The sequence below is a fragment of the Burkholderia puraquae genome, assembly GCF_002099195.1.
Classification (GTDB): domain Bacteria; phylum Pseudomonadota; class Gammaproteobacteria; order Burkholderiales; family Burkholderiaceae; genus Burkholderia; species Burkholderia puraquae.
In genome coordinates, this window is record NZ_NBYX01000010.1 from 171,984 (window position 1) to 263,829 (window position 91,846).

General features: G+C 66.9%; 84 protein-coding genes, 1 tRNA gene and 3 pseudogenes (1 of these 88 running past the window's edge). 40 read left to right on the top strand and 48 right to left on the bottom strand.

Annotated elements, in window-relative coordinates; all coding sequences use genetic code 11:
- The 4 genes from B7G54_RS20415 to B7G54_RS20430 all read left to right on the top strand — a co-directional run.
- Positions 1-148, top strand: partial view of a MarR family winged helix-turn-helix transcriptional regulator gene (locus B7G54_RS20415; RefSeq protein ID WP_085040721.1) — the final stretch only. Its footprint begins 284 nt before the window's first position; the window shows 148 of its 432 coding nt (coding positions 285-432); its start codon lies beyond the left edge, outside the window; it ends in the stop codon at positions 146-148.
- A 64-nt stretch (positions 149-212) separates the two neighbouring features.
- Positions 213-1,307, top strand: a complete 1,095-nt coding sequence (locus B7G54_RS20420) for an HlyD family secretion protein (RefSeq protein WP_085040722.1) — start codon at positions 213-215, stop codon at positions 1,305-1,307.
- A gap of 13 nt (positions 1,308-1,320) precedes the next feature.
- Positions 1,321-2,895: a DHA2 family efflux MFS transporter permease subunit gene (locus B7G54_RS20425; RefSeq protein WP_085040723.1), complete on the top strand. Its 1,575-nt coding sequence runs from the start codon at positions 1,321-1,323 to the stop codon at positions 2,893-2,895.
- A 19-nt stretch (positions 2,896-2,914) separates the two neighbouring features.
- Positions 2,915-4,351 (top strand): efflux transporter outer membrane subunit, encoded by a 1,437-nt coding sequence (locus B7G54_RS20430; protein WP_085040724.1) that lies wholly within the window; start codon positions 2,915-2,917, stop codon positions 4,349-4,351.
- A gap of 93 nt (positions 4,352-4,444) precedes the next feature.
- On the opposite strand, the gene yfcF is transcribed toward B7G54_RS20430, so the two are convergent.
- Positions 4,445-5,077, bottom strand: a complete 633-nt coding sequence (yfcF, locus tag B7G54_RS20435; protein ID WP_085040725.1) for a glutathione transferase — start codon at positions 5,075-5,077, stop codon at positions 4,445-4,447.
- A 143-nt stretch (positions 5,078-5,220) separates the two neighbouring features.
- Positions 5,221-5,631, bottom strand: coding sequence for a TIGR02594 family protein (locus B7G54_RS20440; protein WP_085040726.1), 411 nt, complete (start codon positions 5,629-5,631; stop codon positions 5,221-5,223).
- A 270-nt stretch (positions 5,632-5,901) separates the two neighbouring features.
- On the opposite strand from B7G54_RS20440, the gene B7G54_RS20445 reads away from it, so the two are divergent.
- On the top strand, positions 5,902-6,357 hold the full coding sequence (locus tag B7G54_RS20445; RefSeq protein WP_085040727.1) for a carboxymuconolactone decarboxylase family protein: 456 nt from the start codon (positions 5,902-5,904) through the stop codon (positions 6,355-6,357).
- Here B7G54_RS20445 and B7G54_RS20450 read toward each other — a convergent pair.
- The 6 genes from B7G54_RS20450 to B7G54_RS20475 form a co-directional block, all read right to left on the bottom strand.
- Positions 6,308-7,210, bottom strand: coding sequence for a LysR family transcriptional regulator (locus tag B7G54_RS20450; protein ID WP_208864968.1), 903 nt, complete (start codon positions 7,208-7,210; stop codon positions 6,308-6,310). The genes B7G54_RS20445 and B7G54_RS20450 overlap by 50 nt on opposite strands.
- Before the next feature lie 266 nt (positions 7,211-7,476).
- Complete coding sequence (locus B7G54_RS20455; protein WP_085040728.1) at positions 7,477-9,339, bottom strand: methyl-accepting chemotaxis protein; 1,863 nt, start codon at positions 9,337-9,339, stop codon at positions 7,477-7,479.
- A gap of 169 nt (positions 9,340-9,508) precedes the next feature.
- On the bottom strand, positions 9,509-10,189 hold the full coding sequence (locus B7G54_RS20460) for an OmpA/MotB family protein (protein ID WP_085040729.1): 681 nt from the start codon (positions 10,187-10,189) through the stop codon (positions 9,509-9,511).
- A gap of 39 nt (positions 10,190-10,228) precedes the next feature.
- Positions 10,229-10,993: a flagellar motor protein gene (locus B7G54_RS20465; protein ID WP_085040730.1), complete on the bottom strand. Its 765-nt coding sequence runs from the start codon at positions 10,991-10,993 to the stop codon at positions 10,229-10,231.
- A 13-nt stretch (positions 10,994-11,006) separates the two neighbouring features.
- Positions 11,007-12,251: a Crp/Fnr family transcriptional regulator gene (locus tag B7G54_RS20470; RefSeq protein WP_085040731.1), complete on the bottom strand. Its 1,245-nt coding sequence runs from the start codon at positions 12,249-12,251 to the stop codon at positions 11,007-11,009.
- Between the two features lie 237 nt (positions 12,252-12,488).
- Positions 12,489-13,151: a glutathione S-transferase family protein gene (locus B7G54_RS20475; protein WP_085040732.1), complete on the bottom strand. Its 663-nt coding sequence runs from the start codon at positions 13,149-13,151 to the stop codon at positions 12,489-12,491.
- A gap of 288 nt (positions 13,152-13,439) precedes the next feature.
- On the opposite strand from B7G54_RS20475, the gene B7G54_RS20480 reads away from it, so the two are divergent.
- Positions 13,440-14,795: a polyhydroxyalkanoate depolymerase gene (locus B7G54_RS20480; protein ID WP_085040733.1), complete on the top strand. Its 1,356-nt coding sequence runs from the start codon at positions 13,440-13,442 to the stop codon at positions 14,793-14,795.
- 112 nt (positions 14,796-14,907) lie between these two features.
- Here B7G54_RS20480 and B7G54_RS20485 read toward each other — a convergent pair whose 3' ends face one another.
- Together B7G54_RS20485 and B7G54_RS39770 are read right to left on the bottom strand one after the other, a co-directional pair.
- The gene (locus B7G54_RS20485; RefSeq protein WP_085040734.1) at positions 14,908-15,384 is read right to left on the bottom strand and encodes a DUF3761 domain-containing protein; all 477 of its coding nucleotides are present in this window, start codon (positions 15,382-15,384) and stop codon (positions 14,908-14,910) included.
- A gap of 61 nt (positions 15,385-15,445) precedes the next feature.
- On the bottom strand, positions 15,446-15,583 hold the full coding sequence (locus B7G54_RS39770) for an HHHH-motif protein (protein ID WP_244289390.1): 138 nt from the start codon (positions 15,581-15,583) through the stop codon (positions 15,446-15,448).
- A gap of 137 nt (positions 15,584-15,720) precedes the next feature.
- On the opposite strand from B7G54_RS39770, the gene B7G54_RS39090 reads away from it, so the two are divergent.
- A complete protein-coding gene (locus B7G54_RS39090; protein ID WP_165765593.1) occupies positions 15,721-15,891 on the top strand; it encodes a hypothetical protein in 171 nt (56 codons plus the stop codon).
- Between the two features lie 22 nt (positions 15,892-15,913).
- Here the strand turns inward: B7G54_RS39090 and B7G54_RS20490 are convergent, their stop codons facing one another.
- From B7G54_RS20490 to kdpA, 10 genes are all read right to left on the bottom strand, one after another.
- Positions 15,914-16,348 (bottom strand): cupin domain-containing protein, encoded by a 435-nt coding sequence (locus B7G54_RS20490; RefSeq protein WP_085040735.1) that lies wholly within the window; start codon positions 16,346-16,348, stop codon positions 15,914-15,916.
- A gap of 239 nt (positions 16,349-16,587) precedes the next feature.
- Positions 16,588-17,355: an ABC transporter ATP-binding protein gene (locus B7G54_RS20495; RefSeq protein ID WP_085040736.1), complete on the bottom strand. Its 768-nt coding sequence runs from the start codon at positions 17,353-17,355 to the stop codon at positions 16,588-16,590.
- Between the two features lie 33 nt (positions 17,356-17,388).
- Positions 17,389-18,102, bottom strand: a complete 714-nt coding sequence (locus B7G54_RS20500) for an ABC transporter permease (RefSeq protein WP_085040737.1) — start codon at positions 18,100-18,102, stop codon at positions 17,389-17,391.
- Positions 18,099-18,788, bottom strand: a complete 690-nt coding sequence (locus B7G54_RS20505; protein ID WP_059237438.1) for an ABC transporter permease — start codon at positions 18,786-18,788, stop codon at positions 18,099-18,101. The genes B7G54_RS20500 and B7G54_RS20505 overlap by 4 nt, the downstream gene beginning before the upstream one ends.
- A 174-nt stretch (positions 18,789-18,962) precedes the next feature.
- Entirely contained in the window at positions 18,963-19,736 is a 774-nt protein-coding gene (locus B7G54_RS20510) for an ABC transporter substrate-binding protein (protein WP_085040738.1), read from the bottom strand.
- A 300-nt stretch (positions 19,737-20,036) separates the two neighbouring features.
- The gene (locus B7G54_RS20515; RefSeq protein ID WP_085040739.1) at positions 20,037-20,789 is read right to left on the bottom strand and encodes a response regulator; all 753 of its coding nucleotides are present in this window, start codon (positions 20,787-20,789) and stop codon (positions 20,037-20,039) included.
- Entirely contained in the window at positions 20,786-22,486 is a 1,701-nt protein-coding gene (locus B7G54_RS20520; protein ID WP_085040740.1) for a DUF4118 domain-containing protein, read from the bottom strand. Before B7G54_RS20520 ends, B7G54_RS20515 begins: the two co-directional genes overlap by 4 nt.
- An 80-nt stretch (positions 22,487-22,566) precedes the next feature.
- Positions 22,567-24,615 carry a potassium-transporting ATPase subunit KdpB gene (gene kdpB, locus B7G54_RS20525; RefSeq protein WP_085040741.1) on the bottom strand — a complete coding sequence of 683 codons (2,049 nt, stop codon included), beginning with the start codon at positions 24,613-24,615 and terminating at the stop codon, positions 22,567-22,569.
- Positions 24,616-24,671: 56 nt separating this feature from the next.
- The gene (kdpC, locus tag B7G54_RS20530; protein ID WP_175130452.1) at positions 24,672-25,373 is read right to left on the bottom strand and encodes a potassium-transporting ATPase subunit KdpC; all 702 of its coding nucleotides are present in this window, start codon (positions 25,371-25,373) and stop codon (positions 24,672-24,674) included.
- 10 nt (positions 25,374-25,383) lie between these two features.
- Positions 25,384-27,087, bottom strand: coding sequence for a potassium-transporting ATPase subunit KdpA (kdpA, locus tag B7G54_RS20535; protein WP_085040742.1), 1,704 nt, complete (start codon positions 27,085-27,087; stop codon positions 25,384-25,386).
- Between kdpA and B7G54_RS39775 the strand changes: the two genes are divergently transcribed.
- The 4 genes from B7G54_RS39775 (at position 27,067) to hutC (ending at position 30,142) form a co-directional block, all read left to right on the top strand.
- Positions 27,067-27,489: a hypothetical protein gene (locus B7G54_RS39775; protein ID WP_244289391.1), complete on the top strand. Its 423-nt coding sequence runs from the start codon at positions 27,067-27,069 to the stop codon at positions 27,487-27,489. The genes kdpA and B7G54_RS39775 overlap by 21 nt on opposite strands.
- A gap of 153 nt (positions 27,490-27,642) precedes the next feature.
- A complete protein-coding gene (locus tag B7G54_RS20550) occupies positions 27,643-27,957 on the top strand; it encodes a hypothetical protein (protein WP_085040743.1) in 315 nt (104 codons plus the stop codon).
- 179 nt (positions 27,958-28,136) lie between these two features.
- Entirely contained in the window at positions 28,137-29,264 is a 1,128-nt protein-coding gene (locus B7G54_RS20555; protein WP_085040744.1) for a porin, read from the top strand.
- A gap of 182 nt (positions 29,265-29,446) precedes the next feature.
- On the top strand, positions 29,447-30,142 hold the full coding sequence (hutC, locus tag B7G54_RS20560; protein ID WP_085040745.1) for a histidine utilization repressor: 696 nt from the start codon (positions 29,447-29,449) through the stop codon (positions 30,140-30,142).
- A gap of 15 nt (positions 30,143-30,157) precedes the next feature.
- On the opposite strand, the gene B7G54_RS20565 is transcribed toward hutC, so the two are convergent.
- On the bottom strand, positions 30,158-31,399 hold the full coding sequence (locus tag B7G54_RS20565) for a glycosyltransferase (protein WP_085040746.1): 1,242 nt from the start codon (positions 31,397-31,399) through the stop codon (positions 30,158-30,160).
- Between the two features lie 94 nt (positions 31,400-31,493).
- Between B7G54_RS20565 and B7G54_RS20570 the strand changes: the two genes are divergently transcribed.
- Together B7G54_RS20570 and B7G54_RS20580 are read left to right on the top strand one after the other, a co-directional pair.
- A complete protein-coding gene (locus B7G54_RS20570; RefSeq protein WP_085040747.1) occupies positions 31,494-32,114 on the top strand; it encodes a TetR/AcrR family transcriptional regulator in 621 nt (206 codons plus the stop codon).
- 207 nt (positions 32,115-32,321) lie between these two features.
- Complete coding sequence (locus tag B7G54_RS20580) at positions 32,322-32,675, top strand: hypothetical protein (protein WP_059521580.1); 354 nt, start codon at positions 32,322-32,324, stop codon at positions 32,673-32,675.
- Between the two features lie 37 nt (positions 32,676-32,712).
- Here B7G54_RS20580 and B7G54_RS20585 read toward each other — a convergent pair whose 3' ends face one another.
- The 4 genes from B7G54_RS20585 to B7G54_RS20600 all read right to left on the bottom strand — a co-directional run bounded on the left by B7G54_RS20585 (position 32,713) and on the right by B7G54_RS20600 (position 36,797).
- The gene (locus tag B7G54_RS20585; RefSeq protein WP_085040748.1) at positions 32,713-33,543 is read right to left on the bottom strand and encodes an alpha/beta fold hydrolase; all 831 of its coding nucleotides are present in this window, start codon (positions 33,541-33,543) and stop codon (positions 32,713-32,715) included.
- 109 nt (positions 33,544-33,652) lie between these two features.
- A complete protein-coding gene (locus B7G54_RS20590) occupies positions 33,653-34,570 on the bottom strand; it encodes a LysR family transcriptional regulator (RefSeq protein WP_021157347.1) in 918 nt (305 codons plus the stop codon).
- A gap of 181 nt (positions 34,571-34,751) precedes the next feature.
- Positions 34,752-34,997 (bottom strand): DUF3717 domain-containing protein, encoded by a 246-nt coding sequence (locus tag B7G54_RS20595; protein WP_085040749.1) that lies wholly within the window; start codon positions 34,995-34,997, stop codon positions 34,752-34,754.
- Between the two features lie 264 nt (positions 34,998-35,261).
- Positions 35,262-36,797, bottom strand: a complete 1,536-nt coding sequence (locus tag B7G54_RS20600; RefSeq protein WP_085040750.1) for an amino acid permease — start codon at positions 36,795-36,797, stop codon at positions 35,262-35,264.
- 588 nt (positions 36,798-37,385) lie between these two features.
- Here B7G54_RS20600 and B7G54_RS20605 point away from each other — a divergent pair.
- The 5 genes from B7G54_RS20605 (at position 37,386) to B7G54_RS20625 (ending at position 43,676) form a co-directional block, all read left to right on the top strand.
- Positions 37,386-38,918 carry a GGDEF domain-containing protein gene (locus tag B7G54_RS20605; protein WP_085040751.1) on the top strand — a complete coding sequence of 511 codons (1,533 nt, stop codon included), beginning with the start codon at positions 37,386-37,388 and terminating at the stop codon, positions 38,916-38,918.
- Between the two features lie 163 nt (positions 38,919-39,081).
- On the top strand, positions 39,082-40,152 hold the full coding sequence (locus B7G54_RS20610) for an FUSC family protein (protein ID WP_085040752.1): 1,071 nt from the start codon (positions 39,082-39,084) through the stop codon (positions 40,150-40,152).
- A gap of 329 nt (positions 40,153-40,481) precedes the next feature.
- The gene (gene argG, locus B7G54_RS20615) at positions 40,482-41,816 is read left to right on the top strand and encodes an argininosuccinate synthase (RefSeq protein ID WP_085040753.1); all 1,335 of its coding nucleotides are present in this window, start codon (positions 40,482-40,484) and stop codon (positions 41,814-41,816) included.
- A 223-nt stretch (positions 41,817-42,039) separates the two neighbouring features.
- Positions 42,040-42,537: a shikimate kinase gene (locus B7G54_RS20620; protein WP_085040754.1), complete on the top strand. Its 498-nt coding sequence runs from the start codon at positions 42,040-42,042 to the stop codon at positions 42,535-42,537.
- Between the two features lie 344 nt (positions 42,538-42,881).
- Positions 42,882-43,676, top strand: a complete 795-nt coding sequence (locus tag B7G54_RS20625) for a polysaccharide lyase family 7 protein (protein ID WP_085040755.1) — start codon at positions 42,882-42,884, stop codon at positions 43,674-43,676.
- Between the two features lie 75 nt (positions 43,677-43,751).
- Here B7G54_RS20625 and B7G54_RS20630 read toward each other — a convergent pair whose 3' ends face one another.
- Complete coding sequence (locus B7G54_RS20630; protein ID WP_085040756.1) at positions 43,752-45,062, bottom strand: MFS transporter; 1,311 nt, start codon at positions 45,060-45,062, stop codon at positions 43,752-43,754.
- A 212-nt stretch (positions 45,063-45,274) separates the two neighbouring features.
- On the bottom strand, positions 45,275-46,357 hold the full coding sequence (locus B7G54_RS20635) for a tartrate dehydrogenase (RefSeq protein WP_085040757.1): 1,083 nt from the start codon (positions 46,355-46,357) through the stop codon (positions 45,275-45,277).
- A gap of 108 nt (positions 46,358-46,465) precedes the next feature.
- Here B7G54_RS20635 and B7G54_RS20640 point away from each other — a divergent pair, with 108 nt between their 5' ends.
- Positions 46,466-47,374: a LysR substrate-binding domain-containing protein gene (locus tag B7G54_RS20640; RefSeq protein ID WP_085040758.1), complete on the top strand. Its 909-nt coding sequence runs from the start codon at positions 46,466-46,468 to the stop codon at positions 47,372-47,374.
- Positions 47,375-47,631: 257 nt separating this feature from the next.
- Here the strand turns inward: B7G54_RS20640 and B7G54_RS20645 are convergent, their stop codons facing one another.
- The 3 genes from B7G54_RS20645 to B7G54_RS20655 all read right to left on the bottom strand — a co-directional run bounded on the left by B7G54_RS20645 (position 47,632) and on the right by B7G54_RS20655 (position 50,068).
- Positions 47,632-48,627 (bottom strand): LysR family transcriptional regulator, encoded by a 996-nt coding sequence (locus B7G54_RS20645; RefSeq protein WP_085040800.1) that lies wholly within the window; start codon positions 48,625-48,627, stop codon positions 47,632-47,634.
- A gap of 95 nt (positions 48,628-48,722) precedes the next feature.
- Complete coding sequence (locus B7G54_RS20650) at positions 48,723-49,142, bottom strand: ATP--cob(I)alamin adenosyltransferase (RefSeq protein ID WP_085040759.1); 420 nt, start codon at positions 49,140-49,142, stop codon at positions 48,723-48,725.
- A 125-nt stretch (positions 49,143-49,267) separates the two neighbouring features.
- Positions 49,268-50,068 carry an AraC family transcriptional regulator gene (locus tag B7G54_RS20655; RefSeq protein WP_085040760.1) on the bottom strand — a complete coding sequence of 267 codons (801 nt, stop codon included), beginning with the start codon at positions 50,066-50,068 and terminating at the stop codon, positions 49,268-49,270.
- Positions 50,069-50,248: 180 nt separating this feature from the next.
- Here B7G54_RS20655 and B7G54_RS20660 point away from each other — a divergent pair, with 180 nt between their 5' ends.
- The 3 genes and pseudogenes from B7G54_RS20660 to B7G54_RS20670 form a co-directional block, all read left to right on the top strand.
- Positions 50,249-50,875 carry a LysE family translocator gene (locus B7G54_RS20660; protein ID WP_085040761.1) on the top strand — a complete coding sequence of 209 codons (627 nt, stop codon included), beginning with the start codon at positions 50,249-50,251 and terminating at the stop codon, positions 50,873-50,875.
- A 13-nt stretch (positions 50,876-50,888) separates the two neighbouring features.
- On the top strand, positions 50,889-51,650 hold the full coding sequence (locus B7G54_RS20665) for a class I SAM-dependent methyltransferase (protein WP_085040762.1): 762 nt from the start codon (positions 50,889-50,891) through the stop codon (positions 51,648-51,650).
- A 35-nt stretch (positions 51,651-51,685) separates the two neighbouring features.
- Positions 51,686-52,252: pseudogene (locus tag B7G54_RS20670) on the top strand (aminotransferase class V-fold PLP-dependent enzyme); the annotation flags it as partial.
- A gap of 65 nt (positions 52,253-52,317) precedes the next feature.
- On the opposite strand, the gene B7G54_RS20675 reads toward B7G54_RS20670, so the two are convergent.
- Complete coding sequence (locus B7G54_RS20675) at positions 52,318-52,860, bottom strand: MarR family winged helix-turn-helix transcriptional regulator (protein WP_085040801.1); 543 nt, start codon at positions 52,858-52,860, stop codon at positions 52,318-52,320.
- A 128-nt stretch (positions 52,861-52,988) separates the two neighbouring features.
- Between B7G54_RS20675 and B7G54_RS20680 the strand changes: the two genes are divergently transcribed.
- Positions 52,989-53,573, top strand: a complete 585-nt coding sequence (locus tag B7G54_RS20680; protein WP_085040763.1) for a nuclear transport factor 2 family protein — start codon at positions 52,989-52,991, stop codon at positions 53,571-53,573.
- A 63-nt stretch (positions 53,574-53,636) separates the two neighbouring features.
- Here the strand turns inward: B7G54_RS20680 and rtcR are convergent, their stop codons facing one another.
- A complete protein-coding gene (rtcR, locus tag B7G54_RS20685) occupies positions 53,637-55,253 on the bottom strand; it encodes an RNA repair transcriptional activator RtcR (RefSeq protein WP_085040764.1) in 1,617 nt (538 codons plus the stop codon).
- Between the two features lie 335 nt (positions 55,254-55,588).
- Here rtcR and B7G54_RS20690 point away from each other — a divergent pair.
- From B7G54_RS20690 to B7G54_RS20710, 5 genes are all read left to right on the top strand, one after another.
- A tRNA-Phe gene (locus tag B7G54_RS20690) sits at positions 55,589-55,659 on the top strand.
- Between the two features lie 258 nt (positions 55,660-55,917).
- Positions 55,918-57,060 carry a slipin family protein gene (locus tag B7G54_RS20695; RefSeq protein ID WP_085040802.1) on the top strand — a complete coding sequence of 381 codons (1,143 nt, stop codon included), beginning with the start codon at positions 55,918-55,920 and terminating at the stop codon, positions 57,058-57,060.
- A 59-nt stretch (positions 57,061-57,119) separates the two neighbouring features.
- The gene (locus B7G54_RS20700) at positions 57,120-58,343 is read left to right on the top strand and encodes an RtcB family protein (protein ID WP_085040803.1); all 1,224 of its coding nucleotides are present in this window, start codon (positions 57,120-57,122) and stop codon (positions 58,341-58,343) included.
- Between the two features lie 55 nt (positions 58,344-58,398).
- Positions 58,399-59,211: a nucleotidyltransferase domain-containing protein gene (locus B7G54_RS20705; protein ID WP_085040765.1), complete on the top strand. Its 813-nt coding sequence runs from the start codon at positions 58,399-58,401 to the stop codon at positions 59,209-59,211.
- 268 nt (positions 59,212-59,479) lie between these two features.
- Positions 59,480-60,640, top strand: coding sequence for a DUF1176 domain-containing protein (locus B7G54_RS20710; protein WP_085040766.1), 1,161 nt, complete (start codon positions 59,480-59,482; stop codon positions 60,638-60,640).
- Between the two features lie 9 nt (positions 60,641-60,649).
- Here B7G54_RS20710 and B7G54_RS20715 read toward each other — a convergent pair whose 3' ends face one another.
- Positions 60,650-61,318, bottom strand: coding sequence for an O-methyltransferase (locus B7G54_RS20715; protein WP_085040767.1), 669 nt, complete (start codon positions 61,316-61,318; stop codon positions 60,650-60,652).
- Positions 61,319-61,450: 132 nt separating this feature from the next.
- Here B7G54_RS20715 and B7G54_RS20720 point away from each other — a divergent pair, with 132 nt between their 5' ends.
- Both B7G54_RS20720 and B7G54_RS20725 read left to right on the top strand, forming a co-directional pair.
- Positions 61,451-62,746, top strand: a complete 1,296-nt coding sequence (locus B7G54_RS20720; RefSeq protein WP_085040768.1) for an O-acetylhomoserine aminocarboxypropyltransferase/cysteine synthase family protein — start codon at positions 61,451-61,453, stop codon at positions 62,744-62,746.
- Between the two features lie 181 nt (positions 62,747-62,927).
- The gene (locus B7G54_RS20725; protein ID WP_085040769.1) at positions 62,928-63,653 is read left to right on the top strand and encodes a ZIP family metal transporter; all 726 of its coding nucleotides are present in this window, start codon (positions 62,928-62,930) and stop codon (positions 63,651-63,653) included.
- Positions 63,654-63,669: 16 nt separating this feature from the next.
- Here B7G54_RS20725 and B7G54_RS20730 read toward each other — a convergent pair whose 3' ends face one another.
- Together B7G54_RS20730 and B7G54_RS20735 are read right to left on the bottom strand one after the other, a co-directional pair.
- On the bottom strand, positions 63,670-64,173 hold the full coding sequence (locus B7G54_RS20730) for a hypothetical protein (RefSeq protein WP_085040770.1): 504 nt from the start codon (positions 64,171-64,173) through the stop codon (positions 63,670-63,672).
- 66 nt (positions 64,174-64,239) lie between these two features.
- A complete protein-coding gene (locus B7G54_RS20735) occupies positions 64,240-64,515 on the bottom strand; it encodes a DUF4148 domain-containing protein (RefSeq protein WP_085040804.1) in 276 nt (91 codons plus the stop codon).
- A gap of 316 nt (positions 64,516-64,831) precedes the next feature.
- Here B7G54_RS20735 and B7G54_RS39780 point away from each other — a divergent pair, with 316 nt between their 5' ends.
- The gene (locus B7G54_RS39780) at positions 64,832-65,380 is read left to right on the top strand and encodes a hypothetical protein (protein ID WP_244289392.1); all 549 of its coding nucleotides are present in this window, start codon (positions 64,832-64,834) and stop codon (positions 65,378-65,380) included.
- Positions 65,381-65,810: 430 nt separating this feature from the next.
- Positions 65,811-66,095 carry a DUF4148 domain-containing protein gene (locus B7G54_RS20750; protein ID WP_085040772.1) on the top strand — a complete coding sequence of 95 codons (285 nt, stop codon included), beginning with the start codon at positions 65,811-65,813 and terminating at the stop codon, positions 66,093-66,095.
- Between the two features lie 82 nt (positions 66,096-66,177).
- On the opposite strand, the gene B7G54_RS20755 is transcribed toward B7G54_RS20750, so the two are convergent.
- The 5 genes from B7G54_RS20755 to B7G54_RS20775 all read right to left on the bottom strand — a co-directional run bounded on the left by B7G54_RS20755 (position 66,178) and on the right by B7G54_RS20775 (position 74,494).
- On the bottom strand, positions 66,178-67,608 hold the full coding sequence (locus B7G54_RS20755; protein ID WP_085040773.1) for a heavy metal sensor histidine kinase: 1,431 nt from the start codon (positions 67,606-67,608) through the stop codon (positions 66,178-66,180).
- Positions 67,605-68,288 (bottom strand): heavy metal response regulator transcription factor IrlR, encoded by a 684-nt coding sequence (irlR, locus tag B7G54_RS20760; protein WP_021157388.1) that lies wholly within the window; start codon positions 68,286-68,288, stop codon positions 67,605-67,607. The genes B7G54_RS20755 and irlR overlap by 4 nt, the downstream gene beginning before the upstream one ends.
- On the bottom strand, positions 68,288-71,500 hold the full coding sequence (locus tag B7G54_RS20765) for an efflux RND transporter permease subunit (RefSeq protein ID WP_085040774.1): 3,213 nt from the start codon (positions 71,498-71,500) through the stop codon (positions 68,288-68,290). The genes irlR and B7G54_RS20765 overlap by 1 nt, the downstream gene beginning before the upstream one ends.
- A gap of 161 nt (positions 71,501-71,661) precedes the next feature.
- Positions 71,662-73,137, bottom strand: a complete 1,476-nt coding sequence (locus B7G54_RS20770) for an efflux RND transporter periplasmic adaptor subunit (protein ID WP_085040775.1) — start codon at positions 73,135-73,137, stop codon at positions 71,662-71,664.
- 34 nt (positions 73,138-73,171) lie between these two features.
- Positions 73,172-74,494 (bottom strand): TolC family protein, encoded by a 1,323-nt coding sequence (locus tag B7G54_RS20775; RefSeq protein ID WP_085040776.1) that lies wholly within the window; start codon positions 74,492-74,494, stop codon positions 73,172-73,174.
- Between the two features lie 658 nt (positions 74,495-75,152).
- Between B7G54_RS20775 and B7G54_RS39785 the strand changes: the two are divergent.
- Positions 75,153-75,614, top strand: a pseudogene (locus B7G54_RS39785) (M35 family metallo-endopeptidase); the annotation flags it as partial.
- A 15-nt stretch (positions 75,615-75,629) separates the two neighbouring features.
- The gene (locus tag B7G54_RS20785; protein WP_085040777.1) at positions 75,630-76,079 is read left to right on the top strand and encodes an OmpA family protein; all 450 of its coding nucleotides are present in this window, start codon (positions 75,630-75,632) and stop codon (positions 76,077-76,079) included.
- Between the two features lie 163 nt (positions 76,080-76,242).
- Here B7G54_RS20785 and B7G54_RS20790 read toward each other — a convergent pair whose 3' ends face one another.
- The 6 genes from B7G54_RS20790 to B7G54_RS20815 all read right to left on the bottom strand — a co-directional run bounded on the left by B7G54_RS20790 (position 76,243) and on the right by B7G54_RS20815 (position 84,270).
- Positions 76,243-77,433 (bottom strand): phosphotransferase enzyme family protein, encoded by a 1,191-nt coding sequence (locus tag B7G54_RS20790; RefSeq protein WP_085040778.1) that lies wholly within the window; start codon positions 77,431-77,433, stop codon positions 76,243-76,245.
- A 41-nt stretch (positions 77,434-77,474) separates the two neighbouring features.
- Complete coding sequence (gene pnuC, locus B7G54_RS20795) at positions 77,475-78,107, bottom strand: nicotinamide riboside transporter PnuC (RefSeq protein WP_085040779.1); 633 nt, start codon at positions 78,105-78,107, stop codon at positions 77,475-77,477.
- 59 nt (positions 78,108-78,166) lie between these two features.
- Positions 78,167-80,410 (bottom strand): TonB-dependent siderophore receptor, encoded by a 2,244-nt coding sequence (locus B7G54_RS20800; protein WP_085040780.1) that lies wholly within the window; start codon positions 80,408-80,410, stop codon positions 78,167-78,169.
- Between the two features lie 618 nt (positions 80,411-81,028).
- A complete protein-coding gene (locus B7G54_RS20805) occupies positions 81,029-81,232 on the bottom strand; it encodes a DUF2970 domain-containing protein (RefSeq protein ID WP_085040781.1) in 204 nt (67 codons plus the stop codon).
- Positions 81,233-81,354: 122 nt separating this feature from the next.
- The gene (locus B7G54_RS20810; RefSeq protein ID WP_085040782.1) at positions 81,355-83,589 is read right to left on the bottom strand and encodes a pyridoxamine 5'-phosphate oxidase family protein; all 2,235 of its coding nucleotides are present in this window, start codon (positions 83,587-83,589) and stop codon (positions 81,355-81,357) included.
- A 36-nt stretch (positions 83,590-83,625) separates the two neighbouring features.
- Positions 83,626-84,270, bottom strand: coding sequence for a glutathione S-transferase family protein (locus B7G54_RS20815; protein WP_085040783.1), 645 nt, complete (start codon positions 84,268-84,270; stop codon positions 83,626-83,628).
- A 127-nt stretch (positions 84,271-84,397) separates the two neighbouring features.
- Here B7G54_RS20815 and B7G54_RS20820 point away from each other — a divergent pair, with 127 nt between their 5' ends.
- Positions 84,398-85,339 (top strand): LysR family transcriptional regulator, encoded by a 942-nt coding sequence (locus B7G54_RS20820; protein WP_085040784.1) that lies wholly within the window; start codon positions 84,398-84,400, stop codon positions 85,337-85,339.
- Between the two features lie 232 nt (positions 85,340-85,571).
- Positions 85,572-85,835 (top strand): fucose-binding lectin, encoded by a 264-nt coding sequence (locus B7G54_RS20825; protein WP_085040785.1) that lies wholly within the window; start codon positions 85,572-85,574, stop codon positions 85,833-85,835.
- A gap of 316 nt (positions 85,836-86,151) precedes the next feature.
- On the opposite strand, the gene B7G54_RS20830 is transcribed toward B7G54_RS20825, so the two are convergent.
- Positions 86,152-86,793 (bottom strand): TetR/AcrR family transcriptional regulator, encoded by a 642-nt coding sequence (locus B7G54_RS20830; RefSeq protein ID WP_244289394.1) that lies wholly within the window; start codon positions 86,791-86,793, stop codon positions 86,152-86,154.
- A gap of 103 nt (positions 86,794-86,896) precedes the next feature.
- Here B7G54_RS20830 and B7G54_RS20835 point away from each other — a divergent pair, with 103 nt between their 5' ends.
- From B7G54_RS20835 to B7G54_RS20845, 3 genes are read left to right on the top strand one after another with little or no spacing between them, the layout of a single operon-like run.
- A complete protein-coding gene (locus tag B7G54_RS20835) occupies positions 86,897-87,799 on the top strand; it encodes an SDR family NAD(P)-dependent oxidoreductase (protein ID WP_085040787.1) in 903 nt (300 codons plus the stop codon).
- Complete coding sequence (locus tag B7G54_RS20840; RefSeq protein ID WP_085040788.1) at positions 87,796-89,370, top strand: flavin-containing monooxygenase; 1,575 nt, start codon at positions 87,796-87,798, stop codon at positions 89,368-89,370. The genes B7G54_RS20835 and B7G54_RS20840 overlap by 4 nt, the downstream gene beginning before the upstream one ends.
- A 7-nt stretch (positions 89,371-89,377) precedes the next feature.
- On the top strand, positions 89,378-90,364 hold the full coding sequence (locus B7G54_RS20845; RefSeq protein ID WP_085040789.1) for an alpha/beta fold hydrolase: 987 nt from the start codon (positions 89,378-89,380) through the stop codon (positions 90,362-90,364).
- A 59-nt stretch (positions 90,365-90,423) separates the two neighbouring features.
- Here the strand turns inward: B7G54_RS20845 and B7G54_RS20850 are convergent, their stop codons facing one another.
- Positions 90,424-90,822, bottom strand: coding sequence for a carboxymuconolactone decarboxylase family protein (locus B7G54_RS20850; protein WP_085040790.1), 399 nt, complete (start codon positions 90,820-90,822; stop codon positions 90,424-90,426).
- Positions 90,823-91,214: 392 nt separating this feature from the next.
- Between B7G54_RS20850 and B7G54_RS20855 the strand changes: the two are divergent.
- Positions 91,215-91,846 (top strand): annotated as a pseudogene (locus B7G54_RS20855) (collagen-like triple helix repeat-containing protein); the annotation flags it as partial.

Sequence of the window (91,846 nt, forward strand, 5' to 3'; positions counted from 1 at the left end):
GACCGCACACGGCGAAACGAAGGTCGCCGACGCGCACGTGCACTGGCTCGCCGCGCAGGAAGCGTTCGAGCGGCGCTTCGGGCCGACGCAGGCGGCCCGCCTGAGAGACGAATTGTTCCGGATCACGCATAACCTGCCGGAACGCTAGCCCCTTCCCCGATCGACACGATGTCGTCGATCGTTTTGATAAGTGCATATACATAGGTGAAACGATGGAAACGACCCAAGCCGCTGCCGCGTCACGCGAGGCAGCCACAACCGAGCGGCCCGCGAAGCAGCAGCGCCGTGTGCCGTGGATGCGCATCGCGGTAGGCGTCGCCGTCGTCGTCGTGGCCGCGGCGGTGCTCGACTGGCTGTTCGTGCTGCGCTTCCAGGAGAGCACGGACGATGCGTATGTCGGCGGCGACGTGACCGTGCTCGCGCCGAAGGTCAACGGCTTCGTCGACAAGATCCTCGTGACCGACAACCAGCGCGTGAAGGCCGGCGACGTGCTCGTGCAGCTCGATGCGCGCGACTACGACGCGAAGCTCGCACAGGCCAGCGCCGAAGTCGACAGCGCACGCTCCGCCGTGACCGAACTCGAAGCGAAGCAGCAACTGCAATTCGCGGTGATCGGCCAGCACGCGGCCGACAAGAACGCGTCGTCGGCCGAGCTGACGCGCGCCGCATCGGATCGGGTGCGCTACCGCGAACTGGTGAAATCCGACGCCGTGTCGAACCAGATCGTCGAACGCGCGGACGCCGATTACTCGAAGGCCGGTGCGGCCGTCGAACGCAGCGACGCGGCACTGCTCGCATCGAAACGGCAGCTCGACGTGCTCGGCGCGCAGCTCGCCGATGCACAGGCCCGCGTGAACACCGCGCTCGCCGCGCAGCGCGTCGCGGCACTCAACGTCGAATACACGACGATCCGCTCGCCGGTCGACGGTTACGTCGGCAATCGCACCGGCCGCGTCGGGATGCTCGCGAACGTCGGTGTGCCGCTGCTGACGGTCGTGCCCGCGTCCGGACTGTGGATCGACGCGAACTTCAAGGAAGACCAGCTTCGCAAGATGCACGCGGGCGATCGCGTCGACGTGTCGCTCGATGCGTCGAGCACGCGCCTGCACGGCCGCGTCGACAGCCTCGCGCCCGCGACCGGCGCGACCTTCAGCGTGCTGCCGCCCGAGAACGCGACCGGCAACTTCACGAAGATCGTCCAGCGCGTACCCGTGCGCGTGCATCTCGATCCGCAGCCGGGCCTCGACCACGTGCTGCGCCCCGGCCTGTCCGCGGTCGTGACCGTGCATACCGGCCGCGCGAGCTGAACGGGAGACGACGATGACCACCGCGTTTTCCGGCGACCCGGCGTCGCAACCGACCAAGCAGCGCGTGTTCGCGTTCGCGCTGATGTGCGTCGGCTTCTTCATGGCGACGCTCGACATCCAGATCGTCGCGTCGTCGCTGCGCGACATCGGCGGCGGCTTGTCCGCCAGCCAGGACGAACTGTCGTGGGTGCAGACGGCCTACCTGATCGCCGAGATCATCGTGATCCCGATGTCGGGCTGGCTGTCGAAAGTGATGTCGACGCGCTGGCTGTTCGCCGCATCGGCGGTCGGCTTCACGATCACCAGCATGCTGTGCGGCGTCGCGTGGGACATCAACTCGATGATCCTGTTTCGCGGGCTGCAGGGCGCGCTCGGCGCCGCGATGATCCCGACCGTGTTCACCACTGCGTTCGTGCTGTTCCCCGGCAAGCAGCGGCTGATCGCATCGACGACCATCGGCGCGCTCGCGTCGCTTGCGCCGGCGATCGGCCCCGTGATCGGCGGCTGGATCACCGACCAATGGTCGTGGCACTGGCTGTTCTACCTGAACCTCGTACCGGGCATTGCAGTGGCCGCACTCGTGCCGCGCTACGTGCATATCGACGAACCCGATCTCAGCCTCATCAAGCGCGGCGACTATCTCGGCATCGTGCTGATGTCGGGTTTTCTCGGCTGCCTCGAATACGTGCTGGAGGAAGGCCCGCGCAAGAACTGGTTCGGCGACGACGCGATCGTGATCTGCGCCTGGATCTCCGGTATCTGCGGCTTCCTGTTCATCGTGCATGCACTGACCGCGAAGGATCCGATCGTCGACCTGCGCGCGCTCGTCGTGCGCAACTTCGGGATCGGCAGCCTGCTGTCGTTCGTGACCGGCATCGGGATCTTCGTGACCGTGTTCCTGACGCCGCTGTTTCTTGCGCAAGTGCGCGCGTTCAGCTCGCTGCAGATCGGCATCGCGCTGCTGTCGGTCGGCGCGTTCCAGCTGATCGCGCTCTGTGCGTATGCGTTTGCCGCGCGCTTCTTCAGCCTGCGCTCGCTGCTCGTGTTCGGGCTGATCTGCTTCGGGCTCGGCTGCTACCTGTATACGCCGATCACGCACGACTGGGGCTGGCGCGAACTGCTGCTGCCGCAGGCGCTGCGCGGCATCGGCCAGCAATTCAGCGTGCCGCCGATCGTGACGATGGCGCTCGGTTCGCTGCCGCAGTCACGCCTGAAATCGGCAAGCGGCCTGTTCAACCTGATGCGCAACCTCGGCGGCGCGATCGGCATCGCGGTGAGTGCGACGATGCTCAACGACCGGCTGAACTTTCACTACCTGCGCCTGAACGAGCACGTGAGCGCCGGCCAGCCGCAGGTCGCCTCGCTGCTCGATCGCCAGGCCGCGTACTGGGCGTCCGTGGCCGGCAACACGCTGGATGCCGCGCAAGCCGGGCTCGCGAACCTGCACCACCTGATCTATCGCGAAGCGCTGACGCTCACGTATGCGGATGCGTACTACGCGCTGTCGCTGTGCTTCGTCGTCGCGCTGATCGCAGTCGCCTTCTCCAAACCCATTTCCCTGAACGCGCCGCCGCCGGATGCGCACTGAGGTTGAGGTCATCTCCATCATGAAAAAACTTCTCGTCGCCCTCGCCGTCAGCGCATTCGCCGCAGGATGTGCGGTGCAGCCTGCGCAGCATCCGGCGCTTCAGGATTCGGTTCGAACGCTCGCGCCGGACGGCTGGGATACCGGCGTGCCGCGTGCGGACATCGACGCCGCCGCGTGGTGGGCGCAATTCCACGATCCCGTCCTCGACAAGTTGATCGCCACGGTGCTCGACGGCAACCTCGATCTGCAGGCTGCCGCCGAACGCGTGAAGCAGGCGCAGGCGCTGACCGTGCAGAAGCGCGCAGTGCTGCTGCCCGAACTCGACGCGACCGCACATGCGGCCGACGCACGCCAGAACACGCCGCCGCCGCTCGGCTACGTGCGGCAGGCCGGTGCGGGGCTCGCGCTGAGCTGGTCGCCCGACGTGTTCGGCGGCGAACGGCTCGACCTGCTCGCCGCGCAGGCCGAGCTCGTCGGACAGAAGCATGCGGAAGATGCGATGCGGCTCGCGCTCGCGGCCGATGCGGCTTCCGCGTATGTCGATCTGCGCTGGGCGCAGCAGGAATTGAAGATCCTGCAGGACAACGCGAAGATCCGGCAGCACGCGCTTGAACTCACGCGCAAGCGGCAGGCGTTCGGGCTGTCGACTGAGCTCGACGTTACCCGCGCGCAGAACCAGCTCGACGCGCTCGAAGCGCGAATTCCGCCAACGCAGGCGCAGATTGCGCATCAGCTCAACCTGATTGCCGTGTATTCGGGGCGCACGCCGGAATCGGTCGATCGGCTCGTGCTCGCGCAGGCGGGGGAGATTCCCGCGCCGCCGGTTGGCGCGCCGGGGACGTTGCCTTCGCAGGCGTTGCTGCGGCGGCCGGATGTGCTGACTGCGTATGCGCAGGTCGAGCGGCGCGCGGCGCAAGTCGGTGTGGCAAAGGCCGAGCGGTATCCGAAGTTTTCGTTGAACCTGACGGACGGGATTCTGGCCGCTTCGTATCTCGGGTTGCCGACGTTGACCGACAACCTGTTCAGCGCGGCGTTGAGTGCGACGAGCCCGATCTTCAATGCCGGGCGCATTACCGCCGATATCTCGCAGAGCGAAAGCCGGATGCGCGAGTCGGAACTCGGGTTGCGGCAGACGATGCTGCAGGCGTTGCGGGAAGTCGAGGATGCGCGCGCGAATCTCGTCAGCTCCGATGAGGCGTCGCGGCGGCTCGATAGCGCGCTCGCTGCTTCGGACAAGGCGCTCGGGTTGGCGAATCAGCTCTATAAGGGCGGTGCGACGGATTTTCTGGATGTGCTGTCCGCACAGGAGGTGTATCTGCGGGATTCGGATTCGCTCAATCAGGTCAAGCGCGAGCATGCGCTGGCGGCAGTGGCGCTTTATCGGTCGCTTGGGGGTGGGTGGAGCAGGAATGATGCGGCGGGTGGGCCCGAGGTGGAGGCTGTGGCGAAAAACTGAAGCCGGTACCTGACGTGAATACAGGCCGCGTGAACGGCCTGCATCTCTACTCAAACATGGCTGATCGGCTCAACCGATCGCAGCCTGTTCAGGTCACAGCGGCGGGCGCTTCAGCTTCAACCAGCGCTGAACCGACGGCCGTTCCCACTGCGCACGCGCGTAGTCGGCAAGGCGCTGCGGCACCGGATCGTCATTCAGCACCAGACGGTTCAGCATCACCGCCAGGTCGACATCGGCAATGCTCCACTCGCCGAACAGGTTCGCCGCGCCCGGCGCGAGCAACTTGTCGGCGGCTGCGAACAGCTTCTGCGCGGCGGCCTGCGCCAGGCTCGACAGCGGCTCGCTCGACGGGCCGTAGAACAGCACTTCGGTCGACCGCTCCGTGCGAACCGGCATCAGGTCGCTGCGCAGCCACGCCTGTACCTGCCGTGCGCGTGCACGCTGACGCGGCTCGACCGGGTAGAGCCGCGTGCCCGGGAAAATCTCGTCGAGATACTCGGTAATCGCCGACGATTCCGACAATGCGAAATCGTCGTGCACGAGTGTCGGCACGCGTTGCGTCAGCGATGTCGCCGCATAGTCCGGCGCGAAATGCGCGCGGTTGCCGAGATCGACGGTCACCAGTTCGTACGGCAGCGATTTTTCCTCGAGCGCAACGAAGACCGACATCGCGTATGGGCTCGTGTATTGCGTATCCGCGTAGAGACGGAGAGTACCGGTTTGCACTGCTGGCTCCTTGTGGGTGCGGATGCTCGCGGCGGCTGGTTGATGCGCCGACGGGTTCCGGGTGGGTCGATGCGGTTGTGTGACAGGTTAGCAGCGGCTGGTTTCGAGATGTTCGTGGTTGTGCGTGTGCTGCAGCGGTGTGGTCATGCGGCGTCGGGCCAGCGGTAGCCGATCACTTCGTTCAACGGGTAGGCGAGTTCACGCACTTCTTCCAGCTGGTTGCCGCCGAACAGATGCACGTGCTCGTCATCGTGACGCAGGTAGAAACCGACGTGCCCTTTCCAGCTCGCGGGATCGTCGCGCGTCAGGATCGCGATGCAGCCGTAGACAGGGCGTTCCAGCGGCCTCCCCCAATCGAGCCATGAACGCGCGAGGGCGGAGCCCGTGCCGCGAATGCCGGCGTGCGTCATGCACCAGTTGACGAACGACGAGCACCAGGAAATCTTGTCGTCGTAGCCGACCAGGTTCGTCTGGTTGTTGTATTCGACGATGCGCGGGTTGATGCTGCCCGGCGGGTGACGGCGGATGCCGAGTTCGGCCATCGCGACAGGCATCCACGGCGGATGGGCGGCGTCCGGTTTGCTCTCAGGGTTGAGTTGGGTCACGTCGTTCTCGGGCGAGTGTGATGTGCGGTCAATCTTCGCATGAATGATGCGCGGCGACGAGGGTCACCGGAATCGCGACGCGGTATGAATGACCGCCCCTGATGCATTGCCCACTCCCGGTGGGAAATGATCCAAACGAACAGGTGTTTTTCAACGCTCCCCATCGCCCCACACTGCGTTGGTCCGCCGGCATTTCGGCGCTTCCCGACGAGGTTAACGATGACGCAGCCCCTACTTCCCCGCGACGACACCTATGCACGTGGTCTCGCGTTGTTCGAGCGCCTGCACGGCGCGCACAGCGGCAAGGATCTGGCGCAGTCGCGCGAAACGCTCTGCCCCGACTTCCTGACGATGACGATGCAATGGGCGTTCGCCGGCGTGCTGGACCGGCCCGGGCTCGACCTGGCGACGCGCGAGCTGGTCGTGATCGCCAGCTGCGTGACGCTCGGATACGCGTTGCCGCAGTTGCGCGCGCACGTCGAAGCCGCGCTGGTCGCGGGTGCAACGCGCGAGCAGATCATCGAAGCGATCCTGCAGACGATGTTTTATGCCGGCGGTGCGGCCGTGAACAACGCGCTGGGCGTCGCGGCGGAAGTCTTCGCTGCCCTGCCCGATGCCGACGGGCTCACTCCGTCGAGTCCGCAGCCGCAAAACGATCCAGCGCAAACGCGATGAACGCGCGGAGTTTGGCCGGCGCGCCGGCATCGCGCGCGTAGAGCAGGTATAAATCGCGGCCGCGTGATTCATACGCGGTCAGCAGACGACGCAGGCGGCCGGCTTCGAGGTCGGCCTTGACCAGACCGAACGGCTGCAGGATCACGCCGCCGCCGGCCAGCGCGGCCTCGCGCAGCGCGGGGCCGCTGTCGACGCGCAATCGATACGCGACCGGCACTTCGATTGCGCCGTCCGGCCCGTCGAATCGCCACCGGTAACGCGGCCCCCACCGCGTATGGCCCAGGCAATCGTGATTCAGCAGATCCTGCGGCGTGGCCGGAGTGCCGTGGTGGGCCAGATAATCCGGTGACGCACATACGACCATCCGGTAGTACGACGGCAACGGCCGTGCGACGAGTGTCGAATCAGCCAACGGCCCGACGCGAAACGCGAGGTCGACACCGTCGCCGACCGGATCAACCGCGGCATCGGTCAGCACGAGTTCGATATCGACGCGTGGGTATTGCGCGAGAAAAGCGGCGACGGCCGGCGCGAGCTGCGTGACGCCGAATGAAATTGGCGCGGCGATGCGGAGGTGACCGGACGGATCGCTACCGAGTGTCGATGCGGCATCGTCGGCGGTCTCGACCCGGTCGAGGATGTCACGACAACGCTCCAGGTATAGCGCGCCGGCCTCGGTCAGATGATGGCGCCGCGTCGTGCGGTGAAGCAGCTTCACGCCCAGGCGTGCTTCGAGCGCGTTCAGGTGCTTGCCGACCATGCTCGGCGACAGGCCGAGCCGCTCGGCCGCGGTGGTCAGGCTACCGGTGCTGACGATCTCGACGAACACCGACATGCTTTCGAAGCGGTCCATGGGGGAATGAAATGGGGGTAAACAACCAGTGCGGCGTAATCGTGCATGCGTTGCGCTCAATCTTCGCATGAATGCCGCGGCTCGCCGCATCCTCCTTCCTTGTAACTGCCTTTTGAATTGCTCGTCTCAGGTCAGATCTTCCAGCTGGAAAGGCGTTTCATTTTTATAACCGCCACCGAATCCCGCGTCGACATGCAAAAACGGCTGCCGTGAATCCACGGCAGCCGCCCCTCAGAAACGCCTTATTCTAAATCGCGAATCAGACTTTACTCATCCACCTTGAAAGCCGACACGAGCCGGGTCAATTCCGCCGCCTGCTGCTTCAAGCTCGCCGCCGCCGCCGCGCTTTCTTCCACCAGCGCCGCATTCTGCTGCGTCATCTGATCGAGCGACTGCACCGCGTCGCCAATCTGGTCAATACCGGCACTCTGCTCCAGGCTCGCCTCGGCGATCTCGCTCATCATCGCGCTCACGCCCTGCACCTGCGACACGACATCGCGCATCACCTTCCCGGCCTCACTCACCAGCCGCGACCCGGCATTCACCGTCCCCGCGCTATGCTCGATCAGCACCTTGATCTCCTTCGCCGCCTGCGCGCTGCGCTGCGCCAGATTCCGCACTTCCGAAGCCACCACCGCAAACCCGCGCCCCTGCTCGCCTGCCCGCGCCGCTTCCACAGCCGCATTCAGCGCCAGAATATTCGTCTGGAAAGAAATGCTGTCGATCATCACGATGATCTCGGAGATCCGCTGCGATGCGTCGCTGATCTCCTGCATCGTGGTCACGACTTCGCCTACCACCTGCCCGCCGCGCGCGGCCGCATCGGAAGCGCCGTTGATCATCTTCGCGGCCGTCGTTGCCGTTTCGGTGTTGTTCCGCACCACGGCCGTGATCTCTTCCATCGACGAAGCCGTGCGCTCCAGGTTGCTCGACTGCCCTTCGGTGCGTTCGCTGAGGTCCGCATTCCCCGATGCAATCTGCGCCGACCCGGTCGCAATCGACGCGGAAGCCGTGCGAATGCTATGCACCAGCGTCGACAGCGACGACACGAACCGGTTGAACGCATCCGACAACTGCCCGATCTCGTCCTGGCTCTCGACCGTCATCCGGCGCGTCAGGTCGCCCTGGCCGCTGGCGATCTCCGACAGCAGCGTCGCCGCGCGGCGAATCGGAGCGGCAATCGCGCGGCCCACCAGCCAGATCACAAGCAACGCGACCCCGAGGCCCACCACCGCCGCAACCAGCGCCGCGCTGCGAATTGCACGCGTCACCGGCCCGAGCAGTTCCGCCTGCGGCACCTCGACGACGACATACGCGTTCAACTCCGGAATGAACGACGTCGCGATGAAGCGCGCACCGCCATCGCCGTTGTAGCTCAGGTACGCATACGGCTGGCCGGCCAGCAGCGTCGCCGACGCATCGCCCGGCAGCCCCTGTTGATCCTTCATGAAATGCTTGCCGTCGATCAGCGACGAATCGCGATGCATCATGATCGCGCCGTCGGGACGCACGAGATACGCGAATCCGGTCTCGCCGATCCGGTAAGCGGCGATGCCCTTCGCGAGCGCATCGACGGACAGGCTCATGCAGGCCGCGCCGATCGGCACGCCGTCGAGTTCGACGCGGCTGTTGATGAACATCATGTAGCCGCCGACCGTCACCTCGCGGTCCATGTTCACGTCGAACGCCTTGCCGGACGACAGGAACCCGGTCAGCCACTGATCCTTGTCGGTCACCTTCCGCTGCAGGCCGGATTCGTTGTAGTAGTTGCCGCTTTTCACGGACACCCATTGCACCGACGCGGCCTTCTGCTCGTCCTTCACGTTCTTCGCGAGCTGGATCCAGTTGCGCGTGCCGGCATCGGGTTCGCCGTCGGCTTCCCATTGCAGCAGGAACGCGTCGCGCGCGAGAATCCGCGACGCGGCGATCGGGCCGGCCATCTGCCGCTGCACGTCGGCGCGGATGCCGTTCACGGCCGTCGGCAGCTCTTCGCGCACGACGCGATCGCGCACCGCGTTGCCGATCAGACGGATGCTGAGTCCGCTCGAGATCGCGACGAACACGAGCAGGCAACTCGTCATGCTGAGAATCAGCTTGTTCTGAATGGAAAGCTTGCGCCAGAAATGCATGGGGAACCCTCGATAACCGCTCGGTCTGAGCCAGTTTGGGTTATCGGCATGCACGCGCAGAACCGCATCGCTGATTTCAGATGTTCATCATGCGAGATTCGTTATGTTGTTGTCAGGCGGGCATATGCGGCCGCCTATAGACACACGATCGACGAAAATTCAGCGTCAATCAATACGCAACGAAGATCGTCACCCGCCGGTTGCGCGCCCGCGCGGCCGCATCGTCACCCGCCACGAGCGGCTGCGTATCGGCCCGCCCGATCGCTGCGAGCCGATGCGGTGCAACACCACGCTCGGTCAGGTAGCGCACGACGCTCCCCGCGCGCGCCGACGACAGCTCCCAGTTCGATTCGTATTTCGCGTTCGCGATCGGCACGCTGTCGGTGTGGCCTTCGACGAGTATGTCGCCGGTCGCGTGATCGCTCAGTGCCTGCGCGATCTGGTTCAGCACCGGCGACGAATCGGGCAGCAAGCGCGCATCGCCAACATTGAACAGGACCTTCGCGTCGATGCCGATCTCGACGCCATGCGGCGCTTTCACGAGCGAGATCCGGCCGTTCGACTTCAACGAATCGAGCAAGGCGAGCCACGGCGGGGCGTGTTCAGCCGTCACGGCAGCGGCAGCCGATGCCGATGCCCCCGCCACGCTTTCGGCATGCCGCGCGAGCGTCTGGTACCGCGCGTCGAGCGCGTTGTATTTCGCGAGCTGGAGCACGTACAACGCGAGAAACAGCACCATCAGCGTCGTGATGAGATCCGCGTACGAAATCAGCCAGCGGCCGGATTGCGCGCCTTCGAGTTCGTCGTCGTCGCGATCGGCAGCGGATGCACCGTCAGTTCGAGCAGTCATGCGGTTGGAAACCCGGGTTCGTCGTACGACACACGCTCATCACGCGAGCGATTCGGCCGCGCGCCCGCGCACGTCGCCGGTCAGGCGCGTCTCGATCGTATGCGGCGATTCCTTGCGTGAAATGGCCAGCAAGCCGTCGAGATACAGCTTGCGAAACCGCAGCTCGCTATCGATCTGCGCACGCAGCTTGCCGTAAAGCGGCAGGAACACGAGGTTCGCCAGCGCCAGCCCGTACAGCGTCGCGATGAACGCAACCGCGATGCCCGGCCCGAGCTGTGCCGGTTCGAGAATATGGCTCGTCACCTGCACGAGCCCGAGCACCGAGCCGAGAATGCCGAACGTCGGCGCATATCCGCCGGCCTGCTGCCACACACGCGCGGCGGCAAGGCGGCTGCGTTCGTAGGCATGGAGTTCGCGCTGCAAGGCGTCCTCGAGCACGGCGGTCGACACGCCGTTCGCCAGCAGTTCGAGCCCGCGGCGCGCAAACGGATGGATGCCGCTCACGTCCATCGATTCGAACGCGAGCAGCCCGTCGAGCTTCGCGCGGTCGCCCCATTCGAGCAGGTCGGACAGGTTCTTGCGATCGACTTCGCGCGCACGGACGAACGCGAGCCGCAGCTGCTTCACCGCGTCGAAGAAACGCGCCCAGGTGTTCTGGATCATCACCGCGCCGAGCGTGCCGCCGAGCACGATCACGAGCGCCTCGAACTGGAACAGCATCGAGAAATGCCCGCCTTCCAGCGCGAAGCCGAACACGATCGCCACGCCGCCGAGCACCACACCGGCCAGGGTCAACAGGTCCATGCGTGCCCCCTTGTCATGCATCCGATGCCGATGCGACGGGCGCAGTGCCCGCCGCCGACGCCTTCGCCGCGCGAACGGCTTCCAGCACGCGTTGCTCGATATCCTCGATCTCGACCGGATCGAGCTTGAGTTCGCGGCGCATCACCCACGACACCTCGTTGCGCCGCGCCTCGGTCATCACGGAGAACAGCTTGTCGGCCACCGCGCGATCGTCGAGATTCGCGATCAGCTTCGCGAGATCGTAGGTATCGAATGCGGCGATGACGTCGAACAGCGTGCGCGGGTCGATCCACACGAGATCCGCCAGCGCGCGCACGTCGCCGCCGCGGCGCGCATTGCGCCGCGAGAAGTACGCGACACCCTTCTGCTCGACGTAGCTGAGCACCTTCGATTTGCGGAACGCGAATACTTCTTCGGCAATCTCGCCGTTCGACAGCTTGTTGAGCAGCATCGTCTTCTCGACGCCGATCAGCGATTCGAGATCGGCGAGCTCGATGAGCTCGAGTTCGCTGTTGATCGACAGGTCGAGATCGTGATCGGCAACCTGTTGCGCGCGATCGATCACGCGCGCGGCGTCGAACGTGACGACCTGGCGCGCATCCGACGACGCCGCATAGTCGGTTGCGCCGCCGGCGTGGTCCGCCTGCGCCGCTTCGATCGTGACGAGATTGAGCTTCTCCATGCGTCGCAGCATCGCGAGTACGTGCGGTCGCGAATGGCCGGCAATCGCGCGGCATTTGCGGATCACTTCGGCGAGCGGCACCGAGGTTTCCGCCGCATGGGCCTGCATCGGCCGGCGCGTCCACGCGTCGCCGGCGTCGCGCGCATCGCTACCCGCCATCAGCGCCAGCACATGCGCATACGACAGCACGCCCGGCATGAAGTCGGCATGCGTATAGGTCGCGAGCTGGTCGTCCTTGCGCTTCACGCGGCGGATCATCGTCCGCACGATATGACGCAGCAGCGCCGACACACGCTCGATTTCTTCGTCGAGCGTGCCGGCCGGCACGACCGTCAGCTGACAGAACGAAAGCGCCTTCGCGGTATGGGCACGCGGCTCGGCGGCGAGCAGGGCCGATTCACCGAAGAACTCGCCGCGACCGAGCGTCGCGACGACGACGCGCTTGTCGTCGCATCGCGTGGACAGCTCGACCTTGCCGTCGGTGATCAGAAAGATGACGGGCTCGCCCGCAAAACCCTCGGAGTAAATGATTTCCCCGGGCGCCGCCGTGCGCGTCCACGATTGCTGACGATTCAAGTCGATTCCCCTGCTGCGCTGATTATTGCGGACTGCGCGTCGCACGTCGGAAGCATGCGATCGCGAGTCATCCCCGTGACTCGTTTACGTCATCGCGCGCAACATCCTTTAGGGAATTCGTCCTCGCTTTGAACCGAAATCAAGGTAAAACGTTTGCGGGACAACCCGCCACACCGTGAGGTTCATTTCGATGCTTGCACGTGTAGTGCAAATGAAAGCGCCGGGCGCCCCCGCGTGTCAGAACTCCATGTCGAGTTCGTCGATGTCTTCGTGCTCCGCCTTCGCCGCATCGATCCACTCCGCGACGAACGGATGGGCGAGCACCTGCATGCAGTACTCGGCCACATCGGGCTCCAGTTTCACGTCGTAGGTCAGGAAGCGTGTGACGACCGGCGCATACATCGCGTCGGCAATGCCGATCTCCGCGCCGAACAGCCAGGGGCCGCCGTACGCGGCCAGGCACTCGCGCCAGATCGTCACGATCCGCTGGATGTCGTGCTGCGCGCGCGACCAGATCCGGAAGCCGGGGAAATGCGCGCGCAGGTTCATCGGCAACGCGGATCGCAACGCGCTGAAGCCGGAATGCATCTCGCCGCAGATCGACCGGCAATGCGCGCGCGCCTTCCGGTCTTCAGGCAGCAGCCGCGCCTGCGGCCGGATTTCGTTCAGGTATTCGGCAATCGCGAGCGTGTCCCACACCGTGTTGCCGTCGTGCGTCAGGCACGGCACGAGAATCGACGGCGACAGCAGCAGCAACTCCGCGCGCGACGCGGCATCGATCGGCACGCTGACCGTTTCGAACGTGAGACCGCTCAGCTTCGCGAGCAGCCAGCCGCGCATCGACCACGACGAGTAATTGCGGCTGCTGATGGTCAGCGTCGTCTGTCCGATGACTTCCATGTCGTCCCCTGTCCAAAGCCGTTCGTGCCCCTGCACCGAAAACGGACGCCGCGCGGCGTTATCCGCACCATGCCTGTGCGACGCATTCGCCGAACTGGCGCAGCGCCGCACGCTGTCGCAGCACGTGCCGCATGCCAGATCGGCGCGGCAACGCATCGCGTGCCGTTACCGGTTGTCGCATGCGGCCTGCGTCGCCGCGTTCCCGAACCACGTGCAACGCGCGTGCCAGCAGCGGGCTGGCACATGGCTTGCCTCGTTCAAAGCAACGCGGCACAACGAGCGACGCTCATGAATCTGCTTGCCTATCCGTTCTATCAATGGTCTGCCGAATGCACGCGCCCTGCGCGCGCATGGGCCGCCGCCGCCCGCGCGACGATGTCGCTGTGGCCGCCCGCCACATCGACGCCGACCGGCCGCATGCTCGACGCGCTGTGCGAACTGCTCGAATGCTGCGCGTTCTCGCATCGGCGTCCGCCGTTCGGCATCGCGTCGACCGTCGTCGACGGCGAGACGGTGCCGATCGTCGAGGAAGCCGCCGCGGCCACACCGTTCGGCACGCTGCTGCATTTCCGCAAGGCGCTGCCGGTTGCGCGCCAGCCGCGCGTGCTGATCGTCGCGCCGATGTCCGGGCATTTCGCGACGCTGTTGCGCGGCACCGTGCATACGATGCTGGCCGACCACGACGTGTACATCACCGACTGGCACAACCCGCGCGACATCCCGCTGTCGGCCGGACGGTTCGGCTTCGACGAATACGTCGCGCACGTGATCGACTTCATCCACCAGATCGGCCCGGACGCGCACGTGCTCGCGATCTGCCAGCCGACCGTCGCCACGCTCGCGGCGGTCGCGCTGATGGCCGCCGGCGGCGATCCGGCGCAGCCCGCGAGCCTGACGCTGATGGCGGGCCCGATCGACTGCCGCGTGAATCCGACGAAGGTCAACGCGCTCGCGACGAGCCAGCCGATCGAATGGTTCGCGCGGAACCTGATCAGCGTCGTGCCGGCGGGCTTCGCCGGTGCGCAGCGGTGCGTGTATCCGGGCTTCGTGCAGGTCGGCGCGTTCATGTCGATGAATCCCGATCGCCACGCGGCGTCGTTTGCCGACCTGTATTACGAGCGCGCGAAAGGCGACCCGGCAAAAGCCGACACGCTGCGGCACTTCTACGACGAATACTTCGCGACGGCCGATCTCACCGCGGAGTTCTATCTGGAAACGGTCGAGAAGGTGTTCCAGCAATATGCGCTCGCGCGCGGCGAGCTGACGGTCGGCGGCCGGCTCGTCGAACCGGCGGCGATTCATCGCACCGCGCTGTTGACGATCGAAGGCGAGAAGGACGATATCTGCGCCGTGGGCCAGACGGTGGCCGCGCAGGAGCTGTGTTCGGGGTTGCCGCCGTATCTGAAGACGCACCACGTGCAGACGGGAGCAGGCCACTATGGCGTGTTCAACGGCAGCCGCTGGGAAACGCAGATCTATCCGATCGTGCGCGCGACGATCCACGACAACGAGCCGTACGATCGCACCGCGGGAGCGGACGGCACCGCGGACGGCACGCACTACGTGACGCTGCGCGCGCTGCTCGATGCCCGCGCAGCGGCGCACGATGCGGCGGCCGACACGCAATCGCATCACGCCCACTGAAGCCGTACGGAGCTGAAGCTGAAAATGAATCGCCCCGCCGGGGGTGGCGGGGCGTAAGTGGCTGCAACGTACGGACGACGCGCGAGGAGGCGGCCTCGCGTGTCAGCCGGTGTTACGAACAGGCCTTGCCGTGCGACGCGTGGTAGCCCTTCGCCTTCGCGTCCGCTTCCGACATGTAGCTGCCGTGCTTCGTCTTGCCGTAGTACTTGTCGGTCGAGCAGTGATAGACCTTCGTGCTGTCGTTGGCCCATACTTTGCCCGCGCCGCCGCCCGGCGCTGCCGCCGCGGTCGTTGCGGTCGTTGCAGCCGCGCTCTTGGCCGGCGCGGTGCCGGACGCAGGCGCAGCGGAGGCTGCCGTTGCCGGCGCTGCGGCCGGTGCGCTCGCGGCTGCCGCCGACGCTGCGCCGTACCAGGTCTTCACACCCTTGTGGCCCGCGCACGCGCCCTTCTTCGACGCGCCCGAGTAGAACGAGCCGTCCTTGCACAGCCCGGTCGTGCCGGCCGGCGCGCTGGCCGGAACCTGCGCGAACGCACCGATCGACATACCCATGCCGGCGACCAGCGCGGCGATCAACATCGTCTTTTTCATAGTCCTCTCCTGATTTGCCTGAATAAAGCCTGTGTTCCGGGTATTCCCGGGTAAATCGCGATTACCGCACCCAGCGACACGCACGATGGTGGTGATGATCGACGTGGCACACACGGTGCGAATGCGCTTCGGCGAGCGCCGGAGCAAGGACGGCACATGCTACTGCGGCGGCCGTCAGGATCTTCGCGATGCGCTTCATGAAACTCTCCCGGGTAGGTCAACCGGTGATCCGGCTGGTACCTCCTTAACGCCGGTCGTCGACAGGCCGTGCACCGCGTCCACCTGCAATTGACGATCTTTGACATCGCAGCGCCGCCAACGCACCGAAGCTGACGAATGTCTTTCTTTTCTTTCCGGATCTTCAGCTTCTCGACCATTCGGAATTCGAAGGAATGTGACGAAGGGGAAAGCGGTTCGCGGGTGCGAGCGGAGCAGATGGAAGCGCGCGTGGAATGCGCAACAAAAAACCGCCCGAATGAAGGCGGTTTATTGCTGGCGGACGGATGATGGCGCCCGGGGAAGCGGCGGGCTATGCCCCCGACTCCCCCCAAGGCGTCGGCGGCGGCACGGCGCACGGCCCTTCGACGTCGATCGACTTGAAATCGGCGGGCCCGACGATTTCCAGATACTCCATGTCCGGCGAGTAGTCGAACAGGTAGTGGACGATCCCCGGTGCCTGATGCACGCAGTCGCCGGCGCTCACCAGCGTCTCCCGTTCGCCGTACATGAAGCGCGCCCAGCCCTTCAGCATGATCACGATATGGAACTCGGCCTCGTGCCGGTGCCAGCCGGTGCCCGCCTCCGGTGCATGATTCGCCCTGACGAGTTGCGCGACGACCTTGCCGTTCGTCGCGGCCGCGATACCGAGATCGCGATACAGGAAGAAGTCGCGCAGGCCTTCGCCGCGATACGCGGTGTCGTGCGGCTTCACATGGGAAAAAGCAGTGGTGGTTGGTGTGCTCATCGCAGCGCTCCTTCTTCGAAAGAATCACGCGTGACAAGCATTTAGCGTTCCAGTATGCAGCGGCGCGAAGCCGGGCCTGTTACCGCCTGCGCCACTTTCCGGTCGGCGGCGGCTGCATGGCCGCCGCGAGCGGCAGGCATGTACCGCCCATGCACCGCCCGCGCAGCAGCGAGCGCTGCCATACCCGCACCGCTTGCGACGCCGTTGCGACGTCACATGCGGTGCATCACGCTGCCTGCTTACTTCAACCGCCCCGACAGGAACTGCCCGAGCCGCTCGCTCTTCGGATTCACGAGAATCTCCTGCGGATTCCCTTCCTCCTCGATCTTCCCCTGATGCAGGAAGATCACGTGATTCGACACGTTGCGCGCGAAGCCCATCTCGTGCGTGACGACGACCATCGTGCGGCCCTCCTCCGCGAGCTTCTGCATCACCTTCAGCACTTCGCCGACGAGCTCCGGATCGAGTGCCGACGTCGGCTCGTCGAACAGCATCACTTCCGGCTCCATCGCGAGCGCGCGTGCAATGGCCACCCGCTGCTGCTGGCCGCCCGACAGGTGCGACGGATACATGCCCTCGACGCGCGGCGCGAGGCCGACCTTCTCCAGGTACTTGCGCGCCCGTGCAATCGCTTCGTCCTTGCTGACCCCGAGCACGGCCATCGGCGCTTCGATCACGTTCTCGAGCACCGTCATGTGTGCCCACAGGTTGAAGTGCTGAAACACCATCGAGAGCTTGGTGCGCATCCGCTGCAGCTGCTTCTGGTCGGCCACGCGCAGCGAACCGTTGCGGTCGCGCGTGGTCTGGATCGGCTCGCTGCCGATCGTGATCTGCCCCGAGCACGGCTGCTCGAGGAAGTTGATGCAGCGCAGGAACGTGCTCTTGCCGGAGCCGCTCGAGCCGATGATGCTGATCACGTCGCCGGCCTTCGCCTTCATCGACACGCCCTTCAACACCTCGTTGTCGCCGAATTTCTTGTGCAGGTTGTCAACGGTGAGCTTGTACATGCTTGGTCCTTCCTTGCGAATCTTGCGAATGCGTTAATGGCCGCGCGGCGAGAGGTACGCGAGCCAGCGCGTCTCGAGCTTGCGGAACGCCCAGATGAGCGTGAACACGACGACGGCGTACAGCACGGCCGCGATGCCGTAGGCCTGGAACGACATGTACGTCGCCGAATTGACGTCGCGCGTGACCTTCAGGATGTCGGGCACGGTCGCGGTGAACGCGAGCGTCGTCGCATGCAGCATCAGGATCACTTCGTTGCTGTAGCTCGGCAGCGAGCGGCGCAGCGCGGAGGGCAGGATGATTCGCGTATAGAGCTTGAAGCGCGACATCCCGTAGGCCATGCCGGCCTCGATCTCCCCGGCCGACGTCGCCTTGATCGCGCCCGCGAAGATCTCCGTCGCATATGCGCATTCGTTCAGCACGAACGCGAGCAGCGTGCAGTTCATCGCATTGCGGAAGAACGTGTCGAGCAGCACGTGGTTGTGCACGACCTGCAGGCTGTAGATGCCCGTGTAGCACATCAGCAGCTGCACGTAGAGCGGCGTGCCGCGGAACACGTACGTATAGAACCACACCGGGCCCGAGATCCAGCGGTTCGACGATGCGCGCGCGATCGCGAGCGGCACGGCGAGCGCGAAGCCCAGCGCGATCGACACGACCAGCAGCCACAGCGTGATCGCGAGGCCGCTGAAGCGGTAGCCGTCGGTGTAGAGATAGCTTTGCCAGTACTGGCTGACGAGTTCGATCACAGTGCGAGCCTCCGGACGCCGACGGAATAACGCTTCTCGAGGTGATGCAGCACGACGTTGGAGACCGTCGTGATCGCGAGGTAGATCGCGCCTGCAGCCAGCGTGAAGAAGAAGAAATCGAGCGTGCTCTTGCCCGCGTCCTGCGATGCTTTCACCACATCGGCGAGGCCGATGATCGACACGAGCGCGGTGGCCTTCACGAGCACCTGCCAGTTGTTGCCGATGCCGGGCAGCGCGAAGCGCATCATCTGCGGGAACAGGATGCGGCGGAACACGCGCCAGCCGCTCATCCCGTACGCGAAGCCCGCTTCGAGCTGGCCGCGCGGCACCGCGAGGAACGCGCCGCGGAACGTCTCGGTGAAGTACGCGCCGTAGATGAAGCCGAGCGTGATGACGCCGGCCACGAACGGGTCGATGTCGATCTGGTCCCAGCCGAGCATGTCGGTGAAGTTGTTCAGCAGGATCTGGATCCCGTAGAACAGCAGCAGCATCAGCACGAGGTCCGGCACCGCGCGGATCAGCGTCGTGTAGAAGGTGCCGATCGACTTGAGCATGCGGTTCGTCGACAGTTTCGCGCTCGCGCCGATAAGGCCCAGCACGAGCGACGCGGCGAGCGACAGCACCGCGAGCTTCACGGTCTCGACCGTGCCGGCCCACAGCAGCGGGCCAAATCCTTGGAAAATCATATGAGGGATCCAGAACGTTTGGCTGGATTGTCAATAGCCATTAACCGCGCATCAAACGATATCTGCGCACTACCTGATGCACCCTGCTCATCAAGCCAGGTGCATCGAGCGAAGCGAGTGGCATCCAGCAACAGACCCGGCGCGCACCGCAGCCGATGCGCACCGCATGGACGGTCAGCCGCCGTAGACGTCGAACGCGAAGTACTTCTTCTCGATCTTCTTGTACGTGCCGTCCTTGATGATGTCGGCGATCGCGTGGTCGATCTTCGCCTTCAGGTCGGCGTCGTCCTTGCGCAGGCCGATGCCGGCGCCGTTGCCGAGCGTCTTCGGATCGTCGATGTCCTTGCCGGCGAATTCGAAGTTCGCGCCGCGCGGCGTCTTCAGGAAGCCGATGTCGGCCTGCACCGCGTCCTGCAGCGCCGCGTCGAGGCGGCCGGACATCAGGTCCTGGTACACGCCGTCCTGGTTCTGGTAAGGCACGACCTGCACGCCCTTCGGCGCCCAGTACGCCTTCGCATAGGTTTCCTGGATGGTGCCCTGCTCGACGCCGACCGACTTGCCCTTCAGCGATTCGGCCGTCGGCATCAGGCCCGTGCCCTTCTTCGCGACGAGGCGCGTCGGCGTGTTGAACAGCTTGTCGGAGAACGCGATCTGCTCGGCACGCGCCGGCGTCATCGACATCGACGACAGCACGCCGTCGAACTTCTTCGCCTTCAGCGCGGGAATCATCCCGTCGAAGTCGTTCTCGATCCACACGCATTTCGCCTTCAGGCGGGCGCAGATCTCGTTGCCGAGATCGACGTCGAAGCCGACGACCTTGCCGCTTGCGTCCTTCGATTCGAACGGCGGATAGCTGGCGTCGACGCCGAACCGGATCGTCGACCAATCCTTGGCGTGGGCACCGACCGCGATGCAGGCAAGGGCAATACTGAGCGCGAGTTTCTTCATGGCGTTCCTGTCAGAGGCGAACTGGGCAGGGGTCCCGTCGGGCGGCCCGCACCGGCGTGGCCGGCACGGCAACCCCGCCGTGAACCCTTCCAACCCGGAGATCGCCCCTTCCGGCGACAGCCTAAGTTGTACATACAACTTTGCCTTTTGCGCGGGTTCGCCAGCAATCCGTGTTTATCTCTAGTTGTCGGCGGATTGTTTCAAATATGGAATTTTCCCTTTGATTTCAATCGATTAATAATTACGAAAAGCTAAACATCAGCTTTCTCCATACGTACGCACGCCGCCGGGAACGGGCTTTCACTTGTCTAGACCTGGCAACGCCGCGCCGCGTGGCCCGTCCGCGATGCCGACCGTTTCCAGACCGACCAGCCGGTAGCCGAACTGCAGCTCCGTCAGCAGGTGCCGCGGGCGCGCCGGCACCGGTTCGAGCTTCTGCCGCAGGTTCGTCATGTACACGCGCACGTAGTGCGCGCGGTCCGCGTCGTGGATGCCCCAGACCTCCGCCAGCAATTGCCGCGCGGCGATTACGCCGCCGCGCGCGCGAATCAGCGCGGCAAGCAGCCGGAATTCGAGGCGCGTCAGATGGACCGGCTCGCCGCCGCGAACGACTTCGTGCTTGCCGAGATCGACGGTCACGTCGCCGAACCGCACGATCGACGACGATTGCCCGTCGGCCGACACGAACGCCGCGCGCCGCAACTGCGCACGCGCCCGCGCGAGCAGTTCGGGCACGCCGAACGGCTTCGGCAGGTAGTCGTCCGCGCCCGCATCGAGCGCCGCGACCTTCTCCACTTCCTGTTGCCGCGCCGACAGCACGATCACCGGCACCGTCGACCACTCGCGCAGTTCGCGGATGAAAGTCTTGCCGTCGTCGTCCGGCAGCCCGAGATCGACGATCACGAGATCGGGCTTGCTGCTCGACGCATACATCCGTGCCTCGCGGGCCGTCGACGCCTCGCAGGTGTCGAGCCCTTCCTGTTCCAGCGCCATCCGCACGAAGCGGCGGATGTCCGATTCGTCTTCGACGATAAGTACGCGCGATCTGATCATGTCCGGCTCTCGTGTTCGATGTCGGGCGGCGCACCCAGTGGCAGGCGAATCTCGAACCGCGCGCCGTGCGGATCGAGCGGCACCGCGCGGATCGAGCCGCCGTGCGCGTTGACGATGCTGCGGCACAGCGCGAGCCCGAGCCCCACGCCGCTGATCGACGATGCCTTGCGTTCGCGCTCGAACGGCTCGAACAGCGGCTCGGTGTTGCGCGCGACGAAGCCGGGCCCGTCGTCTTCGACGAACACGTACAGCGTTGTGCCGAACACGCGTGCACGCACCGCCACGGCCGCGTCGGCGCCCGCGTACTTCGCCGCGTTGTCGAGCAGGTTCATCAGCACGCGCTCGATCAGCAGCGCGTCGACGTCGATCAGCGGCAGATCGGCCGGCAGGTCGGCGCTCACGTCGCGGCCGGCCAGCACGCCGGCCGAATGCGCGAGCGCGCTGCCGACGATCTCGTCGAGCATGTGCCACTCGCGATTCAGCCGCACGCCCTCGCTCTGCATGCGCGCGAGATCGAGCAGGTTCACGACGAGCCCGTGCAGCGCCTCGGCCTGGTTGCGGATGCCGCGCGCGAGCGCGGCCGGTTGCCCGTCGGCCAGCCGCTCGGGCCGCTCAAGCGTCTCGGCGAGGCCGCGGATCGCGGTCAGCGGCGTCTTCAGGTCGTGCGACACCGCGGCAAGCAGCGCATTGCGCAGCCGCTCGCCTTCGATGCGGACGAGCGTGTGCTGCGCGACGCCCACGTAGTGCACGCGTTCGAGCGCCATCGCGATCGACGAGCACAGCGCATCGATCAGGCGGCGATCGTCGGGATCCGTGGGTACCGGCTGCGCGTCGCCGAACAGCACGAGCACGCCGCGCACGCGCATCGGCGCCTTCAGCGGCAGGTACTGCGCGGCCGCACGCTCGAACGGCGGCAGCCCGCACCCGGCAGCGCGTGCATTCTCGTAGACCCAGTGAGCAATCGGTGTTTCGACGAACCGTGCGCGCTGCGCGGGCGCCAGATGATCGTCCGCATCGGGCAGCACGAGCGCAACGCGCACGCCGAGCAGCGGCGCGATCGTGCCGGTGCAGATCGACGCGATCTGCTCGGTCTCGATCGCCGCCGACAGGTCGTGCGCGACGCGCGCAAGCGCCGCCGAGCGCTTCTCGTTCGCGCGCGCGGCCCGCGCTTCCGCGCGCAGGCGCGCCGCGAGCTGGCCGATCGCGAGCGCGACGGCGAGCATCAGCGCGAACGTGAACACGTACTGCGTATCGGACACCGCAAACGACAGCCTGGGCTCGACGAAGAAGAAGTCGAAGCAGCCGACGCACACGAACGCGGCCCACGCGCCGGCCAGCCGGCCGAGCCGCAGCGCGATCAGCACGACGGTCATCAGGAACAGCATCACGACGTTCGACAGGTCGAACACGCGCAGCAGCGCGCTCGCCGCCAGTGTCGCCAGCGCGCAGACGAGCGTGGCGAGCAGCAGCGGCACCGCGTACTGCGCCACCCATACGTGCGTGCGCAGTCGCGCCTCGCGCACGGCCAGCGTCGGCCGCTTATCGGGCCCTGCGCCCGCGATGCGGTCGGCCAGCGCCGCGCACGCGCGCAGCACGCCGCGCCAGCGGTCGCGGCGCACGCCGGCCTCGCCGCGGCCGGCGGCGGTGTCCCGCCGCCCCGTTGCCCGTCGATTCGCTTCGTTCACGTTCACATCCATGATCGCTTCCGGCAATTGAAACGCCGAACGGCCCCGCGCACGCCGCAAAGGCATGAGCGGGGCCGCGACGGCGCATTCGGTCAGATAAACGGCGTCAGCAGCATGTCGATCAGCTTGATGCCGATGAACGGCACGATGATCCCGCCCACGCCGTAGATCAGCAGGTTGCGCCCCAGCAGCGTCCCGGCCGGCTCCGCGCGATACTTCACGCCCTTCAGCGCGAGCGGGATCAGCGCGACGATGATCAGCGCATTGAAGATCACCGCCGACAGGATCGCCGACGTCGGGCTGTGCAGCCCCATCACGTTCAGCGCGCCGAGCGCCGGATAGGTCGCGACGAACGCAGCCGGGATGATCGCGAAATACTTCGCGAGATCGTTGGCGACGCTGAACGTGGTCAGCGCGCCGCGCGTCATGATCATCTGCTTGCCGACCTCGACCACCTGCATCAGCTTCGTCGGGTTGCTGTCGAGGTCGACCATGTTGGCCGCTTCCTTCGCCGCCTGCGTGCCGCTGTGCATCGCGACGGCCACGTCGGCCTGTGCGAGCGCGGGCGCGTCGTTGGTGCCGTCGCCCGTCATCGCGACGAGATGGCCCTTCGCCTGGTGCTCGCGGATCAGCCGCAGCTTGTCTTCGGGCGTCGCTTCCGCGAGGTAATCGTCGACGCCGGCTTCCGCCGCGATCGCGGCCGCAGTGAGCCGGTTGTCGCCGGTGATCATCACGGTCTTCACGCCGACCTTGCGCAGCTCGGCAAAGCGCGCGGCGATCCCGTGCTTGACGATGTCCTTCAGCTCGATCGCGCCGAGCACGCGGGCGCCGTCGGCAACGACCAGCGGCGTGCCGCCGCGCCGCGCGATATCGCTGACGGCCGTCTCGACCGCGTGCGGAAACGCACCCCCGAGCACATCGACGTGCGCGCGGATCGCGGACGCCGCGCCCTTGCGCACCTGACGCTCGCCGATATCGAGGCCGCTCATCCGCGTGCGCGCGCTGAACGGCACGGTGATGCTGCCGGCAGTCGCAGCCACGTTCAGCGAAAAGCGCTGCTTCGCGAGCGCGACGATCGAGCGCCCCTCGGGCGTTTCGTCGGCCAGCGACGACAGCTGCGCGGCCTCGGCCAGCGCGCGCTCGTCCACGCCCGGCGCCGGCCGGAACTGCACGGCCTCGCGGTTGCCGAGCGTGATCGTGCCGGTCTTGTCGAGCAGCAGCACGTCGACGTCGCCGGCCGCCTCGATCGCGCGGCCCGAGGTCGCGAGCACGTTCGCGCGCATCATGCGGCTCATCCCCGCGATGCCGATCGCCGACAGCAGCGCGCCGATCGTCGTCGGGATCAGGCAGACGAGCAGCGCGATCAGCACGGTCAGGCTCACCGCCGAACCCGACGCGTTCAGCAGCACGCTGAACTGCGAGAACGGCAGCAGCGTCACGCATACGAGCAGGAAGATGATGGTCAGCGCGACGAGCAGGATCGTCAGTGCGACCTCGTTCGGCGTCTTGCCGCGCTTCGCGCCTTCGACCATCGCGATCATCCGGTCGAGAAATGCCTCGCCCGGTTGCGCGGTGATCTTCACGACGATCCAGTCGGACAGCACGCGCGTGCCGCCCGTCACCGACGAGAAATCGCCGCCCGACTCGCGGATCACCGGCGCGGATTCGCCGGTGATCGCCGATTCGTCGACCGATGCGACGCCGTCGATCACCTCGCCGTCGGCGGGAATCGTGTCGCCGGCCTCGACGAGCACGATGCTGCCGGCGGCGAGCTCGTCGCTCGGCACGCGATGGCTGGTGCTGCCGTACTGCTTCGGCTCGTCGAGCACCTTCGCGTACACGCGCTTGCGCGCCGCGCGCAGCGCGTCGGCCTGCGCCTTGCCGCGCCCTTCGGCCAGCGCCTCGGCCGCGTTCGCGAACAGCACGGTGAACCACAGCCAGCACGCGACCGCGAAGATGAAGCCGGCCGGCGCGTCGGCGGTGCCGGTCAGCGCCTGCAACCACAGCACGGTCGTGACGATGCTGCCGAGATACACGACGAACATCACGGGGTTCTTCAACTGCACGCGCGGCGCGAGCTTGCGGAATGCCTCGCGCAGCACGGCCGTCCAGCGCATCGGCGGCACGGCGCCGACCGGCATCGCCGCGGGATTGATCGGGGTTTCGATATGGGACATGAGTGACTCCGTGGTTCCTGCTATTGCTTCGCGCCGGCCGCCTGGCCGAATGCGCGGTCCAGCGCGAGGTTCAGGTCGAGCACGCGCACGCGCGGTTCGCCGAATACGCCGAGCTGGCGCGGCGCGGCGATGCGGTCGACCAGCGCCGCGACCTGCGCGGCATCGACGCCGCGCGCCTGCGCGACCCGTGCCGCCTGAAGCCGCGCGTTCGCGACCGAGATCTCGGGATCGAGCCCCGACGCCGATGCGGTCACGGCATCCGCCGGCACCGGCGTGCCGGCGGCGAGCGCGTTCTCCTGCCGGTAGGCACGCACGCGCTGCGCGATATCCGCGAGCAGCTTCTTGCTGGTGGCGCCCTGGTTGCTGGCGCCGCTGCCGGCCGCGTTGTACGGCTGGTCGACCGTCTTCGACGGATCGGCCGGATCGGTGCCGACCGTCGCGCTCGGCCGCCCGTGGAAGTAGCCGGCACGCGTGAAGTGCTGCCCGATCACAGCCGAGCCGATCGTCGTGCCGTTGCGCGCCACCAAACTGCCGCGCGCCTGCGACGGGAACAGCACGTTCGCGACGCCCGTGGTGAACAGCGGATACGCGATCCCCGTGACCAGCATGAACAGCACCGACGACGCGATCACGGGCCGCACCAGGCCGCGCGTCGCCGCGCCGAACGAAGAACCGGGAGCCGGCGCGGCGGCGGCCGCTGCCTGGCGATTGCCTTGCATCATGATGTTTCCCTCAGAACAGTTGGCCGCCCGACATCAGCAGGTGCTCGACGACCGGGCCGAGCGCGAGCGCGGGCAGGAACGTGAGACCGCCGACGACCAGGATCACGAAGACCAGCAGGCCGGCGAACAGGCCCGTCGACGTCGACAGCGTGCCTGCGCTTTCCGGCACGCTCTTCTTCGCGGCGAGGCTGCCCGCGACCGCGAGCATCGGCAGCAGCGTCAGGTAGCGGCCGATCAGCATCGCGAAGCCGATCGTCGTGTTGAAGAACGGCGTGTTCGCATTGAGGCCCGCAAACGCGGAGCCGTTGTTGGCCGTGCCCGACGCGTACGCGTACAGCACTTCGCTGAAGCCGTGCGGGCCGAGGTTCGCGAGGCTGTCCATCGTCGAGTGCAGCATCGACGCCAGCGCGGTGAAGCCGAGGATGCTGAACGGATGCGCAAGCACCGCGAGCATCACGAACTTCATCTCGCGCGCCTCGATCTTCTTGCCGAGGAATTCCGGCGTGCGCCCGATCATCATCCCGACGAGAAACACCGTGAGGATCGCGAACGTGAACAGGTTGATCAGCCCGACGCCGTCGCCGCCGAACACGTTGTTCAGCATCATCTGCGCGATCGGCACGAGGCCGCCGAGCGGTGTCAGCGAGTCATGCATCGCGTCGACCGACCCGGTGGTCGCGGCCGTCGTGACGGTGGCGAACAGGCTCGTCTGCGCGATGCCGAAGCGCATCTCCTTGCCTTCCATGTTGCCGCCCGGCTGCACGGCGCTCATCTGCGGGTCGACGCCGAGCCCGGTCACGAGCGGATTGCCGTGCTGCTCGGCCGAATAAATCACGGCCAGGAAGCCGACGAACATCACGACGAACGCACCGAGGATCACCCAGCCCTGGCGGCGCCGGCCGATCATCGTGCCGAGCGTGTACGTCAGCGCGGACGGAATCAGCAGCATCGACAGCATGTGCAGCGTGTTGGTGAGCGGCGTCGGGTTCTCGAACGGATGCGCGGCGTTCATGCTGAAGAAGCCGCCGCCGTTCGTGCCGATATGCTTGATCGATTCGAGGCTGGCAACGGGCCCCATCACGATCTGCTGGCGCGCGCCTTCGAGCGTGGTCGCCCACGCATCGGACGCGAGCGTCTGCGGCATGCCCTGCCACACGTACACGAGCGCCATCACGAAGCTGAGCGGCAGCAGCACGCGATAGGTCACGCGCGTGAAGTCGACCCAGTAGTTGCCGAGGTCCGCGGCGCTCTTGCGGCTCAGCCCGCGGATGAAGCCGCCCGCGGCCGCGACGCCGGTAGCCGCGCTGACCACCATCAGGAACGTGATGACGGCCATCTGCGAGAAGTTCGACAGGCTGCTCTCGCCCGCGTACGCCTGCCAGTTCGTGTTCGTGATGAACGACGCGGCCGTGTTGAACGCGAGGTCGGGGCTTTGCGACGCGCGCTGCAGCGCATCGAACGGCAGGGTGTCCTGGATGCGCAGCAGCAGGTAGCCGACCAGCATCATCCCGGCATTGCTGAGCAGCAGCACCATGCCGTAGCGCTGCCACGACATCGCTTCGTCGGGATTCACGCCGAGCAGCGTATAGGTACGGCGTTCGACCCACGCGTGGCGCGGGCTTGTAAAGGCGTGCGCGAGCCATTTCCCGACGACGGGCACCAGCGCCAGCATGATCGCGAGAACGATCGCGAATTGAATGAGATTGTTGAACATGTCGACGCTCGCTCAGATCCGGTCAAGGCCGGTGATGAAACCGGCCGTCAAGGCAAAGAACGCAAGCGTGAACAGAATGAAAAGCAGATCGCTCATGACATTCACCGATATTTTCGAATTTCTGTTGAATCGCGCCGATCAATACCGCTCGGGCTTGATCAATGCATGAAACAGATAGATAAAGAGCGCGAGCGACAGCGCGCCGGTGATCCACAACATGGCTTTCCCCTTTTTTCGTATGCGCGGCCATGCCGCGCGATCGTCGGCGTATCGGGCCTTGCCGTGTCGGCGCAAGCCCGATTTGACGCCCCCATGCTCATCTGGCGAATGGGATGCGACAGTGTAGAAATCCGCGCATCAAAGCGGTGTTCAATTTCTTTACAAGGAATAAAAAAGCCGTAAAGACGAAAGCCGGCGGCTATGGCGTTTTTATGTGTTCTTTTCAGGGCCGGTTCGAGTCTATACACCGTATCGTCACCGTGATTCCTAGAATGGGCGACATGTCCAGAACGAGATCTCCGCGGTGCGGAGCACGATGCGACCCGGGGTGCCAGCATGAAACCGACCAGAACCGAATCCACCGCTTCACGCGATCTGCCGCCCGTTCGTTCGCGGCGCCGGTACCCTGCCGACGAACTCGTGCTGCTGTCGATTCGCGTCGAATCGGACAACCTCGCCGTCGTGCGGCGCCTGCTGCACCAGGCGGTGGGCACCGCGCTCAATTTCTATACGGCCGCGATCGACAACCACACCGGGCGCGCCTGTATCGAGCTCGAAGTCGCACGGTCGCAGGCGTCGCCCGCGATCCTGTCGATCCTCCGCCTGCTGCCGGCCGCCGAGTTCGGCACGATCCGCCTGCTGCAGCACTAGCCGGCGTCCGTTGCGGCCGCGCGTGACACGCGTCACGCGCCCGCTCCCCGTTCATCGATTCGAACGCGCGTTTCCGGTGCGCACGCGCGCGGTTCGTCACGAGCCGCGCCCGTTCGCCGCCGGCCCGCGCAACGGATCGTCGTTCCCGTCGCTACGGGCCTTTCCAGGAAGCACACACAATGAAAAAAGTAGTCGTCGGCACCCTCTCCCTCGCGGTCCTCAGCGCCGCAGCGCATGCGCAAAGCAGCGTCACGCTCTACGGGATGCTGGATGCCGGTATCGCCTATACGAACAACCAGTCGGGCAAAAGCGCGTGGCAGCAAGGCAGCGGCCTGCTGTCGAATACGGTCTTCGGCCTGAGCGGCAGCGAGGAGCTCGGCGGCGGCCTGCATGCGCTGTTCCGCCTCGAGAACGGCTTCAACCTGAACAACGGCACGCAGTCCTACCGGAACACGATGTTCGGCCGCCGCGCGTACGTCGGCCTGCAGAGCGACCGGTACGGCGCGCTGACGCTCGGCCGGCAGTACGATGCCGTGGTCGACTACCTCGGCCCGCTCGCGATGGCGAACAACGGCGACGGCAACAACCTCGCATCGCATCCGTTCGACAACGACAACATCGACGATTCGTTCTACATCGACAACGCGGTGAAATACACGAGCCCGACGCTCGCCGGCTGGCAGTTCGGCGGCCTGTACGGGTTCAGCAACGCAGCCGGCGGCTTCGCGAACAACCGTGCGTACAGCGCGGGCGTGTCGTATGCGAACGGGCCGGTCAGCCTCGGCGCCGCGTACCTGCAGCTCAACCGCGGCGGGCTGACGGCCGGCGGCGCGCTGTCGACGAACGACGGGCCGAACTTCCCGGCCGTGCGCCAGCGTGTCATGGGCGCGGGCGGCAGCTACGCGTTCGACCGGCTGACGGTCGGTGCGCTGTGGACGCATTCGATGTTCGACGAAACGGCCGCGTCGTCGCTGCCCGGCGCGCTGAACGCGCTGCGTTTCGACAACTTCGAGGTCAACGCGCGCTACGCGCTGACGCCGGCTGTCTCGTTCGCGGGCGCCTATACGTTCACCAACGGCCGCTACGACGACGCAACCGGCAGCCACCGGCCGAAATGGCATCAGGTGACGCTGATGGCCGACTACGCACTGAGCAAGCGCACCGACGTGTATGCGGAAACCGTGTACCAGCACCAGTTCGGCGTGCCGTCGGGCGCGACGCTCGGGTTCGCGAACGTCACGGGGCTCGCGGCTTCGTCGACCAACACGCAGGTGGTCGCGACGGTCGGTATCCGGCATCGGTTCTGACCGCACGCCGGCCGTCGAAGGCCGGCGGCTCTGTGCAATCCCGCATGGACGCGCGCCGGCCGAACAGGGATCATTCGGGAAATCCGGGCCCGCGCGCCCGCGAAACCGGTACACTCGGCGCCGGGCGCGCGCCGGATCGGCATTCGGCGGCGGGCCGCTGCCGACTCTGGAATCGTGATCCCATGACCACACCGATCTATCAGGAAATCAAGGACTTCATCCTCGCGCGCATTCATGCCGGCGAATGGGCGGAAGGCGACCAGGTGCCGTCGGAGAACGAGCTGGCGCGCGAATTCAATGTCGCGCGGATGACCGTCAACCGCGCGCTGCGCGAGCTGACCGCCGAGCAGGTGCTCACGCGCACGCGCGGCTCCGGCACGTACGTCGCGTCGCCGAAGTACGAATCGACGCTCGTCGCGATCCGCAGCATCTCGGACGAAGTCGCCGCGCGCGGCCACGGCTATCGCGCGCAGGTGCTGGAAGTCGGCGCGGCCGTTGCCGATGCGAAGCTCGCCGACGAGCTGCGGATCGACACGGGCAACCCGATCTTCCATTCGCGCGTGCTGCACTTCGAGAATGACACGCCCGTGCAGCTCGAGGAACGCTGGGTCAATCCGGTCTGTGCGCCCGAGTATGCGTTGCAGGACTTCACGACCACGACGCCGAACCAGTACCTGACGCGCGTCGCACCGCTGCAGCGCGTCGAATACCGGATCGAGGCCGCGATGCCCGATACCGAAACGCGCCGCCACCTGACGATGGAAGACCGCGAGCCGTGCCTGCTGCTGCATCGGCGCACGTGGTCGCAAGGGTTGGTCGCGTCGGTCGCCAATCTGTGGCACCCGGGCAGCCGCTATCGCTTCACCGGGCATTTCTGAGGTCGATGCGCGGGCTTACCGCGCGCCCGGCTGCCCCCATCGCTCGATCGCACTGACGGCCTGCTTCAAACCTTCCTCTTGCGCAATGCACGCGCCGAGCGCCATCGCGCGCGCTTTCGTTGCGCCCCGCTCGGCAAACGCGATGGCCGGTGCCAGCGCCGCAGCCCCCACATGCCGCCCCACGACCGGTGCATCCGCCACGCCGAGCCGCTGCAGCCGGTTCGCCCAGAAGAACTGATCGCCCGCGAAAGGCACGACGACCGACGGGATGCCGGCCCGTGCAGCCGAATGCGTGGTGCCCGATCCGCCGTGATGGATCGCCATCGACACGCGCGGGAACAGCCAGTCATGCGGCGTATCGCCGATCACGTGAACCTGCGCCGGCAGCATCGACGCGTCGATACCGCTCCAGCCCGGATAGAACAATGCTCTCCGGCCGGCGAGCGCACGCGTCAGCGCTTCGACCATCGCAGCACGATCAAAGCCGGCCATGCTGCCGAAACCGATGTACACGGGCGGATCGCCCGCTTCGAGAAAGGCCGAGAGATCCGGCGGCGGCGCCCAGGCATCCGCATCGATTCGCCACTGGCCGCAGGCGAGCACTTGCGGCGGCCAGTCGGCCGGGCCGGACAGCAATGCCGGCGACACGCCGTACAGCATCGGATGATCGGACCACACGTGCCTGCGCAGCGGCAACCCGCACACGCTCGCTCGCGCCGCATTCGTCGCCTTCCTGAACGCCTGCCACAACAGTGCGTTCACGAACCGGTGGCTCGCGCGGTTCAGCCAGCGCGGCACCTTCCCCGGCGGCAGGAACGGCGACGCGAATGCCGCGGTGGGTGTGATCGGGATCATGCCGGTGCCGATCGCCGGCACGCCGCGATACTCGGCGACCGACAAGCCGACGAACGAAGCGAGCCCCGACACGAGGATCGCGTCGCAGCCTTCCGACGCGTCCGCGACTTCCCGCATCCACGTAGCCGTGTTCGCATTGGCGATCGCCGCGAGCGCCTTCGACGTGTCGTTGAAGCCGCCGCGCCCGCGTACTGCATCCGCCAACGCGCCATCCGGCGCAATCGCACGGCGGATATCGCCGGACAACGGCGCCGACGGCACGCCGAGCGCGGCAGCCGCCCCGAGCGTCGCCGCGTCGGCCAGCAGCCGGACATCATGGCCGGCATCGATCAGCGCACGGCCGAGCGCCGCGAGCGGGCGCGTGTCGCCTTCGGTGCCGTAGGTGGCAATGACGAGCTTCATGCGTGACGCCTCGTGCCGGATGGAAACGGGTAGATTCATAAACGTGCACGTCGTATACTAATGCAACTCGTGCACTTTCAGTCAATCCTCTGCCATGCCGACTCCGACCGACGATCCGGGCCGCCGCGCGCGCAAGCGCATCCAGATGCTCGCGCATCTCGCCGCCACCGGTGCACGCCTGTTCGACGCGCACGGCTACGAAGCCGTCACGATGGAGCAGATCGCCGCGCAGGCCGATGTTGCGAAACGCACGCTGTACAACCACTTTGCGACGAAGGAAGCCGTGCTCGCGCACTGGCTGGAAGGCGAACTCGCACGCGATCTCGCGCACCTGCAGCGCGACGTCGCGCGACGCAAGACCTTCGCGTCGCGCATCGGCTGCGTGCTCGACGCGTCGGCCGCGTGGTGCGAGCAGCATCCCGCGTACCTGCTCGCGTACTTGCGCCATCGCTTCCTGGGCATCGGCGCAGTCGAACCGGAAGGCGGTGGAGAGGACGGCAGCGATATCGCGCTCGTGTGGCAGCAGCTGATCGTCGCCGGGCAGCAATCCGGCGAACTGAACGCCACGCTGCGCGCCGACCAGCTCGCGACGTGGTTCCATCACCTGTATCTCGCGGCCATGCTGCGCTGGCTGACCGTGCCGGGGCTGTCGTTGAAACGGGAGTTCCAGGCGGTCGCGAAGTTGTTTGTCGAAGGCGCGGAAGCAAAAGGCTGAGCGGCGCCGCGCATCCGGAGAATACGGTGCGATGAACGCGGCGCAGCGGCATTTTTACGACGAACGCACACGCCGCATGCCAAATTTCCCGCGCAGCAGTATGCTGATGTCGTACGGCTGCGCACGACACCTCGGGTAATCCCTTCATTTGCACGTTGTCGCGCCGCCGTCGCGACCGCAATCATGCATTGCAAGGAGGGATTCGTGATGGCCACCACGCATCAGCACTTCCACCTCGAACTCCGGCACGCCACCGCGCCGACCTATTTCATCAGCTACCTGTTTCCCGCCCTGCTGTTCGTTTACGAACTGCTGCGCGTCGGCCAGTGGATCCGCGATCACGGGATGCAATTCGCCGCGTTCAAGCAAATGGGTTACGAGTATCTGCTGATGCTGCTGTTCGTCGGGCTGCAGATAGTCGTCGAAGCGATCTTCCTGCTCGGCGCAGCGATGCGCCGCGACAATCGCGACTTCGAGCACCGGCTGCCGAACGTGATCCTCGGTATCGGCTGTTCGATCGCACTGCTCGCGATCGACCTCGCGATCCAGCTCGCGTTCTGATGGCCGGCGGGCACACGCCCGCCGGTGGCAGCCGCGCTCAGGCGAGCGTGTCGCGCAGGAACGTCGTAACGGCGGCCAGCACGTCGTCGGTCCGCTCACGGTGCGGCATGTGCCCGCATTGGCCGAGCAACAGATACGACGACGGCCCCGCGACGTGCGCGGCGATCCGCTTCGGATGCACGTCGGACCCGTATTCGTCGTCTTCGCCGTGAATCGCGAGCGTCGCGCATTGCACGCGCGGCAATTCGTCGTCGAGATTCCAGCCGCGAAAAGCCGGCGACAGCCACGTGTCGACCCACGCGCGCAGCACCCATTCGGCCTTGTCGCCGTGATAGCGCGCGAGCCGGTCGAGCTGGCCCGGTTCGTCGAACTGCTGCCCCGCGTCGCGAATGCCGGCCAGCGTGCGATCCTCGACGAACGCCTGCGCGGCGATCGTCACGAGCGCCCGGCAACGCTCCGGATGCGCGGCAGCGCACCCGACCGCCATCCCGCCGCCAACGCTGTGCCCGAATACGACGAACGCATCGACATCAAGGTGTTCGAGCAGTGCCGCAAACGCATGATCGGCCTCGTCGCGCACGAACGTCGTGCCGAGTTTCCCCGGATGACGATCGGAGCGACCGAAGCCGAGGCGATCGTACGCGATCACGTCGCGCTGCGTGGCGCTCGCGAGTTGCGCGGGGAAGTCGCGCCACAGCTCGACACAGCCGAGCGAATCGTGCAGCAGCACGATCGGCGCGGCCGGCTCGGGTGCAGCCGTCTTCAGCCCACCCGCCGCCTGTTGCGCCGGGCCAGCGCGCCAGCGTTTCGCAAAGAGGCGCCCTTGCGGCGTCTCGACGGTTGTCTCCTCGATCGGGATCGTGGTCATGTGCCTGTCGTCTGCATGAAAGCGGCCGCACCTCGGCGGCCGTATCGGATCCTGCGATGTTGGCCCGCGCCCGCACACAGCGTCAAGCAAGCCCCCACCGCTCGCGCGTTCATTCGGGCTGCGGCGGCAGATACTCCATCTGCGCCTCGTCGTACAGCCGGTAGATCAGCGCCTGCATCGCCCGGATGTCCTCCGATTCGTCGAGCATCCGCATGCTCATGATGATCGGCGACACGAGGTTCGGATCGTCGAGCGGCTTGTAGCTGATGTCGTCGCGCTTCAGCCCGTACACACTGTGCGGCACGACCGACACACCCTCGCCCATCGCGACGAGGCCGAGCGCAATCTGCAGTTCGCGCGTCTCGTAGATCTTGCGCGGCTGCAATGCACGATCGTGGAAGGCCGCGAGCACCTGGTCCGCATAGCTCGGGCGCGGCGCCTTCGGAAAGATGATCAGCGTATCGTTCACGAGATCGTGCAGCGACAGCACGGGCTTCGCGCTGTCGAGCACATGGCCGACCGGCAGCGCGACGATCATCCGCTCCTCGCGCAGCACGACGCGCCGCACGCTCGGATCCTCGTGACGGATGCGCCCGAACCCGACGTCGATGCGCCCTTCCTTCAGCGCCTTGATCTGGTCCATCGTCGACATCTCGTGCAGGCTCAGCTCGACGGCCGGATACTCGCTGCGAAAGCGCCGGATGATCTTCGGCAGCATCCCGTACAGCGTCGAACCGACGAAACCGACCGACATGCTGCGCTCGATCTTGCCGACCCGCTTCGTCATCGATTCAAGCTCGGTCGTCTGCGCGAGCAACTGCACCGCGTGCGAATAGAAGAAGCGCCCCGCGTCGGTCAGCTTCAGCGGCCGCGCGTTGCGCTCGAACAGCGGCACGCCGAGCGCCTCCTCGAGCTGCTGGATCTGCCGGCTCAGCGGCGGCTGCGCGATATGCAGCCGTTCGGCCGCCCGCGTGAAATTCCGCTCTTCGGCAACCGCGACGAAGTAGCGGAGGTGTCTCAACTCCATGTTCGATGCCTCCCGGACAGCGATCCGGCGTTCAACCCTGGCCGGATGATGTCATCACGATACCGCAGGCGGCGCAAACCGCCACGCGCGCGGCCCCGCGCCGCGCAAAGCAAAACGGGAAGCCCGCGAGCTTCCCGTTGCTTCATCGACGCCGCGGCACGGCGGCGTCACGCGCCGTCCGTCACACCTCGGTCGCGTAGAGCGCGTCGCGCTGCTCGTCGCTCAGCGAGTCGAGCGGCACGTCCGGCAGCTTGTAGCAGATCATCGCGCCGTACAGCTCAGCGAGGCAATTGCTGCCGGCGTCGAGCGCGTAGCCGTCCTCGCCGTCCGGAGCCGGCGGGTACACTTCGCGCCACGCGTTGATCGCGGCTTCGATTCGCACGATGGAAACGGGTCCGGCCTTCCGCTCGGCGGGTGATGCGCTCATGGATTCCTCTGGGTTGCGCGCTCCGCGGGCCGTATCGGCCCGGATGGAACGATGAAAACGCCGGGCATCTCGCCGGCCGCCGCACGTCGCGCGCGCCGGATGCCGATCCGCGCTGCGCGCCTCGCGCCGGCCGGGCCGTGGCCCGGTAGGGTCGGGCAATATAACCGGCTTTGACCCCGTGCAGGCAAAAGCCGGGCAAAAAAAACGGGAAGCGCGAGGCTTCCCGTTTCGTCGTACGTCACGCGGCCACGTGCCGCGCCTGCGTCAGCCCGCGGTTTCGCGGTTCGCCACCGGCTGCCGCTGCGCGCCGCGGCTCGCCGCGATCCACGGCGCGATTTCCATGTCTTCGTAGCGCACGAAGCGGCTTTTCTTCAGGAACCGGAAGCCGAGCCACACGACGAGGAACAACGGAATGCCGACATAGGTCGCGGCGACGCCCGCCCAGTCGATCCGGTTCGCGAGGAACGCCTGATAGTCCTGGCCGAGCGCGATCACGAGGCACAGCACGAACGCGAACAGCGGGCCGAACGGGAACCACTTCGACTGGTACGGCAACTGGTCGAGCGCGTAGCCCTGCTTCACGTAGCCCTTGCGGAACCGGTAGTGGCTGACCGCGATGCCGAGCCACGCGATGAAGCCCGTCATCCCCGACGTGTTCAGCAGCCACAGGTACACGGTCTTGTCGCCGTACAGCGACGTGAAGAAGCACAGCGCGCCGACGGCCGTCGTCGCATACAGTGCGTTGCGCGGCACGCCGCCACGCGACAGCTTCGCGAAGATCTTCGGCGCACGGCCTTCGGTCGCGAGGGTGTAGAGCATCCGCGTGGACGCATACATGCCCGAGTTGCCGGCCGACAGCACGGCCGTCAGGATCACCGCATTCATCACGCCGGCCGCGAACGCGAGGCCCGCGTGGCGGAACACGAGCGTGAACGGGCTCACGCCGATGTCGGTCACGTCCGTCTTCAGCAGGTTCGGGTCGGTATAGGGGATCAACACGCCGATCACGAAGATCGCGAACACGTAGAACAGCAGGATCCGCCAGAACACCTGGCGCACCGCGCGCGGAATCGTCGTGCGCGGGTTTTCCGATTCGCCGGCCGCGACGCCGATCAGCTCGGTGCCCTGGAACGAGAAGCCCGCGATCATCGCGACGCCCATCAACGCCGGCAGGCCGCCCGCGAACGGTGCGTCGCCGATCGTCAGGTTGCCCCAGCCGTTGCTCGGCGCGCCCTTCAGAATGCCGAAGATCATCAGCAGCCCGACGCCGATGAACGCGACCACGGTGACCACCTTGATCAGCGCGAACCAGTATTCGGCTTCACCAAAGCCGCGCACGGTCAGCGCGTTGAGCAGGAACATCACGCAGAGGAACGCCGCGCTCCACCACACGCCCGGCACGTCCGGAAACCAGTAATGCATCACGAGCTGCGCGGCGACGAGTTCCACCGCGATCGTCACGGCCCAGTTGTACCAGTAGTTCCAGCCGAGCGCGAAGCCGAAGCCTTCGTCCACGTATTTCGCGCCGTAGGTCGCGAACGAGCCCGACACGGGCATGAACGCAGCCATTTCGCCGAGGCTCGTCATCAGGAAGTAGACCATCAGGCCGATCAGCATGTACGCGACCATCGCGCCGCCGGGGCCGGCCTGCGAGATCGACGCGCCGGATGCGACGAACAGGCCCGTGCCGATCGAGCCGCCGATGGCGATCATCGTCAGGTGGCGCGCCTTCAGCGCGCGATGAAGCTTGGGTGGGTTCGCTGGCGAACCGGGTGGGTCGGATTTCGGAATTGCGGACATAAACGAGACGAACGTTGAGCGGGCCGGCATCCGTAGCCGGCGCATGCGGAATCGGAGCGCGGTGCGCGTCCTGCGATGCATTCGATGCGGCCCCGATTCGCGTTGCGCGGCGGGCGCCTGCGGCGAAGCGCGGATTCTACCTGATTCGTCACGGGAACCGCTCAGGCGCCGCCGCCCGCCGCCGCTGCGGAGCGTTCGCAGAATCAAGGAGTTGGCCGCGTCGGACCGGGGCCGTGGCCGCCGGCCGGCGCAAAAACCGCGCGCGATGGATGGTTATCCGGTTTTCCGATCCGCCTGATGTCCGGGGCCGCCCTGTCGCAATCCCCCTCGGTTGCGCCGACAGACAAAATCGCCGGGTAATCACGCCATTATTCAGACAAGACAACCGGTATCGACAATTGATTCAAATCAAATCACCGGTGCACACAGCAGTAACGATGCGTAACCGTTTCGAATCGCCGAATCCGCATGCGTGTTTTGCATGCGCGCACGAATGTCGGGAATTCGCGAGATAATGCGAACCAATTCGAAATAAACAGCGTGCGGAATCGCCAACGACGCGAAAATCCGCCACCCGCCACCCCGAGGATGAAGTCATTCACGCTGCCCGCCGAGCTGCGCCGCCATACCGCGTCGATCGTGGCACGCATTCTGTCGCCCCGCGGCGTACTCGTTGCGGGGGTCGTGCTGCTGATGTTCAGCTGGGGACTTTCCACGTCGCTATTAATCGAGGCGCGGCGCGATGCATATGACCATGCGGTCGAAAATGCACGCAACCTGATGCTGCTGATCGAACGCGATATCGCGCGCAATATCGAACTCTACGATTTGTCGCTGCAGAACGTCGTCGACGGCATGGCCGATCCTGAGCTGACGACCTTGCCGCCGCGCCAGCGCCACCGGCTGCTGTTCGACCGCGCGGCGACCGGCGAGTATCTCGGGTCGATCTTCGTGATGGACGCGCACGGCAATATCGTGATCGATTCGAGCGCGTCGCCCGCGCGGCAAGGCAATTTCGCCGACCGCGACTATTTCGCCGTGCATCGCGACGGGCTCGCGCAGAGCCTCTACATCAGCCGGCCGTATGCGTCCCGGCTGCGCGGCGGCGCCCTGACGATCGCGCTCAGCCGGCGGATCAACCGGCCCGACGGCACGTTCGCCGGCATCGTCGTCGGCACGCTCAGCGTCGACTACTTCCGTGCGCTGCTCGACGGCCTCGCGGTCGGCAGGCACGGCAGCGCGGCGATCGTCGAGGACAACGGCACGCTCGTGTCGCGCCTGCCGTACGACGCGCACGTAGTCGGCCTCGACCTGCACAACTCGCCGCTGTTCATCGAATCGCAACGCGCCCGCGACGGCGCGCTGACCGGCACCGGCGCGATCGACGGCGTCCGGCGCATCTATGTTTACAAGCATCTCGCCGGCCTGCCGCTGGTCGTCGACGTCGCGCCCGCCGAGATCGACATCTACGCGCCGTGGCACCACCGCGCGATCTGGACCGTCGTGCTGATGTGCCTGTTCACCGGGTTCATCGCGTGGGGGTCGCTGGCGCTGTCGCGCGAACTGAAGCGCCGGCAGGTCGCCGAATCGAAGCTGTACCGGCTCGCGCACACCGATGCGCTGACGGGCCTCGACAACCGCGGCACGTTCGACACGGTGCTCGCGAAGGAGGCGCAGCGTGCGTCGCGCAGCGGCCGCCCGCTGTCGGTGCTGTTCGTCGACGTCGATCACTTCAAGGCGTTCAACGACTACTACGGCCACCCGGCCGGCGACGACGTGCTGCGGCGCGTCGCGCAGACCGCGTCGCGCTGCCTGCGCCGCGACAGCGATCACGTCGCGCGCTACGGCGGCGAGGAATTCGTCGTCACGCTGCCCGACACCGATGCGCAAGGCGCGTTGACCGTCGCCGAGAGCATCCGGCGCGCAATCGCGGGGCTCGACATCGAGCACGTGAAGAGTCCGTACGGGCGCGTCACCGCGAGCATCGGCGCGGCAACCGCCGCCGACGGCCGCGTGAACGCCGCGACGCTGCTGCGGCGTGCCGACGAGGCGCTGTACCGCGCGAAGTCCGGCGGCCGCAACCGCGTGCTGGAGGCGCAGCCGAGCAGCGCGGACGCATGACGTCACCCCGACGTGACGTGAAGTCGCGCGGCGGCCGGCCAGGCCGGACGATCGTGCCGTGGACAGTCCTCCCGCGTTCGGCTAGCGTTACGTCTGCTGCGCACGCGGCGCGGCGCCGGCCCGCGCAGGCCGCCGTGCGCGTTCCGGCCACTCCAGCTCCGCCATGACCACCCCGCTCCCTGCCCGGCTGCCGCCGCTCCTGCGCAACGCGCTCCGCCCGCTGCTCGACCCGTACCGCCGCTACCGGCACGCGAAGCTGATCCACGCGGCGCGCGTCGCGCTCGCCGTCCTCGTGTCGATCGCCCTGTCCACCGGCCTGCACGTCCCGCACGGCGAGTGGTCGACGATCACCGTGCTGATCGTCGTCGGCGGGTTGCAGCACCACGGCAACATCCGCAAGAAGGCGGCCGAGCGCGCGCTCGGCACGTCGATCGGCGCACTGGCGGGGCTCGGACTGATCCTCCTCTACTCGTTCCTGCACGCGCCGTTCGCGATCTACCTGCTGATGGCCGTCGGGTGCGGCGTCTGCGCGTATCACGCGATCGGCAAGGCCGGCTACATCGCGCTGCTGTCGGCGATCACGATGGTGATCGTCGCCGGGCACGGCGACAACGAGATCGTCGACGGCCTGTGGCGCGCGGTGAACGTGCTGGCCGGCATCGCGATCGCGCTGGCGTTCTCGTTCGCGCTGCCGCTCTATGCAACCTACTCGTGGCGCTACAAGCTCGCCGACGCGCTGCGCGCGTGCGCGGCCGTGCATGCGCGGCTCGCGGGCGACCGCCAGGTCGGCGACGACGCGCACCTGAAGGAAATGGCCGCGCTGAGCGCGCTGCTCGTGCAGTTGCGCTCGCTGATGCCGTCGGTATCGAAGGAATGCGAGACGTCGATGATGCAGCTCGAGGCGATCCAGCGCAGCCTGCGCCTGTGCATCGGCTATCTGGAGATCCTGTCGAGCGCCCTGCCGCCCCGCGACGACGTGGCGGCCCGCGAATACATGCGCGTCGAGATGAAGGCCCTGAACCGGCGCATCCGCGACACGCTGGTCGGCGCGAGCCGCGCGCTCAAGTTCGGCACGCCGAGCCGGCTCTCGCCGCGCCGCCGGCCGGCCGACCCGCCGCACGATGCGCCGCCGCCGCAGTTGTCCGGCTACGTGTCGATCACGGCCAAGCTGGCCGGGGAAGTCGACCAGTTGCGCGAGAAGCTGCTCGACACCGCGCAGTCGTGGAACATCTGATGTTCGCGGGCATCCGGGCTTCACGCAGCCGCCTTTCACATACCTTTCAGGGTGACGCACCGGTTTCCTGACGGCGGCAGCCGCGCCCTTCGGCCGATCCGGCCCCGGAAACACGGCCCGCGGCCGGGTGCGCCGGGGCCTGTTTTTGCTGCGATTTCGCGCCGGCTTGCGTGGTGTTCTCCACCCGGTTAACCGCCCGCCAGGCCCGCCGCGACAGGCCCGACGACGGTTCCGCGCGAAAATCAGCCCTTGCCCCAACCTCCCGGACAGCCGATACTCGCATATTCCGCGAAATACGATCCCACCGGCTTCAATCCACGGTAATTCCTATGAGCACGATTCTCGAAAGCCTCCCGACCGGCCAGAAGGTCGGTATCGCCTTCTCCGGCGGCCTGGACACCAGCGCTGCGCTGCACTGGATGAAACTCAAGGGCGCCGTCCCGTACGCATACACGGCGAACCTCGGCCAGCCCGACGAAGACGATTACGACGCGATCCCGAAACGCGCGATCGAATACGGCGCAGCCGGCGCCCGCCTGATCGACTGCCGCGCGCAGCTCGTCGCCGAAGGCATCGCGGCGCTGCAAAGCGGCGCGTTCCACATCACGACGGCCGGCGTCACGTACTTCAATACCACGCCGATCGGCCGCGCCGTGACGGGCACGATGCTCGTCGCCGCGATGAAGGAAGACGGCGTCAACATCTGGGGCGACGGCAGCACGTACAAGGGCAACGACATCGAGCGCTTCTACCGCTACGGCCTGCTCGTGAACCCGGATCTGAAGATCTACAAGCCGTGGCTCGACCAGACGTTCATCGACGAGCTCGGCGGCCGTGCCGAAATGTCCGAATTCATGAACCAGGCCGGTTTCGCGTACAAGATGTCGGCCGAGAAGGCCTATTCGACCGATTCGAACCTGCTCGGCGCGACGCACGAGGCGAAGGATCTCGAAAGCCTCGAAAGCGGCATCAAGATCGTGAACCCGATCATGGGCGTCGCGTTCTGGCGCGACGACGTGAAGATCGCCGCGGAAGAAGTGACGGTGCGCTTCGAAGCCGGCCAGCCGGTCGCGCTGAACGGCGTCGAGTTCACCGACCCGGTCGAGCTGCTGCTGGAAGCGAACCGCATCGGCGGCCGCCACGGCCTCGGCATGAGCGACCAGATCGAGAACCGGATCATCGAGGCGAAGAGCCGCGGCATCTATGAAGCCCCGGGCCTCGCGCTGCTGTACATCGCGTACGAGCGTCTCGTCACCGGCATCCACAACGAAGACACGATCGAGCAGTACCGCGAGAACGGCCGCCGCCTCGGCCGCCTGCTGTACCAGGGCCGCTGGTTCGACCCGCAGGCGATCATGCTGCGCGAAACCGCCCAGCGCTGGGTCGCGCGCGCGATCACCGGCGAAGTGAAGATCGAACTGCGCCGCGGCAACGACTACTCGATCCTGAGCACGAAGTCGCCGAACCTCACGTACCAGCCGGAACGCCTGTCGATGGAGAAGGTGGCCTCGACGTTCTCGCCGCGCGACCGGATCGGCCAGCTGACGATGCGCAACCTCGACATCACCGATACGCGCGACAAGCTGCGCGTGTATTCGCAAGTCGGCCTGCTGACGCCGGGCGAATCGTCGGCGCTGCCGCAAATCAAGGGCGACGACAAGTAAGTCGCTTCGCTCGACGCCGTGCCGCATCGCTGGATGCGGCACGGTCGGGCGGGCTGCGTGGGCGTCTCCTCGCCGCGCACGCAGCCTGCCGCGCTCTCCGCCTCTCCCCCGCCGTTCCGCTTCCCCTTCCGCCATCGCATCAAGCCGCTTGACGCACCAACGGCCCTGCATCGCCGCACCCGTCATGGCAAGCTGCGAGTCTTCCGATTCCAGCGACCACTTCATGACCGCCCTTACCGTCATCCACCTGAACGGCCCGATCAACAGCGGCAAGACGACGATCGGTCTCGCGCTCGCCCGCGTGCTGCCCGATACGCGCTTCATCGACGGCGACGATCACGATGCGCCCGAAGACGCACCGTTCGACGTGCAGTGGGCGATCGCGCTCGAACGGCTCGTCACGCAGATCGCCAACGCTCGCGAGCGCCATCTGGTCATCGCCTATCCGATCGGCGAAACGGAATTCGAGCGGCTGCGCGCCGCCTGCGATGCGCGTGATGCGCAGTTGTTCGTCGTCACGCTCGCGCCGCCTGAAGCGGTCGCGTCGTCGAATCGCGGCTCGCGCGCGCTGACGGACTGGGAGCGGAACCGGATTGCCGAGATGTATCGGGAAGGGTATGCGTCGCGGCCATTCAGCCGGTTGGTGCTCGATACGTCCGACGCAACGCCCGACGCGTGCGCGGCGCGTATCGCGCAGCACGTCACGGCGACGAAGTCGTAACGCCTGCGCCCGCACGCGCACTTCACGCCGATACACGCATCGCGCTTGCCGCGACCCGGCGGCAAAGAGCCACATTACTCAAGAAGGAAAACGTTTACCATCCTGGTGCTTCTTGCTAGCATCGTTCCCGACCGGCCGATCCAGGCACCTGGAAAGCCGATCGAAAGTTTCAATATTCCCCGGCCTTTCTGCGCCATTTTATCCGCCGTCGAGCCACAAGCTGCTTTCTGTATTTTGGAGTGCTTTCTACGGGCAACCGATCTCGTTTCGACGATCGCATACCTGAATAGGAAAACGTTATCCACAACGTGGCGCCCAGCCACGGACCATCAGAGAGAGACACCATGAAGAACAGAATCATCCCGTGCGTCGCCGCCGTTCTGTCCGTTGCGTGCCTGTCCGCGTGCGGCGGCGACGATCCGGCCAGCCCGGCCGCCGCCGCCCGCCAGCAGGCCACGGCGATGGCGCTCAGCGCGTCGAACCCGCCCGGCTCGAACTTCAACCTCGCGCCGTTCACGCTGCAGTTGCCGACCGGCTCGTCCGGCAAGGTCGACACGGTGAGCGGTTCGTCGCTCGCGGGCGGCTACGTGAACCCGACGTACTTCTACACCGACGCCAACGACGGATCGATGGTGATGATGGACCCGACGCAGGGCTGGACGACGTCCGGCTCGCTGCATCCACGCACCGAGCTGCGCGAGAACGCGATCTGGCCGACATCCGGCACCAACCGGCTGAATGCGACGGTGGCGGTCACGCAGGTACCCGATCACACGACGATCGGCCAGATCTTCCAGGGCACCGGCCCGAGCAAGCCGCTGTGCGAGCTGCAGTTCACCTCCGGCGGCGTCGTGCAGTTGCTGCTCGAAAGCACCAACCAGGGCGGCAAGTCGACGACCACGCCGATCACGACGGTCGGAGTCGGCAAGCAGTTCAGCTACGCGCTGAGCCTGAGCGGCACGACGATCACCGTCACGGCGAACGGCACGACCAGGACCTTCACGATGGATTCGAGCTTCGACGGCGAAAGCTTCTACTTCAAGGCAGGCGACTACGACCAGACAGCCGTGTCCGGCACGCCGCTGACGACGCCCGGCACCGTCGTGAAGTTCTATGCGCTGACGCTGACGCACAGCTGATCGCGCGACTCGACGCATGACGCCGGGCAGGCTCGCGATGCGCGCCTGCCCGGCGCTCCGGCGCACGCGCCACGCTTACGAGTGATGCCGCACGCCCGGCACGACCGCTTCCCTCGCCCCCTTGCGACCCAGCCTCAACGTGACGACCGCCGACACCGCGAGCGTGCCCGCCACCACGTAGAGCCCCGCCGCATATCCACCGGTCACGTGCTTCAGCCAGCCGATCGCAAACGGCCCGACGAACCCGCCGAGATTGCCGATCGAGTTGATCATCGCGATGCCGGCCGCCGCGCCGGCACCCGACAGGAATGCGCTCGGCATCGCCCACAGCGGCGCCTTCGCGGCACTGATCCCGATGTTCACGACGACCAGCGCGAGCACGGTCAGCAGCGCGGTGCTCGCCTGCCCCGCGAACACGAAGCCGATGCAAGCGAGCACGCACGGAATCACGACGTGCCACGTGCGCTCGCCGCTGCGATCCGAATGCCGCGCCCACACGATCATCGCGACGACGGCGGCGACGCTCGGGATCCCGGTCAACAGGCCCGTCTGAAGCGCGGTGAAGCCGAACTGCCTGACCATGAGCGGCGCCCACAGGCCGAGCGTATACAGCCCCGCCGACGTGCCGAAGTAGATCAGCGCGAGCGCCAGCACGCGCGGATCGCGCAGCGCCTGCCACGCGCCGGCCGTATGCCCGGCATGCGTGTGGCGCGCATCGGCCTCGGTTTTCAGCTTCGCGACCAGCCAGTCGCGCTCGTCCGCCCGCAGCCACGCGGCCTTCGACGGCGAATCGGTCAGGCACCTGAGCACGACGAAGCCGAGCACGACCGCCGGCAGCGCTTCGACGATGTACAGCATCTGCCAGTCGGCGAGCCCGAACACCGGCGGCATCTGCATGATCGCGCCCGACAGCGGCGAACCGATCGCGGTCGAGATCGGCGCGGCCGCCATGAACCACGCGGCGGCCACCGCGCGCTGCTTCGCGGGAAACCACAGGGTCAGGTAGAGGATGATGCCGGGGAAGAATCCGGCTTCGGCCATGCCGAGCAGGAAGCGCAGCACATAAAAGCTGGTCGGCCCGGACGCGAATGCGGACACGGCCGACACGATCCCCCACGTGATCATCACGCGCGCGATCCAGATGCGTGCGCCGACGCGATGAAGAATCAGGTTGGACGGCACTTCGAACAGGAAGTAGCCGATGAAGAACAGGCCGCCGCCGAATCCGAACGCGGTCGGCGACAGGCCGATCGCGTTGTTCATCGTCATCGCGGCGAAGCCGACGTTGACGCGATCGAGAAAGCTGACGAAGTAAAGCAGCATCACGAACGGAATGATGCGCCACATCAGTTTCCGCGCGACGCGGGTTTCCAGATCCGCTTGCATGTGTCTCCTCCTTCGAGGTCGAGCCGTGCCCTGTCCGTGAATGCTCGCCGGCACCGCCGCGAGGCGGGCGGGCCGGCGCCCGGCTCGCGTCGGATGCGCGAGTCGCGGGCAGGAAAATCCGGTAGAACGATGAACGGGCGACGGCCGGTGACCGGTTGCGCTCGCGCGCCGCTGCTACGTCGCGGCCCGCCTGCGCGTCGCCATCCTTGTCGTCAGGCTGCGACCGCCGCTTGCGCGACGCGCTCGCAGACGGCTGCCGTCACCTGCGCGGTCGTCGCGCTGCCGCCGAGATCGCGCGTGTGCAGCGACGGGTCGGCCGTCACCGCTTCGATCGCCTGCATCACGCGCGCGGCGGCGTCCGTCTCGCCGAGATGCCCGAGCAGCATCACGACCGACCAGAACGTGCCGACCGGATTCGCGAGGCCCTTGCCCATGATGTCGAACGCGGAGCCGTGAATCGGCTCGAACATCGACGGATAGCGGCGCTCGGGATCGATGTTGCCGGTCGGCGCGATGCCGAGGCTGCCGGCGAGCGCGGCCGCGAGATCGCTGAGGATGTCCGCGTGCAGGTTGGTCGCGACGATCGTGTCGAGCGACGCCGGACGGTTGACCATGCGCGCGGTCGCCGCGTCGACGAGTTCCTTGTCCCACGTCACGTCGGGAAATTCCTGCGCGACCTGCTTCGCGATCTCGTCCCACATCACCATCGCGTGCCGCTGCGCGTTGCTCTTCGTGATCACGGTCAGCAGCTTGCGCGGACGCGACTGCGCGAGCCGGAACGCGAAGCGCATGATGCGTTCGACGCCGGCACGCGTGAGGATCGACACGTCGGTCGCGGCCTCGATCGGATGGCCCTGGTGCACGCGGCCGCCGACGCCCGCGTATTCGCCTTCGGAATTCTCGCGGACGATCACCCAGTTCAGGTCGTCGGGCCCGCAGCGCTTCAGCGGCGCGTCGATGCCGGGCAGGATGCGCGTCGGGCGCACGTTCGCGTACTGGTCGAAGCCCTGGCAGATCTTCAGGCGCAGCCCCCACAACGTCACGTGATCGGGCACGTCGGGGTCGCCCGCCGAGCCGAACAGGATCGCGTCCTTGCCGCGCAGCGCATCGAGGCCGTCGGCCGGCATCATCGCGCCGTGCTGGCGGTAGTGATCGGCGCCCCAGTCGAAATCCTCGAACTCGAACGCAAAGCGGTCGCTGCCGCGGGCCAGCGCTTCCAGCACCTGCTTGCCAGCCGGCACCACCTCCTTGCCGATGCCGTCACCGGGAATCGTCGCGATACGGTAAGTCTTCATGCGCACATCCTCGATTGATCGTAAGCGTGGATGCACTTTACCGAACCAGAAGTGCCGGAACCGGTGCTAGACTCAAAGCATCTTTAACTTAAATTCATGAATCCCGTCATGGCGGATACCGTCCAGCCGGCCGATCTCGGCTTCTTCTCGACGCTGGCCGCGTCGGGCAGCCTGAGCGCAGCCGCGCGCGAACTCGGATTGACCGCGGCGGCCGTCAGCAAGCGCCTCACGCAGATGGAGCGGCGCGCGGGCGTGACGCTCGTGAACCGCACGACGCGGCGGATGATGCTCACGCCCGAGGGCGACGTGTATCTCGACTACGCGCGCCGGATCCTCGACCAGATGGACGAACTCGGCGAACTGCTCGGCAGCGCGAAGCAGCGCCCGAAGGGGCTGCTGCGCGTGAACGCGACGCTCGGTTTCGGGCGCAGCCACGTCGGCCCCGCGATCTCGCGCTTCGTCGCGCGCTATCCGGAAGTGTCGGTGCAACTGCAGTTGTCGGTGACGCCGCCGCCGCTCACCGACGACGCGTTCGACGTGTGCATCCGCTTCGGCGAGCCGCCCGATACGCGCGTCGTCGCGCGGCGGCTCGCGCCGAACCGCCGGCTGCTGTGCGCAGCGCCCGCGTATCTCGCGCGGCACGGCACCCCCGGCACGCCGCACGACCTGACGCGGCACAACTGCATCGGCATCCGGCAAGGCGACGAGGGTTACGGCGTCTGGCGCCTGACGAACGGGCGCGGCGCGGCACGCCACACGGAAGCCGTGCGGATCAACGGCAACCTGACGACGAACGATGGCGAGATCGCCGTGAAGTGGGCACTCGACGGGCACGGGATCCTGATGCGCGCGGAATGGGATCTGCGCGACTATCTCGCCGACGGCCGCCTGGTCGTCGTGCTGCCCGATCACGAAACGCCGAGCGCCGACATCTATGCGGTGTACGCGCAGCGTCACCAGATGTCCACGCGGATTCGGGCGTTCGTCGATTTTCTGGCGGACGAGCTAGGGCGGTGAGCGGGACGCCGGAAACGACGCACGTCGATCCGGGAGAGCCAGACGTGCGTCGTTTCCGGCCGCCCCCGACTCCGCGCGCGGTTTCCGCCGACCGCGCCCCTAGACAACCCGGCAACCTCGTCGACCGCTTCCGCAACATCGCCGGTCAATGGAGAACACTGGCAACGAGCCGCGAAGATCCCGCCCCGGGCAGGAACGCATGGGCCCTGCATGCCACCTTGCGAGCGACTGAACGCGCCTGATTCGATGCTCGCCGATCAAGCGACGGCCATCTGGGCATCCACCTGATCGACCCTGTCCGCGGCATCCGTCATCGGCCGCCACGCCCGTGCGGTGACCATGCCCGCATGGTCGCTCACCGCCGCCTCGAACCGCTCGGCGATCCAGTCGACGAACGCGCGCACGCCGGGCGACACGTGCGGCCGCTTCACGTAGACGGCCGACACCGCGATCGCGTCGGGCCGCCAGCGCGGCAGCACTTCCCGCAACCGCCCCGCGTCGATCAGCGGCTGCGCGGCGACGCGCGGCGGCTGGATCAGCCCGAGGCCGTGCACGCCGCACGCCAGATACGCCTGCTCGTCGTCCACGTTGACGACCCCGTCGAGCCGCACCTTGCGCACCGCGCCATCGACGAGGAAATCGAGTTCGGCCGTGCGCTGGCCCGGAACGGCCGACGCGCCGACCGCGCGATGCACAGCCAGATCGTCGAGCGTGCGCGGCGCACCGTGCCGGTCGAGATACGCAGGGCTCGCGCAGGTCATGCGCTCGAGCGTGCCGAGCCGGCGCGCGACGAACGACGAATCGGGCAACTCGCCGAGCCGGACGCTGCAGTCGACCGCGTCGCCGATGCGATCGGCCCCGCGCGCGGACACGCCCAACGTCAGCATCAGATCGGGATGCCGGGCATGAAACTCGCCGAGCGCCGGCAGCACGATCGCGTCCGCGACCGCCGCCGGCAGCTCGACGCGCAGCGGCCCGCTCGGATGCAGCGCGGCGCCGCGGATGCTGGCTTCGAGCTCGTCGACGTCCGCCGTGATGCGCACGCAGCGCCGGTAATACGCGTCGCCCTCGGGCGTCGCCCGCAGCGCGCGCGTCGTGCGCACCAGCAAAGGCATGCCGAGCGCCGTTTCGAGCTCCTGCACGGTCCGCGTCGCGGTCGCGCGCGAAATGCCGAGCGCCTGCGCCGCACGCGTAAAGCTGTTCATTTCGACGATGCGCGTGAAGATGCGCATCGCGCGGATCGGATTGTCCACCGCACACCCCTGCATGTTTGCCGCATGCCGCGGCGCGCGTTCGCGTGCCGTGCATGCGTATCGAGGAACGCCGCGCCGCCGGCGCGGCAGACGGTTCAGGCGCGCGCCGCCACGGCGCCGCGCGCCGGTTCGTCGAGCAGCCGCTGCGCCAGCGCGAGCGCGTCGTCGCGGGTTGCTGCCGCGTTCAGCGGATAGCCCCATACCTTCTCGAACGCGCCCGAGAATGCGTTGAGCGCCACGCGCCGCGACGCGTCGGGCTCGATCGCGATCATCGCGGGGATCCATTCGCGCGACTGCGCACGGTTGGCCTTGCTCCACTTCGCGAGCTGCTTGCGCAGTTCGTGATCGTCGGCGCCGCGATCGTCGCCGGACGGCGCATCGTCGGTCAGAAGAACGAACGGTTCGCGACGCGCCAGCAACGCGTCGAGTTCGGCGAGCAGGCGGGCGGGCTCGGTGTGCGTCGAACCGGTGTAACGCAACCAGACAAACGGGAATTCGGTCGTGATGATTTGCATGTCGGCCTCCAGATGAGAACGATTCTCATTTTATGGATCGGGACCCGGCGCGTCATTTATCGTCCCGGCCAACCGCTTGCTCAATCCGGCCAATCGCGTGCGGATGGCGGCGCGGACTTCGCCGTTCAGCGTTGCCGGTCGGTCAGGAATTGCGTCGGCGACTTGCCGGTCGCCTTGCGGAACATCGTCACGAAGCTGCTCGCGCTCTCGTAGCCGAGATCGATCGCGATCTGGTGCACGCGGCGGCCGGTCGTCAGCATCCGCAGCGACAGCGCGACGTGCAGCCGCCGGCGCCAGTCGCCGAGGCTCATCCCGAGCTCCTTCGCCGCGAGCCGCGTCAGGCTGCGCTCGCTGATGCCCGCGCGCCGCGCGAGTTCGGGCAGCGGCGACTTGTCGGCGGGATCGTCGAGCAGGTGGTCGATCAGCTTGCGCAGCCGCCGGTCGGCCGGCATCGGCAGGTACAGATCCTCGACCGGTGCGGCGACGAGTTCGTCGAGCAGCGTCGCCATCAGCCGCCCCTGCGGCCCGTCGACGTCGTACAGGTTCGGAAAGCTCGCCGCCTTCAGCAGCAGCTCGCGCAGCAGCGGCGACACCGACAGCGTGCAGCAGCGCGCGGGCAGGTCGAGTGCGGCGTCGGGTTCGACCAGCACCGCATAGAACGTCGCGCCGGCCGAGCCGCGCGCCGCATGCGGGACGTCACCCGGAATCCACACCGTGCATTGCGGCGGTGCGCTCCACACGCCGCCGTCGATCTCGCAGTAGATGACGCCGCTCAGCGTGTAGAGCAGCTGCGCCTGAGGATGGCTGTGCCGCTCGAGCCGCCATTCGGGCTCGACGACCGAGCCGCCGAACACGACGAGCGGACGCGGCACGTGGAAGACTTCGTCATCCGCGGCGGGATCGGTGGTCGGTGGAAGCTTGCGCATGAAGCGATGGACGATGAAGGAAGCCGGACGCCCTGCCCGCGCGTCCTTTCGTGCTTATACCAGAAAGGTGCCGGCGCGGCCCTGCCGCCGGGCGGGTGCCCGTGCCGCGTCTGCAGTCGCACGCCGAACCGAATACAATGCCCCGATCCCCCGCCGCTGCGCCCACCTGCCGGAGCCGCCATGTTCGACCTGACCACGCTGACCACCTTCACGGCCGTCGTCCTGGGCCTGTTCCTGATCCCCGGCCCCGCCGTGCTGCTCGTGCTGAGCCGAACCGTGCAGGGCGGCCGCAAGACCGGCATCCTGACCGGCCTCGGTGTCGCGAGCGGCGACTTCGTGCATACGCTGTTCGCGGCCGTCGGCCTGTCGGCGCTGCTGATGACGTCGGCGCTCGCGTTCAACGTCGTGAAAGTGGTCGGCGCCGCGTACCTGATCTACCTCGGCGTGCGCGCGCTGATCGAGAAGCCGTCCGATCCGTCGCTGCCGAGCGTAGCGCCCGTCACGCCGCTCACGGCGTACCTGCAGGCAATTCCCGCCGAAGTGCTGAATCCGAAGACCGCACTGTTCTTCCTCGCGTTCATGCCGCAGTTCGTGCATCCGGAACGCGGCTCGACGTTCGTGCAGTTCGCGGTGCTCGGGCTGATCTTCGTCGTGCTCAGCTCGCTCTACACGACGCTGATCGCGTGCTCGATCCGCCCGCTCGGCCGCATCGTGAAGCGGCTCACGTGGCTCACGCGCTGGCAGGGGAAGATCATCGGCTCGATCTTCATCGCGCTCGGGCTGCGCGTGGCCGTGCAGCAACGCTGACGCACGCGGCCGCATGACGTCCGCCGCGGCCCCCGCCGGCGAAGCCCTCTACACCGATCCGCGCCTCGTCGCGCTCTACGACCTGTTCAACGCGGGCGACCAGGATTTCGCGTTCTATGCCTCCGTGATCGGCACCGCGCGGCAACGCATCCTCGATCTCGGCTGCGGCACCGGCACGTTCGCGCGCCGGCTCGCGGCAACCGGGCACGACGTCGTTGCGATCGATCCCGCGCCGGCGATGATCGAATACGCCCGACACCAGCCGGGTGCCGACACCGTGCGCTGGCGCGCGTGCGGGCTCGACAGCCTGCCGCCCGACGCGCCGTTCGATGCGGTCGTGATGACCGGGCACGCGTTCCAGTGCCTGCTGACCGACACCGAAATCGACAAGACGCTACGCGGCGTGCGGCGCGTGCTCGCTGAAGGCGGCCGCTTCCTGTTCGAGACCCGCAATCCGCGCATCGCGCCGTGGCACGCATGGACACCGGAGCATTCGACACGCAGCGTCGAGTCGCGCGAAGCGGGCATCGTCGATCTTCATCATGCGGTGCGCTCGGTAGATGGCGCGATCGTGACGTTCGACACGCACTACCGCTTCCGCCGCGACGGCACGATGCTGACGAACACAAGCCGGCTGCGTTTCATCGCGCAACCCGAACTGCAGGCGCGCGTGATCGCGGCCGGATTTTCGTCGGCCGACTGGTATGGCGACTGGCAACGCGCGCCGTTCGACGACGCGACCAGCGCGGAGATCGTCGCGATCTGCCGCGCGTAACCGTGCATCGTCGACCGCGTCAGCCCGCCACAGGCAATGTGCGCCGCAAGCCGCGCGTGCGGATCGAAGCGCAAATGCACGGCGGCGGCCATGAGCGCGGGATGCGCTCGGGTACGCTGCCGACGCACCAGATCGTCGGGATGGGCGAGGCGTTCCGGCTCGCGAAGGAAGAGATGGTGGAAGAAAGCCGCCGCGTCGGCGCATTGCGCGACCGGCTGCTGGCCGGCCTGTCGACGCTCGACGAGGTTTACGTGAACGGCGATCTCGCCCGCCGGATTCCGCACAACCTGAACGTCAGCTTCAATTTCGTCGAAGGCGAATCGCTGATCATGGGGATCAAGGGTGTCGCGGTATCGTCAGGCTCCGCGTGCACGTCGGCATCGCTGGAGCCGTCGTACGTGCTGCGCGCGCTGGGCCGCAGCGACGAGCTCGCGCACAGCTCGATCCGCTTCACGCTCGGCCGCTTCACGACCGAAGCCGAAGTGGACAGCGTGATCGCGCAGGTGCGCGACACGGTCGGCAAGCTGCGCGAGCTGAGCCCGCTGTGGGACATGCATCTCGAAGGGGTCGACCTGAATACGATCGAGTGGGCCGCGCATTGAGCGCGGCCGATGCGCCAGGCCGGCCGGCGATTGCGGGCGGGCCTGCGGTTGGCGGTTGGCGCGCGTCAGCCTTTTTCCTGGCGCGCGATCAGGTGCGCGAGATCGAGCGTCGCGCGGTCGCCGTTGGTGACGAGGCGGTCGATCACCGAGCAGAGTGCCTTGAATTCGGTCTTCGTCACGCCCTCGAACAGCACGTTGTTGATGCGCTGTTGCGTAGCGGTGAGCGCCTTCAGCAGCTTCGAGCCGGCCGGCGTGACCGTGAGCCGCATCTTGCGCTTGTCGTCGGGGTCCGAGCGTTTGTCGATCAGGCCGAGCTTCTTCAGCTTGCCGGTCTCGATCGTGACGAATGCGCCGCTCAGGTGCAGGTGATCGGCGAGGCGGTTGACGGTCACGACGTCGTCGTGCGACAGATGCGCGACCGATATGAGCAGCGAATACTGGATGCCGGTGAGGCCGATCAGTGAGCCGAAGCCGTCGCGTACCGACAGCAGGCGGGCCGCGAACGGCAGCAGCCCGTTGATCAGGTGGCGAAATTCCGTGTCGGTGCCGTCGATCAGGCAGGCCGGGTTGGTAATGGTCAGAACGGACTCCTCTTGCTGCTTGGCCATGACTTCGACGCTCCGTACGGTCATGCGAATTTAGCTTTGAAACGAAATTATACGGCAAAGGCACATACGTCCCGGGCCAGGCCCGGCCGGCGCATGCGGCCCGATTTCCCGATACAGGAGGCTCGTCCATGCCCTTCCCGCTTCATCCCGCATCGGTTCGCGCGCTGCTCGAATGCTATCTGCGCGCGAAGGACCTGAACCGGCCCGCGCTGATCGCCGCTTGCTTCGCGGCCGACGCCGAGCTGAGCTTTTCGCTCGCGAACGACGATATCGATTTTCCGCCGCGCGTGACGGGAGCAACCGCGATTGCACGCACGCTGGTCGAGGAATTCGGCGAGCGGTTCGAGCGGTGCCGGACTTATTACGTTTGCACGGAACCCGAAGTCGACCGATACGGCGTCAGCGGGATGTCGTGGCTCGTCGTGATGCGGCAGAAGGACAACAGCGCATTGCGGATCGGGCATGGCACGTACCGCTGGCAGTTCGCAGGCGACCGGGAAGACGTCGCGCGGATTGCGGCGCTGCATATTCATATCGCCCGGATGGATACGATCGACGATCCGAAGTCGGCGAAACTCGATGCGCTGCACGCGGCGTTCGGGTATCCGTGGCTGCCGGCGCACGCGTTCGCGCGCGGGCTCGCGGATGTCGCGGCAGCGCAGCCGGAGTGGGCCTTCCTGGCGCCATTCCGGCAGGCAGCGGCGGCGGCGTAACCGATCCCGTCGGCCGGCTGCCGGGCCCTCCGGCTCCGCACGGCGCTCGCGCCGTCGTACTCGTCATACCCCGCCGAGCACCTGCCGCACGCCGTCCCAATCCAGCCCGAAGCGCGCGAGATACTTGCGCAGCCGGTCCGCATCGTTCGGCTGCTTCTTGCTCTGCCGCGATACCGCGAACAGCGTGCGCCCGGCCTCCGACAGGCTTGCCGACACGCGGCACACGCCGAGCACGCGCTCGAGCTGCGCGCGGTCGAACAGGTCGAGTTCCGCCGCACGCGCGCCGAACACTGCGTCGACGCAAGCATCGGCAGCACCCGCGCCGCCCGGCGGCGACCACGTGCGTGTCAGCCGTTCGACTTCCTGTTCGGCAAGCGCTTCGGTAATCCGCCCGGCATCGGCCAGCGTCGCCATCCGCGTGACCGATGCGGACAGCTCGCGGAAGTTGCCGGCCCACACCGCGCGCGGCGACGCGGCGAACGCGAGATAGCGCCGCTTTGCCTCGACGTTGAACCGCACCTGCTCGCCCTGCTCGCGGCCGAAACGGTCGAGCTCGAATTCGAGGTTCGGTTCGATGTCCTCGCGACGCTCCGCCAATCCCGGCAATTCGTACGTCCACAGGTTGATCCGCGCATAGAGATCCTCGCGGAACGTGCCGGCCGCCACCATCTGCCGCAGGTCGCGGTGCGTGCCCGCGATCAGCTCGAAATCGCTGGTCGCCTCGGCGTCCGCGCCGACCGGCAGGAAGCGCTTCTCCTCGATCGCCTTCAGCAACATCGCCTGTTCGTCGAGCCCGAGTTCGCCGATCTCGTCGAGAAACAGCAGGCCGCCGTCCGCCGCGCGCAGCAGGCCGGCCCGCGCCGACTGCGCGCCCGTGAACGCGCCCTTCACGTGACCGAACAGCGTCGACATCGCCGCATCGCCACGCAGCGTCGCGCAGTTGATCTCGATGAACGGCCCCGCGAGCCGATGGCGGCCGCGCTTCAGCTCGTACACGCGCTTCGCGAGAAACGACTTGCCGGCGCCCGTCGGCCCGACCAGCAGCATCGGCGCGCGCGAACGCACGGCCACGCGCTCGAGTTGCTCGATCAGCGCATTGAAGCGCGCGTTGCGCGTCGCAATGCCGGCCTTCAGGAACGACACCGTTTCGTCGCGCTCGCGCGTGAAGCGCTGCGCGATCAGGTTGTAGCGCGACAGGTCGAGATCGATCACCGACATCGTGCCGGGCCCGCTCAGCCCTTCGTCGGTCTTCTGCGGCGGCGCCGTCTGCGCGAGACGCGCAGGCAGGTAGCGCGCCTCCGCGAGCAGGAACCAGCAGATCTGCGCGACGTGCGTACCCGTCGTGATGTGGACCAGGTAGTCCTCTCGGTCGAGATCGAACGGGTAGGCGCGCGCGAAATCGTGCAGCGTCGCATAGACCTCCTCGAAATCCCACGGATCGCGAATCTCCAGCGGGATGAGCCGCACGTCGGTATGCGGCGACACGCGCTCCAGGTCCTGCTTCACGCGGTTCGCGAGCCGCGCATAGTTCGGCGAGTGCAGCAGTTCGAGCCGGTCGATCGGCGTGTCGCGCTGCTCGCACAGCGAAATCGTCGGCCGCCAGTTGCGCCAGCGGCGCTGCGAGCCGCCGCCCTGGTCGAGCACGGTGCCGAGAAAGCCGATCGCGACGGTCTTGCGCATGTTTATCCCACAAGATAATAAGCGATCCAATTGTATCGAATTTTACGTCGAGAGCCACGACCGGATTTTCATGCCCTATCGGTCAAATCAAGCAATTTCCCCTTTTACTTCAATACCTTGAGATTTATTTATCGCATCGAGCCGCCCGCTGGCACGTTCCTCGCTCAATAGAGAGCGCCGGATGTCCCGCTGGCCCGCGAGCCAGGGTTCACAAAGCCCTGCTGGTGCGCCGCCGCCGAACCTGGTTCGTCGCGGTCGCGCATGCCGCCATGGGCAGACGAAGGCAAACGGGCGCGCCAGGCGCTTCGCCCGGGTTCGAATCCCGGGGCGCCCTCCGTTCGGAAGCTCATAGGTAGAGCAGCCGGCGAAAGCCGGTGTGTAGCGGGTTCGAATCCCGCTCGAACACTGTCCGCAAGGACAGTCTCTTGATAGAAGCAGTACCCGCCGGTGCGGGCCGCAAGGCCCGCCGCGCGTCGGACCGGTTGCGGTTCCGCGCGATCGGCCGGACGGCCGCACGGCCCGCGCGAAGGCGCACGACGACGCGATGCAGGATGCGTCGCCGTGCCCTTCGGCGCCGGGCCGGCGCGCCGCCCGCCCGGTTGCGTCGCCCCGCGATCCGCACGATGCGCGTCACCCGGCGGTCAATGAAGAAAAGGACAAGAATATGTGGATGCGACATGTCGTGAAAAAGAACGAACGCGCGCTGCTGATGAATGAGGGCGATTTCGTGAAGGTGCTCGAACCGGGCGTGTTCAAGGCCTTCGATCCGTTCAAGCGCCTGACGGTGCAGACCGCGCGTCTCGACGCGCCGCTCGCCGACGCGGCCCTGGCCGACTACCTGCGTCACGACGCACCGGACGTGCTCGCGCAGCACTTCGTCGCGATGGATCTCGCCGACGATGAAGCCGGCCTGCGCTACGAAGACGACGTGCTCGTCGAGATCCTGGCGCCGGGCACGCGCCGGCTGTACTGGCGCGGCCTGACCGCGCACCGTCTCGAACGCGTCGATCTCGTGCAGGACAGCATGCTGCCGGCCGCGCTCGTGAAGCGCATCGCGCAACCGGCGCTGCGTGCGCGCGGCGTGGCGGGCCTGACGGGCGTGCTGCTGGCGCAGGTGCCGGCGTACCACGTCGGCGTGCTGAAGATCGACGGCAAGATCGAGCGGCTGATGGATGCGGGCGTATCGGCGTTCTGGCGCTTCAACCGCGACGTCGCGGTCGAACTCGTCGACCTGCGCGTGCAGGCGCTTGAAGTCGGCGGACAGGAAATCCTGACGCGCGACAAGGTCGCGCTGCGGCTGAACCTGTCGGCGACGTGGTGCTATGCGGACGTGCTGCATGCGTTCGGCCAGTTGCAGAAGCCGGTCGAACACCTGTATCGCGAGCTGCAGTTCGCACTGCGATCGGCGGTCGGCACGCGCTCGCTCGACGAACTGCTGGAAGACAAGCAGTCGATCGACGACGTCGTGATCACGCAGGTGCGTGCACGTCTCGGCCATTCCGGCGTGGAGGTGCGCAGCGTCGGCGTGAAGGATATCGTGCTGCCGGGCGACATGAAGGCGATCCTCGCGCAGGTGGTCGAAGCGGAGAAGTCCGCGCAGGCGAACGTGATTCGCCGCCGCGAGGAAACGGCGGCCACGCGTTCGCTGCTGAACACCGCGAAGGTGATGGAAGAAAACCCGACCGCGCTGCGGCTCAAGGAGCTGGAAACGCTCGAGCGCGTCGCGGAACGGATCGACCGAATCTCGGTATTCGGCGGTCTCGACCAGGTGCTGAACGGACTCGTCAGCATCAAGGGCGCGCAATGAACAGAAAGGCACGGCGCACGCGCGCCATGCCTCATGAACGAAGAAGCAAGGTGATGAACATGAGTGAACTGGACTACCAGGTAATGGAACTGGCCAACGGCAAGCCGGTGAAGATGTGGACGCAAGGCGTCGCTGTCGAGGACGAAGCGCGCGCGCAACTGCGCAACACCGCGCAGATGCCGTTCATCTTCAGCCACGTCGCGGTGATGCCGGACGTCCACCTCGGCAAGGGCTCGACGATCGGCAGCGTGATCCCGACGAAGGGCGCGATCATTCCGGCCGCGGTCGGCGTCGACATCGGCTGCGGAATGATGGCCGCGCGCACGACGCTGACGGGGTCCGACCTGCCCGATTCGCTCGCGGGCCTGCGCAGCGCGATCGAACGCGCGGTGCCGCACGGCCGCGCGCCGGGCCGCCGCGATCCGGGCGCGTGGGGCGACCGCACGCCGGCCGCCGTGACCGAATCGTGGAAGTCGCTGCAACCGGGCTTCCAGCGGATCGTCGACAAGTATCCGAAGCTGGAAAAGACGAACCACTACGCGCATCTCGGCACGCTCGGCACCGGCAACCACTTCATCGAAGTGTGCGTCGACGAAGCGGACCACGTGTGGTTCATGCTGCACAGCGGCTCGCGCGGCGTCGGCAACGCGATCGGCAGCCTGTTCATCGAACTCGCGCAGGCCGACATGCGGCAGCACATCGCGAACCTGCCGGATCGCAACCTCGCGTATTTCACCGAGGGCAGCCGGCACTTCGACGACTACGTCGAAGCGGTCGGTTGGGCGCAGGACTACGCGCGGCGCAACCGGCAGGCCATGATGGATGCGGTGATCGGCGCGGCGCGCGGCGTGATCGCGAAGCCGTTCTCGGTCGACGAACACGCGGTGAACTGCCACCACAACTACGTGCAGCGCGAACGCCACTTCGGCGAAGACGTGCTCGTGACGCGCAAGGGTGCGGTGTCCGCGCAGAAGGGGCAGCTCGGGATCATCCCCGGCTCGATGGGTGCGAAGAGCTTCATCGTGCGCGGGCTCGGCAACCCGGAAAGCTTCTGCTCGTGCAGCCACGGCGCGGGGCGGACGATGAGCCGTACCGAAGCAAAGCGCCGCTTCACGGTTGACGACCAGGTGAAGGCAACCCAGGGCGTCGAATGCCGGAAGGATGCGGGTGTCGTCGACGAAATCCCGATGGCCTACAAGGACATCGACGCGGTGATGGCGGCCCAGCGCAGCCTCGTCGAGGTGGTGCATACGCTGCGCCAGGTGGTGTGCGTGAAAGGATAGCGCGGTGCGCGGCCGATGGCCGGCGGCCGCGCACAACGAAAAGGAAACGACAACAATGAAAACGGAAAAATTGGCAACCGTGCGCAGCGCACACCCGGTCGACCCGGCCGTGCGGGCGCGCGTGCTGGCGGAGCTTGCGGAAGTCGAGCGCCGCCACGAGGTAAGCGTGCTGTTCGCATGCGAATCGGGCAGCCGCGGCTGGGGGTTCGCGTCGCCGGACAGCGATTACGACGTGCGCTTCGTGTATGCGCACCGGCGCGACTGGTACCTGAGCGTCGAACCGCAACGCGACGTGATCGAGCGGCCGCTCGACGACGAGCTCGACGTCAGCGGCTGGGAACTGCGCAAGGCACTGCAGTTGCTGCGCCGCTCGAACCCGACGCTGCTCGAATGGCTCGACTCGCCCGTCGTGTATCGCGAAGACGCACGCTGGGCGCCGCGGCTCCGGTCGCTGGCGTCGGCGTTCTTCTCGCCGGTGCGTGGGCGTCATCACTATCTCGCGATGGCGAAGAAGAACTTTCGCGGCTATCTGCAAGGCGACACGGTGCGTTACAAGAAGTACCTGTACGTGCTGCGGCCGCTGCTCGCGGTGCGCTGGATCGACATGGAGCTCGGGATGCCGCCGATGCGCTTCGCGGATCTCGTCGACGGTACCGTGCACGAGCCGGCGGTGCGCGCGGAGCTCGACGCTTTGCTTGCGCTGAAGATGAGCGCGAACGAAGGCGAATACGGGCCGCGCCGGCCGGCAATCCACGCGCTCGTCGAGGCGATGCTCGCCGATGCCGAACACGATCGCGAGTACAAGCGGCCGTGGGGCGACGTGGCGATGCTCGACACGTTCCTGCGCGACGTGGTCGACGGTCGATGAAAGGTGAACGGCGCGATGCCTGCGGGCGTCGCGCCGTTTTCGCATTCGCACTCGTCCGATCAATGCCGGCCAGCAACGTACGTGCCCGCACGCGACGCGTCGCCGCTGCGATCGCAGCCCATTGCGGCGGTATACTCGATGCCGTTCGGTAAAGCGCGCCGCCGCATGCGCCGCCGCATGCGCCGCAGCCCTCGACCTGCCCCGCTTGCTGACGATGCGCTTAAGCCGACGTCTTCCGCCCGCCCATCCACAGTCGATACGAACCGTCATGTCGCACCGCCTTTCGCTCGCCATCGCCGCCCTCCTCGCCGTTTCCCCGATCGCTGCGCAGGCTCGCCCGCTCGCGCGGCCGCCGGTCGAGCGCGACTTCAAGAACTGGTCGGTCGTCTGCGACAACGGCAACCGTTGCATTGCCGAAAGCCACGCGGACGATATCGACGACGCACGCACGCGCCTCATCCTGCGCGTGACGCGCGATGCCGGCCCCGACGCGCAAGCATCGCTCGACATTTACGCGTCGGCGCCGCTGGACCTGCGCACCGCACGCGTCGACGGCCGGCCGTTCGATGCGGCTCCCGGACAATGGCAGGCGTCCGGCGACAAGAATGACGACGCGCCCTCGTTCTGGATGCGTGCCCGGATGCGGACCAGCGATCCGGCAACGGTTGCCGCCTGGCTCGCCGCGACGCGCAACGGGCAACTGCTGAGCTTCGGCGATCCCGCGTCGGCCCATACCGCCCGCACGCCGTTGTCGGGATTGAGCGCCGCGCTGCTGCTGATCGACGACACGCAGGGCCGTGTCGGCACGGTCACGGCGCTGCTGCGCCCCGGCACCCGGCCCGCGTCGTCGGTGCCGGCCGCACCGGTACTACCGCCCGCCGTCGTGCCGGCGCCGCTGCCGGCCGCCGCCGTGTTGGCCGCCGAACAGGGCCCGCTCGTCGACGCGGTGCTCGCGAAATTCGGCAGCGACGTGAAGCAATGCGCGGCCGACGTCGAAGACGAAATGCCCGCAAGCGACCGCAGGAAGGCGTCGCGCGCGGTGGCGATCTCCGCCGACGAAGCGCTGGTCGCGATACCGTGCCAGACCAGCAGCCTGTATAACCACACCGACCTGTGGTATCGCGTGCGACGGACGACACCGTTCACGCCGACGGCGATGAATTTCGGCGAGAACGCGAATGCAGGACTCGATTCGGCATCCTTCGCGAACGAACTGACCGACGCCGGCTACGCCACGATCGGCGCGACGCTGTCGAGCAAGGTCCGGCTGCGCAGTGCCGGCGATTGCGGCTCGACCGCATCGTGGATCTTCGACGGCCGGCGCTTCATGCTCAACGACATCGCCACGCACGGCACCTGCAACGGCCTGTTCGACGATCAGTGGCCACGCCTGTATCGACGGGCCGATGCGGCAGCAAGCCCGCGCTGACGCCGCACGTCACGCGCCGACGATCGAGATCGAGAACCCGTCCCAGCCCTTCTGCCCGACCGTCTGCACGGCCGTCGTCGTGAGGTTCGGTTCGGCCGCGAAACGCGCGAACCCGTCGCGCACGCCGACCACGTCGGGCTCGCGATTGTCCGGATCGGCCACGCGCCCGCCGCGCACGACGTTGTCGACGACGATCACCGTGCCGGGCCGCGACAGCTTCAACGCCGCGTCGAGATAGACCGGGTTGCTGTCCTTGTCGGCATCGATGAAGATGAAATCGAACGGCGCTTCACCGGCATCGATGAGCCGCGCGAGGCTGTCCTTCGCGCTGCCGACCACCACCGTCACGACTTCCGAGAACCCGGCACGCGCGATGTTCCGCGTCGCGACTTTCGCGTGCTCGGGGTTCAGTTCGAGCGTCACGAGCGTGCCGCCCGGCGGCAACGCGCGCGCGAGCCAGATCGTGCTGTAGCCGCCGAGCGTGCCGATCTCGAGAATCCGGCGCGCGCCGCGGATCGTCGCGAGCAGTTGCAGCAGCTTGCCCTGGTTCGGCGCGACGTTGATCGCGGGCAGCCCGGCCGCGTCGCTTGCCGCCAGCGCGGCGTCGAGCACGTCGTCGGACGGCACGAGCGTCGCGGAGAAATACGCATCCACCTGGTTCCAATGATCCTGATTCATCGCACACCCCTTGTTTGCGGAAAAGGCATTTTATGCAGCGCGTCGCCATAAGCAACAAACCATTCGTTCTAAGGGTAGCCGCGCACGTACTCCTATAATCGCTCGACCACCACAACAACAGATGGAGCACCCATGACCGATCAGGCCGCATCGAACTGGCGCCTCGAAACCATCGCCGTGCACGGCGGTTATCGTCCCGACCCGACCACGCGCGCGGTCGCCGTACCGATCTACCAGACCGTTGCGTACGCATTCGACGACACGCAGCACGGCGCCGACCTGTTCGACCTGAAGGTCCAGGGCAACATCTACACGCGGATCATGAACCCGACGACAGACGTGCTCGAGCAGCGGATCGCCGCGCTCGAGGGCGGCATCGGCGCGCTGGCGCTTGCATCGGGGCAATCGGCCGTCACGTACGCGATCCAGACGATCGCCGAAGCCGGCGACAACATCGTGTCCGCGAGTTCGCTGTATGGCGGCACCTACAACCTGTTCGCCCATACGCTGCCGCAATACGGGATCACGACACGCTTCGCCGATCCGCGCGACCCCGCATCGTTCGAGCCGCTGATCGACGCGCGCACGAAGGCGATCTTCGCGGAATCGGTCGGCAACCCGCTCGGCAACGTCACCGACATCGCCGCGCTCGCGGAAGTCGCACATCGCCACGGGATCCCGCTGATCGTCGACAACACGGTGCCGTCGCCGTACCTGCTGCGCCCGTTCGAGCACGGCGCCGATATCGTCGTGCATTCGCTGACGAAGTATCTCGGCGGGCACGGCACGAGCCTCGGCGGCGCGATCGTCGATTCGGGCAAGTTCCCGTGGGCCGAGCACGCGGACCGCTTCAAGCGGCTGAACGAGCCCGACGTCAGCTATCACGGCGTCGTCTACACGGAAGCGTTCGGGCCGGCTGCCTATATCGGCCGCGCGCGCGTGGTGCCGCTGCGCAACATGGGCGCGGCAATCTCGCCGTTCAATGCCTTCCAGATCCTGCAGGGGATCGAGACGCTCGCGCTGCGCGTCGAGCGAATCAGCGACAACGCGCTGAAAATCGCGCAGCATCTCGCTCGCCACGAAAACGTCGAATGGGTGAACTATGCGGGCCTGCCCGATCACCCCGATCATCCGCTCGTCGCGCGCTACCTGTCGGGCCGCGCGCCGGGCATCCTGACGTTCGGCGTGAAGGGCCGCCGCAACGGCGGCGCGAAGTTCCAGGACGCGCTGAAGCTGTTCACGCGGCTCGTCAACATCGGCGACACGAAATCGCTCGCGACGCACCCGGCCTCGACGACGCACCGGCAACTGTCGCCGGCCGAACTCGCGAAGGCCGGCGTGAAGGAAGAAACGGTGCGGCTGTCGATCGGCATCGAGCATATCGACGACCTGCTCGCCGATCTCGACCAGGCGCTCGCGCAGCTTTGACCGGCACGGGCGCGCCGGCTTGCCGGTGCGCCCTGCATGAATAGGTTGACCTTGAAGCGGCTTCAAGGTGTTCAATCCCCGGTTGATACCGGGGTAACGCCCGGCGTGTACGAACCGTACCACGCAGCCGGGCAGCGCGACGCTGAGCCCCCTGCGGTACACCAACCGCCCGAGAGGCCTCATGACACCGACCGCGAAGCTTGCGCTGCTCACGTTACCGCCCGTGCTGGCGGCCTGTTTCGGCGCCCTTGCGGCCGCCTGGCGCGCACCCGGCCCGAAAACGTCGAGCGTCATCCAGCATTTCACCGGCGGTATCGTGTTTGCAGCCGCGGCGCTCGAACTGCTGCCGCAGGATCGCGCGCATGCGCTGTTTCCGGTCGTCGTCGGCTTCGTGCTCGGCATCGCGCTGATGCTCGCGATCCGCGCGCTGTCGGGCGCGATCGAGACGCGCTTCGAGGAAGCGCGGCTGCCCGTGAGCCTCATCATCGTCACCGCGATCGACCTCGTCATCGACGGCCTCGTGCTCGGCATCGCGTTCTCCGCGAGCGACGAAAGCGGCATCATCCTGACCGTCGCGCTGACGCTCGAGGTGCTGTTCCTCGCGCTGTCGGTCAGCGCAGCGCTCGCGGCCGCCGGCATCGGCCGCATGCTGTCGATCGTCGTACCGGTCGGGCTCGCGGCGCTGCTGAGCCTCGCGGCCGTTGCCGGCAACGCGGCCTTCGCCGGGCTTCCGCCCAATATCTACGCGGCGCTGCTCGGGCTGGGCACCGTCGCGCTGCTGTACCTCGTCACCGAAGAACTGCTGGTCGAAGCGCACGAGGTACCCGAAACGCCGTTCGCGACGGCCGCGTTCTTCATCGGCTTCATTGTGTTCTTCCTGATCGAAGGATCGGTGAAGGCCGGATAAGCCAGGCGCACACCGGCTACCACGTGGTCGCGCCCGCTGGATACGTATCGACGATGCGCGTGCCGTTGACGGGCGTCACGCCTTCGTTGCGCAGCGCGGCCCACAGGTCGATCGCATGTTCGCGCGACTTGCGGCTGCCGTCGTCGGTCAGCACGTTCAGCGCGATCACTTCGTCGCCTGTCGTCAGTTGCAGCTGCTCCTTCAGCTTGCGTGACTGATGCGACGCGGTGCGGATGTCGCCGAGCAGGATCCGCTTCTCCGCGACATTCGATCCGCCGTTGGCATCGGCGGGCACGAACGTCAGCCGGCCGTTGTCGACCTCGCATTGCCCGCGCGTGAACGTCGCGCTCCACTCGCCGGCCGGCACGGCCGCGAACTCGCAGCGCATCCGCTCGTTCGCGTGCCGGCCGACATCATGCGCCGACGCGTGCGACAACGCACGTTCCGGCCAGCCGGCCGCCATCGCGGTCGTCGACAACAGGCACGCCGCGAGCACGATTCCTTTTGCAAAATGGCGCATGACACGCTCCTCTTCGTGTTGGGGTGCAGCCGACGCGCACCGCGCCGGCCGGCCGCGAATGAACGATCAACGAACTGCAAAACGGTTGTCGTGCGCATCGACCAGTGGCGCCGTCTCGCCGCGATGCACCGTCGCGCGATGGATCTCCTGGTTGCGTGCGACGCTGGCCGGGCTTGCCGGGTAGTCGTGATTCGGGCTCGGAATCACGCCGTCGTGGCGCGCACGCACCAGTTCCTGACGGACTTCCTGCCGGGTCTTCTGCTGCGCGGCCACCACCTGCGAGAAGGCCGCCATCGACAGTGCGGCAGCGGCGACGACGATCATCGGTCGCGGCATGTTCATGTTGTTCGCTCCTTGCTGGAAATCCGTGACAGGAGCCTTCAGTTTGATCCGGCGGCGGTGCGGAATCGTGATCACAGCATGACGGTTTCGTCACTGCCGCGACATGCTCTGCATCGCACTGCGAATGAAAATGCGTCGTGGGCTTATGCGCCCATGACGCAGCGATGACATTCTTCTCATTTTCCCCTCACCTTCACGATCCGAACGCTTTCCAGAATCGGCAGCGCGACTGCGAGATTCCGCGCCCGCCGGCACGACGTGCGGCGCGGAATCGACCGATGTACGAATCGATCCTCTTGAACTTCGGGGACACACCATGAAAACTCCCGTTCGGCTCGCGATGATGTCGGGTGCGATGCTCGCGACCGCTAACGCGGTACACGCGTCGGAAGTCACGCTATCCGGCCTGTTCGATACGTCGCTGACGTATGTATGGAACGCCAATGCGGACGGCAGGAATCTCGCCGGCCTCGAAAGCGTGCGCCGGGGCACGCCGGCGCTCGGCCGCCAGGACGACGCGCTCGCGGCTGTCGCGTGGCCGAGTTGCGCCAGCGGTTCTGAACGCGGCGGCCCTACGCGCCGCGTGACAAAAATTTCATGTTCCGATCAGGTTCGCGAAGCGTCGTGTCGCTACGATCGGAAACGTGACGGGCAGCGCCCGTTCCAGACCACGCAAGCGGGTCGCTGCCGCACGGCACGTCACGCGTTAGGCCCGGACACGTCGAGTGCCGGGCCTTTTTTTGTTGCGTTCCCGACGATCAGGGCGCTGAATTTCGCCGAGGGAACAGGCAATTATGCGTTTTTACATACAGGTTCGGATTGCCGCAGCGATGCCCGGCATAGTCGATCTGCTCGCCGGGCATGAGGTCGGCCGGCACCGGCTTGCGCGCGGCGGCTGGCGCGGTCGGTATGGTGCCGGAACGTGTCGATGCGCAGCCCGCGAACAACGGGACGATCAGGACTGCGATCAAGGCTAGGCGAATGGCGGGACGATGCACTTTTCAGTCCGGTGTGAAAGTCAGAACAGGGCCGCCCGCTTTCGATGCTGCTGTCGCGAACGGCACAAATGCCGTCGGCCGCGTCGGCCATCGGCAGACTGCATGTTCCGCTTGCCGCTCATCGCGCCCATGACCCGAACATGACGATTGCGTCATGTCGGTCGCGCCCGAACGGCACATCTTCGCGTTGCGCAATCTGACGCATTTTTCATCTCGCGATCACGATCACGCACGGCTGCTTTCGCATACTGGGTCCATGGTTCGCCACCCGGCGGCCCTGATCAAGGAGAGCACTCGATGAAAACCGCAAAACTCGCAGCACTGTTCGTCACCGCCACGCTGTCGCTCGGCCTGGCCACGCAGGCCGCGTTCGCGCAGACGCAAACGCAGGGCAAGACCCGCACGCAGGTCGTCAATGAACTGAAGCAGGCGCAGCACGACGGCGTCGTGCCGACGAGCAAGACGCAATACCCGCCGACCGGCGAGCTCATCGCACGCAACAAGGAGCTTCACGGGATTTCGGTGCATGGCGGCGAGAAGAAGCCGCAGGCCGACAATCACGACAGCCTGACCGCGCGGTAATGACCCTCGGCCACACGACCGCGGGCAGCGCGCCGCGCGCGGCCGCCGCATGGCGAACGCGCGGGCGGGCCTGCCCGCGGTGTCAAGTGCTGATGGCCGCCGGCCGTTTCAGCTCGGCCGGCTGGCGCGGAAAGCGCAACCAGAACGTCGTGCGTCGGCCGGGGTCGCTGTCGACACCGCATTCGCCGCCGTGGTTGTCCATGATCGACCGGACGATCGCGAGGCCGAGCCCCGTCCCCGACGCCGAATTGTGCCGCGACGGATCGACGCGATAGAAACGCTCGAAGATCCGCCCGGCATGCTCCGCTGCAATGCCGGGCCCGGAATCCGACACGGCGATCGTCGTCGCACCACGCTGCGCCACGCAATCGATCGTCACGATGCTGCCGCGCGGCGCGTAGGCCAGCGCATTCGACAGCAGGTTGCTCAACGCGCGCTGATACAGCATCAGATCCGCATCGACCCACGCATGGCCGTCGATCTTCACCGTCACGCCGGCATCCTCCGCCAGCGGCTCGTAGTAGCCGGCGACGCGCCCGGCCTCCTCCGCCGCATCCAGGCGCCGCACGTCGATCGACGTGCCGGCCTGTTCCGAGCGCGCGAGAAACAGCATGTCCTCGATCATCCGCGACAGCCGCTGGTATTCGTCGATGCTCGACTCGATCACGTTCCGGTATTCATCCGCGCTGCGCGGCTGCGACAGCACGACCTGCGCGGCCGCCTGCAGGTTCGTGAGCGGCGTGCGCATGTCGTGTGCGAGATTCGACGAGAACTGGCTCAGCCGCGTGAACGATTCGTTCAGCCGTTCGAGCATCCCGTTGAACGCATGCTCGAGCTCCTTCAGTTCGCCGGCCGTATCGAGTTCCGGCAACGGATGAGCGAGCCGGCTCGTCGACATCTGCTCGGCGCGCGCAGCGAACCGCCGCAGCGGGCTCAGCCCCAGCGCCGCAATGCCATACGCGATCGCGGCCGCGAGCACCACGCCGAACACCTCGATCACGACGATCGTATAGGCATGCGTGCGCAGCAGCAGCACGTCGGCGCTGCGGTCGTACTGCACCGCGACGCGCACCACGGGCGCACCCGCGCCCGTGCCGGCCAGCGGCACATTCGTCACCAGGTACTGGTGCCGCGCGCCGGGCGGCGCGACGCCGACCGGCACGCGCCCGGCATCCAGCGACATCAGCGGCGCATACATACGGAAGCCGGGCGTGCCGACCACGCGCGTACCCGCGGCATCGAAGATCGCGAGATCCATGTTCGGATGGCCGTGCAACTGGTCGATCCAGATGTCGGTATTGCGCGCGACGTCGGCCGTCGAGCGCGCTTCGGCCAGGTGCGCGCCCAACGCGGCGGAAATCCCGGCCATCTGCTCGGCCGCCGTCGTTTCGACGCGATTGCTCAGCGCCTCGTAGAGTGCAACGCCGCTCGACGCGAGAATCACCGACGTCGACAGGATGATCAGCGCGGTCAAGCGTCCGCGCAGCGTGCGCGGCAGCAGGCGCGCGATCATGCCGCCGCGCCGCCGCGCGCCTCGAGCACGTAGCCCATCCCGCGCACGGTGTGGATCAGCTTCGGGTCGTACGCGTCGTCGATCTTCGAGCGCAGCCGGCGGATTGCCGAATCGACGACGTTCGTGTCGCTGTTGAAATTCATGTCCCAGACCTGCGACGCGATCGTCGCGCGCGGCAGGATCTCGCCCTCGCGGCGCATCAGCAGCCACAGCAGTGCGAATTCCTTCGCGGTCAGCAGGATCGTGTCGCCCTGCCGCGTGGCCTTGCGGCGCGTCAGGTCGAGTTCGAGGTCGGCCACGCGCAGCGTGTTCGAATCGCGCGGCTGGCCGCGCCGCAGGATCGACTTGATGCGCGCGGTCAGCTCGACGAAGTCGAACGGCTTGGCGAGATAGTCGTCGGCGCCGAGCTCGAGCCCCTTCACGCGATCGCCGACATCGTCGCGCGCGGTCAGGAACAGTACGGGCGTCGACTTGCTGCGCCGCAGGTTCTGCAATAGCGTCCAGCCGTCCTGCCCGGGCAGCATCACATCGAGCACGAGCAGGTCGTATTCCTCGGTCTCGGCCTGATGCTGGCCCGTGATGCCGTCCTCGACCCAATCGACGACATAGCCGGCCTCGGTCAGGCCCTTGCGCAGGTACGCGCCCGTCTTCGGTTCATCTTCGACAATCAGAATTCGCATCACGCATTACCCTTGAAGAAACCCAGCCGGCGCAGCACGCCCGAGCCGAAGCCGCCACGCAACACGGCACGCCACGACACCGCATGGCTGACGCGGTACAGCACGGGCAGCACCAGCAGCGTCAGCGCCGTGGACGACAGGATACCGCCGATCACGACCGTCGCGAGCGGGCGCTGCACCTCGGCGCCGGTGCCGGTCGCGAACGCCATCGGCAGGAAGCCGAGCGACGCGACGAGCGCGGTCATCAGCACCGGCCGCAGCCGCGTGAGCGCGCCTTCGCGCACGGCGGCCTCGAGCGGCATCCCTTCGTCGCGCAGGTTGCGGATGAACGAGATCATCACGAGCCCGTTGAGCACGGCCACGCCCGACAGCGCGATGAAGCCGACCGCCGCCGTGATCGACAGCGGAATCCCGCGCAGCCACAGCGACACGACGCCGCCGCTCAGCGCGAACGGGATGCCGGTGAACACGAGCAGCCCGTCCTTCACGTTGTTGAACATCACGAACAGCAGCACGAACACCATGAACAGCGCGAGCGGCACGACGAGCTTCAGGCGCTCGCTCGCGCTCTGCAGCTGCTCGAACTGGCCGCCCCACGACACCCAGTAGCCGGCCGGCACGCGCACGTCCTGCTGCAACTGCTCGCGCGCATCGGCGACGAACGAGCCGACGTCGCGGCCGCGCACGTTCGCGCTGACGACCACCCGCCGCTTGCCGTCCTCGCGGCTGATCTGGTTCGGGCCCGGCGCGACGTCGATCGTCGCGAGTTCGGCCAGCGGCACGTACGGTGCCGCCGCGAGCGGCGCGCTGGCGCCGGCCGCCGGCGCGGGCAGCGCGATCGGCAGCCGCTTGATCGCCTCGATGTCCGAGCGCAGCTCGTCGGGCAGCCGCACGACGATGTCGAAGCGGCGGTCGCCCTGGAACAGCGTGCCGGCCTTCTGCCCGCCGACGGCCGCGGCCACCGAGTCCTGCAAGTCCGCAACGCTCACGCCGTAGCGCGCGAGCTTGTCGCGGTCGAGGTTGACCGTCAGCACCGGCAGGCCGGTGGTCTGCTCGACCTTCACCTCCGACGCGCCCGGCACCTTCTGCAGCGCGGCCGCGATCTGCTCGCCGGTCTGGTTCAGCACGGCCATGTCGTCGCCGAAGATCTTCACCGCGACGTCGCTGCGCACGCCCGAGATCAGCTCATTGAAGCGCAGCTGGATCGGCTGCGAGAACTCGTATGCGTTGCCCGGCAGCTCGGCGAGCGCGTCCTCGATTTCGCGCACGAGCTGGTCGCGCGGCTTCTTCGGGTCGGGCCACTTGTCGGCAGGCTTCAGCATGATGTAGCCGTCCGACAGGTTCGGCGGCATCGGGTCGGCCGCGATCTCGGCCGTGCCGGTGCGCGCGAACACGCGCTCGATCTCGGGGAAGCGCGCCTTCAGCGTCTTCTCGATCGACTTCTGCATCTCGACCGACTGCGACAGGCTCGTGCCGGGAATCCGCAATGCGGCAACGGCCAGGTCACCTTCGTTGAGGCTCGGGATGAACTCGCTGCCGAGCCGCGTGGCGAGCCCGAGCGTGGCCAGCACGATCACGCCGGCACCGATCATCACACGCGCGGGGCGCGTCATGAACGCGGCGAGCACCGGTTCGTACGCGCGCCGCGCCCAGCCCATCAGCCGGTTCTCCTTCTCCTCGACACGCTCGCCGATGAACAGCGCGACGGCTGCCGGAATGAACGTGACGGTCAGCACCATCGCGGCCGCGAGCGCCATCACGACGGTGATCGCCATCGGGTGGAACATCTTGCCTTCGACGCCCGTCAGCGCAAAGATCGGCAGGTACACGACCATGATGATCAGTTGCCCGAAGATCAGCGCCCGGCGCGCCTCCTGCGACGCACCGAACACCTCCGCGAAGCGCTCGTCGCGCGTGAGCGGCCGGCCGGCGGCGGCCTGCGCATGCGCGAGCCGCCTCACGCAGTTCTCGACGATCACCACCGCACCGTCGACGATGATCCCGAAGTCGAGCGCGCCGAGACTCATCAGGTTCGCGCTCACCTTCGCGTTGACCATCCCGGTGAAGGTCATCAGCATCGACAGCGGGATCACGAGCGCGGTGATCAGCGCCGCGCGCATGTTGCCGAGGAACAGGAACAGCACGGCGATCACGAGGATCGCACCTTCGAGCAGGTTCTTCTTCACCGTCGCGACGGCCTTTTCGACGAGCACGGTGCGGTCATACACCGGAATCGCCTTCACGCCCGACGGCAGCGTGCGGTTCACGTCTTCCATCTTCGCGGCGACGGCCTTCGCGACCGTGCGGCTGTTCTCGCCCATCAGCATGAAGACCGTGCCGAGCACGACCTCCTCGCCGTCCGACGTCGCCGCGCCGGTGCGCAGCTCGCGGCCGATGTCGACCACCCCGACATCCTTCATCCGCACCGGCACGCCGCCGACGTTGGTCAGCACGATGTTCGCGATATCGTCGACGGTGCGCGCCTGGCCCGGCACGCGCACGAGATACTGCTCGCCGCGCTTCTCGATGTAGCCGGCGCCGACGTTGTCGTTGTTGCGTTCCAGCGCGCGCACGACGTCGGCGAGCGTCAGCCCGTACGACATCAGCTTCGCCGGATTCGGCGCGACGCGGTATTCCTTCACGTAGCCGCCGATCGAGTTGACCTCGGTCACGCCGCGCACGTTGCGCAGCTGCGGCCTGACGACCCAGTCCTGCAGCTCGCGCAGGTCGGCCGCGGTATAGCGCGTGCCGTCGGGCTTGCGCGCGGCGGCATCGGCTTCGACGGTCCACAGGTAGATCTCGCCGAGGCCCGTCGACGTGGGCCCCATCGCGGGTGCGATGCCGGCCGGCAGCTTGTCCTTCGCTTCCTGGATGCGCTCGTTGACGAGCTGTCGCGCGAAGTAGATGTCGGTGCCGTCCTTGAAGATCACGGTGACCTGCGACAGCCCGTAGCGCGAGATCGAGCGTGTCTGCTCGAGGCCCGGCAGGCCGGCCATCACGGTCTCGACCGGATAGGTGATGCGCTGCTCGGCCTCGAGCGGCGAATAGCCGGGTGCGGACGTGTTGATCTGGACCTGCACGTTGGTGATGTCGGGCACCGCGTCGATCGGCAGCTTCTGGTAGCTGAACACGCCCAGCGCGGCCACGGCCGCGATCGCCAGCATCACGAGCCAGCGGTGTGCAATCGCAAAGCGGATCAGGCGCTCAAACATGACGGGATTCCTTGAAACGGGGCACGGTCACCTTCGACGGACGGGCCGCCCGGCCGGTCACCCGGCGGGCCGGAAACCGCACCTCGAACCGGGCTGCGCACCGGGCCGCGAATCGGGCCGCATACCGGGCCGCGCATCGCGCGGCGGCGCACACACGACGCTCATTCATGTTCAGCGCTCCCCTTGCCGAGTTCGGCCTTCAGCACGAAACTGTTCGACGCCGCGTATTCCTGGCCCGGCTTGAGCCCCTTCAGCACCTCGGTCGCACGTTCGTCGCGCCGCCCCGTCTCGACGGCCTGGGCGACGAAACCCTTCGACGAGCGCACGAAGACGGAAGGTGCGCCGTCGACGTCCTGCAGCGCGTCGCTCGCAACCGCGAGCGGCACGCCCTGCTTGCCCGCGTCGACCGACACGTTCACGAACATCCCGGGCCGCCACACGCCGTCCGGGTTCGGCAGCACGACGCGCGCCGGCGCGGTGCGCGTCTGTTCGCCGAGCAGCGAACCCACGTACGCGATCGGGCCGCTCGAACGCGATTCGAACGCGGTCGCGATGACCGTCGCGTCGCGGCCGACACGCACGTCGTTGAGCCGCTGCGCCGGCACGGCCATCTCGGCCCATACCGTCGACAGGTCGGAGATCACGAACATGCTGGCATCGGCGGCGATCGCTTCGCCCGGCGTCGCATGCTTCTCGACGATCGTGCCCGCGAACGGCGCGCGCAGTTCGTAGCGGTTCAGCGCGCCCGCGCCGGCCGGTGCATTCAGCGCGGCGAGCTTCTGCCGCGCGTTCTGCACGGCGATCTCGGCTTCGCGCAACTGCACCTGCGCCTGCTGGTAGTCCTGCTCGGCCGAAATGCGCTCCTGCCACAGCGTGCGTTCGCGCTCGTAGGTTGCCCTTGCGCCGGAGAGCCGGCGCTCGGCCGTCAGCAGCTCGCTGCGCCGGTCGGCCAGATCGGTGCTCGCGATCACGGCCAGCACCTGCCCCTTCGCGACGTTCTGCCCGAGCGACACCGACACCTGCTCGACGATGCCGGCCACGCGCGGCACCACGTGCGCGGTGCGATCCTCGTTGAACTTGATCTCGCCCGGCAACTGGAACGGCGTCGCGATCTGCGCCGGGCCGGCCTTCGCGAGCGCGATCTTCGAGGTTGCCAGCTGCGCGTCGGTCAGCGCGATCGCGCCGTCGGCGCGGGCGAACGGGAACGATGCGGCTTCGTTGCCCGCCTTCACGTCGATCGTCGCATCGAATACGTGCGGCTTCGCAATCGACTGCGCGGACACGAACTTCTGGCCGGCCGCGTCGAAACGCAGGGGTTCATGCGTGCGGTCGTAGCGAACCAGCGTGCCGGACACGGTGACGCCCTTGTCGGCAGGCTTGCCGTCGACGAACGGGTACACGATGAGGCGCGCATCGCCGGGCTTCTCCGTCATCACGATTTCGACGGACAGCTTGCCGCGCTTGAGCACGACACCGCCACGCTCGCCCGCGGCTTCGGCGGATGAAGCGGCTCCGGAAGCGGCCGACGCGGACGCGCCGTTGCCGCCGCTGTTGCGCGTGACGCCGAGTGCGCCGAGGACGATCCCGGCACTGCCGAGCACGACCGCCGCGATAATCAGGATTCTGCTGCGTGACATGGTGATCCTTCAGGTAAAAGAGGCGCCTGTTGCGCTACTGCGTAACCGGCCCGAGCAGCTCGAGCGGCGTACCGACGAGCCGGCCGATGTCGGCGCGGGCCGCATGGGCATCGGCGAGCGCGCGCACGTATTGCGACTGGCCCTGGAACAGCGTGCGCTGCGCGTCGAGCACGTCGAGGAAGCTGAACTTCCCGAGTTCGTAGCCGCGCGACATTGCATCGAGTGCGAGGCGCGCGGCCGGCAGGATGTCGGCCTTCAGCCGTTGTGCCTCCTGCGCGGCGGCTTCGAAATTCGCGTACGCCTGCGTGAGGTCCAGCCGCAGGCGCGTGCGTTCGCGATCGAGATCGGCGTTCGCGCGCTCGGCCTTGTGCGCCGCCTCGAGCAGCGCGCCCTTGTTGGTGTTGAACAGCGGAATCGGGATCGACACGCCGACCACGGCCTGGTTGTCCGGCACGCCGCCCGTGGTCACGCGCTTCACGCCGGCACTGATCGTCACGTCCGGAATGCGCCGCGCGCGTTCGAGCGACACGGCCGCGTTCGAGCGCAGCATCTCGGCGCGCGCGATCCGCGCGAGCGGAGCGTCGTCGAGCTGCGCGGTCAGCGCGGATAACGACTCGACCGGCGGCACGGCTTCGAGATCGCCGCGCACCGCAAGCCGGCCGTCGCGCGCCTCGCCCATCACCGCGTTCAGCTTCTCGCGCGCGACCTCGACTCGGCCGCGCGCGGTCACGACTTCGATCTGCACGCCGGCCGCCGCCACGTGCGCCTTGGTCGCCTCGACCGGCGACACCTTGCCGGCCTGGGCACGGCGGCTCGCAAGATCCGCGGAGCGCGCGGCGATCGCGGCCGATTCCTCGGTCACCTGAAGCTGGCGCTGCGCGGCGAGCAGCCCGTAGAACGCGGCGATCACGTCGGCGCGCACGACGGCGCCCTGCTCGTCGAGCGATGCATTGGCCGCTTCCCTGCCATACGACGCGACATCGAGCCGCGCGCTGCGCTTGCCGCCGAGTTCGATCGTCTGGTTGATCAGCACGGTCGACGTGCGTTCGGCGCGACGAAACCCTTCCTGCAGGAACGACACTTCGGGATTGGGGCGCGCACCGGCCTGCATCAGCGCGCCGGCCGACGCATCGACGTCCGCGCGCGCGCCGCGCAGCGCCGGATTGTTCCGGATCGCGACCGACAGCGCATCGGAAAGCGTCAACGAGGTGGAGGGAAGCGCGTCGGGGGGCGGTGCGCCGATCGGCGCGGCGCTGCCGGAGGCAGCCGGGGCCGGCCCCGGTGACAGCGACAGCTGCGCATGAGCCGTCGTGGCCATCGCAAAGACAACGGCCACGGCGAGGTTGAGCTTGAGCATGTTCGGTTCTGCGGTAACGGTTCGCGACCGATGCTACGGTCCGGCCGCAGTGCGAACATGAGGCGAAGATGATATTTCCGTCATCTTGGGGGCGGTGTAATCGCCAAGCCAGCGTGCGTATCTGCCCTGATAGCCAGCTGTATGCGGCACCTAAGCGCTCGCGTGCGATCCGACGCTGCCGTCAGCATTCACCAGACTCGTCGCGTCAATTCCGATCACTCAATTCGGCCATGCCAGAGTCACAAGAAATTCTGCATCCCGAAATTTCTAACTAGTTCTATAGACATCTTCCCTTGAAAAGATGACTGTTCAAGGTTCCGGAAACGCGAACGGAACCATGCCGTTTTATGTCCCCAAGGTCGGGCGGCATCCTCGAAAATCTACACAGCGAGACTTTGAATAAATGAACAATTTCTCCGGTCATAATGAATATGACTTTGATTCCGACGAAGACAAAGAATGGTTTCTCGTTCACTCCGGGGCCGTCACCAACACAAATCCGGGATCGACGGTTAATGTTTACATCAATACAACACCCATCTGCCCCAACATGACCAACAGAGAATTCAGAATTACGGCAACACGACTAATTAAATGGTCAACAATTCTAGTTCATCGAAGAGTCATCGACCTGAGGTGATACGATGAAAGAACCAAAGAGAGAATGAAATACTGGTTCAATCGATGCGACGAAAATACGCGACAATATCTTATCAACGGCTTCTCACAACACCTTTCCGTCCTTGAAACGCTAACGCCACACCACTTCGTTCGAAGCGATCCGAACCTCGATAGAATGCCAGGTTGCGTCCCGAACATGAACGACATTGACAACGAAGCCGCTCATGTTTGCGGACCCAACACGGAGCGCAGGCTTATAAGTATCGCCATGAAATTTTGCACCGGCTTGCGCGACCAGAATATGTTCGGAGACTCTCGCTTATCTACGCTCATTCACGAAGTAACACATTTCATTGATACCTTCGGTAGCAGCGACGCTCGTTACGGGCTCGACCCGACAGTGGCCGCATGGGCAAGAGCCAATCCCGACCTGGCATTGAGAAATGCGGATACACTCACCGGATTCGTGATCTACGGCGAAGATTTATTTTCAGAATAAGGAGCCGAAATCAGCATGAGAATTTTTATCGCAGCATTGATTTCACCGATCGCAATCTCGTTCTTTTTCTCCGGAAACGCCGCAGCAGCATGCCAAGGCTCACAAAATCTGCCGTCGCAGCAATTGTTCGTGCCATTTTCACCCAACAACCACGAAGTCTCCGAATCCGACAAAATACGAATTGGACGATGGGTCTCAGCAATGAACTCCAAGCATCCAATTCAAAACTGGATCGATATAATTGGCAGCTCGTCCAAAAATGAAATCACCCCCAATCAACTTGCGACGAAACGTGCTTCCGCAGTGGCCAAGATCGTCATAGACGATGGCCTGATAAACGCACCATTTCAGATAAAAACGCAAATTTATCCAACCAATAGCGCAGCCGAACCAACGCCGGAAACCCGCGAGGTCACCGTTCAACTGAGCCCCGGCTGCCTCGACAACTGCTGTACGGGCCATTGATATGAAAGTTGCTCATTTACTTCCGCAGCACTTGCGTTGAACTGCGCACATCCAGCGCTCACGCGCGAAGGCCCATCGAATCTATCCAGGCGAGATTTCGATGTTCGATTCAAGCGACATACCAATTGCCGAACCGACGGTGCGATCAGGGCGCGCTCAAGAATCAAGCGCCCCCTTGCCTCGCACGCCGGCGCTGCACGAGCCAGTCGAGCAATTGCCGCCCGTCGCGCTCGCCGAACCAGCGTGCGTGACCGATCAGGTAGCCGTCGTACGCGATGTCGACGATTGCCGGCGCATCGATGATGCAGCCGAAATAAGCGACTTCCGACAGCGCGAACTCCGTATGCACGATCGGCAGCAGCGCGACCAGCGCCGCATAGGCTTCGTCGCCCAGCGGTTCGAGCGACTCATATCCGTCGAGCAGTGCGTCGATCTGCGCGTACTCGACACGGCGCGCATCGGCCGGTGCCATCCAGTCGACCGTATTGCGCTCGATCGCGAGCGCGAGGTCCATCACCGCGCAAGTGCGATCCGACAGCCCGAAATCGAGCACGGTCCGCACCTGCGCGCCGGGCCCCGCATCGGTCCACAACAGGTTCGACGCATGCCAGTCGCCGTGTGTCCACAGCGGCGGCAGCGCGGGCAACAGCGGTACGAGGCGGGCGTGATGCGGGCCGATCGCATCGGCCACGTCGCCGCGCCAGTCGCGCGCGCCGAGCGCGCGCACGAGCAGCGGCTGCGCATCGACCCAGCGTTCGAGCGCGCCCGCCAGATCCGCGGACGACAGCACGCGAAAGCTCGACAGCAGCGTGCGCACGGGCCGCGCCGGCGCATCGTAGCCGGCCGACGCGCGGTGCAGTTCGGCCAGCGCGCGGCCCGCCGCATACGCATGCGACGGATGCGTGAACGGCTGCCACGACATCACGCCGCGATACGGGTCGACACCGGGTGCCCGCACGTGCACCTCGTAGGTCCAGTCGCCGGACGCGAACGCGGTCGCGCCGTCGCGATCCGCGAGAATGTCCACCACGGGCATCCCGCGCTCGCGCAGATGCGCGATGAAGCGATGCTCCTCCTCGAGCCCTTCGACATCTCGCAGGCTCACGTGGTGACGCTTGACGAACAGCCCGCGCCCGTCCGCCATCTGCACGAGCACGGCCGCCGCAAACTGCCGCGGGCTGTGCCACGTCAGCCGCGCCGGCTCGCCGGCGCCATCGATGCGCGCGAGCACCGCCGCCACCTCGTCGTGCGTCATCAGCGGCCAGTCGCGTTCGGCCTGCTCGCCGTCGACACCGAATTGCGGCGGCGCGACGTCACGCGACAGGGGGCCGTCCGGCTCGAGTGGGAATGACATGAACGACGTTGCTCCGTGGTTGATCCAGATCGGCGCGTGAATCAGCGCGCGCCGCCGCCCGTTGCCAGCGCACCGCCGGCCGCCGCGCGCAGCGCAGCGGCCGTCCGGCTCCAGTCGCGCCAGCCGACGACGGCCAGCCCGATGAACAGCGCGTAGAGTCCGGCCGTCAGATACAGTTCCTTGAACACGAACATCCCGACGTATACGACGTTCACGACGATCCACAGCCCCCACGACGCAATGTAGCGCCGCGCGGTCCAGTATTGCGCGACGAGGCTGAACGCGGTCAGCGACGCGTCGACGAACGGCAGCGCCGCATCGGTCCAGCGCGCCATCATGCCGCCGAGCAACGCGCTGCCGGCGACGGCCGCGATCAGGTCGGGCAGCATCTGCTTCGGCCGCACGCCCGTGACGGGTGCGACGTCGCCGGCCGGCACCGCGCTGCCGTCGGCCTCACTTGCGCGCTGCGCGAGCCAGCGTTGCCAGCCGTACACCTGCAGCACCGCGAACGCGCCCTGTAGCAGCATGTCCGAATACAGCTTCGCGTCGAAGAAGATCCAGCCGTACAGCGCGACCGACACGAGCCCGACCGGCCAGCACAGCATGCGCCGCTTCGCGGTCAGCCAGATCGCGAGCGCGCTGACGATCACGCCGGCGATTTCGAGTGGGGACATCGTCTGTGCTCTCCTGGTTAGCCGCCGGGGCCGCGCGTCACGCGGCCGGGTCCGGACGGTCAGAAATCATAGGTCAACGACACGCGCGCGGTGCGCGGCGCACCCGGGAACAGGTACGCATCGCCCTGCTGCTCGCCCGCGTCGCGCCAGTAGAACTTGTTGAACAGGTTGTCCACCGACACGCGCAACACCGTGCGATGGCCGCCGATCTTCGTCGTATAGCGCGCCCCAAGATTGAACACGAACCACGACGGCACGCGCGCGGTGCCCTCCTCGTTCGCATTGCGGGCCGCGCTGTACTCGACGCCGCCCAGCACGTTCAGCCCCGCGACGCCCGGCACCGCGTAGTCCGCATACAGCGACGCACGCAGCGCCGGTACGTTGATGATCTGATGCCCTTCGTACGCCGGCGATCCGGAATCGTACGCACGCGCACGAATCGCCGCGACGCTGGCCGTCAGCCCCAGACGCTCGGTCACGCGCCCGGCCGCGCCGAGCTCGATCCCCTGGTGCCGCTGCGTGCCGCGCTGCACGAACGTGTAACGGGTGCCCGATGCGTCCGGGTCGGCGAACTGGAACGGCTTGCTGATCGAGAACACGGCGGCCGTGAGGCTCAGCCGATCGAGCCAGTCGTATTTCGCGCCGACCTCGATCTGGTGCGATTCGACGGGCGGCAGGAACGCATACGCGTTGGTCGCGCGCACGGGTGCCTGGTCGCCGAGCGACAGCGCCTTGCTGTACGACGCGTACAGCGACAGCACGTTCACCGGCTTGTAGACGAGCGCCACCTGCGGCAGGAACACCGAGCGGTCGGTATGCGTCGCGTCGCCGTCGAGGCTGCTCCAGCTGCGCTGGCGCAGCAGCACTTCCTTGCCGCCCGCGAGCACCTGCCAATGTTCGCCGATGCTGATGCGGTCGAGCCCGAACACGCCGTACTGCCACGCATCGAGGCGAGGATACGACGGGCCGGGCGCATTCGACGACGGCGAGAACGTCGTGTCGGGCCCGTAGATGTTCTCGCTGCCCACGTAGTCGTACACGGCGTCGGCCATGCTCACGACGCGGCGCTGCACGCTCACGCCGAGCGTCAGCTCGTGCCGCAGCGGCCCCGTCGCGAACTTGCCGGTCGTGACCGCGCGCAGGTCGTCGTTGCGCCGGTATTCGCCGGGGCTGCGGAAGTCGTACACGTCGTAGTCGCCGTTCGCGCCGAAGAAGAACGGCGACGTCGCGCCGGCCGTGCAGCTCGCCGCGTACGAGCAGCCGTACGCGAACGCGCTGTTGTCGTCGATCATCGTGCGGCTGCGGCCCGCGGCGATAGTCGCCTTCCAGTCGTCGTTGAACTGGTAGTCGAAGCGCGCATTCAGGTTCAGCGCGTCGGTCGTCACCGGTTTCGCCCACGGCTGCGTGCCGAGCGCCTTCGACGTCGTCTTGACCGACGGCACGACAGTGCCGCCAAGCAACTGGTAGCCGGGAGCGGAACGCTGGATCCACTGCTGGAATTCGGCGTTGAGCTGCAGGCTCGCGCGCGGGCTGATGTCCCAGTCGGCGGCAATCGAGCCGAACGTGCGCCGCCCGTTCGTGCCGTCGATGTAGGAATGCATGTTCTCCTTCGCGGCATTGATCCGGAAGCCGAACTGATTGTCGGGGCCGAAGCGGCGGCCGAGATCGACGGCCGCCGACGTCGAGCCGCGGCTGTCGACGCCACCCGTCACGCTCGCGACGTTCGCCGAACGCTTCGTCACGAAGTTGATCACGCCGCCCGGCGCGACGACGCCGCTGTCGATGCCCGCGAGCCCCTTCAGGATCTCGACGCGCTCCTTGTTCTCGAGCGGCACGTTCTGCTCGCCGGACACCGTCAGCCCGTCGATCCGGATCGCGCTCGCGAGATCGACCGGAAAACCGCGGATCGCAAAGCCTTCGAAATAGCCGACCGGCGCGTAGTCGTTGACGACCGACGCGTCGTTGCGCACGACGTCGCTCAGCCGCTTCGCCTGCTGGTCGTCGAGCTGCGCGCGCGTGACGACGCTCACCGATGCCGGCGTGTCGCGCAGCGGCGCATCGTCGAGCCCGGCGACCGACGCCGTGCGGGCGCGCAGCGCGTTGCCGCGCTCGCCGCTCACCGTGATCGTCGGCAGCGTCGCACTGCCGGCCGCCTCGGCGTCCGGCGCCGGCGCCGGCGCCGACGTGTCGCCCTGCGCCGCGGCGGCCTGTGCCGCGAAAAGCGTGATGCCGAGACCGACGCCAAGCCCGATCTTCGCGCGCCGCCGCCGTGCGGGCGACACTGTTGTTCTATTCACCGTCATTGTTCTGGATGGAAAACTCGCCACTCGACCCTGTCTAAACCCGTTACGAAGCTGCGAAGCGTGCCCGCACCCGCATTCAGCCCCTCCGCCGGACGCAGCGCCGGCCCGACATTCGTCAGACGAACCGGGCGAACCGAACGATATGGCCCGCAAGCGGGCCGCTCGGTCGGGACGACGCAGGATGGGACATCGGATTCAGGTGACGCACCGGGAACCGACACAGCCGTCGACCGGTTCGTCGGGGGCGTGTCGGGCGGCCGGCTGCATCGCGCGGCCTTGTCATGCGGGGGACGCTTCGAACGCCTCGGTGCGGGCGCGACGTATTTGCGCGCGCCGTTCGCTGGAACGGCGGCATGCCCGTCGCGCGCGACATCGCGGCGCGGCGCGCATTTTACCCCGGGCGGGGCTGACCGCCCTGGAATCGGGGGAATCGGGGGAATGGGAAGGCGGGAATGGGGACAATGCCATTCGTGCGGCACGACAACGGTGCCGAACGGTGCCGATGCGCGCGTGACTGCCGTCGTACGCAGCCACCTCAATGACCGGCGCAGTTGCGCGCCGGCCATGCAGCCGGAAACCGGAGCGGTAACAGCCGCCCGCTCGCGATTCGGCGGCCGGTCAGAATCCCTGCATCGTCACGGTCGGATCGACGACCAGGTGCACGACGCCGTAGATGACCGCGCCGACGAGCACCGCGAGGATGATCGCCACGAACGGCAGCAGCGTGAAGTTGGCGTTCGCGAGATCGGTCGCGTGCGCCTTGCTGTTGCGTACGCCGAAGAAACTCCACAGGACCAGTCGGATCATGCCGAGCAGTTTCATGATTGCGCTCCTTTCATCTATCGGTTGACGCTATCGTCGATCCGACCGGCATCCGAAAAAAGAAGCAGTTGCGTGCGCTTTTCGCGCAGCAGGCCGTCTGCGGCGGCATGTCGCAGGTTGCATCAGCGCTCGAGCACGAGTGGTTCCGTCCCTGGTACTGGCCGTGCGACGCACAGCAGCGCGCAGCCGGGTTCGACCGGTGCATCGGGCACCTGTTCGTAGTCGACCGCGCCGGACAGCACGCGTGTCGCGCACGTGCCGCACGACCCGGAGCGGCATTCGGACGGCACGGCCACGCGCTGCCCTTCCGCGAATTCGAGCAATGTGCCGTCGGCGGGCGTCCACGCGGCTTCGCGGCCCGTGCGGCGGAATACGACCGGTACGCTCGCCGCCGGCGGGGCAGACGTGCGGGGCGCGCTGCGTGCCACGCTCGACGGCCCGAACGCCTCGAAGCGGATGCGCTCGTCCGGCACGTTCAGCGCGCGCAGCCCTTCGTACAGGTCGCGCATGAACGCCGACGGCCCGCACAGGTAGAAGTCGTAGTCGTCGAACGTCAGGAGCCGCTTCAGTTGCGCGATGCCGATGCGGCCGGCTTGCGCGGCCGAGCCTTCGCGAGGATGACTGTCGAACCAGTGGAGCGACAAGCGTTCGTCGGCGGCCGCCATGCGTGCCAGCTCCTCGGCAAACGGTCGATCATCTGCTTCACGTGCGCCGTGCACGAACACCATGCGGCGCGACAGTTGATCGTCAGTCAGCGCGCGGCGCAGCATCGCGACCATCGGCGTGATGCCGATGCCCGCCGACACGAGCACGGCCGGGCGCGGGCTCGCGAGATCGAACGTGAAGCGGCCGCGCGGCATCTGCGCATCGAGCGTCATGCCCGCCTGCGCGTGATCGTGCAGCCACACCGATACGCGCCCTTCGCGCTTCACGGTGATCCGGTAATGCGCGCCGCCCGGCGCATCGGAGAGCGTGTAGCTGCGGATCGACGGCGAATCGCTGCCCGGCAGCGTGACGCGCAGCGTCAGGTGTTGCCCGGCTTCGTAGGCAGGCAGTGCACCGCCGTCCGCCGGTTCGAAATGGAACGAACGGATCGCACGCGCTTCGTCGACGATCTTCGCGATGCGCAGCGGCCGCCATGTGGGTGTCGATGCGGGTGCTAATGCGGTTTCTGGTGCGGTTGCTGATGTCGTTGCTGATGTTGTTGCTGATGTCGTTGCTGATGTGGGTGCCGATGTGGTTGCCGATGTGGTTGCCGATGCGGGTGCCGACGCGGGTGTCGACGCGAGTGCCAACGTGGTTGCTGATCCCGATGCTGGTGCGATGACAGATGCCGAAGCGGGTGCAGACGGCACCGGCACCACCGCCGCAACCGCCCCCGCGCCGGCAGCCATCGCCGCGAACTGCGGCGCACGCTCGACCGCCGACCACCGGAACGGCAGCACCGCGCGCATGCGCCGCACTTCCTGCACATGGAACCGCACGACCCGCTGCGCACCATCGAACGACGCGACGAGCGGCCCGTCCCACACGATCTCGGCACGCGCGGCGACGTACAGCAGGTCGCCGTTGTCGAAATCGACGAACAGCAGCCCCGCACGCGGATCGTGCTGCAGGTTGCCAAGCGTGTTGAAGAAGCGGTTGCCGCTGAAATCCGGCGTCGTCAGCGTGTGCGTATCGTCGACGCGCACGAAGCCCGGCATCCCGCCGCGATGCGATACGTCCGCGCCGCGCGCGGCGCCCGCGTCCGCCGACGTATTCGCACTCGCGACGAAGAACGTATCGGCCTGCGCAAGCAGCGCGCGATCGGCGTCGTTCAGCGCATCCGACACTTCAGGGGCGACGGACGCGTCGACTTCCCGTGCGACGAACGTCGGCTTGCGGCCCTGGATGTACTTCGCGCAGTTGCCGAAGCTCTGCTCGACCGCGATCGTCAGTGCATCGTCGTCGACCGCGCGCACGACGCCGTTGACGCGATTGCGCCGCCGCGTATCGAATTCGATGCCGAGCCCGCCGAGCGGTGCGCCCGACTGCCACGCGCCGGCCAGCGGATCGCCCGGCAGCGCGCGCGCCGCAATGCGCAGCGTGCGCGCATCCGGCGACGTCACGAACCCCGGTGCGCCGGCGCGCAGCGTCGCCCACGGCTGGCCGTGCGCGTCGACGCCGCCGAGCACGAAGAACGGCAGTTGCGCGAAAAACGTCCGGTGCTGGTCCGGCATGAAGCGCCGGATCCCGCGCCGGCCGGCCGAACCCGCAGCCTCCGTCACGCCCGCGCGCTGCTGCACGGCGAGTTCGCCCGCGTGAAACGGCGCGGTGTCGAGTTCCCAGCCCGGTACGACGGCGGTCGGGGTGTTCATCGTGTTCTCCCTGATCAGGCGCGGCTTCGGCAGGCGTTACGCGGCGAGCAGGCCCGCGCGCGTCGTCGGCATGGCAACGAAGCCCGGCAGCGCCTCGACACGCGCCAGCCAGGCACGCACGTACGGATACGGCTCGAGCGACACGCCGCCTTCCGGTGCGTGTGCGATGTATGTGTACGCGGCGATGTCCGCAATCGTCGGCTGCGCGCCGGCCGCGAACGGCTTGCCGGCCAGTTCGCGATCGATCACGTCGAGCACCTTTGCGGCCGTGCGCTTGGCGGCCTCCGGGTCGAGCTTCGCGCCGAACACGGTCACGAGCCGCGCGGCGGCCGGCCCCGATGCGATCGGCCCGGCGGCATACGACAGCCAGCGCTGCACGACTGCCGCACCTGCCGGGTCGTCGGGCAGCCAGTGCGCGTCGCCGTAGCGCTTCGCGAGGTAGACGAGGATCGCGTTCGAATCGGCGATCACCGTGCCGCTGTCGTCGATCACGGGCACCTGCCCGAGCGGATTGAGTGCGAGGAACGCCGGTTCGCGCTGCGCGCCGGCCGCGAGATCGACGTCGACGGTCTCGGACGGCAGGCCGAGCAGCGACAGGAACAACCGGACGCGATGCGCATGCCCCGAGAGCAGGAACGAATAGACACGAATCGGTGAAGCGGGCTTGCGGGCGGCAGACATGGAAAACACTCCGGAATCTCGCGCCGCCGGGGATCGGCGACGAACAACTGCAGCGTAGCGCTCGCCGTTCGTCGCCAGAAGACGGATAATCGAGGAAACATTATCCTTTTCCATAGGACAATCGACGATGGCCGATCTGCGCGACGTGAACCTGAACCGGCTGGCGATCTTCGTCGCGGTGGTCGACGCCGGCTCGCTGACGGCCGCGGCCGAGCGGCTCGGCCTGGCGAAGACAGTCGTCAGCACGCACATGCAGCGCCTCGAATCCGAGGTCGGCGCGAACCTGCTGGTGCGCACGACGCGGCGGCTGAGCGTGACCGACGCGGGGCGCGCGTTCTACGACGCGTGCCGCGACATCGTGCGCGCCGCCGAAAGCGCGCTCGACGCGGTGTCGTCCGACGCAGGGCCGCTGCGCGGCACGCTGCGCGTAAGCGTGCCGATCGACTACGGCGCGCTGGTCGTCGCCCCTGCCGTCGTCGCGTTACGCGACCGGCATCCGGCGCTCGACGTCGAACTCGTCGCGAACGACCGCGTGGTCGATCTCGTCGCGGACAACCTCGACGTCGCGATCCGCATCGGCCGCCTCGCCGATTCCAACTATCGCGCGGTGCAGCTCGGCACCTATGAGAAATGGCTGGTCGCGAGCCCCGCGTTCGTCGCGCGCCACGGGCGGCCGCACGATCCGGATGCGCTCGCCGCGCTGCCGTTCGTGATGCTGTCGACGCTGCCGCGCCCGCATACGGTCGAACTCGAAAGCGCGAACGGCGGCAATGCGTCGGTACGCTGCGTCGCGCCGGTCGTGTCGAACACCGCGACGGCGTGCCGCGCGATCGTGCTCGCGGGCGGCGGCTTCGGGCTGCTGACCGATTTCTCGACCGCCGACGACGTCGCGGCCGGCCGGCTCGTGCGCCTGCTGCCTGCGTGGCGCTCGGCGCCGGCCGGGATTCATGCGGTGTATCCGTCGACGCGGCTGCCTTCGCCGAAGGTGCGGGCATTCGTCGATGCGATGAAGGCGAGGATCGGGGAAACGACGGCAGCGCCGGCGCGCGCGAAACACACGAGCGACTGATTCCGGACGGCCGGCATCGTCCGGCACGACCGCCGGCCATCCATGCGCGTCAACATGCCGCCAACCTCCTTTCTCCGGGCCTTCTCGCCCATCGTGAATACACCCTTTATTACCCCAAAAAAATCAGGCATTGCCTTTCCCGTTTTTCTACTAATCTTATTCCCGGTAATACGCTGATTTGCGTTTACCAAAACGTTTCAATTCTCCGCTTTATTCAATCAAGGAGTCTGAAATGCAAACCGCCGCAATTTCATGGGGAAGCACGCCGTCGATCCGCGTCTATACGGCCAACGGCAACAAGATCACGGAGCGCTGCTACGACGGTCAGAACTGGTACACCGGCGCGTTCAACCAGCAGGGTGACAACGTATCCGCAACGTGCTGGCTGGTCGGAAGCGCGGTCCACATCCGCGTGTATGCAACCAGCGGCGGCTCGACGACCGAGTGGTGCTGGGATGGCGACGGCTGGACGCGGGGCGGCTATACGGGTTTGTAATCGAGCGTGCCTGGGGCGCGATGATTGTCGCGCCACGACCGGCGCAATGCGAACCGACTTTCGCATTGCGCCGCTTTTTAATTCGATCCACATTGCCTTGATCAATTCACTGCCACATGGAATCGAAATCAAAAACAATGACAGCTTACTGACATTTATTTTTTACCCCGAAAATCGCCAGTTTTTTATTTATGTAAAAGGCGATTAAATCGCGCAAGAAAACGGCACGACGCCCGGGGTGCCGTGCAGCCGGCGCTTTATTTTCATTTTCAACCGGCAATGCCGGGCGCCACCGCCAAAGCGCGATACCTTCCGGTTACCCGATCTCCCGCAACGTCCCCAGCAGCACCTTCCTGCAACTCGCGACCATCTGCGCCTCCGGATCGCGATATTCGGTGAGCAGCCACGCCGCGCCGACGTTCGTCATCGCACCGACGAGCGCGAGCCCGATCAGCCGTTGCTCGGTGCGCTCCGCGGGCGTCGCCGCTTCACGCGGCGCGCCGATCGCCATGATCAGCTTGCCGAAGTCGATCAGCATGCGCTGGTACGTCATGTCGGTGTCCGCGCTGACGCCCATCACCTCGAGCAACAGCACGCGCGCCGCGCACGGGTCGCGCAGGAACGCAAAGAACGCGGCGAGCCCCGCATCGACGCTCTCGTGCAGATCGCCGCCGCACTCGGCCACCGCCCGCGCGACCGCGTCGTGCAACTGCTGCGCGTGATGCAAATAGGTGCAGCGCAGCAAATCCTCGGTGCTGTCGAACGCCGCGTAGAAATAGCGATCGTTCAGCTTCGCTTCCTGACAGATCGACCGTACGGTCGCCTTGCGGAATCCGACCGTGCCGAACACGCGCGTCGCCGCGCGGATCAGTGCGTCGCGCCGCTCGGCGGCCCGCACCTCGGGCGCCACGCCGCCATACGAGCGGCCCCGTTTTTCCGTTTCGAGTGCTTTCTCCATTCCGCTATTTGACATCAGGACACCCGAAAACTAAAGTGGTGACAACCAACACCACATTAGACGCGCCGCCAGCGTCGTGCAAGCGGAACAGGAGGAGCAACGGATGAACGGGTTTTCCGGCAAGGTCGCCGCGATCACGGGCGCCGGTTCGGGCATGGGCCGCAGCCTCGCGGTCGAGCTCGCGCGGCGCGGCTGCGAGGTCGCGCTCGCCGACGTCAATGAAACCGGGCTCGCCGGCACGGCCGCCGCCTGCGCGCGGCATGGCGTGCACGTGAGCACGCGGCGGCTCGACGTATCCGACCGCGATGCGGTGTTCGCGTGGGCCGATTTCGTGCGCGCCGAGCACGGCAAGGTCAACCTGGTCTTCAACAACGCAGGCGTGTCCCTGGCCGCCAGCGCCGAGACCGCACGCATCGCCGATCTCGAATGGATCGTCGGCATCAACTTCTGGGGCGTCGTGCACGGCACGCAGGCGTTCCTGCCGCATCTGCGCGCGTCGGGCGACGGTCATGTCGTCAACACGTCGAGCCTGTTCGGCCTCGTCGCGATGCCGACGCAAAGCGCGTACAACGCGACGAAGTTCGCGGTGCGCGGCTTCACCGAGGCGCTGCGAATGGAGCTCGAACTCGACGGCGCGCCGGTGAGCGCGACCTGCGTGCACCCGGGCGGCGTTGCAACGAACATCGTCGACGCGAGCCGCGTCGATACCAGCATCCACGCGCTCACGGGTCAGGACGAAGCGACCCATCGCCGCCAGGCGAACCGCCTGATCAACGCGACGACGGCCGACGACGCCGCACGGCAGATCCTCGCGGGTGTCGAGCGCAATGCGCGCCGCGTGCTCGTCGGCGCCGACGCGCGACGGCTCGACCGGATCGCGCGCCTGCTCGGCGCCGGCTACCAATGGCTGATGCTGCGCCACGTGCGCCGCGCCCGCGCCCGCAACCTCGAACGCGCGCACGCCCCGGCCGCGCTCCCGACCACGCCGACCAAGGACCCCGCATGACCTCGACGACGACCGACCGGCGCGACGCGCCGCCCGCCCCCGGCGCCCGCCAGGACGGCAACGACCTCGATGTGCTGATCGTCGGCGCCGGCCTGTCCGGCATCGGCGCCGCGTATCACCTGAAGCAGCGCTGCCCGTATGCGAGCGTGGCGATCGTCGAGGCGCGCGACGCGATCGGCGGCACCTGGGACCTGTTCCGCTATCCGGGCGTCCGTTCGGATTCCGACATGTTCACGCTCGGCTACAGCTTCCGGCCGTGGCACAGCGACAAGGCGATCTCCGACGGCCAGACGATCCTCGACTACATCCGCGACACCGCGCGCGCGTACGGCATCGACAAGACGATCCGCTACGGCCAGAAGGTGGTCGCTGCCGACTGGGACTCGAACCGCGCGCGCTGGACCGTACGCATCGAGCGCACGCGGGACGGCGCGACCGACACGCTCGTGTATACGTGCCGCTTCCTGTTCATGTGCAGCGGCTATTACGACTACGACGCCGGCTACCTGCCCGACTGGGCCGGCATGGACACCTTCGAAGGCAAGCTCGTGCATCCGCAGCACTGGCCGAAGGACCTGTCGTACGCGAACCGGCGCGTGGTCGTGATCGGCAGCGGCGCGACGGCCGTCACGCTCGTACCGTCGATGGCGGCCGACGCACAGCACGTGACGATGCTGCAGCGCTCGCCGACCTACATCGTGTCGCTGCCCGCGCGCGACAGGATCGCGAATGCGCTGCGCCGCGTGCTGCCGTCACGGCTTGCGCACCGGCTCGTGCGCATGAAGAACGTGCTGCTGACGATGTACCTGTACAACGTGTCGCGCCGCAAGCCCGACCAGACGAAGAAATTCATCATCCGAGCGGCCAGCAAGCAGGTCGGCCCCGGCTTCGACGTCGCGAAGCACCTGACGCCGCGCTACATGCCGTGGGACCAGCGCGTGTGCCTGGTGCCGAACGGCGACCTGTTCAAGTCGATCCGCGCGGGCCGCGCATCGATCGTCACCGACGAGATCGAGCGCTTCACGCCGACCGGCCTCAAGCTGAAGAGCGGCCAGCAACTCGACGCAGACGTGATCGTCACCGCGACCGGGCTGAAGGTGAAGATGCTCGGCGGCGCGCGCGTCACCGTCGACGGCCGCGCGGTCGACCTGCCGGACACCGTGTCGTACAAGGGGATGATGTACAGCGACGTGCCGAACCTCGCGTCGTCGTTCGGCTACACGAATGCGTCGTGGACGCTGAAGGCCGAGCTGATCGCGCGCTACGTGTGCCGGCTGCTCAACCACATGCGCGCCAACGGCTACGACACGTGCGTGCCGCGGCTCGGCGCCGGCGATCTCGGCAACGTGCCGGCCGTCAACCTGAGCTCGGGCTACATCCAGCGCGCGGCCGGCATCCTGCCGAAGCAGGGGCACAACAAGCCGTGGAAGTTCCACCAGAACTACGTGCTCGATCTCGCGTCGCTGAAGTTCAGCGGACTCGCCGATTCGGCAATGCAGTTCGAACGCCGCGCGAAAGCCGGCCCGGCCGCCACGACGCCGGTTGCCGAACCCGCACTCGAAACCCGCTGAGGCCGACATGACCCATACGCTCCATCTGATCCAGAACGTGCTGCTCGGCGTCGTCGCGGTGCTCGCCGCGCTCGCGCTGTTTACCGGTTACGTGGCCCGCCGCGTGACGCGCGCGTTTCCGCCCGAAGGCCGCTTCGTCGACATCGGCGGCGACCGCATCCACTACGTCGAATACGGCAACGGCCCGCCGCTCGTGTTCGTCCACGGGCTCGCCGGGCAGTTGCGCAATTTCGCGTACCTGCCGCTCGCGCGGCTCGCGCAGCAGCATCGCGTGATCCTCATCGACCGGCCGGGCGCCGGCCGCTCGATCCGCGGCGCGGGTTCGCAGGCGAACGTGTTCGCGCAGGCCCGCACGGTCGCCGCGTTCATCGACGCGCTGCGGCTCGACAAGCCGGTGCTGGTGGGCCACTCGCTCGGCGGCGCGATCGCGCTCGCGGTCGGCCTCAATCATGCGGACTGCGTGAGCCGGCTCGCGCTGATCGCGCCGCTGTCGCACGAGCAAAGCGAGCCGCCGGCGCCGTTCAAGCCGCTGATGCTGCCCTCGCCGCTCGTGCGCCGCTTCGTGTCGTGGACCTTCGCGATTCCGCTGACGATCCTGACCGGCCGCAAGGCCGTGCGCCAGGTGTTCGCGCCGGAGGACGTGCCGCGCGACTTCCCGGTCAAGGGCGGCGGGCTGCTCGGGATGCGCCCGCACGTGTTCTACGCGACCGCGACCGACCTGCTGTCCGCCCCCGTCGACCTGCCCGCGATGGAGCGTCGCTACCCGGACCTCGCGCTGCCGGTCGACGTGCTGTACGGGCGCGCCGATCCGATCCTGAACTGGCGCGAGCACGGCGAAGCGCTCGCGAAGAAATCGGCGCGCGTGCGGCTGAAGGTCGTCGAGGGCGGGCACATGCTGCCGGTCACGATTCCGGAGGCCACCGCCGACTGGCTGCTCGAAGTGGCTGCTGCGCCGGCCGATACGGTCGCGCAAGCGGCGCGGGTCGAGCACTGAGCCGGCGCTGATCGAAGCAGAGCCTGATCCCGTGCCGTGCAGTGGGCGCCGGCGCGGAATCAGGCTTCATCGTCGGGCAGCGACAGCCCGAGATCCGAGATCACCTCGCGCGCGCTGCGGAATGCCTCGACCGCGGCCGGCGCACCCGCATACAGCGCGCTGTGCAGCAACACCTCGCGGATCTCGACGAGGCTCGCGCCGTTGTTGAGCGCGCCGCGAATGTGTCCCTTCAGTTCCGTGCTGCGGCCGAGCGCCGCCAGCATCGCGCACGTGCACAGGCTGCGCGTCTTCAGGTCGATCCCGCCCCGCTGCCACGTGCTGCCCCACGCGTGCTCGTTCAGCCAGTTCTGCAGCGGGCGCGAAAAACCGTCGAGGTCGCGCATCGCGCGCTCGACGAACGCCTCGCCCATCACGTCGATTCGTCGCGCCTTGCCGTATTCCCTGTCCTGTTCGCTCATGTCCGTGTCCTGTGTGGAGTCGTGGCTGCTTGCGCGTCGTCGGCAGCCGGGGATGTCGCGCCATGTTCTTCGGGCCGGCGCGTTTCGTCAAAGATGCGGCCCTCGGTTCGAGGTCGTCCGCGTCACGCGATATCGAACGCTACGTAACATCGCGCCGCGCGTTACGGCGGCTGACGGGAACATCGCAACCGCCGCGCCCGCACACCGTGCGTGCCCGTCGCGCGAAAGCCTCGTTACTCCGTTTAAATCGCGACGATATTCCCGATTTCCGCAATAAAGCCCCAAACCATTTCGAGAAACCTGTCATGGCGCGGAATTTGCAGTGGAGGCTTGGACACACTTCCAATGTCGAGGCCAACATGCACAAACTCTTCAAGAAGACGACGGTAACGATGGCCGTCTCGTCGCTGCTCGCACTCTATGGTTGCGGCTCGGTCGATGGACCGACCACGCCGCCGACGATCAAGCCGAGCACGTCAGGGACGGGCGGCAGTTCGGGGACTTCGGGTACGTCGGGTACGTCGGGCGGTGGGACGTCGGGGACTTCGGGCGGCGGGACTTCGGGTAGCTCGGGTACGTCGGGGACTTCCGGCACCTCGGGCACCTCGGGCACCTCGGGCACCTCGGGCACCTCGGGTACTTCCGGCACCTCGGGTACTTCCGGTACGTCGGGTACTTCCGGCACGTCGGGCACTTCCGGTACGTCGGGTACTTCCGGTACGTCGGGCACCTCCGGCACGTCGGGCACCTCCGGCACCTCGGGTACTTCCGGTACGTCGGGTACTTCGGGCACGTCGGGCACCTCCGGCACGTCGGGCACCTCGGGCACTTCCGGTACGTCGGGTACTTCCGGTACGTCGGGTACTTCGGGCACTTCGGGCACTTCGGGCACTTCGGGCACTTCGGGCACTTCGGGCACTTCGGGCACTTCGGGTACGTCGGGTACGTCGGGCACTTCGGGTACGTCGGGTACTTCGGGTACGTCGGGTACTTCGGGTACTTCGGGTACTTCGGGTACTTCGGG

Excerpts from the sequence above, each read along its gene's own strand:
- B7G54_RS20420 (WP_085040722.1), top strand. The coding sequence starts at position 213 with ATGGAAACGACCCAAGCCGCTGCCGCGTCACGCGAGGCAGCCACAACC.
- B7G54_RS20425 (WP_085040723.1), top strand. The coding sequence starts at position 1,321 with ATGACCACCGCGTTTTCCGGCGACCCGGCGTCGCAACCGACCAAGCAG.
- B7G54_RS20430 (WP_085040724.1), top strand. The coding sequence starts at position 2,915 with ATGAAAAAACTTCTCGTCGCCCTCGCCGTCAGCGCATTCGCCGCAGGA.
- B7G54_RS20440 (WP_085040726.1), bottom strand. The coding sequence starts at position 5,631 with ATGCCTGTCGCGATGGCCGAACTCGGCATCCGCCGTCACCCGCCGGGC.
- B7G54_RS20445 (WP_085040727.1), top strand. The coding sequence starts at position 5,902 with ATGACGCAGCCCCTACTTCCCCGCGACGACACCTATGCACGTGGTCTC.
- B7G54_RS20450 (WP_208864968.1), bottom strand. The coding sequence starts at position 7,210 with ATGGACCGCTTCGAAAGCATGTCGGTGTTCGTCGAGATCGTCAGCACC.
- B7G54_RS20455 (WP_085040728.1), bottom strand. The coding sequence starts at position 9,339 with ATGCATTTCTGGCGCAAGCTTTCCATTCAGAACAAGCTGATTCTCAGC.
- B7G54_RS20460 (WP_085040729.1), bottom strand. The coding sequence starts at position 10,189 with ATGACTGCTCGAACTGACGGTGCATCCGCTGCCGATCGCGACGACGAC.
- B7G54_RS20465 (WP_085040730.1), bottom strand. The coding sequence starts at position 10,993 with ATGGACCTGTTGACCCTGGCCGGTGTGGTGCTCGGCGGCGTGGCGATC.
- B7G54_RS20475 (WP_085040732.1), bottom strand. The coding sequence starts at position 13,151 with ATGGAAGTCATCGGACAGACGACGCTGACCATCAGCAGCCGCAATTAC.
- B7G54_RS20480 (WP_085040733.1), top strand. The coding sequence starts at position 13,440 with ATGAATCTGCTTGCCTATCCGTTCTATCAATGGTCTGCCGAATGCACG.
- B7G54_RS20485 (WP_085040734.1), bottom strand. The coding sequence starts at position 15,384 with ATGAAAAAGACGATGTTGATCGCCGCGCTGGTCGCCGGCATGGGTATG.
- B7G54_RS39770 (WP_244289390.1), bottom strand. The coding sequence starts at position 15,583 with ATGAAGCGCATCGCGAAGATCCTGACGGCCGCCGCAGTAGCATGTGCC.
- B7G54_RS39090 (WP_165765593.1), top strand. The coding sequence starts at position 15,721 with ATGTCTTTCTTTTCTTTCCGGATCTTCAGCTTCTCGACCATTCGGAAT.
- B7G54_RS20490 (WP_085040735.1), bottom strand. The coding sequence starts at position 16,348 with ATGAGCACACCAACCACCACTGCTTTTTCCCATGTGAAGCCGCACGAC.
- B7G54_RS20495 (WP_085040736.1), bottom strand. The coding sequence starts at position 17,355 with ATGTACAAGCTCACCGTTGACAACCTGCACAAGAAATTCGGCGACAAC.
- B7G54_RS20505 (WP_059237438.1), bottom strand. The coding sequence starts at position 18,788 with ATGATTTTCCAAGGATTTGGCCCGCTGCTGTGGGCCGGCACGGTCGAG.
- B7G54_RS20510 (WP_085040738.1), bottom strand. The coding sequence starts at position 19,736 with ATGAAGAAACTCGCGCTCAGTATTGCCCTTGCCTGCATCGCGGTCGGT.
- B7G54_RS20515 (WP_085040739.1), bottom strand. The coding sequence starts at position 20,789 with ATGATCAGATCGCGCGTACTTATCGTCGAAGACGAATCGGACATCCGC.
- B7G54_RS20520 (WP_085040740.1), bottom strand. The coding sequence starts at position 22,486 with ATGGATGTGAACGTGAACGAAGCGAATCGACGGGCAACGGGGCGGCGG.
- kdpB (WP_085040741.1), bottom strand. The coding sequence starts at position 24,615 with ATGCCGGTCGGCGCCGTGCCGCCGATGCGCTGGACGGCCGTGCTGCGC.
- kdpC (WP_175130452.1), bottom strand. The coding sequence starts at position 25,373 with ATGATGCAAGGCAATCGCCAGGCAGCGGCCGCCGCCGCGCCGGCTCCC.
- kdpA (WP_085040742.1), bottom strand. The coding sequence starts at position 27,087 with ATGTTCAACAATCTCATTCAATTCGCGATCGTTCTCGCGATCATGCTG.
- B7G54_RS20550 (WP_085040743.1), top strand. The coding sequence starts at position 27,643 with ATGAAACCGACCAGAACCGAATCCACCGCTTCACGCGATCTGCCGCCC.
- B7G54_RS20555 (WP_085040744.1), top strand. The coding sequence starts at position 28,137 with ATGAAAAAAGTAGTCGTCGGCACCCTCTCCCTCGCGGTCCTCAGCGCC.
- hutC (WP_085040745.1), top strand. The coding sequence starts at position 29,447 with ATGACCACACCGATCTATCAGGAAATCAAGGACTTCATCCTCGCGCGC.
- B7G54_RS20565 (WP_085040746.1), bottom strand. The coding sequence starts at position 31,399 with ATGAAGCTCGTCATTGCCACCTACGGCACCGAAGGCGACACGCGCCCG.
- B7G54_RS20570 (WP_085040747.1), top strand. The coding sequence starts at position 31,494 with ATGCCGACTCCGACCGACGATCCGGGCCGCCGCGCGCGCAAGCGCATC.
- B7G54_RS20580 (WP_059521580.1), top strand. The coding sequence starts at position 32,322 with ATGGCCACCACGCATCAGCACTTCCACCTCGAACTCCGGCACGCCACC.
- B7G54_RS20585 (WP_085040748.1), bottom strand. The coding sequence starts at position 33,543 with ATGACCACGATCCCGATCGAGGAGACAACCGTCGAGACGCCGCAAGGG.
- B7G54_RS20590 (WP_021157347.1), bottom strand. The coding sequence starts at position 34,570 with ATGGAGTTGAGACACCTCCGCTACTTCGTCGCGGTTGCCGAAGAGCGG.
- B7G54_RS20595 (WP_085040749.1), bottom strand. The coding sequence starts at position 34,997 with ATGAGCGCATCACCCGCCGAGCGGAAGGCCGGACCCGTTTCCATCGTG.
- B7G54_RS20600 (WP_085040750.1), bottom strand. The coding sequence starts at position 36,797 with ATGTCCGCAATTCCGAAATCCGACCCACCCGGTTCGCCAGCGAACCCA.
- B7G54_RS20605 (WP_085040751.1), top strand. The coding sequence starts at position 37,386 with ATGAAGTCATTCACGCTGCCCGCCGAGCTGCGCCGCCATACCGCGTCG.
- B7G54_RS20610 (WP_085040752.1), top strand. The coding sequence starts at position 39,082 with ATGACCACCCCGCTCCCTGCCCGGCTGCCGCCGCTCCTGCGCAACGCG.
- argG (WP_085040753.1), top strand. The coding sequence starts at position 40,482 with ATGAGCACGATTCTCGAAAGCCTCCCGACCGGCCAGAAGGTCGGTATC.
- B7G54_RS20620 (WP_085040754.1), top strand. The coding sequence starts at position 42,040 with ATGACCGCCCTTACCGTCATCCACCTGAACGGCCCGATCAACAGCGGC.
- B7G54_RS20625 (WP_085040755.1), top strand. The coding sequence starts at position 42,882 with ATGAAGAACAGAATCATCCCGTGCGTCGCCGCCGTTCTGTCCGTTGCG.
- B7G54_RS20630 (WP_085040756.1), bottom strand. The coding sequence starts at position 45,062 with ATGCAAGCGGATCTGGAAACCCGCGTCGCGCGGAAACTGATGTGGCGC.
- B7G54_RS20635 (WP_085040757.1), bottom strand. The coding sequence starts at position 46,357 with ATGAAGACTTACCGTATCGCGACGATTCCCGGTGACGGCATCGGCAAG.
- B7G54_RS20640 (WP_085040758.1), top strand. The coding sequence starts at position 46,466 with ATGGCGGATACCGTCCAGCCGGCCGATCTCGGCTTCTTCTCGACGCTG.
- B7G54_RS20650 (WP_085040759.1), bottom strand. The coding sequence starts at position 49,142 with ATGCAAATCATCACGACCGAATTCCCGTTTGTCTGGTTGCGTTACACC.
- B7G54_RS20655 (WP_085040760.1), bottom strand. The coding sequence starts at position 50,068 with ATGCGCAAGCTTCCACCGACCACCGATCCCGCCGCGGATGACGAAGTC.
- B7G54_RS20660 (WP_085040761.1), top strand. The coding sequence starts at position 50,249 with ATGTTCGACCTGACCACGCTGACCACCTTCACGGCCGTCGTCCTGGGC.
- B7G54_RS20665 (WP_085040762.1), top strand. The coding sequence starts at position 50,889 with ATGACGTCCGCCGCGGCCCCCGCCGGCGAAGCCCTCTACACCGATCCG.
- B7G54_RS20675 (WP_085040801.1), bottom strand. The coding sequence starts at position 52,860 with ATGGCCAAGCAGCAAGAGGAGTCCGTTCTGACCATTACCAACCCGGCC.
- B7G54_RS20680 (WP_085040763.1), top strand. The coding sequence starts at position 52,989 with ATGCCCTTCCCGCTTCATCCCGCATCGGTTCGCGCGCTGCTCGAATGC.
- rtcR (WP_085040764.1), bottom strand. The coding sequence starts at position 55,253 with ATGCGCAAGACCGTCGCGATCGGCTTTCTCGGCACCGTGCTCGACCAG.
- B7G54_RS20695 (WP_085040802.1), top strand. The coding sequence starts at position 55,918 with ATGTGGATGCGACATGTCGTGAAAAAGAACGAACGCGCGCTGCTGATG.
- B7G54_RS20700 (WP_085040803.1), top strand. The coding sequence starts at position 57,120 with ATGAGTGAACTGGACTACCAGGTAATGGAACTGGCCAACGGCAAGCCG.
- B7G54_RS20705 (WP_085040765.1), top strand. The coding sequence starts at position 58,399 with ATGAAAACGGAAAAATTGGCAACCGTGCGCAGCGCACACCCGGTCGAC.
- B7G54_RS20710 (WP_085040766.1), top strand. The coding sequence starts at position 59,480 with ATGTCGCACCGCCTTTCGCTCGCCATCGCCGCCCTCCTCGCCGTTTCC.
- B7G54_RS20715 (WP_085040767.1), bottom strand. The coding sequence starts at position 61,318 with ATGAATCAGGATCATTGGAACCAGGTGGATGCGTATTTCTCCGCGACG.
- B7G54_RS20720 (WP_085040768.1), top strand. The coding sequence starts at position 61,451 with ATGACCGATCAGGCCGCATCGAACTGGCGCCTCGAAACCATCGCCGTG.
- B7G54_RS20725 (WP_085040769.1), top strand. The coding sequence starts at position 62,928 with ATGACACCGACCGCGAAGCTTGCGCTGCTCACGTTACCGCCCGTGCTG.
- B7G54_RS20730 (WP_085040770.1), bottom strand. The coding sequence starts at position 64,173 with ATGCGCCATTTTGCAAAAGGAATCGTGCTCGCGGCGTGCCTGTTGTCG.
- B7G54_RS20735 (WP_085040804.1), bottom strand. The coding sequence starts at position 64,515 with ATGAACATGCCGCGACCGATGATCGTCGTCGCCGCTGCCGCACTGTCG.
- B7G54_RS39780 (WP_244289392.1), top strand. The coding sequence starts at position 64,832 with ATGAAAACTCCCGTTCGGCTCGCGATGATGTCGGGTGCGATGCTCGCG.
- B7G54_RS20750 (WP_085040772.1), top strand. The coding sequence starts at position 65,811 with ATGAAAACCGCAAAACTCGCAGCACTGTTCGTCACCGCCACGCTGTCG.
- B7G54_RS20755 (WP_085040773.1), bottom strand. The coding sequence starts at position 67,608 with ATGATCGCGCGCCTGCTGCCGCGCACGCTGCGCGGACGCTTGACCGCG.
- irlR (WP_021157388.1), bottom strand. The coding sequence starts at position 68,288 with ATGCGAATTCTGATTGTCGAAGATGAACCGAAGACGGGCGCGTACCTG.
- B7G54_RS20765 (WP_085040774.1), bottom strand. The coding sequence starts at position 71,500 with ATGTTTGAGCGCCTGATCCGCTTTGCGATTGCACACCGCTGGCTCGTG.
- B7G54_RS20770 (WP_085040775.1), bottom strand. The coding sequence starts at position 73,137 with ATGTCACGCAGCAGAATCCTGATTATCGCGGCGGTCGTGCTCGGCAGT.
- B7G54_RS20775 (WP_085040776.1), bottom strand. The coding sequence starts at position 74,494 with ATGCTCAAGCTCAACCTCGCCGTGGCCGTTGTCTTTGCGATGGCCACG.
- B7G54_RS20785 (WP_085040777.1), top strand. The coding sequence starts at position 75,630 with ATGAGAATTTTTATCGCAGCATTGATTTCACCGATCGCAATCTCGTTC.
- B7G54_RS20790 (WP_085040778.1), bottom strand. The coding sequence starts at position 77,433 with ATGTCATTCCCACTCGAGCCGGACGGCCCCCTGTCGCGTGACGTCGCG.
- pnuC (WP_085040779.1), bottom strand. The coding sequence starts at position 78,107 with ATGTCCCCACTCGAAATCGCCGGCGTGATCGTCAGCGCGCTCGCGATC.
- B7G54_RS20800 (WP_085040780.1), bottom strand. The coding sequence starts at position 80,410 with ATGACGGTGAATAGAACAACAGTGTCGCCCGCACGGCGGCGGCGCGCG.
- B7G54_RS20805 (WP_085040781.1), bottom strand. The coding sequence starts at position 81,232 with ATGAAACTGCTCGGCATGATCCGACTGGTCCTGTGGAGTTTCTTCGGC.
- B7G54_RS20810 (WP_085040782.1), bottom strand. The coding sequence starts at position 83,589 with ATGAACACCCCGACCGCCGTCGTACCGGGCTGGGAACTCGACACCGCG.
- B7G54_RS20815 (WP_085040783.1), bottom strand. The coding sequence starts at position 84,270 with ATGTCTGCCGCCCGCAAGCCCGCTTCACCGATTCGTGTCTATTCGTTC.
- B7G54_RS20820 (WP_085040784.1), top strand. The coding sequence starts at position 84,398 with ATGGCCGATCTGCGCGACGTGAACCTGAACCGGCTGGCGATCTTCGTC.
- B7G54_RS20825 (WP_085040785.1), top strand. The coding sequence starts at position 85,572 with ATGCAAACCGCCGCAATTTCATGGGGAAGCACGCCGTCGATCCGCGTC.
- B7G54_RS20830 (WP_244289394.1), bottom strand. The coding sequence starts at position 86,793 with ATGGAGAAAGCACTCGAAACGGAAAAACGGGGCCGCTCGTATGGCGGC.
- B7G54_RS20835 (WP_085040787.1), top strand. The coding sequence starts at position 86,897 with ATGAACGGGTTTTCCGGCAAGGTCGCCGCGATCACGGGCGCCGGTTCG.
- B7G54_RS20840 (WP_085040788.1), top strand. The coding sequence starts at position 87,796 with ATGACCTCGACGACGACCGACCGGCGCGACGCGCCGCCCGCCCCCGGC.
- B7G54_RS20845 (WP_085040789.1), top strand. The coding sequence starts at position 89,378 with ATGACCCATACGCTCCATCTGATCCAGAACGTGCTGCTCGGCGTCGTC.
- B7G54_RS20850 (WP_085040790.1), bottom strand. The coding sequence starts at position 90,822 with ATGAGCGAACAGGACAGGGAATACGGCAAGGCGCGACGAATCGACGTG.